Origin of the sequence: Mesorhizobium sp. B2-4-7, from assembly GCF_006442685.1 — a bacterium.
Classification (GTDB): Bacteria; Pseudomonadota; Alphaproteobacteria; order Rhizobiales; family Rhizobiaceae; genus Mesorhizobium.
In genome coordinates, this window is sequence record NZ_VFVH01000004.1 from 57,672 (window position 1) to 171,644 (window position 113,973).

103 protein-coding genes, 1 tRNA gene and 1 riboswitch (2 of these 105 running past the window's edge) are annotated in these 113,973 nt (G+C 63.3%); of the genes, 46 read left to right on the forward strand and 58 right to left on the reverse strand.

The features are described 5' to 3' along the window. Positions 1-2,018 carry the 3' portion of a PAS domain-containing hybrid sensor histidine kinase/response regulator gene (locus FJ946_RS13535; protein WP_140564786.1) on the forward strand. 1,480 nt of this gene lie to the left of the window's left edge, so only the last 2,018 of its 3,498 coding nucleotides appear in the window; the start codon falls outside the window, past its left edge; the stop codon is at positions 2,016-2,018. A 173-nt stretch (positions 2,019-2,191) separates the two neighbouring features. On the opposite strand, the gene FJ946_RS13540 is transcribed toward FJ946_RS13535, so the two are convergent. Both FJ946_RS13540 and FJ946_RS13545 read right to left on the reverse strand, forming a co-directional pair. Continuing rightward, positions 2,192-2,851 (reverse strand): response regulator transcription factor, encoded by a 660-nt coding sequence (locus tag FJ946_RS13540; RefSeq protein WP_140513279.1) that lies wholly within the window; start codon positions 2,849-2,851, stop codon positions 2,192-2,194. 126 nt (positions 2,852-2,977) lie between these two features. Continuing rightward, positions 2,978-3,412: a hypothetical protein gene (locus FJ946_RS13545; protein WP_140496589.1), complete on the reverse strand. Its 435-nt coding sequence runs from the start codon at positions 3,410-3,412 to the stop codon at positions 2,978-2,980. A gap of 107 nt (positions 3,413-3,519) precedes the next feature. Here FJ946_RS13545 and FJ946_RS13550 point away from each other — a divergent pair, with 107 nt between their 5' ends. After that, complete coding sequence (locus tag FJ946_RS13550) at positions 3,520-3,870, forward strand: DUF952 domain-containing protein (protein ID WP_140564788.1); 351 nt, start codon at positions 3,520-3,522, stop codon at positions 3,868-3,870. Continuing rightward, the gene (locus FJ946_RS13555; RefSeq protein WP_140564790.1) at positions 3,867-4,946 is read left to right on the forward strand and encodes a quinone-dependent dihydroorotate dehydrogenase; all 1,080 of its coding nucleotides are present in this window, start codon (positions 3,867-3,869) and stop codon (positions 4,944-4,946) included. Before FJ946_RS13550 ends, FJ946_RS13555 begins: the two co-directional genes overlap by 4 nt. Here the strand turns inward: FJ946_RS13555 and FJ946_RS13560 are convergent. Then, complete coding sequence (locus FJ946_RS13560) at positions 4,939-6,201, reverse strand: MATE family efflux transporter (RefSeq protein WP_224518988.1); 1,263 nt, start codon at positions 6,199-6,201, stop codon at positions 4,939-4,941. The two genes, FJ946_RS13555 and FJ946_RS13560, sit on opposite strands and share 8 nt — an antisense overlap. Positions 6,202-6,429: 228 nt before the next feature. Here FJ946_RS13560 and FJ946_RS13565 point away from each other — a divergent pair, with 228 nt between their 5' ends. Beyond that, a complete protein-coding gene (locus FJ946_RS13565; protein WP_140564791.1) occupies positions 6,430-7,332 on the forward strand; it encodes a histone deacetylase in 903 nt (300 codons plus the stop codon). A 3-nt stretch (positions 7,333-7,335) separates the two neighbouring features. On the opposite strand, the gene FJ946_RS13570 is transcribed toward FJ946_RS13565, so the two are convergent. Further along, positions 7,336-7,599 (reverse strand): DUF6460 domain-containing protein, encoded by a 264-nt coding sequence (locus FJ946_RS13570; RefSeq protein ID WP_140496599.1) that lies wholly within the window; start codon positions 7,597-7,599, stop codon positions 7,336-7,338. Between the two features lie 440 nt (positions 7,600-8,039). Here FJ946_RS13570 and FJ946_RS13575 point away from each other — a divergent pair, with 440 nt between their 5' ends. The 4 genes from FJ946_RS13575 to FJ946_RS13590 all read left to right on the forward strand — a co-directional run bounded on the left by FJ946_RS13575 (position 8,040) and on the right by FJ946_RS13590 (position 12,905). Beyond that, entirely contained in the window at positions 8,040-9,068 is a 1,029-nt protein-coding gene (locus tag FJ946_RS13575) for a glycosyltransferase family 2 protein (protein ID WP_140564793.1), read from the forward strand. Positions 9,069-9,137: 69 nt separating this feature from the next. Beyond that, positions 9,138-10,628, forward strand: a complete 1,491-nt coding sequence (locus FJ946_RS13580; RefSeq protein WP_140564795.1) for a hypothetical protein — start codon at positions 9,138-9,140, stop codon at positions 10,626-10,628. Positions 10,629-10,830: 202 nt separating this feature from the next. Then, a complete protein-coding gene (locus tag FJ946_RS13585) occupies positions 10,831-12,723 on the forward strand; it encodes an acyltransferase family protein (protein ID WP_140564797.1) in 1,893 nt (630 codons plus the stop codon). A 108-nt stretch (positions 12,724-12,831) separates the two neighbouring features. Further along, a tRNA-Gly gene (locus FJ946_RS13590) sits at positions 12,832-12,905 on the forward strand. Between the two features lie 79 nt (positions 12,906-12,984). On the opposite strand, the gene FJ946_RS13595 is transcribed toward FJ946_RS13590, so the two are convergent. Continuing rightward, complete coding sequence (locus FJ946_RS13595) at positions 12,985-13,911, reverse strand: site-specific integrase (protein ID WP_140564798.1); 927 nt, start codon at positions 13,909-13,911, stop codon at positions 12,985-12,987. Positions 13,912-14,624: 713 nt separating this feature from the next. Then, positions 14,625-15,035, reverse strand: coding sequence for a helix-turn-helix transcriptional regulator (locus FJ946_RS13600; RefSeq protein ID WP_140564800.1), 411 nt, complete (start codon positions 15,033-15,035; stop codon positions 14,625-14,627). 183 nt (positions 15,036-15,218) lie between these two features. Between FJ946_RS13600 and FJ946_RS13605 the strand changes: the two genes are divergently transcribed. The 3 genes from FJ946_RS13605 (at position 15,219) to FJ946_RS30765 (ending at position 17,487) form a co-directional block, all read left to right on the forward strand. Continuing rightward, positions 15,219-15,839 carry a type IV toxin-antitoxin system AbiEi family antitoxin domain-containing protein gene (locus FJ946_RS13605; protein ID WP_140564802.1) on the forward strand — a complete coding sequence of 207 codons (621 nt, stop codon included), beginning with the start codon at positions 15,219-15,221 and terminating at the stop codon, positions 15,837-15,839. Next, entirely contained in the window at positions 15,829-16,677 is an 849-nt protein-coding gene (locus FJ946_RS13610) for a nucleotidyl transferase AbiEii/AbiGii toxin family protein (protein WP_246673028.1), read from the forward strand. Before FJ946_RS13605 ends, FJ946_RS13610 begins: the two co-directional genes overlap by 11 nt. Before the next feature lie 444 nt (positions 16,678-17,121). Continuing rightward, positions 17,122-17,487, forward strand: a complete 366-nt coding sequence (locus FJ946_RS30765) for a hypothetical protein (RefSeq protein ID WP_140649375.1) — start codon at positions 17,122-17,124, stop codon at positions 17,485-17,487. Here the strand turns inward: FJ946_RS30765 and FJ946_RS13620 are convergent. After that, positions 17,465-18,454, reverse strand: a complete 990-nt coding sequence (locus tag FJ946_RS13620) for a LysR family transcriptional regulator (protein ID WP_140513261.1) — start codon at positions 18,452-18,454, stop codon at positions 17,465-17,467. The two genes, FJ946_RS30765 and FJ946_RS13620, sit on opposite strands and share 23 nt — an antisense overlap. Positions 18,455-18,743: 289 nt before the next feature. On the opposite strand from FJ946_RS13620, the gene chvE reads away from it, so the two are divergent. The 4 genes from chvE (at position 18,744) to araD1 (ending at position 23,926) form a co-directional block, all read left to right on the forward strand. Next, positions 18,744-19,814 (forward strand): multiple monosaccharide ABC transporter substrate-binding protein, encoded by a 1,071-nt coding sequence (gene chvE / locus FJ946_RS13625; protein WP_140496611.1) that lies wholly within the window; start codon positions 18,744-18,746, stop codon positions 19,812-19,814. A gap of 98 nt (positions 19,815-19,912) precedes the next feature. After that, entirely contained in the window at positions 19,913-21,445 is a 1,533-nt protein-coding gene (gene mmsA / locus FJ946_RS13630) for a multiple monosaccharide ABC transporter ATP-binding protein (protein WP_140564806.1), read from the forward strand. Then, positions 21,442-22,734, forward strand: a complete 1,293-nt coding sequence (gene mmsB, locus FJ946_RS13635) for a multiple monosaccharide ABC transporter permease (protein ID WP_140496616.1) — start codon at positions 21,442-21,444, stop codon at positions 22,732-22,734. The genes mmsA and mmsB overlap by 4 nt, the downstream gene beginning before the upstream one ends. 199 nt (positions 22,735-22,933) lie before the next feature. Beyond that, positions 22,934-23,926 (forward strand): AraD1 family protein, encoded by a 993-nt coding sequence (araD1, locus tag FJ946_RS13640; RefSeq protein ID WP_140496620.1) that lies wholly within the window; start codon positions 22,934-22,936, stop codon positions 23,924-23,926. A 215-nt stretch (positions 23,927-24,141) separates the two neighbouring features. Here the strand turns inward: araD1 and FJ946_RS13645 are convergent, their stop codons facing one another. After that, complete coding sequence (locus FJ946_RS13645) at positions 24,142-24,915, reverse strand: ABC transporter substrate-binding protein (protein WP_140523972.1); 774 nt, start codon at positions 24,913-24,915, stop codon at positions 24,142-24,144. 98 nt (positions 24,916-25,013) lie between these two features. Then, on the reverse strand, positions 25,014-26,108 hold the full coding sequence (locus FJ946_RS13650; RefSeq protein WP_140496624.1) for a 2'-deoxycytidine 5'-triphosphate deaminase: 1,095 nt from the start codon (positions 26,106-26,108) through the stop codon (positions 25,014-25,016). A gap of 77 nt (positions 26,109-26,185) precedes the next feature. After that, positions 26,186-26,263: riboswitch (SAM riboswitch) on the forward strand. Positions 26,264-26,320: 57 nt separating this feature from the next. On the opposite strand from FJ946_RS13650, the gene FJ946_RS13655 reads away from it, so the two are divergent. Then, on the forward strand, positions 26,321-27,508 hold the full coding sequence (locus tag FJ946_RS13655) for an O-succinylhomoserine sulfhydrylase (protein ID WP_140560866.1): 1,188 nt from the start codon (positions 26,321-26,323) through the stop codon (positions 27,506-27,508). A 21-nt stretch (positions 27,509-27,529) separates the two neighbouring features. Here the strand turns inward: FJ946_RS13655 and FJ946_RS13660 are convergent, their stop codons facing one another. The 3 genes from FJ946_RS13660 to FJ946_RS13670 form a co-directional block, all read right to left on the reverse strand. Next, positions 27,530-27,856, reverse strand: a complete 327-nt coding sequence (locus FJ946_RS13660; RefSeq protein ID WP_140496628.1) for a BrnA antitoxin family protein — start codon at positions 27,854-27,856, stop codon at positions 27,530-27,532. Then, positions 27,840-28,109, reverse strand: coding sequence for a BrnT family toxin (locus FJ946_RS13665; protein WP_140564808.1), 270 nt, complete (start codon positions 28,107-28,109; stop codon positions 27,840-27,842). The genes FJ946_RS13660 and FJ946_RS13665 overlap by 17 nt, the downstream gene beginning before the upstream one ends. Positions 28,110-28,215: 106 nt before the next feature. After that, the gene (locus tag FJ946_RS13670; RefSeq protein ID WP_140564810.1) at positions 28,216-29,367 is read right to left on the reverse strand and encodes a ceramide glucosyltransferase; all 1,152 of its coding nucleotides are present in this window, start codon (positions 29,365-29,367) and stop codon (positions 28,216-28,218) included. 231 nt (positions 29,368-29,598) lie between these two features. Here FJ946_RS13670 and apaG point away from each other — a divergent pair, with 231 nt between their 5' ends. After that, on the forward strand, positions 29,599-29,991 hold the full coding sequence (apaG, locus tag FJ946_RS13675) for a Co2+/Mg2+ efflux protein ApaG (protein WP_140496634.1): 393 nt from the start codon (positions 29,599-29,601) through the stop codon (positions 29,989-29,991). 137 nt (positions 29,992-30,128) lie between these two features. Here the strand turns inward: apaG and FJ946_RS13680 are convergent, their stop codons facing one another. The 3 genes from FJ946_RS13680 to FJ946_RS13690 form a co-directional block, all read right to left on the reverse strand. Further along, positions 30,129-31,160: an Hsp33 family molecular chaperone gene (locus FJ946_RS13680; RefSeq protein WP_140513251.1), complete on the reverse strand. Its 1,032-nt coding sequence runs from the start codon at positions 31,158-31,160 to the stop codon at positions 30,129-30,131. Positions 31,161-31,283: 123 nt separating this feature from the next. Next, positions 31,284-32,195: an ornithine carbamoyltransferase gene (gene argF / locus FJ946_RS13685; RefSeq protein WP_140496638.1), complete on the reverse strand. Its 912-nt coding sequence runs from the start codon at positions 32,193-32,195 to the stop codon at positions 31,284-31,286. A gap of 15 nt (positions 32,196-32,210) precedes the next feature. Then, on the reverse strand, positions 32,211-33,410 hold the full coding sequence (locus FJ946_RS13690; protein ID WP_140496640.1) for an aspartate aminotransferase family protein: 1,200 nt from the start codon (positions 33,408-33,410) through the stop codon (positions 32,211-32,213). A 355-nt stretch (positions 33,411-33,765) separates the two neighbouring features. On the opposite strand from FJ946_RS13690, the gene FJ946_RS13695 reads away from it, so the two are divergent. Further along, positions 33,766-34,284, forward strand: coding sequence for a GcrA family cell cycle regulator (locus FJ946_RS13695; RefSeq protein ID WP_140496642.1), 519 nt, complete (start codon positions 33,766-33,768; stop codon positions 34,282-34,284). A gap of 97 nt (positions 34,285-34,381) precedes the next feature. Here FJ946_RS13695 and FJ946_RS13700 read toward each other — a convergent pair whose 3' ends face one another. The 3 genes from FJ946_RS13700 to FJ946_RS13710 form a co-directional block, all read right to left on the reverse strand. After that, positions 34,382-35,389 (reverse strand): magnesium and cobalt transport protein CorA, encoded by a 1,008-nt coding sequence (locus FJ946_RS13700; RefSeq protein WP_140496643.1) that lies wholly within the window; start codon positions 35,387-35,389, stop codon positions 34,382-34,384. Between the two features lie 96 nt (positions 35,390-35,485). Beyond that, positions 35,486-36,211 (reverse strand): phosphate signaling complex protein PhoU, encoded by a 726-nt coding sequence (gene phoU, locus FJ946_RS13705; RefSeq protein ID WP_140513249.1) that lies wholly within the window; start codon positions 36,209-36,211, stop codon positions 35,486-35,488. Between the two features lie 112 nt (positions 36,212-36,323). After that, positions 36,324-37,589: an ATP-binding protein gene (locus FJ946_RS13710; protein ID WP_140564812.1), complete on the reverse strand. Its 1,266-nt coding sequence runs from the start codon at positions 37,587-37,589 to the stop codon at positions 36,324-36,326. 194 nt (positions 37,590-37,783) lie between these two features. On the opposite strand from FJ946_RS13710, the gene ppk2 reads away from it, so the two are divergent. Then, positions 37,784-38,692, forward strand: coding sequence for a polyphosphate kinase 2 (gene ppk2 / locus FJ946_RS13715; protein ID WP_140496649.1), 909 nt, complete (start codon positions 37,784-37,786; stop codon positions 38,690-38,692). Positions 38,693-38,748: 56 nt separating this feature from the next. Here ppk2 and FJ946_RS13720 read toward each other — a convergent pair whose 3' ends face one another. From FJ946_RS13720 to FJ946_RS13730, 3 genes are all read right to left on the reverse strand, one after another. After that, positions 38,749-39,516, reverse strand: coding sequence for an enoyl-CoA hydratase-related protein (locus FJ946_RS13720; RefSeq protein ID WP_224518985.1), 768 nt, complete (start codon positions 39,514-39,516; stop codon positions 38,749-38,751). Next, a complete protein-coding gene (locus tag FJ946_RS13725) occupies positions 39,513-40,151 on the reverse strand; it encodes an acyl-homoserine-lactone synthase (protein WP_140496654.1) in 639 nt (212 codons plus the stop codon). The genes FJ946_RS13720 and FJ946_RS13725 overlap by 4 nt, the downstream gene beginning before the upstream one ends. 96 nt (positions 40,152-40,247) lie before the next feature. Continuing rightward, entirely contained in the window at positions 40,248-40,979 is a 732-nt protein-coding gene (locus FJ946_RS13730; RefSeq protein ID WP_140564989.1) for a LuxR family transcriptional regulator, read from the reverse strand. Positions 40,980-41,235: 256 nt separating this feature from the next. On the opposite strand from FJ946_RS13730, the gene FJ946_RS13735 reads away from it, so the two are divergent. Next, positions 41,236-42,087, forward strand: coding sequence for a transporter substrate-binding domain-containing protein (locus FJ946_RS13735; protein ID WP_140564814.1), 852 nt, complete (start codon positions 41,236-41,238; stop codon positions 42,085-42,087). 69 nt (positions 42,088-42,156) lie between these two features. On the opposite strand, the gene FJ946_RS13740 is transcribed toward FJ946_RS13735, so the two are convergent. Beyond that, entirely contained in the window at positions 42,157-42,564 is a 408-nt protein-coding gene (locus FJ946_RS13740) for a tellurite resistance TerB family protein (RefSeq protein ID WP_140496659.1), read from the reverse strand. A gap of 160 nt (positions 42,565-42,724) precedes the next feature. Here FJ946_RS13740 and FJ946_RS13745 point away from each other — a divergent pair, with 160 nt between their 5' ends. Further along, positions 42,725-44,371: a lysine--tRNA ligase gene (locus FJ946_RS13745; RefSeq protein WP_140513241.1), complete on the forward strand. Its 1,647-nt coding sequence runs from the start codon at positions 42,725-42,727 to the stop codon at positions 44,369-44,371. Here the strand turns inward: FJ946_RS13745 and FJ946_RS13750 are convergent. The 8 genes from FJ946_RS13750 to FJ946_RS13785 form a co-directional block, all read right to left on the reverse strand. Then, the gene (locus tag FJ946_RS13750) at positions 44,337-45,188 is read right to left on the reverse strand and encodes a thermonuclease family protein (RefSeq protein ID WP_348640501.1); all 852 of its coding nucleotides are present in this window, start codon (positions 45,186-45,188) and stop codon (positions 44,337-44,339) included. The two genes, FJ946_RS13745 and FJ946_RS13750, sit on opposite strands and share 35 nt — an antisense overlap. Before the next feature lie 11 nt (positions 45,189-45,199). Beyond that, a complete protein-coding gene (locus FJ946_RS13755) occupies positions 45,200-45,844 on the reverse strand; it encodes a helix-turn-helix transcriptional regulator (RefSeq protein ID WP_140496665.1) in 645 nt (214 codons plus the stop codon). Between the two features lie 123 nt (positions 45,845-45,967). Then, complete coding sequence (locus FJ946_RS13760; protein WP_140564818.1) at positions 45,968-46,513, reverse strand: thioesterase family protein; 546 nt, start codon at positions 46,511-46,513, stop codon at positions 45,968-45,970. A gap of 64 nt (positions 46,514-46,577) precedes the next feature. Beyond that, the gene (locus FJ946_RS13765; protein ID WP_140564819.1) at positions 46,578-48,797 is read right to left on the reverse strand and encodes a 3-hydroxyacyl-CoA dehydrogenase NAD-binding domain-containing protein; all 2,220 of its coding nucleotides are present in this window, start codon (positions 48,795-48,797) and stop codon (positions 46,578-46,580) included. 14 nt (positions 48,798-48,811) lie between these two features. Further along, positions 48,812-50,020: an acetyl-CoA C-acetyltransferase gene (locus tag FJ946_RS13770; RefSeq protein ID WP_140557624.1), complete on the reverse strand. Its 1,209-nt coding sequence runs from the start codon at positions 50,018-50,020 to the stop codon at positions 48,812-48,814. Between the two features lie 31 nt (positions 50,021-50,051). Then, positions 50,052-51,221, reverse strand: a complete 1,170-nt coding sequence (locus tag FJ946_RS13775; protein ID WP_140496673.1) for an acyl-CoA dehydrogenase family protein — start codon at positions 51,219-51,221, stop codon at positions 50,052-50,054. Between the two features lie 112 nt (positions 51,222-51,333). After that, positions 51,334-53,124, reverse strand: a complete 1,791-nt coding sequence (locus FJ946_RS13780) for an acyl-CoA dehydrogenase (protein WP_140564821.1) — start codon at positions 53,122-53,124, stop codon at positions 51,334-51,336. A 262-nt stretch (positions 53,125-53,386) separates the two neighbouring features. Then, positions 53,387-53,848 (reverse strand): MerR family DNA-binding transcriptional regulator, encoded by a 462-nt coding sequence (locus FJ946_RS13785; protein WP_140497287.1) that lies wholly within the window; start codon positions 53,846-53,848, stop codon positions 53,387-53,389. A 446-nt stretch (positions 53,849-54,294) separates the two neighbouring features. Between FJ946_RS13785 and FJ946_RS13790 the strand changes: the two genes are divergently transcribed. The 4 genes from FJ946_RS13790 (at position 54,295) to FJ946_RS13805 (ending at position 61,651) form a co-directional block, all read left to right on the forward strand. Next, complete coding sequence (locus tag FJ946_RS13790; RefSeq protein WP_140564823.1) at positions 54,295-58,311, forward strand: peptidoglycan-binding protein; 4,017 nt, start codon at positions 54,295-54,297, stop codon at positions 58,309-58,311. A 192-nt stretch (positions 58,312-58,503) separates the two neighbouring features. Then, positions 58,504-59,427 carry a sulfite exporter TauE/SafE family protein gene (locus tag FJ946_RS13795; RefSeq protein ID WP_140496679.1) on the forward strand — a complete coding sequence of 308 codons (924 nt, stop codon included), beginning with the start codon at positions 58,504-58,506 and terminating at the stop codon, positions 59,425-59,427. Next, positions 59,427-60,215 (forward strand): TIGR02186 family protein, encoded by a 789-nt coding sequence (locus tag FJ946_RS13800; RefSeq protein WP_140523928.1) that lies wholly within the window; start codon positions 59,427-59,429, stop codon positions 60,213-60,215. The genes FJ946_RS13795 and FJ946_RS13800 overlap by 1 nt, the downstream gene beginning before the upstream one ends. Positions 60,216-60,394: 179 nt before the next feature. Then, positions 60,395-61,651, forward strand: coding sequence for an Hsp70 family protein (locus FJ946_RS13805; protein ID WP_140564825.1), 1,257 nt, complete (start codon positions 60,395-60,397; stop codon positions 61,649-61,651). A gap of 12 nt (positions 61,652-61,663) precedes the next feature. Here the strand turns inward: FJ946_RS13805 and FJ946_RS13810 are convergent, their stop codons facing one another. Further along, positions 61,664-62,566 (reverse strand): LysR family transcriptional regulator, encoded by a 903-nt coding sequence (locus FJ946_RS13810; protein WP_140496685.1) that lies wholly within the window; start codon positions 62,564-62,566, stop codon positions 61,664-61,666. Between the two features lie 277 nt (positions 62,567-62,843). On the opposite strand from FJ946_RS13810, the gene FJ946_RS13815 reads away from it, so the two are divergent. From FJ946_RS13815 to FJ946_RS13825, 3 genes are read left to right on the forward strand one after another with little or no spacing between them, the layout of a single operon-like run. Further along, positions 62,844-65,774, forward strand: a complete 2,931-nt coding sequence (locus tag FJ946_RS13815; protein ID WP_140564827.1) for a molybdopterin oxidoreductase family protein — start codon at positions 62,844-62,846, stop codon at positions 65,772-65,774. Further along, complete coding sequence (locus FJ946_RS13820) at positions 65,771-66,505, forward strand: 4Fe-4S dicluster domain-containing protein (protein ID WP_140496689.1); 735 nt, start codon at positions 65,771-65,773, stop codon at positions 66,503-66,505. Before FJ946_RS13815 ends, FJ946_RS13820 begins: the two co-directional genes overlap by 4 nt. A gap of 5 nt (positions 66,506-66,510) precedes the next feature. Then, positions 66,511-67,446 carry a DmsC/YnfH family molybdoenzyme membrane anchor subunit gene (locus FJ946_RS13825; RefSeq protein ID WP_140564829.1) on the forward strand — a complete coding sequence of 312 codons (936 nt, stop codon included), beginning with the start codon at positions 66,511-66,513 and terminating at the stop codon, positions 67,444-67,446. A 5-nt stretch (positions 67,447-67,451) separates the two neighbouring features. Here the strand turns inward: FJ946_RS13825 and pdeM are convergent, their stop codons facing one another. The 5 genes from pdeM to FJ946_RS13850 all read right to left on the reverse strand — a co-directional run bounded on the left by pdeM (position 67,452) and on the right by FJ946_RS13850 (position 73,496). Beyond that, positions 67,452-68,168, reverse strand: a complete 717-nt coding sequence (pdeM, locus tag FJ946_RS13830; RefSeq protein WP_140496693.1) for a ligase-associated DNA damage response endonuclease PdeM — start codon at positions 68,166-68,168, stop codon at positions 67,452-67,454. After that, on the reverse strand, positions 68,165-70,714 hold the full coding sequence (locus FJ946_RS13835; RefSeq protein WP_140564831.1) for a ligase-associated DNA damage response DEXH box helicase: 2,550 nt from the start codon (positions 70,712-70,714) through the stop codon (positions 68,165-68,167). Before FJ946_RS13835 ends, pdeM begins: the two co-directional genes overlap by 4 nt. A 99-nt stretch (positions 70,715-70,813) precedes the next feature. Next, positions 70,814-71,674 (reverse strand): NlpC/P60 family protein, encoded by an 861-nt coding sequence (locus FJ946_RS13840; protein WP_140523910.1) that lies wholly within the window; start codon positions 71,672-71,674, stop codon positions 70,814-70,816. 29 nt (positions 71,675-71,703) lie between these two features. Next, positions 71,704-72,054, reverse strand: a complete 351-nt coding sequence (locus tag FJ946_RS13845; protein WP_140513216.1) for a MarR family winged helix-turn-helix transcriptional regulator — start codon at positions 72,052-72,054, stop codon at positions 71,704-71,706. Positions 72,055-72,131: 77 nt separating this feature from the next. Next, entirely contained in the window at positions 72,132-73,496 is a 1,365-nt protein-coding gene (locus tag FJ946_RS13850; RefSeq protein ID WP_140564832.1) for a leucyl aminopeptidase family protein, read from the reverse strand. Positions 73,497-73,626: 130 nt separating this feature from the next. On the opposite strand from FJ946_RS13850, the gene FJ946_RS13855 reads away from it, so the two are divergent. Then, positions 73,627-74,448 (forward strand): tetratricopeptide repeat protein, encoded by an 822-nt coding sequence (locus FJ946_RS13855; RefSeq protein WP_140564834.1) that lies wholly within the window; start codon positions 73,627-73,629, stop codon positions 74,446-74,448. Between the two features lie 82 nt (positions 74,449-74,530). Here the strand turns inward: FJ946_RS13855 and FJ946_RS13860 are convergent, their stop codons facing one another. From FJ946_RS13860 to FJ946_RS13900, 9 genes are all read right to left on the reverse strand, one after another. Continuing rightward, positions 74,531-75,547, reverse strand: coding sequence for a type II secretion system F family protein (locus FJ946_RS13860; protein WP_140496706.1), 1,017 nt, complete (start codon positions 75,545-75,547; stop codon positions 74,531-74,533). Positions 75,548-75,556: 9 nt separating this feature from the next. Then, positions 75,557-76,570 carry a type II secretion system F family protein gene (locus FJ946_RS13865; protein WP_140496708.1) on the reverse strand — a complete coding sequence of 338 codons (1,014 nt, stop codon included), beginning with the start codon at positions 76,568-76,570 and terminating at the stop codon, positions 75,557-75,559. Positions 76,571-76,599: 29 nt separating this feature from the next. Then, positions 76,600-78,108, reverse strand: a complete 1,509-nt coding sequence (locus FJ946_RS13870) for a CpaF family protein (RefSeq protein WP_140496710.1) — start codon at positions 78,106-78,108, stop codon at positions 76,600-76,602. 29 nt (positions 78,109-78,137) lie between these two features. Continuing rightward, positions 78,138-79,421, reverse strand: coding sequence for a CpaE family protein (locus FJ946_RS13875; protein WP_181167618.1), 1,284 nt, complete (start codon positions 79,419-79,421; stop codon positions 78,138-78,140). Between the two features lie 40 nt (positions 79,422-79,461). Next, positions 79,462-80,199, reverse strand: coding sequence for a CpaD family pilus assembly protein (locus FJ946_RS13880; RefSeq protein WP_140564837.1), 738 nt, complete (start codon positions 80,197-80,199; stop codon positions 79,462-79,464). Between the two features lie 14 nt (positions 80,200-80,213). Beyond that, the gene (locus FJ946_RS13885; RefSeq protein WP_140564839.1) at positions 80,214-81,734 is read right to left on the reverse strand and encodes a type II and III secretion system protein family protein; all 1,521 of its coding nucleotides are present in this window, start codon (positions 81,732-81,734) and stop codon (positions 80,214-80,216) included. Next, a complete protein-coding gene (gene cpaB / locus FJ946_RS13890) occupies positions 81,731-82,543 on the reverse strand; it encodes a Flp pilus assembly protein CpaB (RefSeq protein ID WP_140523901.1) in 813 nt (270 codons plus the stop codon). The genes FJ946_RS13885 and cpaB overlap by 4 nt, the downstream gene beginning before the upstream one ends. A gap of 201 nt (positions 82,544-82,744) precedes the next feature. Beyond that, on the reverse strand, positions 82,745-83,263 hold the full coding sequence (locus tag FJ946_RS13895; protein WP_140513204.1) for a prepilin peptidase: 519 nt from the start codon (positions 83,261-83,263) through the stop codon (positions 82,745-82,747). A gap of 161 nt (positions 83,264-83,424) precedes the next feature. Then, positions 83,425-83,604: a Flp family type IVb pilin gene (locus FJ946_RS13900; RefSeq protein WP_140496730.1), complete on the reverse strand. Its 180-nt coding sequence runs from the start codon at positions 83,602-83,604 to the stop codon at positions 83,425-83,427. 320 nt (positions 83,605-83,924) lie between these two features. Between FJ946_RS13900 and FJ946_RS13905 the strand changes: the two genes are divergently transcribed. The 3 genes from FJ946_RS13905 to FJ946_RS13915 all read left to right on the forward strand — a co-directional run bounded on the left by FJ946_RS13905 (position 83,925) and on the right by FJ946_RS13915 (position 85,715). Further along, positions 83,925-84,347: a pilus assembly protein N-terminal domain-containing protein gene (locus FJ946_RS13905; protein WP_140496732.1), complete on the forward strand. Its 423-nt coding sequence runs from the start codon at positions 83,925-83,927 to the stop codon at positions 84,345-84,347. A gap of 127 nt (positions 84,348-84,474) precedes the next feature. Continuing rightward, complete coding sequence (locus FJ946_RS13910; protein WP_140513202.1) at positions 84,475-85,056, forward strand: TadE/TadG family type IV pilus assembly protein; 582 nt, start codon at positions 84,475-84,477, stop codon at positions 85,054-85,056. A gap of 38 nt (positions 85,057-85,094) precedes the next feature. Then, positions 85,095-85,715 (forward strand): TadE/TadG family type IV pilus assembly protein, encoded by a 621-nt coding sequence (locus tag FJ946_RS13915; protein WP_140523898.1) that lies wholly within the window; start codon positions 85,095-85,097, stop codon positions 85,713-85,715. 5 nt (positions 85,716-85,720) lie between these two features. Here FJ946_RS13915 and FJ946_RS13920 read toward each other — a convergent pair whose 3' ends face one another. After that, on the reverse strand, positions 85,721-86,638 hold the full coding sequence (locus FJ946_RS13920) for a PhnD/SsuA/transferrin family substrate-binding protein (RefSeq protein ID WP_140560883.1): 918 nt from the start codon (positions 86,636-86,638) through the stop codon (positions 85,721-85,723). Between the two features lie 135 nt (positions 86,639-86,773). On the opposite strand from FJ946_RS13920, the gene FJ946_RS13925 reads away from it, so the two are divergent. The 9 genes from FJ946_RS13925 (at position 86,774) to FJ946_RS13965 (ending at position 96,342) form a co-directional block, all read left to right on the forward strand. Continuing rightward, positions 86,774-88,015 (forward strand): phosphopentomutase, encoded by a 1,242-nt coding sequence (locus FJ946_RS13925; RefSeq protein WP_140560884.1) that lies wholly within the window; start codon positions 86,774-86,776, stop codon positions 88,013-88,015. Then, complete coding sequence (mutM, locus tag FJ946_RS13930; RefSeq protein ID WP_140496743.1) at positions 88,008-88,898, forward strand: bifunctional DNA-formamidopyrimidine glycosylase/DNA-(apurinic or apyrimidinic site) lyase; 891 nt, start codon at positions 88,008-88,010, stop codon at positions 88,896-88,898. Before FJ946_RS13925 ends, mutM begins: the two co-directional genes overlap by 8 nt. A gap of 41 nt (positions 88,899-88,939) precedes the next feature. Continuing rightward, positions 88,940-89,713, forward strand: coding sequence for an enoyl-CoA hydratase (locus FJ946_RS13935; protein WP_140564841.1), 774 nt, complete (start codon positions 88,940-88,942; stop codon positions 89,711-89,713). Between the two features lie 207 nt (positions 89,714-89,920). Next, on the forward strand, positions 89,921-90,187 hold the full coding sequence (rpsT, locus tag FJ946_RS13940; RefSeq protein WP_140564842.1) for a 30S ribosomal protein S20: 267 nt from the start codon (positions 89,921-89,923) through the stop codon (positions 90,185-90,187). An 848-nt stretch (positions 90,188-91,035) separates the two neighbouring features. Further along, positions 91,036-92,580: a chromosomal replication initiator protein DnaA gene (gene dnaA, locus FJ946_RS13945; protein WP_140496749.1), complete on the forward strand. Its 1,545-nt coding sequence runs from the start codon at positions 91,036-91,038 to the stop codon at positions 92,578-92,580. A gap of 200 nt (positions 92,581-92,780) precedes the next feature. Further along, a complete protein-coding gene (gene dnaN / locus FJ946_RS13950) occupies positions 92,781-93,899 on the forward strand; it encodes a DNA polymerase III subunit beta (RefSeq protein ID WP_140564844.1) in 1,119 nt (372 codons plus the stop codon). Positions 93,900-93,910: 11 nt separating this feature from the next. Continuing rightward, positions 93,911-95,053: a DNA replication/repair protein RecF gene (gene recF, locus FJ946_RS13955; RefSeq protein ID WP_140523890.1), complete on the forward strand. Its 1,143-nt coding sequence runs from the start codon at positions 93,911-93,913 to the stop codon at positions 95,051-95,053. A 39-nt stretch (positions 95,054-95,092) separates the two neighbouring features. Further along, positions 95,093-95,851, forward strand: a complete 759-nt coding sequence (locus FJ946_RS13960) for a molybdopterin-synthase adenylyltransferase MoeB (protein ID WP_140560889.1) — start codon at positions 95,093-95,095, stop codon at positions 95,849-95,851. Between the two features lie 2 nt (positions 95,852-95,853). Continuing rightward, entirely contained in the window at positions 95,854-96,342 is a 489-nt protein-coding gene (locus tag FJ946_RS13965; RefSeq protein WP_224680784.1) for a GNAT family N-acetyltransferase, read from the forward strand. A 30-nt stretch (positions 96,343-96,372) separates the two neighbouring features. On the opposite strand, the gene FJ946_RS13970 is transcribed toward FJ946_RS13965, so the two are convergent. Beyond that, the gene (locus FJ946_RS13970) at positions 96,373-97,374 is read right to left on the reverse strand and encodes a D-glycerate dehydrogenase (protein WP_140496760.1); all 1,002 of its coding nucleotides are present in this window, start codon (positions 97,372-97,374) and stop codon (positions 96,373-96,375) included. Between the two features lie 148 nt (positions 97,375-97,522). On the opposite strand from FJ946_RS13970, the gene FJ946_RS13975 reads away from it, so the two are divergent. Then, positions 97,523-98,083, forward strand: a complete 561-nt coding sequence (locus tag FJ946_RS13975; protein ID WP_140496762.1) for an SH3 domain-containing protein — start codon at positions 97,523-97,525, stop codon at positions 98,081-98,083. A 44-nt stretch (positions 98,084-98,127) separates the two neighbouring features. Here FJ946_RS13975 and FJ946_RS13980 read toward each other — a convergent pair whose 3' ends face one another. Together FJ946_RS13980 and irrA are read right to left on the reverse strand one after the other, a co-directional pair. Then, positions 98,128-98,487: a DUF4260 domain-containing protein gene (locus FJ946_RS13980; RefSeq protein WP_140496764.1), complete on the reverse strand. Its 360-nt coding sequence runs from the start codon at positions 98,485-98,487 to the stop codon at positions 98,128-98,130. 49 nt (positions 98,488-98,536) lie between these two features. Continuing rightward, a complete protein-coding gene (irrA, locus tag FJ946_RS13985) occupies positions 98,537-98,968 on the reverse strand; it encodes an iron response transcriptional regulator IrrA (protein WP_181165297.1) in 432 nt (143 codons plus the stop codon). Between the two features lie 242 nt (positions 98,969-99,210). Between irrA and fabA the strand changes: the two genes are divergently transcribed. The 4 genes from fabA (at position 99,211) to FJ946_RS14005 (ending at position 103,514) form a co-directional block, all read left to right on the forward strand. Next, positions 99,211-99,729: a 3-hydroxyacyl-[acyl-carrier-protein] dehydratase FabA gene (gene fabA, locus FJ946_RS13990; protein ID WP_140496768.1), complete on the forward strand. Its 519-nt coding sequence runs from the start codon at positions 99,211-99,213 to the stop codon at positions 99,727-99,729. 49 nt (positions 99,730-99,778) lie between these two features. Next, entirely contained in the window at positions 99,779-100,999 is a 1,221-nt protein-coding gene (fabB, locus tag FJ946_RS13995; protein WP_140496770.1) for a beta-ketoacyl-ACP synthase I, read from the forward strand. Positions 101,000-101,030: 31 nt separating this feature from the next. Continuing rightward, positions 101,031-101,843 carry an enoyl-ACP reductase FabI gene (gene fabI, locus FJ946_RS14000; protein ID WP_140496772.1) on the forward strand — a complete coding sequence of 271 codons (813 nt, stop codon included), beginning with the start codon at positions 101,031-101,033 and terminating at the stop codon, positions 101,841-101,843. A gap of 126 nt (positions 101,844-101,969) precedes the next feature. After that, positions 101,970-103,514 carry a bifunctional diguanylate cyclase/phosphodiesterase gene (locus tag FJ946_RS14005; RefSeq protein ID WP_140564845.1) on the forward strand — a complete coding sequence of 515 codons (1,545 nt, stop codon included), beginning with the start codon at positions 101,970-101,972 and terminating at the stop codon, positions 103,512-103,514. An 18-nt stretch (positions 103,515-103,532) separates the two neighbouring features. Here FJ946_RS14005 and FJ946_RS14010 read toward each other — a convergent pair whose 3' ends face one another. The 9 genes from FJ946_RS14010 to nusA form a co-directional block, all read right to left on the reverse strand. Further along, positions 103,533-104,552 carry a class I SAM-dependent methyltransferase gene (locus FJ946_RS14010; RefSeq protein ID WP_140564847.1) on the reverse strand — a complete coding sequence of 340 codons (1,020 nt, stop codon included), beginning with the start codon at positions 104,550-104,552 and terminating at the stop codon, positions 103,533-103,535. Between the two features lie 69 nt (positions 104,553-104,621). After that, positions 104,622-106,769 carry a polyribonucleotide nucleotidyltransferase gene (gene pnp, locus FJ946_RS14015; RefSeq protein ID WP_140564849.1) on the reverse strand — a complete coding sequence of 716 codons (2,148 nt, stop codon included), beginning with the start codon at positions 106,767-106,769 and terminating at the stop codon, positions 104,622-104,624. A gap of 413 nt (positions 106,770-107,182) precedes the next feature. Continuing rightward, entirely contained in the window at positions 107,183-107,494 is a 312-nt protein-coding gene (gene rpsO, locus FJ946_RS14020; protein WP_281405124.1) for a 30S ribosomal protein S15, read from the reverse strand. 139 nt (positions 107,495-107,633) lie between these two features. After that, positions 107,634-108,728, reverse strand: coding sequence for a magnesium/cobalt transporter CorA (corA, locus tag FJ946_RS14025; protein ID WP_140513174.1), 1,095 nt, complete (start codon positions 108,726-108,728; stop codon positions 107,634-107,636). A gap of 44 nt (positions 108,729-108,772) precedes the next feature. Then, the gene (truB, locus tag FJ946_RS14030) at positions 108,773-109,744 is read right to left on the reverse strand and encodes a tRNA pseudouridine(55) synthase TruB (protein ID WP_140523878.1); all 972 of its coding nucleotides are present in this window, start codon (positions 109,742-109,744) and stop codon (positions 108,773-108,775) included. Next, positions 109,744-110,157, reverse strand: coding sequence for a 30S ribosome-binding factor RbfA (gene rbfA / locus FJ946_RS14035; RefSeq protein ID WP_140564850.1), 414 nt, complete (start codon positions 110,155-110,157; stop codon positions 109,744-109,746). The genes truB and rbfA overlap by 1 nt, the downstream gene beginning before the upstream one ends. A gap of 114 nt (positions 110,158-110,271) precedes the next feature. Further along, positions 110,272-112,845, reverse strand: coding sequence for a translation initiation factor IF-2 (gene infB, locus FJ946_RS14040; protein WP_140564852.1), 2,574 nt, complete (start codon positions 112,843-112,845; stop codon positions 110,272-110,274). Further along, complete coding sequence (locus tag FJ946_RS14045) at positions 112,842-113,492, reverse strand: RNA-binding protein (RefSeq protein WP_140497289.1); 651 nt, start codon at positions 113,490-113,492, stop codon at positions 112,842-112,844. The genes infB and FJ946_RS14045 overlap by 4 nt, the downstream gene beginning before the upstream one ends. Positions 113,493-113,530: 38 nt before the next feature. Beyond that, positions 113,531-113,973 carry the end of a transcription termination factor NusA gene (gene nusA, locus FJ946_RS14050; protein ID WP_140496790.1) on the reverse strand. It continues 1,153 nt past the right edge of the window, so the window shows 443 of its 1,596 coding nt (coding positions 1,154-1,596); its start codon lies off the right edge, out of view; its stop codon occupies positions 113,531-113,533.

Genomic DNA, 113,973 nt, shown 5'->3' on the forward strand with positions numbered 1-113,973 from the left:
ACCACGGCGTGCTGTGGAGCCTGTCGATCAACGCACTGTTTTTCGTGCTGGGCTCGCTGTCGCGCGCCGCGGTGCCGCTGGAGCGCATCCAGGCGTCGATCTTCGTGCCGCGCGAAGCCGGGCCGATGCCCAGCCTGCGCCGTTTCCGTACCGCCGTCACCGTCAACGACCTGAAGGACACCATCGCGCGCTATCTCGGCGTGCAGCGCACCGAGCGGTCGTTCCAGTCCTTCGAAAAGACCACCAACGTCATCCTGCATGGCAATGAGCAAGCCAGCATGGACGTCATCCGCTTTTCCGAGCAGCTTTTGGCCAGCGCCGTCGGCTCTTCGTCGGCGCGGCTGATCCTGTCGCTGCTGTTTCGCCGCCACGACCGCGAATCCAGGGATGCCTTCCGGCTGCTCGACGACGCCACGGAAGCGTTGCAACACAATCGCGACCTGTTGCAGATCGCGCTCGACCAGATGGAACAGGGCATCACCGTCTTCGACCGGGATTTCCGGCTGATCTGCTGGAACCGCCAGTACCGCGAGCTGTTCGACCTGCCCGACGACATGGGCCAGGTCGGCGTCTCGCTCGACCAGATCCTGCGCCATCTGGCGGAGCGCGGCGATATCCCGACCGACCAGCGGGTGACGATGCTCAACCGGCTGACCAGCTTCGTCAGCCCCTGGCAGATGGAACTGAAGACCAGCGGCCGGATCCTGGAGCTGCGCTCCAACCCGATGCCGGACGGCGGCATCGTCGCCACCTATGCCGACATTTCCGGCCGCGTCGAGCAGGACCTGGCGCTGAAGCGGGCGAACGAGTCGCTGGAACAGCGGGTGAAGACCCGCACCATCGAACTGACCAGGGTCAACGAGGAGTTGACCCGGGTCAACGAGGAACTGGCGCAGGCGCAGATGCTTGCCGAGGAGGCCAATCTGGGCAAGACGCGCTTCCTCGCCGCGGCCGGCCACGACATCCTTCAACCGCTCAACGCCGCCAGGCTCTACTGCTCGTCGTTGATCGAAAAGGCCGGCAAGGGCCCGGCCGGCAAGGCCGCGGTCAACATCGACTCCTCGCTGGAATCGGTCGAGACCATTCTGGGCGCCGTGCTCGACATTTCCCGCCTCGATGCCGGTGCCATGAAACCGGACGACACGGCCTTCAACCTAGACGCATTGCTGCGCCAGATCGGCAACGATTTCCGGCCGCTTGCCGCGGAAAAGCAACTCAAGCTGACGATCATGCCCTCGTCGCTGACAGTGATGACGGATCGCAACCTGTTGCGCCGCCTGATCCAGAACCTCGTTTCCAATGCCATCAAATACACACGTCACGGCCGCATCCTGGTTGGCGTGCGGCGGCGCGGCGAACTGGCGGAAATCCAGGTGATCGACACTGGCATCGGCATTGCCGGCGACAAGCTGAACACGGTGTTTCGCGAATTCACCCGGCTGGACGAAGGCGCGCGCGAGGCCGAAGGCCTCGGCCTCGGCCTTTCGATCGTCGATCGCATCGCGCGGGTGCTGAGGCTTGAGATCCGTATTTTCTCCAATCCGGGCAAGGGCACGCGCTTTTCCGTCATCCTGCCGGTGGCGGCCGTGCAGGAACCGAAACGCGAGGTCGAAACCAGGGCGCCGGCCCGCGCGGCGGCTTCGCTGGCCGGACTGAGCGTGCTGTGTATCGACAACGACGCCCGCATCCTCGAAGGCATGCGGCTGCTGCTCGAAGGCTGGGGCTGCGCCGTCGAGACCGTGTCCGGCACAACGAACCGGGATATCGCGATCCGCCGCCCGGACATTGTCCTTGCCGACTATCATCTCGATGGCGAAACCGGCCTCGACGCCATCGTCGGGCTGCGAGCGATCCACGGCGACGACCTGCCCGCCGTGCTGGTCACCGCCGACCGTTCCAACGAGGTACGCACGGCGGCGGCCGGGCTCGACGTCCCGGTGATCAACAAGCCGCTCAAACCGGCCGTGCTGCGCTCGATGATGGCCAGGGTCAGGCCGCTGGCGCCGGCGGCGGAGTAACTGTCAGATCTGCTTCATTTCGGCCCCGCCGACGGCGCCCAGGCTTCGAGATAGGCGCAAAACATGTCGGCCATCGCATCGGCATGGCTTCTATCTCTGCCGACGGGCGAGGCGTTTCCGAAAAACTGGTCGCCGGGCCGACATCCGCATAACCATCCGCCAGGTTCGGGCGCTCAGCTCACCGGCTGCAGCGGATCGCTGCCGATCTTGGACAGCAGGATCACCGCCTGGGTGCGGCTGTCGACGCCGAGCTTCTGCAATATCGCCGAGACATGCGCCTTGATCGTCGCCTCTGAGACGCCGAGCTCATAGGCGATCTGCTTGTTGAGAAGGCCTTCCGCCAGCATGCCGAGCACGCGGGTTTGCTGCGGCGTGAGCGCCTGCAAGCGCTTGATCAGGTCCGATATTTCGGGATCGCGCTCGACACCGAGATCGATGCCGGCCGGTGCCGCGATATCGCCCGCAAGGACCGATCGCACGGCGTCGCGGATTTCCTCCATGCTGGCCGATTTGGAGATGAAACCGGACGCGCCGAGGTCGAGCGCGCGCCGGATGGTCGCCGGGTCGTCATGGGCGGAGACCACCACCAGCGGCGCCGCCGGATGGATGCCGCGCAACGAGATCAGGCCGGAAAGGCCGCTCGCGCCCGGCATCGACAGGTCGAGCAGCACCAGATCGACCTCCTCGTTGGCCACGACCAGCGCCTTGGCGCTTTCGAAATCGCCGGCTTCGTGAATAGCGGTGACATTGCCGATGCCGGCAAGCGCTTCGCGCAACGCACCGCGAAACAGCGGGTGATCGTCGGCGATGACGAAAGAATAGCCTGATGGCAAATATCCCTCCCCGGATCCCTTGATGGTCTTCTGTTTTCTCGGGACCTGATGCAACGATTATGAGGCGCTTCGCGCTGTTTTCAAGCAGCAAAGCCGGCGCACCGGATTTCCCCAGACGGCCTGTCTTCAGGTCTTCTGCGAGTTGGGTTTGGCGCCGTCGCCGCTGTCCTTGTCCATATCCTTGACGATGCCCATGAAGCCCTTCAGGAAACGCTCCATGTAGCTCATCGTCTTGTTGAAATCCTCCTCGCTCGGCAATGTCGATTCGAGGCGGGCCGAGAGCGAATTCTCGAGCCTGGTGACGCGCTCGTCCATGGCTTTCATCGAAGTTTGCAGGCGATCGACCTCGTCCTGGAAGGCAGCGCGTTCATCGGCCGCCATCTTGCAGACGAGTTGGCCGGAGCGCTCCTCGCAGATCGACATCGCGCCCGTCTGCGTGTCCATGCGGACATAGCCGTTGGCGGATTTCTCCAGACGATAGCGGTCGGTCTCCTCGGAAAAGGCAGACGCCGCGACCAGCGAAACGAGCGCGGCGGGGATCAAGATGTGCTGCAGACGCATGTTGTCCTCCATGGCCAAAGCCTGAGATATCGCATGTTTGCGCCGGAAATGGGGAAGACGCTTGGCACGGCCTTCCCCGCACGGCTGGTTCGGACTATAGCGCAACCATGTCTCAGATTATCTACAAGATAACCCCGGAAGGGCCCTGGCGCGAGGCCGAAGCGAACGGCCGCTTCACCGGTGCGCCGATCGATGTCGCCGACGGCTTCATCCATTTCTCCACGGCGGCACAGGTCAAAGAGACGGCGGCGAAGCATTTTGCCGGCCAGGCGGCGCTTCTGCTGGTCGCCATCGACGGGACCAGCCTGGGCGATGCGCTAAAATACGAGGCCTCCCGCGGCGGCGCGCTGTTTCCGCACCTCTACGGCGTGCTCGACCTGAAAGCCGTGCTGTGGGTTCGGCCGCTGCCGCTCGGCGCCGACGGCACCCACCAGTTCCCGGCGCTGGAGGCCGAATGAGCGTGCTCGACCGGATTGGCCAGAAGCTGCTCTTCACGTTCGACCCGGAAACCGCGCATGGCCTGTCGATCGCGGCGCTGCGCTGCGGCCTGCCGGTCGGCGCACGGACGGCGCGCGACGCACGGCTGAAGGTCAGCCTCTGCGGCCTCGATTTTCCCAATCCGCTCGGCATGGCTGCCGGTTATGACAAGAATGCCGAGGTGCCCGATGCGCTTCTCGGCCTCGGCTTCGGCTTTGCCGAGGTCGGCACGGTGACGCCGCTGCCGCAGCCTGGCAATCCGAAGCCGCGCATCTTCCGGTTGCCGGCGGATGAAGCGGTGATCAACCGGCTCGGCTTCAACAATGAAGGCCATGCGGCCGCCGAGAAACGCCTGGTCGGCCGCGAGGAGCGCTCCGGCATCGTCGGCGTCAACATCGGCGCCAACAAGGACAGCGCCGACCGCGTCAACGACTATGAGCGCGGTGTCATCCGCTTCGCGCCTTACGCCAGCTATCTCACCGTCAATATTTCCTCGCCCAATACGCCCGGCCTGCGCACCATGCAGGCGCGCGAACAGCTTGGCGAGCTCCTGTCGCGCGTCATGGCCGCGCGCGCGGCGGCGGCAAGGCAGCCGCCGGTGTTTCTCAAGATTGCGCCGGACCTGGTCGAAGCCGAGCTGGAAGACATCGCCGCCGAGGTCACCCACAACGCCATAGACGGCATCATCGTCTCCAACACCACCATTTCTCGCCCGGCGCTACGCTCCAGCGGCGCGGCAAGCGAGACCGGCGGGCTTTCCGGCCGGCCGCTGTTCGAGCGCTCGACCATCGTGCTGGCCCGTATGCGCAGGCTGCTGGGGCCGGACATGGCCATCATCGGCGTGGGTGGGGTCAACTCCGCCGAGACGGCGCTCGAGAAGATCCGCGCAGGCGCGGATCTCGTCCAGCTTTACACCGGCATGATCTATGCCGGGCCGGCGCTGCCGGGGCGCATCGTCGCCGGCATGGCGCATTTCGCCGAGACGGAACGGCTCAAGTCCATCAGCGACTTGCGCGACCGCCATCTCGACCAATGGGTTTCAAGGCCGCTCAACTGAACGCCGTCCGCAGCCGCAGCCGCAGGATGGCCAGCAGGCTGAGGCCACGCACCAGCAGGAAGACATGCAATGCCGCCCACAGGCCATGATTGCCGAAAGCGGGCGCCAGCGTAATCAGCGCGGCCGCGAAGGCCAGGAAAGACAAAAGCATCATGTTGCGCATGTCGCGCGACCAGGTCGCGCCGATGAAGACGCCGTCCATCTGGAAAGCCAGCACGCCGCTTAGTGCGGTGAAGGCCGCCCAGGGCAGGTAGGTGTCGGCCACCGAGCGGACTTCCTGCGACGTGGTGACGACGGCAACCAGATTGGCACCGGCCAGCAGAAGCACCAGGGTTGCGGCACCCGCCAATCCGAAACCCCAGAACAGGGTCAACCGCACCGCGCGCCGGAACGGGTGCTCAGCCCGCGCACCGACGGCGCGGCCGGCGAGCTGTTCCGCGGCGGTGGCGAAACCGTCGAGGAAATAGCCTGCGACGAGGAAAAAATTCATCAGCACGGCGTTGGCGGCCAGCGTGACCGTGCCGAATTGCGCACCCTGGCGGGTGAACAGCGCAAAGGCGGCAAGCAGCGAGAACGAGCGGATCATGATATCGCGGTTGAGCGACAGCATGCGCAGGAACGCGCTCATGTCGAGCAGGCGTTGGCGTGGCACGGGCGGACTTGCCCTGAACCGCCTGATGACGATGGCGAGGCCAAGTAACATGGCCAGGAATTCGCCGGTGACGGTTGCCCATGCGACGCCGGCGACGCCCCAGCCAAGCTCCAGGCCAAGCAGGATGCAGAGCGCGATGTTGATGCCGTTCAGCACCAGCTGCAGCACCAACCCGAGCCCGCCCTCGCCTCGGCCGAGGACATAGCCGAGAATGGCGTAGTTGATCAGCGAGAAAGGTGCCGCGAGCAATCTGATGCCGATATAGACGCCCATCGCCTCGCTGACGCGCGGCCCGGCATCCATGAACCACCGCCCGCCGGCCGCGATCAGCGGCGAAAGCGCCGCCAGCACGATGCCGGCGACAACAGCGATCAGCACCGCGCGCCAGAACACCGCCTGTTCCTCCAGCGCGTCGTTGCGCCCGAAAGCCTGGGCGACCAGACCGGTGGTGCCGGAGCGCAGGAAATTGAAGGTGGTGAAGACGACGTCAAAGACCAGTGCGCCTGCCGCCAGGCCGCCAAGCAAGGCGGCGTCGCCGAGCTGTCCGACAACAGCCGTATCGACCATGCCGAGCAGCGGCGTCGTCAGGTAGGCGAGCGTCATCGGCACGGCGATGACGAGCACCGTGCGGTTGGTGACGACAAAGGATCCGGGAACGATTGGGGATCCGGCGTCGGCTGGGATTGCACCCTTCTCCAAAGAATTGCTGCCTTGCTGATTGCGGCTTGATCGAACAGCCGGTGTGCCCCATTTTCCGGCCACCGCGCAATCCACCCTTGCCATGGCGGCCAACCGAAATTCCGGTCTGGCGCGAGCCGCCGGATCCGGTCCATGTCCCTCCAGATCGTCCATCATCCCGACTACGACGCCGGCTTCGCCGTCAACCATCGCTTTCCGATGAGCAAATATCCGCTGCTGATGGAGGCCTTGCGCGCACGCGGACTGGCCATGCAGGGGGCGCTCAGCATGCCGGAAGCGGCACCCGCACCATGGCTGAAGCGTGCCCATGCGGCTGACTATGTCGACCAGGTCATCAGCTGTTCGGTGCCGGAAAAGATCGAACGCGAGATCGGCTTTCCGGTCGGCCCGCGCGTCTCGCTGCGCGCCCAACTCGCCACCGGCGGCACCGTGCTGGCGGCCCGGCTGGCCTTGCGCCACGGCATTGCCTGCAACACCGCCGGCGGCAGCCATCATGCGCGGCGCGCGCAAGGCGCGGGCTTCTGCACCTTCAACGACGTCGCCGTCGCTTCGCTGGTGCTGCTTGCCGAAGGCGCGGCGCGGAACATACTCGTGGTCGATCTGGATGTGCATCAGGGCGACGGCACGGCGGACATCCTGGCCGGCGATCCGCGCGTGTTCACCTTCTCCATGCATGGCGAGCACAACTATCCCGCGCGCAAGATCGCCTCCGACCTCGATGTCGCACTGCCCGACGGCACGGGCGATGCCGCCTATCTCGAAAGGCTGATCGCCATCTTGCCGGAGCTGTCCGCCCATGCGCGCTGGGACATCGTTTTCTACAATGCCGGCGTCGACGTCCATGTCGAGGACCGGCTCGGCAGGCTGGCGCTTTCAAACGACGGGCTTCGTGCCCGCGACGCCATGGTCATCGGTCACTTCCGCTCGCGCGGCATCGCGCTATGCGGCGTCATCGGCGGCGGCTATTCTACCGACGTGGCCGCGCTCGCGGCGCGCCACGCCATTCTGTTCGAGGCGGCGGCGGACTACGCCTGACCGCTATTTCCTGTAGTTGGCGATTCTGAGCAGGATGAACGCCGGAACCACGATCGCCGCACCCAGCAGAATATAACCCAGGAAGCGGTCGATGGCATGGAAGCCCAGATTCCAGAGATCCAGGAAGAATTTGCGGATGCCATAGAGCACGTCCATCGGCGACCAGCCGAAGGCGGTCATGACGAGGCCGACGAGGAACGACACCACCAGCAACTTCAGGAGTACCCTGAGCGGGGTGTCGCCGAGAAAGCGCGTCAATGCGGACAAGACCTGTCTCCGGCTCTGATCGCCCGATTCGGCGACAGGATCAGAAATACGCACTTGGCCGCCCCGCTTCAAGCCGGGCGGGCCAAGGCTCTGAACCTGGCTGACAAAGCCTATGACGGCCGGTCCGGCGGTGCCGCCGGCTTTTCATGATAGGAATTTTTTCCTTGACAGGGTGAAGGCAACTATGCTAGATATTTGGCTATGGTGCTGAGTTGCGCCAGGGACCCGCCGCACAGGCGGGTTTATCCGTTCAAGGCTCCGTCAACAGCGCGCCGTCGAAGGCTCCGAAGGAACTCGTTAACGCGGATCGTGCCCTGGTACCAAGCCGGCGACCATAGGCGCATGGCAGGCGAGCAGCCGGCGGCGGCTGATCGCGGCCGGCTTATCTGTTTTCTAACCAATTGCCGCTATGCCATTCCTGGAGCGGGAGCCAGGCTTTGATGGAAGCGGAAAAAATCGGCGCGCGCCGCGCGGTCATGCTTTCGGTTGTCGTGCCGTGCTATAACGAGCGGGACGGCGTGGCTGAGCTTCACCGACGCGTCACCGCCGCTTGCCTGGCGCAAAACCCTTCCTACGAGATCGTGCTCGTCATCGACGGGGCGACCGACGGCACCCGCGAGGCCGTTTTCGAACTGGCGCAAAAGGACGACCATGTCGTCGCCATCGACCTTGCCCGCAACTATGGCCACCAGATCGCGCTGAGCGCGGGGCTGGAGTTCTGCCGGGGCCAGCGCATCCTCATTCTCGATGCCGATCTCCAGGATCCGCCTGAACTGCTCGGCGCGATGATGGCCAAGATGGATGAAGGCTTCGATGTCGTTTACGGTCAAAGGGCCAAGCGTGATGGCGAAGGCTGGTTCAAGCTGGCTTCCGCGTCGATGTTCTACCGGCTGCTGCGCCGGATGGTCGACGTCGAGATCGCGCCGGACACCGGTGATTTCAGGCTGATGAGCCGCCGCGCCCTCGACCATCTGAACGCCATGCCGGAGCGCTACAGGTTCATTCGCGGCATGGTGAGCTGGATTGGGCTGAGACAGGCCGCCTTCTCCTATGAGCGGCAACGGCGTTTCGCCGGCGCCACCCACTATCCGCTCAAGAAGATGGTCCTCCTGGCTGTCGATGCGATGACCAGCTTTTCCATCGCGCCGTTGCGGTTTGCCTCGCTTCTGGGAATGCTTTCCGGCGCGCTGGGGATGGTCGTGCTCGGCTATACGCTGCTCGAGTGGTCGCTGGGAAACGTGCTGCCGGGTTGGACCAGCCTTGCCGCGATCATGCTGATCCTGGGCAGTGTTCAGCTTCTGGTGCTCGGCATATTCGGCGAATATCTCGGCCGGATGTACATGGAGACGAAGCGGCGGCCGCTCTATTTCGTCAACGAGATCGTTTCGCGAAGCGATGTGGCCGTCGAAAACCAGGACCTGCCTGTCCACCGCCTCCAGGAAATGGTGAAGAGAGCCGCGCGTGGCTAAGGCGACGATCGACCGGCCGCAACGGGACCTCTCGACCGGAACGAACGCGAAATGGCCGGGAGCCGCGACATGAACCAAGCCACGGCAATCGCGATGGCTACGCCGTCGCTCGAGGATGCACAGCGCAGCAGGCTGTTGTTCTGTCTTTTCTGCGCCTGCACCGTTGCCTACGTGCTGATGAGGCATGCCAACTCCCTCCTTCTGGATCCTGACAGCTGGTGGCAGGTGAAGGTCGGGCTGGATTTCCTGGCGAACCGGACATTTCCGACCATCGACCCCTATTCCTATACCTTCGCCGGCCAGCCCTGGATCGCCAAGGAATGGCTGGGGCAGGTGCTTCTGGCGCTCGCCTATGGCGCCGGTGGCTGGAATGGCGTCGTCACGCTGATCATCGCCACGATCGGCCTGACAGTCTTCCTGATGGGATGGTTCCTCAGCGCATGGCTGAAGCCGGTGTTAGCGGTGGTGCTGGCTTTCGTCGCGGCTTTCCTTGTCGCCCCGATCTATACGGCGCGCCCCCACGTTTTCACGTTGCCGATCATCGTCATTTGGACGGCAATGCTGTTTCGCGCGGCGCAGGAGGAAAGAGCGCCATCCCCGTGGCTGCTCGCGCTCGTCGTGTTGTGGGCGAACCTGCATGCCACGTTCACCTTGAGCTTCGTCATCGCCGGCTTTGCCGGTCTGTATCTCCTGTCGCGCACAGGCCTGTCGAAACCAGCTCTTTTGGCGAAATGGGTCGCGTTCGGCCTGCTTTGCCCAGTGGTCAGCCTGGTCCATCCCTATGGCGTCAAGGCCATCCTGGCGACGCTTACCGTCGCCTATGGCAACGAGGCGGTGCCGCTTATCCTGGAGTGGCGGCCCTTCAACGCCCAGGAAGAGCTCGTCAAGGAAGCCGTGATGCTGCTGGCGCTTTTCGGGCTGCTGGTGTCACGGCTGCGGATCGGCTGGGCCAAGGCGCTGTTCATCGTCTTCACTCTGCATGCCTATCTCAGCCACCAGCGGTTCATGTATTTGTTCTTCCTGCTGGTTCCGCTGGTGATCATGGTTGAGGTCGCACAGCAATATCCCGCACTTTCAGCCGCGACCTGGCTGGCGCAAAAGCGCGACGGATTGGAAAAAGTCTTCGCCAGGCATTACTACGCCATCTCAGGCGCGGTGGCCGTCCTGCTGATCGGCGCGGTCTCGGTCCTCGGCAGCGTCCAACAGATCGCGCCGAGCCCGAAGACGTCCGCCAGCGGAGCACTCGCCTTCGCAAGGGATCAGCACCTGTCCGGCAACGTGCTGAATTCCTACAATTTCGGCGGCACGCTGATCTTCCACGGGATCAAGACCTACATCGACGGCAGGACGGACCAGCTGTTCCTGGACGGGTTCACGAAAGCCGACGACGCGACCGGACACAGTGACGGCAAACCACTGCTCGAGGCCCGGCTGAAGAAATACGCCATAGGCTGGGCGCTGCTGGCGGCCGGCGACACCCGCATTCCCTTCTTCGAGGAATTGGGCTGGAAGCGGGCCTACGCGGACGAATACGCCGTGATCTACCTGCCCGGCGCCTGATCCGCGGCGCCAGCCCAAACCGGCTTCGGCCCTCCAGCATTCGCCTTGACACCGATGTTGCGGTGCAGCAAATTGCACCGGAGAGGACGAACAAAGTGGGATCGAGAATCAAGGCTTTCTCGCATCGCGGCAATGCCGCCGCATGGGCCGGTGAACCGGGTGCGCCACGACTGCCGCCGGCCATGGCGCGCGAACCGGCCGCATGAACTACAGACGCGACATCGACGGCCTGCGGGCCATAGCGGTGCTGCCTGTCGTCCTCTTTCATTTCGGCTTGTCCGCCATCCCAGGCGGCTTCACCGGCGTCGACATCTTCTTCGTCATATCGGGCTATCTGATCAGCGGCAGCCTGCTCGACGATCTCGAACGCGGCCAGTTTTCGATCGGCCGCTTCTATTGGCGCCGCGCGCGGCGCATCCTGCCGGCGCTGACCTTCGTCATCGTGCTCGCAGGCACTGCCGCCTGGTTCATCCTTTTGCCATCGGACCTGCACGAATTCAGCCTCAGCGTCATCGCGGCCTCGACCTTCTGGTCGAACATCTATTTCTGGAAGACGACGAACTATTTCTCGATCGACGCCGAGCTGCGGCCGCTGCTGCACACATGGTCACTCTCGGTCGAAGAGCAATATTACATCTTCGCGCCGATACTGGTGTACCTGATCTATCGCTATGCCTCGAAACGCTGGCTGACGATATTGCTGCCGATCGCGATCGGCAGTTTCGCCTTGGCGGTCATGGCGACCTCGATGGCGCCCACGGCGGGTTTCTACCTGTTGCCGACGCGCATCTGGGAACTGGCGCTGGGGGCCATGCTGATGCTGAGAAAGCCGCCGGCACTTGCCAGCCGGCCGGCAATGGAACTGATCGGCCTCGCCGGCTTTGCCATGGTCGCCTTCGGCTTCGTCACGATTTCGGAGAGCGACCCCTTTCCGGGCTACAATGCCTTGTTCCCCTGCATCGGCACCGCCCTGCTCATCTATGCCGGCCACGAAAGGGCGGGCGAACAGGGGCCGGCAACCATCGCCACGCGGGTGTTGCAGTTTCCTCCGCTGGTCTGGATCGGCCTCATTTCCTATTCGCTCTACCTCGTTCATTGGCCGATCAATTCCTTCGTCCATTACGTTTCGCTGAAAGCCATCGGCGTGCCGACGATCATCGCCATGACCGTGGCAAGCTTCGCCCTGGCGGCGTTCTCGTGGACATATGTCGAGCAGCCGTTTCGGCGGAAACGGGCCTACACCGCACCGCTGCCTATCTTCGCCTTTTCCGCGACGGCAATCGTCCTGCTCTGCGTCGGCGGCGTGGCCGGGGCGCTCGGCAACGGTTTTCCGCAACGCTTCCCGGACTTTTCAACGGAACGGATCCAGGTTGGCGACTGGCGCAACGGCATCTGCTTCAACGAAGGCTCGAACCGGATCGAGGACTGGAACCTTGCCGCCTGCACCCGAACGAGCGGCTTTGCCACCAATGTGCTGTTATGGGGCGATTCCTTCGCCGCCCACTATGTCTCGGGACTTGAAGCCAACGCCCAGAAAATCCAGGCTAACGTCATCCAATACACCTATGCCGGCTGCCCCCCGGACCTGACCTATTTTTCCTATGCCCGACCTGCCTGTACCAGCTTCAACGAGCGGGCCCTGTCGATCATCCGCGAAGCCAACATTCAGGCCGTGATCCTGAGTGGCCGATGGACCGACTACGAGGTCAGGGGCTTCGGCGGTCTCCAGAAGACGATCGACCGGCTTCGCCAGATGGGCGTCAAGGTCTACGTCATCGGCCAGTCTCCCGAATTCATCGCCGACGTCCAGAAAATCGCCTTCTTCGCAAGACGAGGAGATACCGCGAACATGTCCTGGCCGATGGCCATGGATCCGGACATCAACAAGCGGGTTCTGCCCTTCGTCAAAGGCGCTGACTTCATAGACCCGCTGACCTATCTGTGCGACGCCGCAGGCTGCTCGTATGCCGATGCCGGCAACAAGCAATTTCTCTATTTCGACTATGGTCACTTCTCTTCGGCGGGCGCAGCACTCGCCATCTCGAGATACTGGCCGAGCTTTGCAGCCGGCACCGAGATCGCGAAAGTGAGATAGCAGACGGAACCGGCATGCGGCGCGCCGGTCGCCGGGACGGTACCGTGTGGAAAGTGAGCCGCTTTGCGATTGCCCGATGGCCAGCCCTCATGGTAACGAGGCTGCTGCGCGGGTATGATGTAATGGTAGCCTGTCAGCTTCCCAAGCTGAACGCGCGGGTTCGATTCCCGCTACCCGCTCCAGCATATGCCGCAAGGGTTTGCGCCTGATTTGGCGAGTGCCGAAAACCAGCGGTTTTACAGGTAGTTTTACACAGAACGTTCACTTTTTGGCCTGATCGAGTTTTCGGATGCGCTCCTTGATTGCGGCTCCGCGGCTCACATAACGCCTTATGATGCGCGAAACATGGTCCTCTTCCCAGCCCATGATCTCGGCGATCTCGCGCTCGGTCAGGCCGGCGGTGTAAAATTTGGTCGCGGCCGTGCCCCGAAGATCATGGAAGTGCAGGTCATCGCCTTTCGGCCATGCGATCTTCTTGGCGTCGGAGAACGAGCTAGCCAAACCGTTGACAGTCCATGGGCGCTTCTTGCTGCTGGTCAGGATGACAGGTGAGCGCTTCGGTATCCGCCCGAGGGCGTCGCGCAGTTCCCGATAGAGCGGAATGATGCCTTCGCGCTGGTGTCTGCTTTTGCCGGTGGTGATGGTTATGGCATCCTCGTCGACATGGGACCATGATAGGCGGATGAGATCGCCTACCCGAAGACCAGTGCATGCAGCCAGATCGACGGCATGAGCAATTTCGGCCGAGCACGTCTTCTTCAGATGCCCGACGTCGCTGTCCGTCCAGATGATCTCCGAGCGAGAGCCGCTGTAAAGCTGTTTGACGCCTTCGCAAGGGTTCGAGCCAATCTTGCCGAGTGGATCGACCGCGTATGAGAGCACGCGAGAGAGAACCTGCATGCCGTAGTCGGCAGACCTGGGCGTCTCGGCATATGCCGCGCGCCACCGGCGGATTATTGGTCTGATCTTTTCCGGCCGATCGAACTGGGCGATGCGCAGTTCCCCGAAATGGCCGGCAATCCGGTCGAGCCAGGGACCCCAGTTGCATCGCGTCGACTCGGCGAGTTTCTTGTAGTCGGCGCTCGCCTTGTATTGCGTGACCAACGATCGAAAGCGGTTGTTGTCAGGCGACGTGCGGCTGGCAATCGCCTCATTGTAGGACGCGAAGAATTCCGGTGCGCTCGGCATCCCAACAAGGCGCGGACCACCGCGCCAAGCATACCAATAGACATTACCCTTAGCCTTGGGCAATTATCAGTCTAGGGTTGTGCTTCTAGGTTGACGGCGCAACCGCAAACAGTCAACTTGGATCCGAAAACTGTCAACCTACGGCCATCAAACAGGCCATTTCGGTCATCAGGCCGCCATCTGTCAACCAAAACGACAACCAAAACAGCCAAAACCCGCGGCTAAGTTGTCGTAACTTTACATTTGGTTGACACATTTGAGCCGATTCCAGCTTTTTCAGATCAACGTCAACATCTTGATCGGCTAATGGACCGATCAGTAAAGACACATAAAAGGTCCACTAGCGAGCGGGAACAGCTTCGACCGACCAGTGAAGCGTAGCATCTACCGGAACGCGTAGTGACTCGCTGTTTACGAATGATGAGACCCCTTGCACCGCAAGCTCCAAAACATATTCCGCAGACTTGACGGCACAGTTCGTTATCGACTTGGCGCCGGATGCAAAGACATCGGATCGACCATCGTGAAATGATGCAATGTGCATAATCGCGATGTCTTAGGCGTTTTAGAACGAATAGACGGACCAATTAGGGAAGGAGGCGTCCGGGCGCGCCTTCATTATTTCGCCCACAACTCCGGAGTCCCGTTACCTCCTTCGGCCCGATTATCAGCAATCCGGCGCCAACTCTTGATGGATAGGTCTTGCTCGCCGCTCATTTGCCGAATATCCCTCGGAGAGCAGACCGCGCCTTCGAGGTGAGGCTTGGATTGGTCTGATCGGACGCGCGGCGAATTTCCTCGAGCCATGCCACTTCGTTCTCGGTGACCGGCGTCCCGAAGATCTGCCGGACGGCAAGCTCGGTGGTGTCGCCGCCGAGCTGCTCGATCGCCAGCTGGAATAGCATCACGGGATCGCAGTCGAGGGCAGTCGCCAAAGCCGACACCCTGTCGAGAGGCAGCTTTGCCGTGCCGGCCTTGATCATGGCAAGCATGTTGGGGTTGACGAATCCCGCTTCGCTGGCAATCGCCATCTGGGTCTTCTTCGGGCGCAGCTCCAGGATGCGCTTTTCAAGATACGTTGCGAGCCTGGTGCCTGCGAAGGGCTTGCCGGAGCGGTTACTCATCGTCACTTTCCTCTGAAATCGCATCTTCGATGTGCTGCTAATTTCTTTATAGCGACGGTCTGTCGGGGATTTCGTGGGGGGTGACGGGTATTCAAGCGAGCCAGCTCTCGCAGAGGATAAAGTCATTACGAAGAGCAATTGTATGTGATATAACCTCTTCTATTACGCCTAGACGTCGAGGATATGTCACACAAGCCTACACAACGCGATCAAGCCCGTGCACTGCTGCTGGATGGCAGTCTGGTCCGTCTGCGCGACCTGACCGGGGCGGGAGTGAGTCCGGAGACAATGGCCCGTCTGGTTCGCGAGGGTGAGGTCGTGCGGCTCGCGCGTGGCCTCTACCAACTGGCAGAAGCCATGCCAGATGCGCGTCGCTCAATCGCTGAAGCTTCGGCGCTGGTTCCCAAAGGGGTGGTCTGCCTCACCTCAGCGCTGCAATTCCACGATCTGACGCTGCAGATGCCCTCAGCCATCTGGATGGCCATTGATCGAACGAGCTGGAAACCGAAAGTCGATTATCCGCCCATCCGTTTTGTCCGCTTCAGTGGCCATGCCCTCACGGAAGGCATCAAACGGCACCGCATCGAAGGCGTCGACGTTCCAGTGTTCGAGCCCGCAAAAGCCATCGTGGACTGCTTTCGCTACCGCAACAAGATTGGACTCGACATCGCGATCGAGGGGCTCCGAGAAGGGCTCAGGACGCGCCAGGTCACGCCGGATCAACTGTGGAAATTCGGCCAGTCTGGCCGGGTCTGGTCGGTGATGCGCCCCTACGTTGAGGCAATGGTCGCCAATGGCGCGTGAGCTTCGCAACGTTGGCGCCTCGGTCAGAGCCCGCCTGCTCGACCGCGCTCGCGAGGAGCGGTCCGACTTCCAGCTGCCGCTGACACGGTATGCGCTTGAGCGGCTACTCTACAGGCTCAGCATATCCACCGAACGCGAGCGCTTTCTCCTGAAGGGCGCGATGCTGTTTGCGGCCTGGCTCGACAACCCCTTCCGCCCCACACGCGACCTGGATCTTCTCGGAAGTGGCGATGCGGGTGTCGCCACAATGGTCGAGTGCTTCCGAGCAATCTGCTCGACACCTGTGGAGGATGACGGTGTCGAGTTCGACGTTGCTGGACTTACGGCCGAGCCGATCCGCAATGACGCGGAGTATGCCGGCGTTCGTGTCAGGACTGCCGCGACGATTGCCGGCGCACGTGTGCCCATTCAGGTCGACGTCGGCTTCGGTGACGTGGTGACGCCGGCGCCGGTTGACCTTGAATACCCAACCTTGCTCGACTCGCCACCGCCCCGCCTTCGCGCCTACCCGCCGGAGACGGTCGTTGCGGAAAAATTTGAGGCCTTGGCAAGGCTGGGCGTCGCCAATAGCCGCATGAAGGACTTCTACGACCTGTGGATGATCGCAAGGACCTTCAGCTTTGAAGGGAGCGTTCTTTCCTCCGCGATCAGACGAACGTTCGAGCGACGCCAAACGGCCTGGCCGACCGATACCGACAGGACTGAGCGTTGCCTTCGCAGCCGCAAAGAGCGGTCAGTGGCGGGCTTTCCTGACGCGGGAGCGTATGGCGGCGGCGCCCGGCGATTTCACTACCATCATCGATGGACTACGAATATTCTTGGCACCACTTCTGAATGAAGAACCGCACGCCGGTCGGTGGCCGCCAGGCGGACCGTGGACTGAATAGCGTCTCTGCTGCCCAAATTTGGGCATGGGCGACGACACAGGGCGGCGCTCAACGGTTTTACAGCGCCATTGATTTCATTGGATAATTTCTGGTCGAAAATCGGCCTGTTTTACAGCTAAGCCCCTGAAATATAAGCATCACACCCAGCTTCCCAAGCTGAACGCGCGGGTTCGATTCCCGCTACCCGCTCCAGTCTGCGCCAAGGGTTTGAGCCCTTACCAAGCCGTTCCAACTACCGGTTTCTCGCGCAATTCCGGGAAAACCGCTCCAGCCGTTTTCCCGGTATCGTTTTAGAGCCAAACACTAACCCAGACGCGCCTGCGCCAGCAGCGGACATGGCGGCGACCGCGGCGCCAATAGCTGCGGCAGACCCTGCGCCAGGCGCGGCGGCGCCCATGACGACGGTGCCGGCGATGCCACCGGCGATGCGAGATCTGCTCCACCTCGGCTTGATCGTCTCCTTCGAAGACGGCCGCATCAGCCCTGTCGAGGTCGTCCTTATCGAGTTCGTCAAGGATTCCGTTGCCGTTCGGGACCCCGGCAACTGCTCTGCCAGGCCTGGCCAGGCCTGCAAAAGCAACTGCCCCCGCGACGCCAAGCATTCCAGTAAGAAGCAACCGACGTTCCATCAAAATCTCCCGAGTTGTTTATCATCAGCGCATCGTTCCCCGGCTCAAAACGAGCTCCGGCGCGAACGCCGATTGGCCTTTGAACGCACTTACCTGGTTTTTGTTCCGGTCACCCCACTTCGCGCAGGATGAAATCATGCAGCATCTTCGCCGCCGGCGACAGCGCACGGTTCTTCACTGTGATCAGGCTGTAAGGCCGAACCTCGATGTCGAATTCGGTCTGCACGACGTCGATGGCGCCGGCCAGCCCTTCGGGATTCTGGATGAATTTCGCCACCTGGACCGAGACCGGCGCGATGGCGTCGGAGTGCGCGACCATGACCAGGGTCAGGAGCAGCGAGCTGGTGTTGAGGATGCGGTCCGGCAGCGCGATGTTGCGGTTCAGGAAATTGCTCTCCATGGCCTGGCGCAGCGGCGAGCCGCCGGACTGGAAAACCCAGTCATAGGCCGCGGTCTCCTCCAACCGCACCGCTTTGCCCTCGGTCAGCGGATGGCCCCGGCGCACGATCAGGCAGGCCTTCTCGACGCCGATGACACGGGACTCGAACAGCCGCGGGTTGAGATCGTCGGGGATGCGCGCGATGATGAAGTCATGGCGCGACGCGATCAACTCGCGCGCCAGCACGTTGGAGGTCTCGACCTGCATGGTGATCTCGATGCGCGGGTAGATGCGGCGGATTTCGCGGATCGCCGGGACCGCGAGCTCGATCGCGGGCGCCGTCACCGCACCGAGGAACACCGAGCCGCCCTTGCCCGCCTTGAGTTCGGAGATCTCGCGATCGACCTCGCGCATCTCCAAAAGGATGGAGCGCGCGCGCCTGGCCAACGCCTTGCCATAGGGGGTCAAGGTGACGCCGCGCGGCAGCCTTTCGCAGAGCGTGACGTCCAGCACGGCTTCCATCTCGGCGATCATGCGCGAGGCCGCCGGCTGTGAGATATTCATGACCTGGGCGGCGGAACTGACCCGGCCGTGATCGTCCAGTGCAACGATCATGCGCATATGGCGCAGGCTGAGGCCGCTGCGCAGCAGGGTCTCGCCGTCACCGGGGAGCACCTCGTAACCTTCTGAAATCCCGCCAGGGTTGCGCAACGTTGCCATTGATTTCCCTTCGCTCCCAATGCCCTTGAGTTTAGCGTCAACGTATACCAGTTTCGGTATAGCAATCATCAAAGATCGCATTTGACAGTTATGGCAAAGGGACACACCCTTCGCGCGTCCTGGGGCGTGCCAGTCGATGACGAGGAAAATCGTGTCGATTGAAATCAGTCCCAGGGCCGATTGGGAGGATACCGGAGATCGATAGACGACAGCGGCGCTTGCGCTCCTGCTCGCCTGCGCGGCCCGCGAAGCCCCGAGGTGTCGCGTCCATCAACCAGGGAGAGTAATTGTGAAGATCATCAAGACGCTGGCCGCCGTCGCGGCCCTTGGCATCGCTGCCATGACCTATTCGGCGCACGCCGCCGACAAGGGTCTCGTCGGCGTGCTGATGCCCACCAAGACCTCGCAGCGCTGGATCAACGACGGCGATGCCGTCAAGTCCCAGCTCGAGGCTTTGGGCTATACGGTCGACCTGCAATATGCGCAGGACGACATCCCCAACCAGCTCAGCCAGCTGGAAAACGAAATCACCAAGGGTCCGAAGGCGCTGATCATCGCCTCGATCGACGGCACCACCCTGTCGGATGCGCTGCAGAAGGCCGCTGATGCCGGCGTCGTCGTCGTCGCCTATGACCGCCTGATCAAGAAGACGCCCAATGTCGACTACTACACCACGTTCGACAATTTCGGCGTCGGCGTGATCCAGGCGAATTCGCTGGTCAAGGGCCTCAAGGAGCGCTTCCCGAATACCAAGCCGTGGAACGTCGAACTGTTCGGCGGCTCACCCGACGACAACAACGCCTTCTTCTTCTACAACGGCGCGATTTCCGTCCTGCAGCCGCTGATCGACGACGGTTCGATCAAGATCAAGTCCGGCCAGACCGGCATGGACAAGGTCGGCACGCTGCGCTGGCTCGCCGCCACCGCCCAGGCGCGCATGGACAATCTGCTGTCGGCCAACTATTCGGACGGCAGCCGCGTCGATGGCGTTCTGTCGCCCTATGATGGCCTGTCGCGCGGCATCACCGCCTCGCTGCGCGCTGTCGGTTACGGCACGGAGGCCCAGCCGTGGCCGATCGTGACCGGCCAGGACGCCGAGACCGCCTCGGTGAAGCTGATCATCTCGGGCGAGCAGTACTCGACCGTGTTCAAGGACACCCGCGAACTGGCCAAGGCCACCGTCGAGCTCGTCGACAAGGTGCTCTCGGGCGGCAAGCCGGAAGGCCTCGACACCAAGACCTACAACAACGACGTCAAGGTCGTTCCCTCGATCCTGCTGACGCCGCATGAGGTCGACAAGTCGAACTACCAGGCCCTGGTCGTCGACTCCGGCTACATCAAGGCCGACGAACTGAAGTAAATTCGGTTGCATAGCCAGGGGTCCTGCGCAACGCAGGGCCCCTTTTCGTTCACCAGCGACCCCGGTATTGTTGCGGGTCTCGCAGGAGCACTTTACCCATGGCCTCGACGATTTTGGAGATGCAGGACATCACCAAGACGTTTCCCGGCGTCAAGGCGCTGTCGAACGTCAACCTTCGGGTCGAGGAAGGCGAGATCCACGCCGTGGTCGGCGAGAACGGCGCCGGCAAATCGACGCTCATGAAGGTGCTGTCGGGCGTCTATCCCTCCGGCACCTATGACGGCCAGATCATCTTTCAGGGCCAGGAATGCCAGTTCAAAGGCATTCATGACAGCGAACGCAAGGGCATCGTCATCATCCACCAGGAGCTTGCGCTGGTGCCGATGCTGTCGATCGCCGAAAACATCTTCCTCGGCAACGAACACGCCCGATACGGCGTCATCGACTGGAATGCCAACGAGGCGCGCACCAGCGCCCTGCTGAAGAAGGTGGGCCTCAAGGAGGACCCCAAGACGCTGATCACCAATATCGGTGTCGGCAAGCAGCAGCTGGTCGAGATCGCCAAGGCGCTGAGCAAGGAGGTCAAGCTCCTGATCCTCGACGAGCCGACGGCGTCGCTCAGCGAAAAGGACAGCCAGGCGCTGCTCGACCTTCTGCTCGAATTCAAGCGGCAAGGCATGACCTCGATCCTGATCTCGCACAAGCTCAACGAGGTGAACCGGGTCGCCGACAAGGTGACCGTCATCCGCGACGGACGAACCATCGAGACGCTGTCCAGGAAGGACATCTCGGAAGACCGCATCATCACCTCGATGGTCGGCCGTTCGCTCGACGACCGCTATCCGCCGCGCGAGCCCGATATCGGCGAGGTCGTGTTCGAGGTGAAGAACTGGTCGGTCTATCACCCGCTCCATGCCGAGCGGCAGGTGATCAAGGGCATCGACATCAATGTGCGCAAGGGCGAGGTGGTCGGCATTGCCGGGCTGATGGGCGCCGGGCGAACCGAATTCGCCATGAGCCTGTTCGGCCGCTCCTATGGGCGCCGCATCACCGGCGAGGTGCTGCTCAAGGGCAAGCCGATCGACGTCTCCTCTGTGAGCAGGGCGGTCGAACACGGCATTGCCTATGTGACCGAGGATCGCAAGACCTACGGCCTCAATCTCATCGACCATATCAAGCACAACATTACGCTGGCCAATCTCGGCGGCGTGTCGCGCCACAGCGTGATCGACGATTTGCGCGAGCTTGCCGTCGCCAACGACTATCGCAAGCAGACCAACATCCGCGCCTCCAGCGTCTATCAGATGACCGGCAATCTTTCCGGCGGCAACCAGCAGAAGGTGGTGCTGTCGAAATGGCTGTTCGCCGACCCGGAAGTACTGATCCTGGACGAGCCGACGCGCGGCATCGATGTCGGCGCCAAATATGAAATCTATACGATCATCGCGCGCCTTGCGGCCGAAGGTAAGGCGATCGTGGTCATCTCGTCGGAAATGCCAGAACTGCTCGGCATCACCGACCGCATCTATGTCATGAACGAAGGCCGCATCGTCGGCGAAATGCCCGCGGCGGACGCAAGCCAAGAAAGAATAATGCGAGCCATGGTTCGGGGAGAAGGAAAAGCAGCATGAGCACGGAAAGCGCCCCCGCCCCGCAAAGCAACGTCGCCGAAGATGTAGGGCAGCGTCCACGCATCGCCGTATCGGCGCTGGCGACGAACCTGCGCGAATACGGCCTGATCCTGGCGCTGATCGCCATCATGGTGTTCTTCCAGTTCACCACCTCGGGAACGCTGTTCAAGCCGGTGAACCTGAGCAATCTGGTGCAGCAGAACTCCTTCATCATCGTGATGGCGCTCGGCATGCTGCTGGTCATCGTATCGGGTCATATCGACCTCAGCGTGGGGTCCGTGGCCGGCTTCATCGGCGCGCTGGCGGCGATGATGATGGTGATCTGGCCTCTCGGCATATTCAGCAACCCGCTGGTGGTCTCCATCGTCTGCCTGATCGTGGGCGGCCTCATCGGCGCGGCGCAAGGCTACTGGATCGCCTATCACCGAATACCGAGCTTCATCGTGACGCTGGCCGGCATGCTGATCTTCCGCGGCATATGCCAGGCGCTGCTCGGCGGCGGATCTTCGGTCGGACCGCTGCCGCCCGAGTTCAAGGCGCTCAGCTCCGGCTTCATTCCAGATGTCATCGGACCGCTGACGCTGATCCCGCCAACGGTGAATGCAGCCGGCAAGACGATTATGGGCAGCGGTCTGACGCTGCACATGACGACGATCGTGCTGGGCCTGATCGCCGTGCTGGCCTATGCCTATTTCGGGCTACGGACGCGACGCAAACGCGAACGCCACGGCTATGAGGCCGAGCCCTTTACCCTGTTCGTCATCAAGACGCTGGTCGGCAGCGCGCTGGCGCTGTTCCTGGTCTACCAGTTCGCCAGCTATCGGGGCCTGCCGGTGGTGCTGCTCGTCATGGGCCTGCTGATCTCGCTGTTCGTCTTCGTCACCAAGCGCATGACGATCGGCCGCCGCATCTATGCGATGGGCGGCAACGCCAAGGCCGCGCAGCTGTCGGGCATCAAGACCGAGCGGCTGACGCTTTACGTGTTCGTCAATATGGGCGTGCTGTCGGCGCTTGGCGGCCTGATCATCGCGGCGCGCCTTGGCCAGGCCGTGCCGGCGGCAGGCCTCGGCAGCGAGCTCGACGTCATCGCCGCGGTGTTCATCGGCGGCGCCTCGGCGATGGGCGGCGTCGGTCAGGTCATCGGCGCGGTGGTCGGCGGCTTCATCATGGGCGTGATGAACAACGGCATGTCGATCATGGGCGTCAATGTCGACTGGCAGCAAGTGGTCAAGGGCCTGGTGCTGCTCGGCGCCGTGATCTTCGACGTCTACAACAAGAACAAGGCCTGAACAGGTTTCAGGCGAGGCAAGCAGGAGGCATACGGTCGCGGCGCTGCCGGCAATTCGCCGGCTTGAAGAAGTCCTTCAGGGACCGGGCTCGCGAGCGCAATCCGGACGACGAGTTCAACCCGTGGCACGGCCAGTCCGAGCCGCGCAGGTCAGGGTTTGCCAGAAGGCAGCCATGCCAAGATATGAGAGAGGACTGATCATGCTGATCTCGCAGATTCTCGACGACGCCGAGACCATCCGTGTCGTTGCACGCACGGGCGGCAAGACCCGGATCATCAACGGCGCACGCAGCGTCTATTCGCTGGCGATGGAAGCCGCTCGTACCGGCGTCGGCCTTGCCGCGTTGATCGAACGCAAGGGGCTCGGCGAGACCGTCGATCTCGACGCCGCCTACAAGAAGGGGCGGCTGCTGTCGCCGATCAATCATCCCGATCCGGCGCATCTGCATCTGACCGGCACGGGGCTAACGCATCTCGGCTCGGCGGCGACGCGCGATTCCATGCACAAGAAGCTCAGCACCGATGGCGAGGAGCAGCTCACCGATTCCATGAAGATGTTCCGCATGGGGCTGGAAGGCGGCAAACCCGCGAAAGGCCAGATCGGGGTGCAGCCGGAATGGTTCTACAAGGGCAATGGCACGATGGCCGTGGCGCCGGGTGCCGCGCTCCTGTCGCCGGCCTTCGCCAAGGATGCCGGCGAGGAGCCCGAGGTTGCCGGCATCTATGTCATCGGCGACGACGGCGCGCCGTTCCGGGTCGGCTTCACGCTGTCCAACGAATTTTCCGACCATGTGACCGAACGCGTGAACTACCTCTTTCTCGCCCATTCCAAGCTGCGCAACGCTTCCTTCGGACCGGAGATCCTGGTCGGCGACCTGCCCGCCGACATCAGGGGCTCCTCACGCATCTGGCGCGACAGCAAGTTGATGTGGGAAAAGCCGTTCCTGTCGGGCGAAGCGAACATGTCGCACACCATCGCCAATCTCGAACACCACCATTTCAAATATTCGGCTTTCCGCCAGCCGGGCGACGTGCATGTGCACATGTTCGGCACCGCGACCCTGTCCTTCGCCGACGGCATCAAGACCGAGGCCGGCGACGTGTTCGAGATCGAGGCCGGCGATTTCGGCCTGCCGCTGCGCAATCCGCTCGAAATCGAACAGCCGGTGAAGGTGGCGGTGAAGGCGCTCTGAGGGTGGCCATCATTTCCTTCTCCCCTGTGGGATCCGAAGGACGGGGCGAGACCCGTGGCTCGCCCCAGGGCAGTGGATCAGCGCGCAGCGCCGAGACGGTTGAGGGGTGCTGGCCGGAGTGAGGCGTTGGCGTTCCCTGGAACACCCCTCATCCGACCTCGCTTCGCGAGGCCACCTTCTCCCACAAGGGGAGAAGGTAAGAAGCGTCTCAGATCTCAATAAATATCGAAATCGAAATACTTGTCCTGGATCTTCTTGTAGGTGCCGTCGGCGACGATGGCGTCAATGGCTGCGTTGAGCTTGTCGCGCAGCGCCGTATCCTCGAGGCGCACGGCAATGCCGGCTTCGGTCTCGGTGCCCTTGACGTCGCCGACCATCTTGCAGCAACCGTCGCTCGCCTTCTTCATCCAGTCCATCAGCACGAACTTGTCGGAAAGGACGGCATCGAGGCGGCCGTTCTGGAGATCGGTGATTGCCTCTTCCTGGGTCGGATAGAGCTTCGCTTCGGCGCCGGCCTTGCCATAGACGTCCTGGGCGTAGTTGGCCTGCGTGGTCGCCGCCTGGGCGCCGACCGTCTTGCCGGCGAGTGCCGCCGGTTCGGTCGAGGCGATGTCGCTGTCCTTCAGGGCGACGAGCGACAGCGGCGTCGTATAGTATTTGTGGGTGAACGCGACCTGCTTCTTGCGCTCCTCGGTGATGCTCATCGAAGCGATGATGGCGTCGAATTTCTTGGCCTGCAGCGCCGGGATGATGCCGTCCCAGTCCTGGGTGACGATCTCGCATTCGACCTTCATCTGCGCGCACAAGGCGTTGGCGATGTCGATGTCGAAGCCCTCGACCTTGCCGTCGGGCGTGATGGTGTTGAACGGCGGATAGGCTCCCTCGGTGCCGATCTTGATTTTCTCCGCCGCATGCGCCGACAGGGCGCCGGCACCAAGCGTCAGCATGGCGGCGGCCGCCGCCGATATGATCCATTTCGAAATCTGCATTTTCATTCCCCTTGAGCGCCGCCACGTCGGCGGCCGGCGAGGCAGCCAAGCATGGCGAGCCGGCGCAGGCAAGTATCTTGCCTGACGGTGATGAGCGTTCAGGGCGCGGCGCGAAAGTGCTTGGACAGCTTCAGGCCCTGCGCCTGGTAGTTCGAGCCGAGCTCGGTGCCGTAAAGCGCCTGCGGCCGCTTCAGCATATGCTCGTAGACCAGCCGGCCGACGATCTGGCCATGATCGAGGATGAACGGCACCTCATGGCTGCGCACTTCGAGCACGGCGCGGCTGCCGGTGCCGCCGGCCGCCGAATGGCCGAAACCCGGATCGAAGAAGCCGGCATAGTGGACACGGAACTCGCCCACCAGCGGATCGAAGGGCGTCATTTCGGCCGCGTAGAGCGGCGGCACATGCACCGCTTCCTGGCTGACGAGGATGTAGAACTCGTCCGGATCGAGCACCAGCTCGCCGGCGCCGCTCTTGTGGATCGGCTCCCAGAAGTCGACGATCTCCTGCGCCGCGCGTTTGTCGACATCGACCAGGCCGGTATGGTGCTTGCCGCGATAGCCGACCAGCCCGTCACTGTCGCCGTTGAGATCGATCGACAATGCGATGCCGCCGCCGGAGATGTTTGGCGGTTCGGTGGCGACCAGCATTTCGGCCCGGTGCAATTGATGCAACTCTGCTTCCGAGAGCAGCGCATTGCCGGTGCGGAAGCGTATCTGCGAAAGGCGCGAGCCGGCGCGCACGACGATCGGGAAGGTCCGTGGGCTGACTTCGAGATAGAGCGGACCATGATAGCCGGCGGCGATCTTGTCGAACTCGTGGCCGCGATCGGTCATCACGCGGGTGAAGATATCGAGCCGCCCGGTCGAGCTCTTGGGATTGGCGGACGCCGAAATTTCCGCCGGCAGCGCCAGGCTTTCGAGCAGGGGCACGATGTAGACGCAGCCGGTTTCCAGAACAGCGCCGTCGGCCAGGCTGATCTCGTGCAGCTTCAACCGGTCGAGTTTTTCACTGACCTTATGGTTGGGACCCGGCAGGAAGGACGCGCGCACCCGCCACGCCTTGTCGCCGAGCCTCAGATCAAGGCTGGCCGGCTGGATCTGGTCGGCGTCGAGCGCACGCGACGACTTCAGCGCGCCGGACTGGAACAGCGCCGCAATGTCCTGATCGGGAAGAATTCCTGTCTGCCGCAAAGTCTGGCTCCGCTCTGCTGGTACAAGTCTCTTAATGAAGCCGGCAATTGACGCAAGCGTGTCGCGGGTCTAAAGGGTCGTTATCCCGTGGTGATTTGGCCGGTCGGCTTGCAGCCACGTTAAACAAGTCGCTAAAGGACCGTCGGGCCGCAAGGCCGCATGGACCGGTTGCGACTTTTTCGCGGCCGGTTTTTTTGTGTTTGGATAGGACGATGACGAGCAAGACGCGCAACTGGAAGCCTCAGACCGCACTCGTGCATGGCGGGACCCTGCGTTCCGGCTTCGGTGAAACTTCCGAGGCGATGTACCTGACCCAGGGCTATGTCTATGAGACGGCCCAAGCCGCCGAAGCCCGCTTCAAGGGCGAGGAACCGGGCTTCATCTATTCGCGCTACGCCAATCCGACCGTCGACATGTTCGAGAAGCGCATGTGCGCGCTCGAAGGCGCCGAGGACGCGCGCGCCACCGCGTCCGGCATGGCGGCGGTGACGGCAGCACTCCTGTGCAGCGTCAAGGCCGGCGATCATATCGTTGCGGCGCGCGCCCTGTTCGGCTCCTGCCGCTGGGTGGTCGAGACGCTGGCGCCGCGTTACGGCATCGAGGCGACGCTGGTCGACGGCACCGACATCGCCAATTGGGAAAAGGCGGTTCGGCCCAACACCAAGCTGTTTTTCCTGGAAAGCCCGACCAACCCGACGCTTGAGGTGGTGGACATCGCCGCCGTCGCTTCGCTTGCCAATTCGATCGGCGCGCGGCTGGTTGTGGACAATGTCTTCGCCACGCCGCTGCAGCAGAAGCCGTTGCAGCTCGGCGCGCATATCGTGGTCTATTCGGCGACCAAGCACATCGATGGCCAGGGCCGATGTCTCGGCGGCGTCATTCTGTCGGACAAGAAGTGGATCGACGAGAACCTGCACGATTATTTCCGCCATACCGGCCCCAGCCTGTCGCCGTTCAATGCCTGGACGCTGCTGAAGGGCCTGGAAACGCTGCCGCTGCGCGTGCGCCAGCAGACGGAGAGCGCCGGCAAGATCGCCGATTTCCTGGCCGAGCAGCCGGAGATCGCCCGCGTGATCTATCCCGGGCGCGCCGACCATCCGCAGGCTGACGTCGTGAAGAAGCAGATGTCGGGCGGCTCCACCCTGATCTGCTTTGACGTCAAGGGCGGCAAGCAGGGTGCCTTCGCCTTGCAGAACGCGCTCGACATCGTCCTGATCTCGAACAATCTCGGTGACGCCAAAAGCCTGATCACCCATCCGGCGACGACGACGCACAAGAACCTCAGCGACGAAGCGCGCGCCGAGCTCGGCATCGGACCCGGCACGCTCAGGCTGTCGGTCGGGTTGGAAGATACCGACGATTTGCTGGACGACATCGCGCAGGCGTTGAAGGCCCGATGAGGACTGGTGGCAGACCGAGGATTACAGGCCTGCCGCTTTGCGCAATGCTTCGTTCATGCGCGTCTGCCAGCCATCACCACCGGCCCTGAAACGGTCGACAACATCGGCGTCGAGGCGCAACTGTACCGCACGTTTGGGTCGCGCAAGCGGCGGTCGGCCAACTTTGCGGCGCGAAGCGGCATCGGTCGGCTGCGCATCCGGATCGGCCTCGGCGGCGGCAGTGATCGCAGCATCTTCCTCGTCGGTCCTCGCGCCAAGCGCCTTTCTGGCGAGCCCCAAAGCATCAGCGCGCGACTGCTTTGGGGGAGTAGCCTCGCGGCGCACGATCGTCTTAGAGGTTTTCGACATAGTCCGTAATCTCCTGTCTCGTTGCCTTGCGTGGCGAAATTACGCGGATCGCATGGCTTCGCTCGACATAGACCATCACATAAACGCCAGCCTCGATCAGACCGATGGCAACAAGACGATCCTCGCCAAAATCCTCGCTGTCATCGAGCCGGATAACGGCATTGGCGAAATCGAAGGACGGAGCGATCGCGAAATCCACGCCATGCTTGGCCCTGTTTGTCTTTGCCTTGTTTTCATCCCACTCGAACAGCATCGCCGTGGGGGCGCTCCATAGGTTATGTATACACAAAAATAGAGCCTAGTTCAACAATTTTTGTATATACGATAACCTTCCTCGACATCAAGCTGAACCGCCGACATCAAGCGCGGGAGGGCGTCTCTTCGAGCTCGGCCGCCTTGGTGCCGATGGTCATGGCGTTGCCGCGCCAGTCGACGGCCCCGCCCAGCCAACCGCGCATCCAGATCGCCGGCAACATCAGGTCGCGTGCGATCATCGCGGTGACGATGCGCGGCGACAGATACCAGCCCTTTGCCGAGGCGAGCATGCATTCCGGCAGGTAGGCGAGCGCCAGCACGCAAAGCGCTGTCATGGGCAGGCTGACGCCGGCGCTGGCGGCGGCGATCAGCGCCAGCACGAGCGGAGCCGCCACGCCGGTCAGGATCTCGGGCGCGAAGAAGAGCGGAAAGGTGACGCGGCGCAGGCGCGCCCAGCGGGCCTGGCGCGACCAGATATCGCCCGGCATGCGCTGCCCGAGCGGCTGCTCGAAGGGCGAAGCGACGAGATTGACGCGCAGGCCGAGCCTGTTGACCAGTTTGGTCGACGCGGCATCCTCCGCGATCTCGGCGGCGAGCGCACGGATGCCGCCATTGGCGTCGAGCATCTGCTTGTTCCACAACATGCTCTTGCCCTGGGCAAAGCCGAGGCCAAGCGCCTCGCCGGCATATTGCCAGCGCGCCTGCAGCGTGTTGAGGAAAGCGCATTCGACTTCTGCCCAGAAGCCGTCGGGCCGCGAACCGATCGGCGTCGAGCAAACCAGGCCGGTGTCCCGCCGCCATGCCGCCATCAGGTGCTGGACGTAGTCTTTCGGCATCAGCACGTTGGAATCGGCGAGAATGACCCAGTCGTGGCGCGCTGCCTCCCAGCCCTTGACGCAGTTGTTCAGTTTCGGGTTGGCGCTGACGCGGTCGTCGCCGGTGAGCAGGCGGGCCGGCACGGCTGGAAAGCGGGCAATCGCGGCGCGGATCGGCTTGACCGCGGGGTCGTCGGCATGGGCGACACAGAAGATCAGTTCGTAGCGCGGCCAGTCGAGCGAGAAAGCGCGCTCAAGCGTCTCATGGGTAAACAGCTCGACGCCGCGCGCCGGGATGACGATCGAGACAGGCAGCGGCTTGCCGGCCGGCGGCGCGATGGCGGCGCGCCGTTTCAGGCGCGAGCAGGCGAGCAGGATGCTGGCGAGATTTGAGGCGATGAGAGCGATCGAAAGCGAGCCGGTTATGAGAGCGAGTTCCATCGATATCCGGTCACTCCAGAAAACCCGGCCCGCTTGGCGGCCGTTTTCGACAGTTCGACAGAGCGCCCGAGTCGCCCGGCATTGCTGGTGCACACCATCATTGTCATGTGTCACTCAAATGACATTGTTTGTCGGCACCTGCCCTTCAGGGACAGCAACTCGGACGCGCACGGTTGATCGAACCGCAAAGAGCGCCGAATGTTCCACACCGGATTTGTTTTGGAGCCGCTCATGTACCGCGCCGTCACGCGCAACATCGAAGTGCAGGTCAGGCCGTTCTATCTCGAGGACCGCTCGGATCCTTCGGAAAACCGCTATGTCTGGGGCTACCAGATAACGATCGACAACCAGTCCGACGAATTCGTGCAGCTGTTGTCGCGCTATTGGCACATAACCGACGGCGCCGGCCGGGTCGAGGAAGTGCGAGGCGCCGGCGTGGTCGGCGATCAGCCCGAACTCAATCCCGGCGACAGCTATCAATACACGTCGGGCTGTCCGCTCTCGACGCCGTCGGGGATCATGGTCGGTCACTACACCATGCGCAACGAGCGGGGCGAGACATTCGACATCGCCATCCCCGCCTTCTCACTCGACCTGCCGGGGACAAGGCGGACGGTGAACTAGGCCAGGCGAAATCGGCGACAGCGTTGTTCTCCCCGTCACTATACGGCGAGAAATGTCCGGCAGGAATGAGGGGCAGCGCCGCCCCTCATCCGCTCTCGGGCCCCTTCTCCCCGTAGAACGGGGAGAAACAAGAAACCCTACTGAGTCGTAAATTCCGCCGGGTCGAAGTCATATTGCGTCGAACAGAACTCGCAAGCGACGTGGATGCCGCCGTCCTCGGTGCTGTCCTTGATCTCCTGCGCGGAGAAGCCCTCGAGGATGCCGCGGATCTTGTCGCGGGAGCATGAGCACTGATCGGCGACGGGAACGCCGCCGAAGACCCGCACGCCATGCTCGTGGAACAGACGATAGAGCAGCCGCTCGGCGCCGATGGTCGGATCGATCAGTTCGGTCGGCTCGATAGTGCCGAGCAGCGCCAGCAATTCCTGCCAGGAATTGTCTGTGGGATCGTGGATCTCCTCGCGCGGATCGCCATCCCCGCCGGGCAGGTCAGGAACGCGCATGCGCTCGGAGGCCTGCGGCAGGAACTGCGCCAGGATGCCGCCCGCCCGCCACTGCTCGCGCGCGCCGCCGGGGCCGGGCGTCAAAAGCTTGGCGACGGAAAGCCGGAGATCGGTCGGGATCTGCTCCGACTGGCGGAAATAGGTGCGCGCGGCCTCTTCCAGGGTCTCGCCGTCGAGCTGGACGATGCCTTGGTAGCGCTGCGTGTGAGCACCTTGGTCGATGGTCAGCGCCAGCACACCATTGCCGAGCAGCGTTTGCTGCGAGGTCTCGCCGGCCGCAATCAGCGCCTCCAGCCGGTCGGCATCGAAGCGCGCATAGGCGCGCAGCGCCGAGGGCGTGGAAAAATCCGCGACCAGCATGTCGACAGGGCCGTCGGTGCGGGTCTGCAGGATGAACTTGCCCTCGAACTTGAGCGAGGTGCCTAGCAGCACCGTCAGCACACAGGCTTCCGCCAGCAACCGGGCGACCGGCTCGGGATAATCATGGCGGCCAAGGATCGCGTCGAGCATCGGTCCAAGCTGCACGGTGCGGCCGCGCACATCGAGCGGGCCGACCTCGAAGGGCACGACGTGATCATCGCCGGCGTAACCGAATTCGCCGAGTTTGGGGTGATGTTCAGCCACTTGATGGGTTTCCAGCATGACAAAGCTCCAGGGCGCGGCCATGCCGCCCTTTGGGGAGCATGCGTCTAAACGCGCTTGATTTGTGTGATGCCGCGCAGATAGGCATCGCGCCTCCGGAGATCAAGTTCCCCGGCACGTCAAGCGCCAAGACACTTCAAGTCCACTTCAGGCCCCAAGACACCAGGCAAGCACGGCCTTTTGGGCGTGGAGCCGGTTCTCGGCCTCGTCGAAGACCACCGAATGCGGACCGTCGATGACCTCGTCCGTCACTTCCTCGCCGCGATGCGCCGGCAGACAATGCATGAACAGCGCGTCGGGCTTTGCCTTGGCCATCAGCTTGGCGTTGACCTGGTAGGGCGAAAACACGTTGTGGCCGCGGGCGCGGTGCTCCTGGCCCATCGACACCCAGCAGTCGGTGACGATGCAGTCGGCCTGGTCGACGGCTTCCTCTGGCGAGCGGGTAAAGGAGAGCTTGCCGCCATGCGCCTTTGACCAGTCGACATGCTTCTGCGCCGGCTCGCTGCCTTCGGGCACCGCGACGTTGAGGTTGAAGCGGAACCGCGCCGAGGCTTCCAGCAGCGAATGCAGCACGTTGTTGCCGTCGCCGGTCCAGGCGATGGTCTTGCCGGCGACCGGACCGCGATGCTCCTCGAAGGTCATGATGTCGGCCATCAGCTGGCAAGGATGGGTATCGTCGGTGAGCCCGTTGATCACCGGGATGGTCGCATTCTCGGTCAGCTCCAGCAGCCGCTCATGCGAGGTGGTGCGGATCATGATGGCATCGACATAGCGCGACAGAACCTTGGCGGTGTCGGCGATGGTCTCGGAGCGGCCGAGCTGCATCTCGGTGCCGGTCAGCATGATGGTCTCGCCGCCAAGCTGACGCATGCCGACATCGAAGGAGACGCGCGTGCGCGTCGACGGCTTGTCGAAGATCATCGCCAGCACCTTGCCTTCGAGCGGTTTCGAGCGCTCGCCCGCCTTGAGGCGCGCCTTGCGCTCCACTGCGTCGGTCAGCATGGAGCGCAGGTCGCCTTCGGAAACGGCGGAGAGGTCGGTGAAATGACGAAGTGACATCAGGAGCTTTCGAATTTACTTCGCGGCTTCAGCGGCGATTGCCTCGGTCAGGGCCTTGGCGCCGGCGCGAATGCGCTCCAGCGCTTCATGGATCTCGCTGTCCGTGACGGTGAGCGGCGGCAGCAGGCGAATGACGTTGTCGCCGGCCGGAACCGCGAGCAGATGCTGGTCGCGCAGCGCCATGTTCACCTTGCCGTTGGGCATGGCGCATTTGAGGCCCAGCATCAGCCCCGTGCCCCTGATATCCTCAATGACCTCGGGGAATTCGTCGGCCACCCCTGCCAGCCCTTGCTTCAACAACAGCGCCTTGCGCTGCACATCCGCCAGGAAGCCCTCCTCCAGCACCACGTCGAGCACGGCATTGCCGACCGCCATGGCCAGCGGGTTGCCGCCGAACGTAGTGCCGTGGACGCCCGCGGTCATGCCGACAGCCGCCTCGTCGGTGGCAAGGCAGGCGCCCATCGGGAAGCCACCGCCAATGCCTTTGGCGATGGCCATGATGTCTGGAGCGACCCCCGACCATTCATGCGCGAACAGCTTGCCGGTGCGGCCGATGCCGCACTGGACCTCATCGTAGATCAACAGCAGGCCGTGCTGGTCGCAGAGCTGCCGCAGCCGCTTCAGCGATTGTGTCGGCACCGGGCGGATACCGCCCTCGCCCTGCACCGGTTCGATCAGGATCGCCGCGGTCTCCGGCGTGATCGCTTTTTCGGCGGCGTCGATATCGTCGAAGCCGACCTGGTCGAAACCCTCGACCTTGGGGCCGAAGCCTTCGAGATATTTGTACTGGCCGCCGGCCGCGATGGTCGCCAGCGTGCGGCCATGGAAGGCGCCCTCGAAAGTGATGACGCGGAAACGCTCGGGATGGCCCTTGACGAAATGGTAGCGCCGCGCCGTCTTGATCGCGCATTCCAGCGCCTCGGCGCCCGAATTGGTGAAGAACACCTTGTCGGCGAAGGTGGCGTCGGCCAGCCGCTCGCCGAGCCGGCTCTGCCCCGGGATCTCGTAGAGATTGGAGACGTGCCAGAGCTTGGCAGCCTGTTCAGTGAGCGCCGCGACCAGATGCGGATGGCCGTGGCCCAGCGAATTGACGGCTATGCCGCCGGCAAAGTCGAGATATCGCTCGCCCTTGTCGGTGACCAGCCAAGTGCCTTCCCCATGGTCGAAAGCCAGGGGTGCGCGAGCAAAGGTCTCGAAAAGCGCCGAACCGCTCATTATATGCGTCTCCGGAACCGGAAAATCAAAAAAGCCGCCAAAGCGGCGGCCTTTGCGGCTTATCGGGTTTTTCAGCCATGAAGTCAACGAAAACGTCGCGTAGTGGCGCGCGGCAAGCCTCCCGACGGGACGCCGGCTCATAAGTGAGCTGGCAAGTTGGGGAAAACCGAAAAAACCGATTCGTGTTGCACTTCGGACTCTTGTCACCGAGTCAGCGCATAAGGTAGTTGTAGTCGGGAAATAACTAGATTTCGTGCGGCGGACCTAATCACCAGATATATGTGGTGTCTGCCCCAGCAGTGGTGCTGGGCCGGGAATGGATTCCGATTGCCGTACGCTTAGCAGGAGCGCGGTCATGAATTGGACTGACGAGCGGGTCGAACTCTTGAGAAAACTGTGGTCGGAGGGTCTGAGCGCAAGCCAGATTGCTGCCCAGCTTGGAGGGGTCAGCCGCAATGCCGTCATCGGCAAGGTGCACCGGCTGAAATTGTCGGGCCGCGGGCGCGCCACGGCAGCGCCGGCACGCCAGAAGAAGACGGCGCAAGGGTCGGGCGCGCAGAAATCGGTGTCGCGCCCCGCGAGTGCGACCCGCCACGTCACGACATCGATCGGAGCAACGGCGCTGCAAGCGCAGTTCGATGCCGAGCCGGTGGCCCGCCACTATATCCGGCCGGTCGAGAATGTGGTGGTGCCGATCTCGCGGCATCTCCAGCTCACCGAACTCACCGAGCGCACCTGCAAATGGCCGAACGGCGATCCGCTGTCGGAGGACTTCAATTTCTGCGGCAACGAAGCCGCCGAAACCGGACCCTATTGTAAATACCATGCCCGCGTGGCGTTCCAGCCGGCAGCGGAGCGGCGGCGGAATAGATAAGGGACTAAGGCAGTAGGGCAGTAGGGCAGTATGTTTTGAATTTGCGCTCCCGAGCGTTTAGCCTACTGCCTACTGCCTACTGCCTACTGCCCTACTCTCACAGCCATCCATTCTTGCGAAACCGCCAGTAGAGGAAGCTGCAGATCAGCGCGATCGCCAGCAGCACCATCGGGTAGCCGTATTCCATCTTCAGTTCCGGCATGTCGCTGAAATTCATGCCGTATATGCCCGCGAAGGCTGTCGGCACGGCCAGGATTGCCGCCCATGAGGCGAGCTTTTTGGAGATCGCCGTTTCCTGGCTCTGGCCCACCAGCAGGCTCGCCTCGAAAGCAAAGGCCAGCACTTCGCGCAAGCTGTCGATCTTTTCCTGGACGGTGCGGATATGGTCGGTCACGTCGCGAAACAGCGGGTGCATGGCTGAATGGATCTGCGGCAGGTCGGCGCTGGTCAGCCGGCGGCAGACCTCCACCAGCGGCAGTGCGGCATTGCGCAGCCGCAACAGATCGCGACGCAGCATATAAAGGCGTTCGATATCGGGGCCGGTCATCGGCTTCAGCAGGACCCGGTCCTCGATCGCCTCGACCTCATCCTCGATCTGCTCGAGCACCGGCATGTAGTTGTCGACGATGAAATCGAGAATGGCATAGAGGACGAAATCCTCGCCCTTGGCCAGTGAATGCGGGCAGCTTTCCCAGTGCTGGCGCACCACAGCATAGGATGTCGAAGGGCCGTGCCTGACGCTGACGATGTAGCCGCTGCCCACGAACAGATGCGTCTCGCCGAAGGTGACGCGGCCCTCGATCAGCTGCGCGGTGCGGGCGACGATGAACAGCGCATCACCATATTGCTCGATCTTCGGCCGCTGGTGCGGATGCTCGGCATCCTCGATTGCGAGCTCATGCAGATGAAATTGCGCCTGCACGCGCAGCAGAAGCTCGCGGTCGGGTTCAAGCAGCCCGATCCACACGACGTGTCCCGCTTTCCTGGCCCATGTGCCGGCTTCCTCGATCGGGATGTCGGCGATGCGGCGCCCGGCTGTGTAGACGCTGGAGGCGATGACGGCCGATGTCGGCGGCGCGGGCTTGAAGTCCCGGACATATTCCATCGCAGCCTCCCGAAGCACTGCCTTTGCTGGGAACCAGCAGGCTTGCCTCAGGGATAGTCTAGCGCAATACGACCAAGCGTTCGAGAAAAAGTGCGTTCACTTGACCGGCTGCGTTGCGGAAAGGCCGATCTTGTCCGTCTTGTCGCCCTTCGGCCGCTCGCTCGGCATCTGGTCGCCGGTGACGATATAGTAGATCGTCTCGGCAATGTTGGTGGCATGGTCACCGATGCGTTCGATGTTCTTGGCGCAGAACAGCAGATGCGTGCAAGGCGTGATGTTGCGCGGATCTTCCATCATGTAGGTCAGCAATTCGCGAAACAGCGACGTGTACATGGCGTCGATCTGGTCGTCGCGGTCACGTACGAAGCCGATCCTTTCGACCGAGCGCGAGGCGTAGACGTCGAGCACTTCCTTGAGTTGGGTCAACGCTAGGTCGGCCAGGGCTTCGAGGCCGCGGAACAGGCTGGTCGGCTGGCGCCCGTCGGCAACCGCCACCACACGCTTGGCGACATTCTTGCCGAGATCGCCGACCCGCTCGAGATCGGCCGAGATGCGGATCGCGCCGACGATCTCGCGCAAGTCCGTCGCCATCGGCTGGCGCCGGGCGATGATGATGATTGCCCTGTCGTCGATTTCGCGCTGGCCTTCGTCGAGGACGGCGTCGTCGCGGATCACCTTCTGGGCAAGGCCGGGATCGGCATTGACCAGGGCGGAGATCGCCTGTTCGACCATGCGTTCGGCATGTCCGCCCATGGCGGCGATGCGCTTCGACAGATCTTTCAGCTCCTCGTCATAGGCGCTGACTATGTGCACGGACTGCATGACCGGATGCCTTCCCACGGATGATCTGATTTTGAGTCGTTTCCTCGAATCCCCGCTGATACGCTAACCGGATGACAGAAAAAAGAAATGGCAGCTTGGAAACTAGGGCGGCTCAGGCCGCCGGCAAATGAACCGAGAAGGCGGCGCCCTTGCCGACTTCGGACTTGATCGAGAGCCTGGCGTTGTGGCGCGTCAGGATATGCTTGACGATCGACAGGCCAAGGCCTGTACCCTTCTGGGTTCGACTGCTCTCGACGTCGACGCGATAGAAGCGCTCCGTGATGCGCGGAATGTGCTCCTCGGGAATGCCGGGGCCAAAATCCCTGATCGTCACGTCGATGCCCGCTTCGCCCTCGGCGTCGCCGCGCGCGATCGACACCACCACGCGGCCGCCCGACTGCCCATATTTGCAGGCGTTTTCCAGAAGGTTCTCGAAGACCTGGAACAGTTCGTCGCGGTCGCCCGGCACGTCGAGAGGGCCGTCGGCGAAATCCCGCTCGATGACGACGCCGTTTTCCCGCGCCAGCGGGGCCAGCGAATCGATGACGCTGTCGACGGTCTGGCGCAGGTCGACCTCGGTCCCCGGCCGCAGATAGGGCTTCATCTCCAGCCGCGACAGCGACAAAAGGTCATCGATCAGGCGTGCCATGCGGCCGGTCTGGTTCTGCATGATCTGCAGGAACTGCTCGCGCGCCGCCGGGTCATTGCGGGCCGGTCCGCGCAGCGTTTCGATGAAACCCGATATCGAGGCGAGCGGCGTGCGCAATTCGTGGCTGGCATTGGCGATGAAATCTGCGCGCATGCGGTCGATGCGGCGCGCTTCGCTCTGGTCCTTGAACACCATCACGTAGAGATCAGTGCCGTGACCGACGGAGGAGGCACTGACCCGGTAAGTCCGCTCGACCGGCAGCCTCTCGGTGTAATCGATGACATCCGACGCGACCTCGCCCGACAGCACGCCGTCCAGAAGAGCCTGCATTTCCGGCGCCCGGAATTTCAGCGACAACGATACGCCAGGCGCGATGCCGCCGAAGGCGGCGAAGGCGGCGGCGTTGGCATGAACGATGGCCGCGGCATGGTCGAAGATGATCAAGGGGTCGGCGACGGCCGCCGCCAGATATTCGCCGGACAGGCGTTGCAGGCCGATGGCCTCGATCGCCGCGCCGCTTTCGCCGGGCTGGCGCGTGGCTCCAGCCGGTATCATCGCCGCCACCAGCAGCAAAGCCAGCGCCGGCAGCAGCACATAGGCGGAAATGCCCGCAAAGGCATAAACCGCCATGACCGCGACAAGACCGGCGACCAGCAACCATCGGCTGTTCCACAGCCGCGCGGCAAGCGCCTGCGTCACGCCCTTCTCATCTGCGCCCTGGTCCGCCATTCGCGCCTGCGCCCCGCTCCCGGTCCGGCAATTTCGCTGGACCGGCCTGGCGCATGACGCCGAAAAATCAGAATCGATTTTCGGAAAGGATCATGCGCAAAATCCAAAAGTGCAGCGCCCTTTGCGTCTGAAGCGGCGCGCGGCACTGCAATGGCTCAATAGCACGAGTCCGTAAGCTGGAAAGGTTCGTCTCGATGAAAAAAGCCAAGGAAAACACCGCCGCGCCGACCCCGGGGCCGCTGAAGCTCAGGATCAACGGCAAGGAGCGGGAGTTCGACATCGAGAATCCAGCACTGCCGGACTGGATCGAGGAGCGCAAGCTGACCGCGGGCGGCTATCCCTACGACAAGAAGATGAAAAGCGACGAATATGACGAGACGCTCGAGGCATTGCAGATCGAGCTGGTCAAGGCGCAGGCGTGGCTGCAGTCGACAGGCAGGCGGATGATGGCGCTGTTCGAGGGCCGCGACGCGGCCGGCAAGGGCGGCACGATTTTCGTCCTGCGCCAGTACCTCAATCCGCGCACGGCACGCAACGTGGCGCTGACCAAGCCGACGCCGACCGAGCTGGGGCAATGGTACTACCAGCGTTATGCGGACCACTTCCCGACCGCGGGCGAATTCGTCACGTTCGACCGTTCCTGGTACAACCGCGCCGGCGTCGAACCGGTGATGGGCTTCTGCACGCCAGAACAGCACGAGAAGTTTCTCGACGAGACACCGCACTTCGAAAGGATGATCGTCAATGACGGCATCCACTTCTTCAAATTCTGGCTGAACATCGGCCGGGAAACGCAGCTCGAGCGATTTCACGATCGCCGCCACAGTCCGCTGAAGAGCTGGAAGTTTTCGCCGATCGACATTGCCGGCATTACCAAGTGGGACGATTACACCAGGGCGCGCGATACCATGTTCGAGCGCACCCACAAGGAATTCGCTCCGTGGATCATCGTGCGTGCCAACGACAAGCGCCGCGCGCGGCTGGCGGTGATGCGGCGCATCCTCCTGTCGCTGCCTTATGACGGCCGCGACCTCGACATCATCGGCAAGGAAGACAAGAAAATCATCGGCGAAGGGCCGTCATTCCTGGCAAAACAGGACTGACGGTGCCTGCGCCACGCGGCACTGGACCGCGTGGCGCAACGCCTTCGGCGCGACGCTCAGGCCGCCAACCGGGCAATCCGCTGCAGCCGCCGCAGCGTGGTGTCGTCCTGCAGCGCCTGCTGGAACAGCGAGATCTCCTGATCGATGCGTTCGCAAAGTTCCGCGGGGTTCCCCTTGAGCAGGCCCCGCGTCTGCAGCAACGCGGCGACCGGCTTCCTGGCGAGCTGCCTTGCCCGGCCGAGGGTTGCCTCCTCGACGCTGCCTTCGGAGACAATCTCGGCGACCAGCCCGAGCGCCCTGGCGTCGTCGGCGCGCAGCGTGTCGCCGAGGCAGAAAAAGCGGAAGGCGCCGGCGTAGCCGAGCTTCTGCGGCGCCAGGATGCTGGTCGCGGCATCCGGCACCAGGCCGAAATCGACGAACGGCACCCGGAACGTGCTTTCGGCGGACGCGATCACCATGTCGCAATGGAACAGGATGGTGCAGCCGACGCCGACCGCATCGCCGTCGACACAGGCCAGTATGGGTTTGGGGAACGTCGCCAGCGTGCGGAACATGTCGGTGACGGCGGCGATCAGCTTCTGGTGCTTGGTAGCGTCGAGGAATTCGGAAAAATCGCCGCCGAGGCAGAAGCAGCCCGCCAGGCCGCGCAGCACGACGACACGAACGTCGTCATTGTCGGCGGCTTCGTGGAACGTCCTTGCCAGGCTTTCATAGGCCCTTCTGTCGAGCACCGGCCGGCCGTCGGTCGACGATACGGTGACGATCAGCGTGTGGTTGCGCAGTTCGGGTTGCGGGTGCGCGTTCATGGCCGTTTCCGATCTCATGACGCCCGCCTTTGCCCGAACATATCGGGATATCCCCTGGCCAGAACGGGAGCGTGGTGATTGCGGCGCGAACGCACCACATCCAGCGTGTGCTCATTGAAGGTGAGCAGCGTCGCGACGACCTGCTGGTTGCCATAGGTGCGCTGATAGCCCAGCGGCGTGGCCAGGAAATGCAGCTGCAGCGCGCGCAGCACCCACATCGGCTCGAACTCGATGATCACCTTGTCGACGCCGCGCTTCAGCCCCCACTCGACGAAGCCGGCAATGAGTTCGGTACCGACGGTCGAAACACCCCGGCGGCCGTCGCGAAAGCCGGGGGCGACCGCATAGCGGGTCAGTTCCCAGATGTTCGGACCCGAGGGCGGCGTTCCCACGGAAAGATCGGCCAGCACCTCGGTCAAGAGATGTGGCCGCGTGGTCGGCAACATCCTCTGATAGCCCGCGACCTCGTTGCCTCTGATGACGATCTGATGCACCGCTTCGTCATGATCGAACTGGTCGATCTCGAAGCCATCGGGGCGCCGCAGGTCCTCCCACCCCATTTCCTCGACAAAAATCCTGTAGCGCAGCCGATGCACGGCCTCCCACAGATCGGGATGTTCCATCAGTTCTTTTGTTGTAAGGGAAAAAATCATTTTGCCGTCTCCTGTTCAAGAGGAAGATACGGCCGTGCCCTCGCAAGAAAATTACGCGATCACGTAGGCAGGAATTTCTAGGCCGACCCGGCCGACCTAACTAATATAGCCGCGCCTTATCGCTTCAGCGACTGCCTGTACGCGGTTGACGGCGCCGAGTTTGCTTTTGGCGTTAAGGAGGTGTTTCTCCGACGTGTGTTCGGAGATGCCGAGGATTTGCGAAATCTCCCATTCGGACTTGCCGACGGCGGCCCATTGCAGGCATTCGCGTTCGCGCGGTGTCAGCTCTACGCTATCGATGGTCTTGCTGGCCTTCGTGTGAAGCTGCATGGCGCGGCCCACCGCATAGGTCGACACCAGCGACACCAGGCCGAACTCGGCGGCGGACAGTTCCACGGCCTCGCCACCCAGTGACACCATGACGATCTGGCCGTCGAGCGTGATGAGCGGGAAGGCCAGCCCGTCGCGCAGCTTGAACACGACGGCGTCGCCCATCACTTCGCCGCTGCTTCTGTCGATGCTAACGCCCTGGGCCGCTTCCCGCCACTGGAACGGCGCCTGCAACTGTTTCATGTGGCTGACGATCGGGTCGTGATCGACATAGTTGCGCGCCACGTAGCGCTCCAGCCATTCGACAGGCCAGTCGCAAAGCAGCACATGCTGCTTCTGCTGGCCGGTCGGGGTGCCCGGCTGCGGAACGGTGCCCGCCATCAGAGCGGTCAGGCCAAAATCTGATGTTATGCCCAACAGCCTCTCGCAAACCGCAGCCGCCGTTCCGGCATGCTGCAGGTGATCTATGTATTCCAGCGTGCGATCGAACTGACCCATCGCAACATCAAACCCCATGTTGCCTCGTTGAAATCGATGATCCGTGCCTTGTTGGCACTTCGCCACCGACCAGGGATTGCAAAGCGTTGCCTTGTGGTTGTGGTTCTCGACCCTGGTCCCCCACCAGGGCAGCCACCGCTGTTTGCAAACCTGCTAAAGCATATCCTGAAATCGACGCGTTGAAATCAAAAAGCATTGTGCCTGTACTATTTTCGTACCAGAACCGATGCGAACACAGGTGCGGTGGAAGTTTATCATGGCGTTCCAGCGGAGGTCTCTCGTCCTTGCGTCGATGCTGATCGCGTCGCTGGCGTTGGGTGAGCGCGCGCGCGCGGCCCAGCCGCAGGTGCCGGTGCTGTGGGATGCCAAGGAGCGGCTACCGAAACCGGATCTCTCCGCACTGCCGCGGCTGCGGTTCCTGACCACAACCGATTTCCCGCCCTTCAACTTCCTGGACGCCGCGGGAAAGCTGTCCGGTTTCCACATCGACCTGGCGCGCGCCATCTGCGCCGAGCTCGGCATCGTCGACAAATGTCAGATCCAGGCATTGCCGTGGGCCGAGCTCGAAGGAGCGCTTGAGAAAGGCGAAGGCGAAGCGATCATTGCCGGCATCGCCGCGACGCCGCAGTCACGCCAGACATACGCCTTCTCGCGCTCCTACCTGCAATTTCCGGCGCGCTTCATCATGCCGAAGGGCGAGGCGCTGACCGAGCCGCTGTTCGCCAAGCTGCGCGGCAAGCGTGTCGGCGTGATATCAGGCTCGGCGCATGAGCGCATGCTGCGCGATTATTTCAACACCGTTCAGGTTGTCACCTTCGACAGGCCGGAAGACCTCTACGCCAACCTCAAGGCCGGCAAGATCGATGCCGCCTTCGGCGATGGCATGCGTTTCGCCTTTTGGCTGGGCGGTTCGGATGCGGCCGGCTGCTGCCGCTTTGCCGGCGGACCTTATCTGGCGCCGGAATATCTGGGTTCGGGCATGGCCATCGCCGCCCGATCCGATGACCCGGCGCTGGCCGCCGCTCTCGACTACGCGCTGCAGGAGATTTCGCTGAAAGGCACGTTCGCCGAGTTCTACCTGCGCTATTTCCCGGTCAGTTTCTTCTGATCCGGTCCCGGTCAGCTTTTTCTGATCCGGTGCCGGTCAGTTTCTTCCGGTCGGGTTGAGTGTCGCCGCTCAGGTCAGCGTGCGCAGGCGCGCCTTGGCCGCACGCGCGATCGCCGCGACGGTCAGCGTGTCGAGATCGAGCTTGAGGCGAATGAGTTGGAGCACCCGCACCTCCTCCATCCGCATTTCGAGATCGACGGCCGCGACCTCGAAGGCGGCCGCATAGGCGGTGTCGCGCAGGCGCTCCGGCAGGGCCTCGGCCACGCTTGCCAGGACACCCTCCAGCCCGCCCTTTTCATGCAGCTTCTTCTGGCAGGCCTGGGCGACGCCAACCAGGCGGTCGTGGTCGAAATCCTCGAACACCGGCCATGAGCGGACGACCTCGCCGATCCGCGCCAGCTCGACATCCGTCATGTCGCGGTCGGAGGCGGAGGTGATGACCATCAGGTAGATCAGCGCTTCATGCGGGGTCGGCATTCAACAACTCCTCGATACGGGCTGCGAAGGTAGGAACGCGTTCCCTGCGCTGCAAGGAAAAAGCGCCGCGCTCGTTGACGCTCCGGTCAGGCGCGCATAGAGACCGGTTGAAAAATCCTCACTTGCGGCTTTGCCGGCGTCTAATTTGGAAAACAGTGACATGGCGGGATCAAACATCATCGATCTCAATCCCGAAGTGCTGACGGCGGCGGCCGAAAGCAAGGCGTGGCCGTTCGAGGAAGCCCGCAAGATCATTGAGCGCTACAAGGGCCGCGAACTCCCGCAAACGGTGCTGTTCGAAACCGGATATGGCCCGTCCGGCCTGCCGCATATCGGCACGTTCGGCGAGGTGGCGCGCACGTCGATGGTGCGGCATGCCTTCCGCGTCATCACGCAGGACAAGGTCGCTACCAAGCTGCTGTGCTTTTCCGACGACATGGACGGCATGCGCAAGATACCCGACAGTGTGCCGGATCGCGCGGCGCTGGAGCCGCACCTGCACAAGCCGCTGTCTTCGGTGCCCAACCCTTTCGGCGGCGATTATGCGAGTTTCGCCGACCACAACAACGCGATGCTCTGCCGCTTCCTCGACACGTTCGGCTTCGACTACGAGTTCGCCAGCGCGACGCAGTACTACAAGGCCGGCCGCTTCGACGCGATGCTGTTGCGCGCGGCCGAACGCTACGACCAGATCATGGCGGTGATGCTGCCGACGCTGGGAGAGGAGCGGCAGGCGACCTACAGCCCGTTCCTGCCGATCTCGCCGAAGAGCGGCCGCGTGCTCTACGTTCCCATGAAGCATGTCGATGCCAGGGCGGGCACCATCACCTTCGACGATGACGGTACCGAGACCACGCTGCCGGTTACCGGCGGCAAGGTGAAGCTGCAGTGGAAGCCCGATTTCGGAATGCGCTGGGCGGCCCTTGGCGTCGATTTCGAGATGTTCGGCAAGGACCATCAGACCAATGCGGTGGTCTATGACCGCATCTGCAACATCCTCGGCGGGCACGCGCCGGAGCATTTCGTCTACGAGCTGTTCCTGGACGAGAACGGCCAGAAGATCTCCAAATCCAAGGGCAATGGGCTGACCATCGACGAATGGCTGACTTACGCGCCGACGGAGAGCCTGGGACTCTATATGTACCAGCGGCCGCGACAGGCCAAGAAGCTCTATTTCGACGTCATCCCGCGGGCCGTGGACGAATATTACACCTTCCTTGCAGCCTATCGGAGGCAGGACTGGAAGGAACGGCTGGGCAACCCGGTCTGGCACATGCACGACGGCAATCCGCCCGCCATCGATATGCCCGTGCCGTTCTCGCTGCTGCTCAACTTGGTCAGCGCCTCCAATGCGCAGAACAAGGACGTGCTGTGGGGCTTCATCTCGCGCCATGTGCGGGGCGTGACGCCGGCGACCCACCCTGAGCTCGACAGGCTGACGGGTTATGCGATCCGCTATTTCGACGATTTCGTGAAGCCGACGAAGACCTTCCGCGCGCCCGACGACGTCGAGCGGGAGGCGCTGGAAGCGTTGGATCAGGCGCTTGGCGCCCTGCCGGCGGGCTCGGACGGCGAGGCGATCCAGAACGCCGCGCTCAACGTCGCCCGCAAGGTGGAACGCTATCAGGATCATTCCAAGAAGAGCCCCGAAGGTGGTCCGGGCGTTTCGGGCGCCTTCTTCCAGATGATCTACCAGGTGCTGATCGGGCAGGAGCGCGGACCGCGCTTCGGCTCGTTCGCGGCACTCTACGGCATCGCCGAGACGCGCGGGCTCATTCAGAAGGCTTTGGCTGGTCAGCTGACTTGAGAATGCCGCCGACCTCTTCCAGGATCGAGCCCGGCGCTTGCGGCGCCGGGGCGGGCGCGGCCGGCATCGAAGGCACGCCTGAAAGGCTTGGCGCCGATCCGAAAATGCCTTTCCTTTCGCTGCGCGCTTTTTCCCCGACTTCGACGTAAGGGCCGCCTTTGGCGGCGCGCGCCCAGCCGTTCTCGACCAGCCATCGGCCGACATCCTGCTTGCCGATCCGGCAGTCGGCGGCGATCAGGTCGCGGCCGCCTTCCGGCGGCACGGCGCAGACCACCGCCCGGCCGCGCAGGAAGGCGCGGAACGCCGTGCGCGCGCGGACGCCGCAGGGCCAGGATTTACCGGCCGAGGTGCAGGTCTCGTCCTGCCCGACAATGTCGACGCCGGAAACCGCGACAGAATAGCCCTTCGCCTCGATCAGTCCGGCGGCGGGCGCGACCGGCTGGAACAGCTTCGTCCCTTTCCAGTCGTCCGGCATTTTCGGCTTGGGCGGCATGGCCAGCGCCAGCTTGCTCAACGGCGCGCGCGGCTCCACCCGCTCCAGCTCCTTGCTGGGAAGCTCCGGCGGCGCCACGACTTGGGGATCGATCGCACGCGAGTGCGGGCTAGCGGCGGGGGGCGGCGGAGCGGCAATGGCCGATGTGGCCGGCTCCTCCGGCACACCGTCGGTGCCTGGCTGAGAGACCGTATCGGCGCTCGGATCGATCTGTTCCACCGCGACGGCAGCTTCGCCGCTCTTCAGCGCGCGGCCGCCGGCGACTACCAGCGCGGCCATTCCAGGGACCATCAGAACCGCAAGGACAAGATGAGGAAGCCGCACCAGCCCGCACCCTATTGGCTTGCCCAGACGATCCGCGCCACCCATTCAACCTCGCGCATGGGAATGTCGCGGTCCGGATGATCGGGATTGAGCGAAACCAGTGCGATCGACCTGGCGGTCTGGCGATCGAGCACCTTGGCCATCACCTCGCCGCCCGTCGTCTTGACGACGACGCGATCGCCCTTGCGGATGAGGGCTGCCGGCTCAACAATGAGCACGTCGCCATTGCGGTAGAGCGGCAGCATTGAATCGCCTTGCACCTGAAGCGCATAGGAACTCTCGGTCGATTGCGCCGGCAGTTCCACCAGATCCCAGCCTTGACCGGCCGGGAAGCCGGCATCGTCGAAAAACCCGCCGGCGCCGGCCTGGGCAAAGCCGAGCAGCGGAACGGCACGCCCGCGGGCGGGCATCGCGCCGTGGCCGGCCCGACCTTCTATCAGCCCGGTGAATTCGTCGAGCGAAGCGCCCGTCGCCTCGATGATCTTGGCCAGCGATTCGGTCGAGGGCCAGCGCGGCCTGCCGTCCGACGACAGTCGCTTCGACTTGTTGAAGGCAGTCGAATCAAGGCCGGCCCGCTTCGCCAGGCCGGAAGCCGAGAGCGAATACCGCTCGGCCAGAGCGTCGATGGCGGCCCAAACACGGTCATGCGAGAGCAATTCCGCTCTCCTTGCAAAAAGGAAAAAATGCCTTTCCTTTCTAGTCTTCGAATGAAGGTTTGTCCACCGGCTGTGGCATCGCATCACATCTTCCTGCTGGCCGCGCCAATTCCGGTTCCCGGGTCAACCGGTCCGCTTGGCCTGATCGCGCAGGTCTTGATGCGAGGCCATGAACGCCCGCTCGGCTTCGCTGGGCGGACGCGGCTGTGCGGAGCGGCCAAGCGCGGCGACGACCTCGTCAATGTCGAGAAAGCGCCGGGCGGCGCGGTCGTAGACGCCGGCCGTCGTCATGATCAATGCGGCGGTCTCGCCATTGTCGAGGACGAAACGGTGCTTGCCGATGACCTGGCTGCCTTCCCAGGTCTCGATCGAAGACACCACTTCGAAACGCCGCCACAGTTTGATCTCACGCACATAGGCCGATTGCAGCCCGCCGATCATCGGCGCCCAGCCATTCGTTCTCGCCAGCGTGATGAGGCCGGCGCGGATGAAGATATCGATGCGGCCAAGGTCCGCCAGCATCATGTAGCGGGCATTGTTGAGATGGCGATTGAAATCGATGTCCGTCGGCAGGCAGCGAAAGGCCAACCGGCTTTCGTCACCCATCTGGTAGGAGCCACGGCTGCCCGCCGTGGCCATCATACGCGCAAGGCGCCCCCAGACATACATTACGGCGCGGCGCGTCTTTTCGGACGCGCCAGGGACGCCGCGGCATCTTTGATTCCGACCACGCTCAGGCCGCCTGCTTCACGTCGCCCTTCGCGTAGGGGTCGAAGCGCTGGTAGAAAGTCTCGCCCTTCTCTGCCATGTCGAGCAGCAGCCTGGGCACCTTGAACTCGGCGCCGTATTTCTTCTGCAAGCCCTTTGCGATCTTGACGAACTGCCCGGCGCCGATGCCGTCGATGTAGGACAGCGCGCCGCCCGTATAGGGCGCGAAGCCGAAGGCCAGGATCGAGCCAACATCGGCCTCGCGCGGATCGGTGACGATGCCCTCCTCCATCACCCGAGCCGCTTCCAACGCGATGGTGACCAGCAGGCGCTGCTGCAATTCCTCGTAGTCGACCTTCTCCGGCTTGAGCTGCGGATAGAGCTCCTTAAGGCCCGGCCACAGCTTCTTCTTGGCCGGCTTGGCCGGATAGTCGTAGAAGCCCTTGCCGTTCTTGCGGCCGAAGCGGCCGTGGTCGTCGACCATGGTGTTGATCAGCGCCATCTGCTTCGGGTCGACCGCCTTCTCGCCGAGATCCCTGATGGTCTGCTTCATGATCTTCTGGGCAAGGTCGATGGCCGTCTCGTCGGTCAACGCCAGCGGGCCGACCGGCATGCCGGCGGCCTTGGCGGCGTTCTCGATCATCGGCGCCGGAACGCCCTCGATCAACATCTTGTAAGCTTCCGACATATAGCGCAGGACGCAACGGTTGACGTAGAAACCGCGCGTATCGTTGACGACGATCGGCGTTTTCTTGATGGCGCGCACGAAGTCGATCGCGGTGGCCAGCGCCTTGTCACCGGTCTTCTTGCCAAGGATGATTTCGACCAGCATCATCCTGTCGACCGGCGAGAAGAAATGGATGCCGATGAAATTCTTCGGCCGCGCCGAATTCTTGGCCAGGGCGGTGATCGGAATGGTCGAGGTGTTCGACGCGAAGACCGCCGACGACTTCAGCGCCGCTTCCGCCTGTTCGGTGGCGCTTTTCTTCACCGCGGAATCCTCGAACACCGCCTCGACCACGAGATCGCAGCCGGCAAGGTCGGCATAGTCCGATGTCGGCGTGATCAGCGACAGGAGCCTGTCCTTGTCCTCGGGCTTGGCACGCCCCTTCTTCACCTGATCCGAGATCAGGCCATCCGAATGGGCCTTGCCCTTCTCGGCGGACTCCATGTCGCGGTCGAGCAGCACCACCGGAATGCCGGCTTTGGCCGTGACATAGGCGATACCGGCGCCCATGAAGCCGGCGCCGAGAATACCGATCTTCTTGAACCTGGTTTCCGGCACGCCGGCCGGGCGGCGCGCGCCCTTGTTGAGTTCCTGCAACGATACGAACAGCGAGCGGATCATCGCCGCCGCTTCCTTGGTCTGCATGATCTCCGTGAAATAGCGCTGTTCGATCCTGAGGGCGGTGTCGAACGGCACCAGCAGGCCCTCATAGACGCATTTCAGGATCGCCGCGGCGGCCGGATAATTGCCATAGGTCTCGCGGCGCAGGATGGCGATGGCCGGCGGCCACAGATTAGCGCCCGCCGCCGAATAGACCGGGCCGCCGGGCAGCTTGAATCCCTTCTCGTCCCACGGCGCTACCGGCTTGAGGCCGTTCCTGATCATGGCCTTCGCAGTCTCGACCAGCTTGGCCGGCTCGGCGACCTCGTGGATCAGGCCCATCGCCTTCGCCTTCTGCGGCGACAGGTTCTGGCCGGAGGTCAGCATTTGCAGCGCCTGCTGCTGGTCGGTGAGACGCGGCACCCGCTGGGTGCCGCCGGCGCCCGGGAAAATACCGATCTTCACCTCGGGGAGCGCCATCTTCACCTTGTCGGAATCGGCGGCGACGCGGCCATGGCAGGCCAGCGACATTTCGAATGCACCGCCCATGCAGGTGCCGTTGATTGCCGAAACCCACGGCTTGCCCGACGTCTCCAGCTTCCGGAACAGGCCGGTCATGGTGCCGGCGTTTTCGAACAGCGCCCTGGTGGCCTTTTCGAGATCCTTGCCCTTTTCAACCGCGAAGGTCGTCAGCATCTTCTGGAGCATGGTGATGTCGGCGCCGCCTGAGAACGTATCCTTGCCGGAGGTGATGACCGCGCCCTTGATGGCGGCGTCGCCCGCCACCTTGTCGACAATGGCGTTCAGCTCGCGCATCACCTCCTCGGTGAAGACGTTCATCGAGCGGTCCGGCATGTTCCATGTGACCAGTGCAATGCCGTCGGCGTCGGTGTCGAGGGTGAAATTGGTGTAGCTCATCGTTTCTCTCCCCGTCAGACGCGTTCGATGATGGTTGCGGTGCCCATGCCGGCGCCGATGCACAGCGTCACCAGCGCGGTGTTCAAATCGCGGCGCTCGAGCTCGTCCAGCACGGTGCCGAAGATCATCGCGCCGGTGGCGCCCAGCGGATGGCCCATGGCGATGGCGCCGCCATTGACGTTGATCCTGTCGTGCTCGATATCGAAGGCCTGCATGTAGCGCAGCACCACGGAGGCGAAGGCCTCGTTGAGCTCGAACAGATCGATGTCCGACAGCTTCATCTTGGCGCGCTTCAACAGCTTCTCGGTGACGTCAACGGGGCCGGTCAACATCAGCACCGGCTCGGAGCCGATGTTGGCGAAGGCGCGGATGCGGGCGCGCGGTTTCAGGCCCATGGCCTTGCCGGCCCGCTTCGAGCCCAGCAGCACGGCCGCCGCGCCGTCGACGATGCCCGACGAATTGCCGGCATGGTGGACGTGATTGACCTCCTCCACTTCCGGATGCTTCTGCACCGCCACGGCGTCGAAGCCGCCCATTTCGCCGGGCATGACGAAGGAGGGATTGAGCGAGGCCAGCGACTGCATGTCGGTCGATGGGCGCATATGCTCGTCATGGTCGAGGATGGTGAGACCATTCTGGTCCTTGATCGGGATCACCGAATTCCTGAAGCGGCCATCGGCCCAGGATTTTGCCGCGCGCTTCTGGCTCTCGACGGCGTAGGCGTCTACATCGTCCCGGCTGAAGCCGTATTTTGTGGCGATCAGGTCGGCCGAAATACCTTGCGGCACGAACCAGCCGGGCAGGCCGACCGAAGGGTCCATGAACCACGCGCCACCCGAGGCGCCCATGCCGACGCGCGACATCGATTCGACACCGCCGGCAATGACGATCTCATCGGCGCCCTGGGCTATCTTGGCGGCGCCGAAATTGATGGCGTCGAGGCCGGAGGCGCAGAAGCGCGAGATCTGCATGCCGGGCGCCGAGGTCGCGTAGCCGGCCTCGAAGGCCGCGGCGCGCGGAATGACCGACCCCGCCTCGCCGACCGGGTCGACACAACCGAAGATGATGTCGTCGACAGTTGCAGTGTCGAGCCCGTTGCGGTCGCGCAGCGCCTCCAGCGTCCTGGCGGCGAGCCGCACTGCCGGCACTTCGTGCAGCGAGCCATCCTTCTTGCCCCTGCCGCGCGGCGTGCGAACGGCGTCATAGACGTAAGCTTCGGCCATTTTCCTGCTCCTTGGGTTTGCCGACCGATGCTCAGAGCGAGCGGCCGATCAGCAATTTCATGATCTCGTTGGTGCCGCCATAGATGCGCTGGACGCGGGCGTCGCGGAACATGCGGGCGATCGGATATTCATTCATGTAGCCATAGCCGCCATGCAATTGAAGGCATTCGTCGACGACTTTGCCCTGCAGGTCGGAAAGCCAGTACTTGGCCATCGACGCCGTCACCGGATCGAGACCGCCATCGATGTGGCGCGCCACGCAATCATTGTAGAAGACGCGGCCGATCGTGGCCTCGGTCTTCAGTTCGGCCAGCTTGAACTGGGTGTTCTGGAAATCGATGACCGCCTTGCCGAACGCCTTGCGCTCCTTGACGTATTCGATGGTCAGCGCCAGCGCGCGCTCGACCATGGCAATCGCGCCTGTGCCGATCTGCAAACGCTCCTGCGGCAATTGCTGCATGAGCTGGATGAAGCCTTGTCCCTCCTCGTGGCCGAGCAGGTTGGAGGTCGGCACACGCGCATCGTTGAAGAACAGCTCCGATGTGTCATTGGCCTTCAAGCCGATCTTGTCGAGGTTGCGGCCGCGCTCGAAGCCGTCGACCTCGTCGGTCTCGACGACGATCAGCGAAGTCCCCTTGGCGCCCTTGTCCGGATCGGTCTTGGTGACGACGATGATGAAATTGGCGAGCTGGCCATTGGTGATGAAAGTCTTGGAGCCATTGATCTTGTATTGGTTGCCGTCCCTCTCGGCCCGCGTCTTGACGCCTTGCAGGTCGGAGCCGGCGCCGGGCTCCGTCATGGCGATGGCGCCGATCAGTTCGCCGGTGGCGAGCTTCGGCAGCCATTTCTTCTTTTGCTCCTCCGAGCCGTAGTGGAGGATGTAGGGGGCGACGATCGAATTGTGCAGACCGATGCCGAAGCCGTCGACGCCGACATGGCCGATGGCCTCGATGATGGCGCTCTCATGGGCGAAGGTGCCGCCCGATCCGCCATATTCCTCCGGCATTGAGGCGCAGAGCAGGCCGGCGGCACCGGCCTTCAGCCAGCTCTCGCGGTCGACCATTTCGTTCTTCTCGAACTCGTCGTAACGCGGCGCGATCTCTTCGGACATGAAGCGGTGCGCCATGTCGTAGAGCATGCCGACCTCGTCCGCCGCCCAGGCGGGCTTCGGCAGGCCAAGGATTTCGGCTGGGTTGGTCATGCGATGATCTTCCTCCCAAGGTCTGCCATCGAAATTGAGATCCGCGCACTGTCGCGGCGCCCCCTCCCGGCCCCTCTGGACCGCCCTCCCCTCAAAGGGAGAGGGACCATTTCTAGAACGCTTCCGCCGGCAGTGCCATCAACGTATCGGCGCCACTGGAGATGCGGGCGAGACGCGTCGCGGTTTCCGGCATGATCCGCTCCATGAAGAAGCGCGCCGTCACCAGCTTGTTGTCGTAGAAGGACGACGCGCCGTTGGCGCCCGGCTTGCCTTGGGCGGCCCTGGCCATCTGCGCCCACATATAGCCGAGCGCCACGAGGCCGAAGAGATGCATGTAGTCGGTCGAGGCGGCGCCGGCATTGTCGGGCTTGGCCATGCCGTTCTGCAGCAGCCACATGGTCGCCGTCTGAAGATCGTTGAGGCTCTTCTTCAATGCCTTGGTGAAGGGGGCCATCTTCTCGTCGGCGCGGTTCTCTTCGCAGAATTCGCCGACTTCCTTGAAGAACAACTGCACCGCGCGGCCGCCGTTCAGACCCAGCTTGCGGCCGACGAGGTCGAGCGCCTGGATGCCGTTGGCGCCTTCATAGATCATGGCGATGCGGGCATCGCGCACGAACTGGCTCATGCCGTGCTCTTCGATATAGCCATGGCCGCCGAACACCTGCTGCGCCATCACGGCGTGATCGAAGCCCTTGTCGGTGAGCACGCCCTTCACCACCGGCGTCATCAGCCCTGTGTAGTCGTCGGCCGCCTGGCGGTCCTTGTCGTCGGCGGAGCGATGGGCGATGTCCGACTTGATCGCCGTCCACAGCGCCAGCGCGCGGCCGGCCTCGTTGAAGGCTCTCATGGTCATCAGGCTGCGGCGGATGTCGGGATGGACGATGATAGGATCGGCCTTCTTGTCCGGCGCCTTCGGCCCCGACAGCGAGCGGCCCTGCAAGCGGTCCTTGGCGTAGGCGACGGCGTTCTGGTAGGCAATCTCGGACAGCGAAAGCCCCTGCAGGCCGACGCCGAGCCGCGCCTCGTTCATCATCGTGAACATCGCCTTGAGACCGCCATTGGCCTCGCCCAGCAGCGTGCCTTGCGCCTCGTCATAATTCATGACGCAGGTCGAATTGCCGTGGATGCCCATCTTTTCCTCGATCGAACCGCAGGAGACGGTGTTCCTCTCATCGGGATTGCCAGAAGCATCGAGCTTGAGCTTCGGCACGATGAACAGCGAGATGCCCTTCACCCCTTCGGGCGCCCCCTCGATGCGGGCCAGCACCAGGTGGACGATGTTGTCCGCCATGTCGTGCTCGCCGGCCGAGATGAATATCTTCTGGCCCGAGATCTTGTAAGTGCCGTCGCCATTCGGCACGGCCTTGGTGCGCAGCAGGCCCAGATCGGTACCGCAATGCGGCTCGGTCAGGTTCATGGTGCCGGTCCAGGCGCCCTCGACCATCTTCGGCAGCCATTTGGCTTTCTGCTCGTCGGTGCCATGGGTGATGATCGCCGCGATCGCGCCCTGCGTCAGGCCCGGATACATCATCAGCGACATATTGGCCGACACCATATACTCGGCCACGGCGGTATGCACGGCATAGGGCAGGCCCTGGCCGCCGAACTCGACGGGCGCCGCCAGCCCCATCCAGCCGCCCTCGCGATACTGATCGAAGGCTTCCTTGAAGCCCCTCGGCGTCGTCACCGAGCCATCGTCATGGCGCACACAGCCTTCCATGTCGCCGACACGGTTGAGCGGATGCATTACGTTTTCCGCGAGCTTGGCGCCCTCGGCGAGGATCGCCTCCAGCACGTCGGGCGTTGCATCAGAAAAGCCGGGGAGATTGGAATAGCGCTGGTAGCCCAGCACCTCGTTGAGCACGAACAGCGTATCCTGCACCGGCGCCCTGTAGATCGGCATGCTCTTCTCCACCCTGCGGACCTGATCCGAAACCCCCGAATTCATGTCAGGCGGCATGCGGACCCGTGTTCAGCGGGAGATAACAAAAATTGACGTTTGCGTAAACGTCAATTCAGCCGATGCGACAAAATTTCTCCTGCACCGCAGCAAACCGCACGCGATGCAGTACATGTGTTGGAACCCTTAATGACAAAAGCCGCGTGGCGCTCGCCACACGGCTTTTTTCGATCATGGATGTTGCGCCGCAAGGCGGCGGCCCAAATCAGCCGGCGACGCTCGCCTGCGGCGCCGAGCGCTCGACCAGCATCTGCCGGACGGCAGCCATGGAGGTGCTCAATTCGCTGATGGCGTCATCGATGAGCGTGCGCTGCTTCTGGAGGCGGGCAAGCTGCTTCTCCGACTTGTCCAATGCCAGCCGCAACTGCTTGGTGTTGGAGCCGGTGGGATCGTAGAGATCCATCATCTGCTTGACGTCGCGCAACGAGAACCCGACCTTGCGGCCGAGCAGGATCAGTTTCAGCCGAACCCTGTCGCGGCGCGTGTAGAGGCGGGTTGAACCGTCGCGCTGCGGGTTGAGCAGGCCCTTGTCTTCGTAGAAACGCAGCGTGCGCAGCGTCACGCCATATTTCTTGGCCATTTCGCCGATGCGGACGAGGTCCTCGCCCGAGTCAACGGATATAGTGTTGGTATTGGCCGCGGTCTCGCCGGCCGAGATAAGCTTCATGGTCACTGGCTTTCCCCGTCTGCGGCGTCGCGGTCCTGGACCAAGCGACGCCTGACTGAAAGCGGGGGCGTGCTTCCAGCCGTGGTTTCGACAAACAAATCGCAAACAGCACGCTTGATGCGCCTTTTACGTTTACGTCAATTCTATACCGATAGCCCTCTCATGACGCAAGGGCGTTGTGCGGGCGGCGCTTTATGCCGCAGCGGCCGGTTCACCGTGAACTTCGTCGCAACTTCTTAAGCTTGGTTAACGCGTTGTTTACCACGTTGGGCGAATTGTGCGCATGTCGGCTACCCGTGTTTATCCTGTATCGATTTTTTCACGGTTTTTCGGAGCGCGGGTGAACCCCGGGAAGCTTGTCTTCCACCGTGGTGCGGTCGCCTTCGTTCCGGCGAGGATTTGGGGAGCTGGTCGCAAACCGGCCAATCTGAAAGACGGACGCACCGATGAACAGCAAGCGGTCCTACCTCGACACACTCAACGCCGGCAGGCAGCGCAGGCCTCAGACCACGCTCGAGCAGTTGAACCGCTCGCTGGAGACGCTGGAACAGCGGCTGGAGAGGACGCGCGAGGATACGATGGCACGTCCCGATCCCCGCCAATATGGCGCCGAACCGCGCTATCCCGCAGCACAGCCTTCGGCTCAGCCGCGCTGGTACCAGGATCCGCAGCCCGCGCCGCATCCGCAGGCCCCGATGCCGGCGCCGGCCGTCGGCCAGAACTACCAGAACCTTGCCCGCGATATCGACCGCATCCGCGGCCAGGAAGACAGCGTTGCCATGGTCGGCAAGATCGCCGGCGAGCTGCGCGGCATGCGCGAGGAATTGCGCCACCAGATGACTGCCGGGCTGCAGAGCGAATTCGAGGCGCTGCGCAAGGACATCGACCGCGCACTGCTGGCAAACGCCAAGTCAGGCGCTTCGGGCAAGGGCAGCGCCGAACTTGGCCTCGAATTCGAGCGGCTTTCCGGCGCCATCAAGACGCTGTCGGAAAAAAGCGACGACAGAAGCGTCAACATGCTGCGGCTCGAACTCGAACAGGTCAAAGCCGCGCTCGACACGCTGGCGCGCGAGGAGAGCGTGCAGAAGGTCGACCGCCGCTGGGACGATTTCGATCGTCGCTGGACAGCCTTCGAGGACCGCGTCGACGCCGACCAGCGCAACCGCTCACCGGACCCCGCCATTTCGGGCCTGACCGATCGGCTGGAGCAGATCAGCAACGCCGTCAACAACCTGCCGGAATCGCTATCCCTGCGCTCGCTGGAGGAAAAGGTCCGCACGCTGGCCAGCGCCGTGGATCATTTCGCCAGCCAGCAGGACAATCGCGGCGGCAGCACGCTGGCCATGATCGACGAGCGGCTGGACGAGATCTCCCGCGCCATCGTCGCCTCGACCGTCGCGGCACAGGCCAATACGCTCGACCATGAAGCCTTCGAGCGCATCGAGAAACGGATCGATTCGCTCGCCCGGCAGATCGAGGAAGTGGCGCAGGACCACCCCGGCAACGCCGTCGTCGACCGGCTGAACACGCTGTCTAGCCGGGTCGACGAACTCGCCGGCCGCGCCGCCCTGCCCGAGCAGGCAATGGAACGGCTGGCCAAGCAGATCGCGCTCATCGCCGACAAGATCGACCAGGCGCCGGCCATGCCAGACGCCGACTATATCTTCCACGGGCTGGAGCAACGCTTCGACGTGCTGTCGTCGATGATGGAACGGCGCCAGGGCGACGCCATCGAACAGGGCAACATGTTGTTCCGCGATCTTGAGCGCCGACTGGACGAGGTTGCCGACCGGCTCGACCGGCGCATGCCGCAAGTCGACGGCGCCGGCATCATGGAAGCCATCGATGCCCGCTTCACGGCGCTCGCCAAGCGCATGGAAACACGCATTCCCGACCCCGCCGGCGAAGCCGCGATCCGTGGCCTGGAAAGCCGGCTCGAAGACATTTCGAGCCGCCTGGACTCGTCCGCCGCGCAAGTCGCCGGCATCGATCCGGCGCTGATCCGCAGCCTGGAGGCGCAAGTCGCCAGCCTGTCCGCCCACCTGTCCAGGCCCAGCGCACCGCTGCCGGAGTTCGAGGACATCAGCCCACGCCTCAATGAAATCGAGAAGGCGCTGGCGGGGACGCGCGACTCCATCCTTGGCGCGGCGCGCGAGGCGGCCGAGAACGCGGTGCGCTCGCTGGCCGGCTCGGGCGCCGACACGTCGGCGGTTTCCGGCCTTGCCCAGGACCTGAAGACGCTCGAGACGCTGACACGCCGTTCCGACGAGCGTAACTCGAGAACGTTCGAGGCCATCCACGACACGCTGCTCAAGATCGTCGACAGGCTGGGTTCGCTGGAGCCAGGCGAACCGTCCGAGGCGATGAGCGAGCTCCTGGATGCACGCCCGGACGAAGCGATCGGCAAGCGCCGTGCGCGAGCCGGCAAGATGGCCGTGGACGCTCCGTCGATGGATATCGACGAGCCCATGCCGCTGACAGGGAACATGGCCGATCTCGACGGCCGCGCCGCCGCGATCATGCGCAGCCAGCCCGCTTCGCCACGCGGGCCGGGTGCGCGCTCGCCCGCGGAGGCGGCGGCCGCCGCCGCCATGGCCGCGCTTGGTTCCGATCCGATCGCCGGGAAGGGCGAGCCGACCGGCCGCCGCAAATCGATGCTGGGCGGCTTGGCGCGCGCCTTCAAGGGCAAGAAGGAAGCAGACGTTCCGCCGCTGGCGGGCTCGGTGCCGGGCCCGGAAATCCCGAGCGTCGATCTCGACGAGCCGCTCGACCCGAAAATGGCCAACCGGCCACTGGAGCCCGGCTCCGGCGCGCCCGACCTCAACGCCATCATGAAGCGCGTGCGCGACGAGCGCGGGCAACCGGCAAAGCTCAGCGACAGCGATGCCGCGAAATCGGACTTCATCGCGGCTGCCCGCCGCGCGGCGCAGGCCGCCGCCGCCGAGGCCGACGCCTTGAAGCGCCAGTCGACGATGAAGGGACCGGTGAAGGCGCTCAGGATCGGCGACCTGCTCAAGGCGCGGCGCAAGCCGATTTTGATGGCGGCCGCCGCGATCATGCTGGCGCTTGCCGGCCTGCAGCTTGGCAAGGCGTTCCTCGCCGATCCCGCCCAGGTGGCAAGCAATGACGCGCCGGCCGTTGCCTCGCAGCCGCTGCAAACCGCATCCGTCGACGCCGCGAGCCCGCCCAAGCCGGAAACCCAGTTGGCGGCGGCGAACAGCGAACCGGCCCGTGAGGTCAGGCAGGCCGAGCCCTCCGCTCCGGCGGTCAAGGACGACATGGTGGCGCAGACCGCGCTCGCCATGCCGTCGGACGGCGATGGGCCGACGAACGCCGGCCCGACGGCGGAGCGGGCTCCGACGGCGATGGCTCCCGTCATGCCTGCCGGCGCGGGTGCGGCAGGCTCCGACGCGATGGCTTCGGCAGAACCCATTTCCGCCGGTCCCGTCGCAGCGGCTCCTTCTTCTCCGGCACCTTCCGCTGCTGCCGGCGGAACGCAAACGACGGATGCGGACAGCGGTATCCAACCGACAGTGGCTGCACCGGCCATGGCCAATGACAGCACCGGCGCCGTCGTGCCCGCCGGCGCTCCCGCGGCCCCGGCCAAATTCGACATTCCCGCCGATGCAGGCCCGGTCGCCCTGCGCGACGCCGCAGCCACCGGCGACGCCAAGGCGCTGTTCGAGATCGGCTCGCGCTATTCCGAGGCGCGCGGCGTCAAGGAAGACATGGCGGCCGCGGCCAAATGGTATGAAAAGTCCGCGGAACTCGGCTTCGCTCCGGCCGAGTACCGCATCGGCAATTTCTACGAGAAGGGCATCGGCGTCCCGCGCGACATCAAGAAGTCGAAGACCTGGTACCAGCTCGCCGCCGAGCAGGGCAACGCCAGCGCAATGCACAATCTGGCAGTGCTGTTCGCCATGGCCGCGGACGGCGTGACCGACAATGAATCGGCCGCGCACTGGTTCCAGGAGGCCGCGGATCTCGGCGTGAAGGACAGCCAGTTCAATCTCGGCATCCTCGCCGCCAAGGGCGTCGGCATGAAGCAGAATCTGGAGGAATCCTACAAATGGTTCGCGCTCGTCGCCAAGACCGGCGACAAGGACGCTGCCGCCAAGCGCGACGAGATCGCCAACGCGCTACGGCCCGAGCAACTCGAGCGCGCCCGCGCCGCCACCGAATTGTGGAAGGCCAAGCCGCTCGATCAGGCTGCCAATTCGGCCGACATTCCCGAATCCTGGCAAGACGGCACGCCGCAGACGACGGCCAGCATCGATATGAAGAAGGCGGTCAAGAACATCCAGCTCATCCTCAACAAGAACGGCTACGACGCCGGCGGCGCCGACGGCGTGATGGGCGCGAAGACCAAGAACGCGATCGTCGCGTTCCAGACTGACAACAAGCTGCCCGCGACTGGTGCGGTCGACGAAAAGCTGGTCAAGGCGTTGCTGGCGCGCAAATAGCGGCAGGAGCGTCGTATCCGCGACGCCCCTGCCACACATTTGCCTGTTAACTGCTTGAGATGTTTTTTGTTTCGGCGCGGCGGCGGGGTTTGACCCGGCCGCCGCTTCGGCGCAAGGAAAAATTGGCTTTTCGGTGCGATACTATCCGCAACGGCGGTATTCGCCGACTGGCAAACTGATCGAGACCGACGGGTGGGCATCTATCTCCCGATTGCGGAAATTTCCGTCAACGTCTTCGTGCTGCTGGCCATGGGCGCTGCGGTGGGCTTTCTGTCGGGCATGTTCGGTGTCGGCGGCGGTTTTCTCATCACGCCGCTCCTGATCTTCTACAACATCCCACCGGCAATCGCGGTGGCGACCGGCGCCAACCAGGTCATCGCCTCATCCTTCTCCGGCGCGCTGTCGCATATGAAGCGCGGCACGCTCGACTTCAAGCTCGGCGGGGTGCTGCTTGCCGGCGGCATCGTCGGTTCCACCGGCGGCATCTACGTCTTCGCTTTCCTGCGCAGGCTGGGACAGCTCGACCTGTTCATCTCGCTGCTCTATGTCGTGCTTCTGGGCACCGTCGGCGGGCTGATGCTGGTCGAAAGCATCAATGCGCTGCGCGCCACGCGCAGCGGCGCGGCACCGGTGCTGAAGAAATCCGGCCAGCACAACTGGATCCACCGCCTGCCGCTGAAGATGCGATTCAGGGCCTCGAAGCTGTTTGTCAGCGTCATCCCCGTGCTTGGGCTGGGCGCGGCCATCGGCTTCCTGTCGTCTATCATGGGTGTCGGCGGCGGCTTCATCATGGTGCCGGCTCTGATCTATCTCCTGAAAGTGCCGACCAACGTCGTCATCGGCACCTCGCTGTTCCAGATCATCTTTACCTCGGCCTACACCACTCTGGTCCACGCCACCACCAATCAGACGGTCGACGTGATGCTGGCCTTTCTTTTGATGGCCGGTGGTGTCGCCGGCGCGCAATATGGCGCCAAGGCCGGCCAGCGGCTGCGCGGCGAGCAGTTGAGAGCGCTGCTGGCGATGCTGGTGCTGGCGGTGGCGATAAGGCTTGCCATCGACCTCTTCGTCACGCCGCCCAATCTTTATTCGCTGTCCGGCGCGGGCTTCAACTGATGAATGGCCTGAAAGCGCTCGCAACCGCGGCTCTTCTGTCATTGATCGCCGCCGCACCCGCGAAGGCGCAGACGCCGCCGACCGAAAGCGTCCAGATCGGCCTTTCCACCGACAAAGTCTCGATCACTGCCGGCTTTTCCGGCGCCGATCTGACCATTTTCGGCTCGCTGGAAAATCCCGATCCGCTGGTGGCGCGCCAAGGCCGCTACGATATCATCGTCGTGCTCGAAGGCCCACCCAAGCCGGTGGTGGTGCGCCGCAAGGACCGGGTGCTCGGCGTCTGGGTCAACCTGGAATCCGAGACCTTCGAAAACGTGCCGGTGTCCTATTCGGTGGCGACGACGCGGCCGTTGCAGGACATCACCGAGCCGAACAGCTACAGGCAATTGTCGCTCGGCGCCTCCAATCTCTACATGCAGCCGGCCGATGCCGGCGACAGCCCGGCCACGATCGAGGAATTCACCGCGGCGTTGCGCGAACGCAAGGCCGCAACCGGCCTCTACAGCGAGAATGTCGGCGGCGTGCAGTTCCTGTCACAGAACCTGTTCCGCGCCACGGTGCGGCTGGCGCCGAACGTTCCGGTCGGCACCCACAAGGCGCGCGCGTTCCTGTTCAAGAGCGGCTTGTTCATCAAGGAGAGCTCGGCCCAGCTCGAGATCCGCAAATCCGGTTTCGAACAGTCGATCTTCCGTGTCGCCCACGACTATTCCTTCCTCTACGGCGTCTTCGCCATATCGCTGGCCATGGTGACGGGCTGGCTCGGAAGGTTGATCTTCCGCAAGGACTAAAGCGGCTACAAAGGGGTTTTCCTTTCCCGGATCATGCTATAGACCGCCACCTCCCGGCCCGCCGGGCAACACGCACAATTCAATTCGGCAGAGCGGTCCGATCACCCCGGACGACAGAGAGCGCACGCTTCACAGACGGCGCCGAACCGCTGCCTTAGCAGAGATGACAGGAGGCTGCGATGCGACCAGCATTCGCCGGCATCGATTTTGGCACTTCCAACTCCACCGTCGGCGTGGTCAGGAGCGGCCAGCCGCACCTCGTCGCGCTGGAAGGCGGCGAGGTCACGCTGCCAAGCGCCGTGTTCTTCAACTTCGAGGACAACCGTACCTGTTTTGGCCGCCACGCAATCGCCAATTACACCGACAGCGTCGAAGGTCGGCTGATGCGCTCGCTGAAGAGCGTGCTCGGCAGCGCGCTCGCGCAGGAAAAGACGCGCATCAAGGTGCGATCGATCGGCTTCATGGAGATCGTCGGCCTGTTCCTCGGCCATCTGCGAAAAAGACTGGAGGACGATGCCGGCAGCGCCGTCGAGAGCGTGGTACTCGGCCGGCCGGTGCAGTTCGTCGACGACCACGCCGAGGCCGATGCCAGGGCACAAAGCGAGCTCGAAGGAGCCGCCCGCGCCCAGGGCTTCAAGCATATCGCCTTCCAGTTCGAACCGATCGCGGCGGCCCTCGACTACGAGCAGAAGGTGACGCGCGAGGAACTGGCGCTGATCATCGACATGGGTGGCGGCACGTCGGACTTCTCGATCGTAAGGGTCTCGCCGCAGCGTGCCCGCTCGCTTGACCGCAAGGACGATATCCTGGCCAGCCGCGGCATCCATATCGGCGGCACCGACTTCGACCGATTGCTCAGCATCGCGCATGTGATGCCGGAACTCGGCTACCTCAGCCCGACCAAGGACGGCAAGCGCAACCTGCCGGCCAGCTACTTCATCGATCTTGCCACATGGCAACGCATCAACCTGGTCTACACGGCCAAGGCGATGACGCATCTGCGTCAGATCCGCTACGAGGCCGAGCGCGCCGATCTCGTCGACCGCTTCATCCATATCGTCGAGCACCGGTACGGGCACGCGCTGGCCGCTCTTGTCGAAAGGGCCAAGATCGAGCTGACCGACAAGGTCTCGGCCGATGTCGAGGTGAGGCTGCCGGAAGTCCAGTTCGCCGCCGAGATCACCCGAAAGGCGCTGGACGCCACGATCGCCAAGGACATCGAGCGCGTTGCCGCCACGGTCGGCCAGACCATCGGCGACGCCGGAGTCAAGTCGTCCGACATCACCGCCGTGTTCCTGACCGGAGGATCCACCGCGATCCCGCTGGCGAGACAAAAAATCCTGTCGCTGGTGCCTCAGGCTTCGGTCATCGAGGGCGACATGTTCGGCTCGGTCGGACTTGGCCTTGCGCTGGACGCGCAGCGAAAGTTCGGCTGATACCCGGACAATTCACGAACGCGCGGACGCCTTCTCGTCGGCCCCCAAATGCGCCTTGAGCGCCATCTGGGCCAAGCTTGCCTGGCGGTCGCGATGTGTAATCATGGCGAAGTCGCGTTTCGGCAGTTCGAGCGGCACGGACCGCAGGCTGCCTTCGGCGACGGCGCGTCCGACGACGAGCTCCGAAATGATGGTGGCGCCGGCACCGGCCTCGACCGCCTGGCGAACCGCCTCGTTGCTCGGCAGCACCAGAAATATCTGCAGGTCGTCAAGCGAAATCCCTTCGCGGCGCGCCAGATCCTCCAGCACCTCCCGCGTGCCGGAACCGCCCTCGCGGATGATCCAGCGCAGCCCTTTTATGTCGGGGCGGCCCGGCGCGATTTCGGCGATCTCGGGATGAGAACCGGCAACCACCAGCATCAACCGGTCGATATCGACCTTGGCGCGGCGCAATATGTCGGACTCGGTGCGCCCCTCGACCAAGCCGAGATCGGCGGTTCCATCCAGCACGCTGGCTTCGACCTGCCTGGTGTTGCCTATGCTGACGCTCAGCCTGACCGCAGGATAGGCTTCGTGGAAGGACGCCAGCCGGCGCGGCAGCCAATAGCTGGCGATCGTCAGGCTGGCGGCGATGGAGAGGCTGCCGGCAACCGTCTGCGAGACATGTTCCAGCACATTGCGTGCGGCGGCGGCTCGTTCCAGTACGGCCTTGGCTTCTGGCAGGAACCGGTGACCGGTCTGGGCAAGCTCGATGTTGCGGCCGACGCGGTTGAACAGATGGACGCCGTGCTGCTCCTCAAGCGCGCGGATGGCGGCCGACGCGGCCGATTGGGAGATGCCCAGCAGCTCCGCCGCCTTGGTCATGTGGCCGCGCTCGGCGACGGCGACAAATATCCGCAACTGGTCAAGTGTCATAAGGCATTAAGAACCAATATCGATCGAATTTACAAGAACAACTGATTAGACGGGTTGATAGGCTTATTCTAAGTTTTCAATCGAAGTTAGAAAAAATTCGCTACCGATTGACAGAGAATGAAATGATCGGGCGGTTCAAGTCCCTGTTCGCGCACTGGACCCGCGGCCTGCGGCGGCGGCTGGCCGGCGATCGCTATCATCCGGAAGAGCATTACATGCGCGGTCCCGGGCCGAAAACCAGGGCCAAAGCCGCGAACCGCAGAAGCGCTCGGGGATCATGACCCAAGGATCTCTGCGCGGCGCGAATTCCGCCCCGTCCCAACGCCCGCTCGCCGACACGAACGCACCCGACGAGAACGATGGCGTCGACACCTCGCCCGCCATCTCCGACCGCATCGCCAAGACCACATGCTATATGTGCGCCTGCCGCTGCGGCATCGACGTGCACATCAAGGACGGCAAGGTCCGCTACATCAACGGCAACAAGGATCATCCGGTCAATCGCGGCGTGATCTGCGGTAAGGGCAGCTCCGGCATCATGCAGCATTACAGCCCTGCCCGGCTGAAAAAGCCGCTGCTGCGCACCGGCTCGCGCGGCTCGGGAGAATTCCGCGAGATCGAGTGGGAAGAAGCGCTGACGATCGCCGCGGAGCGGCTTTCGTCCATCCGCCGCAGCGACCCGAAGAAACTCGCCTTCTTTACCGGCCGCGACCAATCGCAATCCCTGACCGGCTGGTGGGCAAGCCAGTTCGGCACGCCGAACTTCGCCGCGCATGGCGGTTTCTGTTCGGTGAACATGGCCGCAGGCGGGCTTTATACGATCGGCGGCTCGTTCTGGGAGTTCGGCGAACCCGACTGGGACAATACCCGGTATTTCATGCTTTTCGGCGTCGCCGAGGACCATGATTCCAACCCGATCAAGATCGGCCTCGGCAAGCTGAAGGCGCGCGGCGCCAAGGTGGTGTCGATCAACCCATGTCGCACTGGCTACAACGCCATCGCCGACGACTGGATCGGCATCCGGCCGGGCACCGACGGCCTGTTCGTGTTCGCCCTCATCCACGAGCTCTTGAAGGCAGGCCGCGTCGATCTCGACTATCTCCTGCGCTACACCAACGCCCATGTGCTCGTCATCCAGGATCCGGGTGCGGCCAATGACGGGCTGTTTGTCCGCGACAGCGCCGGCAACCTGCTCGCCTGGGACAGGGTGGCGAAGGTGCCTGTCCGCGCCACCGACGCCAGCGCCAAACCGGCATTGACCGGCAGCTTCACCGTCGACGGTCGTCGCTGCGTTCCGGTGTTCCAGCTGATCGCCGATCGATACCTCAATGAGAGTTATTCGCCCGATGCGGTCGCGGAGCGCTGCGGCATTGCCGCCGATACGATCCGCAGGATCGCCGCCGAGCTCGCTCATGTCGCCTTTGAGCAGACGATCGAACTGCCGGTGGCGTGGACCGACTGGGCCGGCCGCCGCCACGAGACGATTACGGGACGGCCTGTGTCGATGCACGCGATGCGCGGCATCTCAGCCCATTCCAACGGTTTTCATTCTTGCCGAGCCATTCATCTTCTGCAGGTGCTGCTCGGAACGGTGGACGTCCCGGGCGGCTTCCGCTTCAAACCGCCTTATCCGCGTTGCGCGCCGCCAGGACCGAAGCCTGCCGGCAAGAACGTCCGGCCGATGACGCCACTGGACGGCATTCCGCTCGGCTTCGTCTGCGGGCCTGACGACCTTCTGGTCGATGAGGCAGGGGTGCCGATCCGCATAGACAAGGCCTATTCCTGGGAGGCGCCGCTCGCTGCGCACGGCTTGATGCACACCGTCATCCGTAACGCCTGGGCCGGCGATCCATACAAGATCGACACACTGATGATGTACATGTCGAACATGGCCTGGAATTCCTCGATGAACACCGTCGAGACGATTCGTATGCTGACCGACCGCGACGAGGCGGGCAATTACAAGATCCCTTTCATCATCTATTCCGACGCCTATTATTCCGAGACCGTGCCGTTCGCTGACCTCGTGCTGCCCGACACAACCTATCTCGAACGGCACGACTGCATCAGCCTGCTCGACCGGCCGATCAGCCATGCCGACGGACCGGGCGATGCTATACGCCATCCCGTGGTCAAGCCGGACCGGGACGTGCGCCCGTTCCAATCGGTGCTGATCGAGCTCGGCGCGCGCCTCGGCCTGCCGGGTTTCGTCAGAGAAGACGGGGCGGCCAAATATGCCGACTATGCCGACTACATCGTCAATCACGAGCGCACGCCCGGTATCGGCCCGCTTGCCGGCTGGCGCGGCAAGGACGGCAATTCGACCGGCAAGGGCGAGCCAAACCCGGACCAGTTGCAGCGCTACATCGACAATGGCGGCTTCTGGCACCGCGATTTCGCTGAGGACCAGCGCTACTACAAGATGGCCAACCGGTCCTATCTCGATTTCGCGGTGCAGATGGGCTTCATCCCGAAGGCCGAACCAGTCGTCTTCCAGCTCTATTCCGAACCCTTGCAGCGCTTTCGTCTTGCCGCGCGCGGCCATGGTCGGGCCGTGCCGCCCGAGAGCGAACGCCAGCGCATCGAGACCTACATGGACCCGCTACCCTTCTGGTACGTGCCGTTCGAGGAAGCGGCCGTCGACCAGCAGAAATATCCGTTGCATGCGCTGACGCAGCGGCCGATGCACATGTACCATTCCTGGGGTTCGCAGAATGCGTGGCTGAGGCAGATCACCAGCCAAAACCGGCTGTTCGTGCATGAGAGGACCGCCGCAGGTCTCGGCCTTGCCGACGACGACTGGGTGTGGATCGAAAGCATCAATGGCAAGGTCAAGGGACAGATCAAGCTGGTCGAGGGCGTGAACGAAAGCACGGTCTGGACCTGGAACGCCATCGGCAAAAGGCGCGGCAGCTGGGGGCTGAAGGACGATGCCGCCGAGAGCAATCGCGGCTTCCTGCTCAACCACATCATCGGCGACCAGACCACGGCAGACACCAACGGCAGGCGGTATTCGAATTCCGATCCGGTGACCGGCCAGGCGGCATGGTTCGATCTCAAGGTGGGCATCGTCAAATGCGCGGCGGAGGAAGCCGGTTTCACCGAGCCGCAATTCGAGCGTTTCCACCAGCCGCCGCAATTCCAGCCATCGCCGGACACACTTCGCTTTGGCGCCGAATTCCGCATGAACAGGGAAGCCGCCAAATGACCTGCGTCCCCGCCCACACGGGCAAAAAACTAGGCCTGGTCATAGACCTCGACACCTGCGTCGGTTGTCAGGCCTGCGTCACCGCCTGCAAGGAATGGAACACCGGCGGCCACATGGCGCCGCTGACCGACATCGACCCCTATGGCGGCCATGTCGACGGCGTCTGGTTCAATCGCGTGCACAGCTACGAGCACACCACCGCGATGGGCGGCCGCACGGTGAACTTCCCGCGCTCGTGCCTGCATTGCGAGACGCCGGCCTGCGTCACTGTGTGTCCGACCGGCGCCTCCTACAAACGAGCCTCGGACGGCATCGTGCTGGTCGATGAGGACAAGTGCATCGGCTGCAAGCTATGCAGTTGGGCCTGCCCCTATGGCGCGCGCGAATTCGACACCGATGTCGGCGTGATGAAGAAATGCACGCTCTGCGTCGACCGCATCTACAATGACAATCTGGCCGAGGAGGACCGCGTGCCGGCCTGCGTCGCGGCCTGTCCGACCAGCGCACGGCATTTCGGCGATCTCGGCGACCCCGCCTCGGCGGTGTCGCAACTGGTTGAGGAGCGTGGCGGCGTCGACCTGATGCCGGAACTCGGCTACCGCCCGACCAACAAATACCTGCCGCCGCGCGCGCATACCGAACGCGCCGCAAAGATTTCTGCGCCAACCCTGGAGCCGGTGAGGGCCGAGGGTGGGTTCCTCGGCTGGGTCGACCGCATGCTCTCGAACTAAACCCCATGCATCCAGCCTCCTCGGTCGTCTTCTTCACCACCGCCACCGGCGCCGGCTACGGCCTGCTGGCGCTGCTCGGCGTGCTGGCGCCACTTGGCGTCATCGCACCCGATTTCTGGCTGGGCTTCATCGGCATGGGACTGGCGCTCGGGCTGATCACCGCCGGCCTGTTGTCCTCGACCGGACATCTCGGCCGCCCCGAACGCGCCTGGCGTGCGTTCTCGCAATGGCGCAGTTCCTGGCTGTCGCGCGAAGGCGTCGCCTCGGTCGCCACCTTCGTCCCGGCCGGACTGTTCGGCATTGGCTGGGTCATTCTTGGCCGCACCGATGGCTGGGTCGCCGCCGCCGGACTTCTGGCAACGATCGGCGCCGTCATCACCGTCTGCATGACCGGCATGATCTATGCCTCGCTGAAACCCATCGCTCAGTGGCACAGCCCTTACACCTTGCCCGGCTATCTCATTTTCTCGGCGATGAGCGGCAGTGTGCTTCTGGCCGCGCTATGCCAAGGCTTTGCCGTCGGTTCCAAAATGCTTCTGGCAGCCTGCGTACTGCTGACCCTGCTCGGTTGGGCCTGGAAGCTTGCGACCTGGCGGTACAACGACCAATTGGAAATCCCCACCAACGCCAACACCGCAACCGGGCTTGCCGGGGGGACGGTTAGATCGCTGGAATGGCCGCATACCGAGGAAAATTATTTGCTCAAGGAAATGGGTTTTCGCATCGCGCGCAAGCACAGCGCAAAGCTGCGGCGGATCACCCAGCTCCTGGGTTTCGCGCTACCCGCCTTGCTGCTGATTACGGCCTTCGCCTTGCCGTCACCTTTCGCGGCGCTCGCATCGGTGTTCGCCGCGGTCGCACAGTTTGTCGGCATGCTGGTCGAACGTTGGCTGTTCTTCGCCGAAGCGAAGCACACGGTCACTCTCTACTACGGGAAATAGCGGCTTCAGCCGGGTCGCAGCATCGAGCCTGAAATCGCAAAGATGCGGTCCGTGCCGAGCATATAGGCCATCAGCGATTCCAGGCGGAACAGGCCGGCATAGGCGCGGTCGAGCACGTTGAGTGAGCCGGTATAGGCGCCGAAGGCGGGCATGATCATGCGGCCGCCATCGCCGGCGAAGCAGCGCCGCCGCACTGAACGGCCCTGCTGGACGATGCGGGCGCAGGGATGGAGATGGCCCGATATCTCGCCCTCGACGCGCAGCTTCGACGGCTCGTGCCGGAACAGCAACGAGCCGATGGCGAGTTCGCGCACCGTATCGCCCGGCAGGTCGGCCGGCGCCTCCGGGTCATGGTTGCCGGCCACCCAGAACCAGTCGCGGCCCGCCATCAGCGCCTCCAGCCGTTCGCGGAAACTTCGATGCATGCGCTCGGCGCCGCCGCCATCATGGAAGGAATCGCCCAGGCTGATGACGATTGCCGGCTGGTAGTCCGAGATGACGGCCTGCAATCGCAGCAAGGTCGCGCCGGTGTCATAGGGCGGGAGCAGCATGCCGCGCCTTGCCAGCGATGAGCCTTTTTCCAGATGCAGATCGGAAACGGCCAGAAGCTTGAGCTCGGGAAAGTAGAGCACGCCGCGCGGATCGCAGACCGCACGTTCGCCGGCGATGCCGACCAGATCGGCGTCGGCGATCAACGATGCGCGCGCCAGCGAAAAATTCATTCCTCAGCCATCTCCGGCCCCATGGCTTCCTCAACCAGCGTGGCCGCATCCATCAGCAGCGTTTCATCGGCTTCGCCGTGCACCGGCATCTTGCCGATCTCGAGCATGATCGGCACGGCGAGCGGCGATATCTGTTCGAGGTTCTTATGCATGATTCGACCTTGAATGCGCGAGAGCATGTCCGCAAGTCTGCTGACATCGAGCAGGCCCGCCGCCGCGTCCGCGCGCGTCGCCTGGAGCAATATGTGATCCGGCTCATGGCTGCGCAGGACGTCATAAATAAGGTCTGTCGAGACAGTCACCTGACGGCCACTCTTCTCCTTGCCGGGATGACGCTTTTCGATCAGCCCTGAAATCAGCGCGCAATTGCGAAAAGTGCGCTTGAGAAGCCAGCTGTCTGCCAGCCAGGCCTCGAGATCGTCGCCAAGCATGTCCTCATCGAAAAGCGCGCCGAGCGAGGGTTTTCCGGCTTTGAACATCGCCCCCATGTCGCCCAGCGACCAAATGGCCAAGGCATAGTCGGTGGCGACGAAGCCAAGCGGCCTGGCGCCCGTCCTGTCCAGACGGCGGGTAAGCAGCATGCCGAGCGTCTGGTGGGCCAGCCTGCCCTCGAAGGGGTAGGCGACCAGATAGTGGCGGTTGCCGCGCGGAAAGGTCTCGATCAGCAGGTCATCGCGTTTGGGCAGCACCGATTTGTCGGCCTGGAAGCGCAGCCAGTCGGCCACCTGCTCGGGCAGTTTCTTCCACCGCTGCGGATCGTCCAGCATGGCGCGGACCTGTTCGGCGAGATAGGTCGAAAGCGGGAACTTGCCGCCGCCATAGTAAGGCACCTTCGCATCGCTGCCGGGCGCGTTCGAGACGAAGCACTCATTCTCGCGAATGCCTTCGAAGCGAAGAACTTTGCCGGCGAACATGAAGGTGTCGCCATGCGTCAGCGTCTCGAGGAAAGCCTCCTCGATCTTGCCTAAAACCCTGCCGCCGCGCGACACGGAACCCTTGCTGCCGGCCTGGACATAACGCACGTTGAGCGCCGGCACCTCGATGATAGTGCCGACGTTCAGCCTGTATTGCTGGGCCACGCGCGGATTGGATACCCGCCACAATCCCTCCTTGTTGAGGCGGATGCGGGCGTATCGCTCATAGCTCTTCAAGGCGTAGCCACCCGTGGCGACGAAATCGACGACGCGGTCGAATGTCGGCCGACCCAGCCCGGCATAGGGGGCCGCCGAACGCACCTCCTCGTAAAGATCGTCCGCGCGGAACGGTGCGCCGCAAGCACAGCCAAGGACATGTTGCGCCAGCACGTCGAGCCCGCCATCGACCAGTGGAGGCGTATCCTGCGCGCCGAGGTAGTTGGCATCCAGCGCTGCCCGGCATTCGAGCACCTCGAAGCGGTTGGCCGGGATGAGGACGGCTTTGGATGGTTCGTCCATGCGGTGGTTGGCGCGGCCGATGCGCTGCGCCAGCCGGCTCGCTCCCTTGGGTGCGCCGACATGCACGACGAGGTCGACGTCGCCCCAGTCGATGCCGAGGTCGAGCGTCGAGGTGGCGACGATGGCGCGCAGCGCATTGTCGCCCATCGCCTTCTCGACCCGCCGCCGCTGCGCGACATCGAGCGATCCGTGATGCAGCGCGATCGGCAAGGTATCTTCGTTGACGCGCCACAATTCCTGGAACAGCAACTCCGCCTGGCTGCGCGTATTGACGAACAGCAGGGTAGTCTTATGGCGCTTGATCTCGCGGTAGATCTCGGGCGTCGCGTAGCGGGCCGAATGTCCGGCCCAGGGCACGCGCTCCTCCGAATCCAAGATGGATATTTCGGGCTTTGCGCCGCCGGTAACGACGATCAGTTCGGCCATTTCGGGACTTGCCGTATTTTTGGGCGGATTCTGGCCGACCAGCCAGCGGCGCAATTCGTCCGGTTCGGCCACAGTGGCGGACAGTCCAATGGTCTGAAGCTCGGGCATGAACTGGCGCAGGCGCGCCAGACCAAGCGCCAGGAGATGACCCCGCTTCGAAATCACCAGCGAATGCAACTCGTCGAGCACGACATAGCGCAGGTCTTCGAAGAAACGCCTGGCATCGGGTGCCGCGATCAGCAGCGCAAGCTGCTCGGGCGTGGTGAGCAGGATGTCGGGCGGCACCAGCTTCTGCCGCTGGCGCTTGTGCGCCGGCGTGTCGCCGGTGCGGGTCTCGATGGTGAGGGAGAGCCCGATCTCTTCCACCGGTTTGCCGAGGTTGCGCTCGATGTCGACAGCCAGCGCCTTCAGCGGCGAGATGTAGAGCGTGTGGATGCCGCGGCGGGCCTGTCCCGGTTTTCGCCTGGCCCTGACGGCCAGTTCGGTCAGCGAAGGCAGGAACCCGGCCAGCGTCTTGCCGGCGCCGGTCGGTGCAATCAGCAGCACCGACTGCCCTGCTTGAGCCCTCGCCAGCAATTCGATCTGGTGGGCGCGCGGCGACCAGCCTTTCTCGCCAAACCATCTCAGGAATGGCTCGGGCAGGACAACGGCGGCATTCTGGTCGGCAAGGCGCGGCTTCTCTGTCACGCGTCAGAGGTAGCGCGACGGCGTGCGAACGCCAAGAACAATCGGAACAAAAGGTGATCGAGCAGTTTTTCTCTCCCCCGGAAGAAGGGAGGATCGGCGCTATGGCCGCCGGAACTCCGTCGGCCCGCCGTAGAGATAGCCGATGCGGGCGACGGCTTCCTTCAGACCTTCGCGCGATACCAGCATGGTGTGGCCGTTGGCGTGGATCATGGTCTCGGCATCGGTCATGATGGCGACATGGCCTTTCCAGAAAACGAGATCGCCGCGGCGCAGGCCGGAATAATCGGGGCCCGGATCGAGCGGCTCGCCGATGCTCTGCGCCTGCATGTCGGAATCGCGCAGGACATCGGCGCCGGCCATGCGCATCGCCAGTTGCACGAGGCCGGAGCAATCGATGCCGAAGCCGGAGACACCGCCCCAGAGATAAGGGGTGCCAAGGAACGTCTCGGCCACCGAAACATAGTCGGCGGCCACATTACTGAGCGGCCGCAGGTGACCCGCTATGATTGCCTCACCGGAGGGCAGGACGGCATAGTGGGTGCCGCGCGTTTCGGCGGACCCGGTCACCGTGACGGTGGACCCCATCGACAGCTGTCCCGCGATCGGAAGGCGCAGATCCGGGCCGGGATAGAGGAAAGTTCGGGGCACGGAGACGATATGGGTGAGCGCATGATCCCGCCCGCCCAACATGGCGTCGGCGACATAGCCGACATAACCGTCCCGTTCGGCCTGGATCCAGGCCCAGCCCTCTCTGTCCTCGAAAACGAGCACGTCATCGCCGAACAGGGCTTGCGTGTTGACACCAGCGTCTGGACGCGGAGCCTTGCGGATATCGGCAACCGGGATCGAAATCCGCGCCGGCCGGCCGGCGACAAAGCGGTCGGCAGCGACCTCTCCTTTCAATCTCGCATCGGCAAGATCGGGCCGAAAGGCGTGGAGGCGGGCATCCCTGGCGGTCAAATTAGTTCATCCATTGAGACGGCTGGTCATCAGATAGGCAGCTCTTGTGCCTTGGCGATGATACCATCGCCGAAGCGCTCGACAAAGAGGGCGCCTTCGACCGTGCGCTTGATCAGCACGTTGCGCTTGTCGAGTTCGTCGCGATGGCGCGACACCAGTTTGAGCGCGCCCATCGTGTCTAGCGCCCTGGTGATGACCGGCTTGGTGACGTTGAGACGGGCAGCCAGCCCGCGCACCGTGTGCGGCGGCGGATCAAGATAGATGGTGAACAGGATAGCCGTCTGGCGCATGGTGAGGTCGGGCGCGTCGTCGCGCACCTGCGACAGCATCACTTGCTGCCACAGTCGCAAGGCCTGGCTCGGGCGCATCGAAATCGACATCGCACGATAATGACGGCAAATTGTTTCGGTTCCGTTTCAGTTTCGGCAACCTGCCGGCCCTGAAAGTCGCCGCCACATCAGCCAAAACGCTTCGAGATGACGCGCTCCAGTGCCCGGATGCCTTGCGCCTCGCCGCCGGCAGGTCCGTGCGGACGATCGGCGGGGTTCCAGGCGAATATGTCGAAATGCGCCCAGCTTGCCGTCTTCTCGACAAAGCGCTTGAGAAACAGCGCCGCGGTGATGGAACCGGCGAACCCATCCGTGGTGACATTGTTGATGTCGGCGATCTTCGACGACAGCTTCGCATCATAGGGCCGCCACAGCGGCATGCGCCACAGCGGATCCTCGACCGCCAGCGAGGCTGTCGTCAGTTCCGAGGCTAGTGCCTCGTCGCTGGTGTAGAAGGGCGGCAGGTCCGGACCTAGCGCGACACGAGCAGCCCCGGTGAGCGTCGCCATGTCGACAAGCAATTGCGGCTCCTCCTCGTCGGCCAGCGCCAGCGCATCGCCCAGAACCAGTCTTCCCTCGGCATCGGTGTTGCCAATCTCGACTGACATGCCCTTGCGGCTCGCCAACACGTCGCCAGGCCTGAAGGCGTTGCCGGCGATCGAATTCTCGACGGCCGGGATCAGCACGCGCAGCCGCACGTGCAATCCGGAGGCCATGATCATCGAGGCCAGACCCAGCACATTGGCGGCGCCCCCCATGTCCTTCTTCATCAACAGCATGCCGGAAGACGGCTTGATATCGAGGCCGCCAGTGTCGAAACAGACCCCCTTGCCGACCAACGTCACTTTCGGCGCGCTCCTTGACCCCCAGCCCATGTCGATAAGGCGCGGCGCACTGGACGAAGCCCGACCGACGGCATGGATCATCGGGAAATTCTGCTTGATGAGATCGTCGCCCTTGATGACCGACACCTCGGCCTTGTGAATTTCGGCCAGGGCTCGAACCGCCTTCTCCAGCTCGTCCGGCCCCATGTCGCTGGTCGGCGTGTTGACAAGATCGCGCGTCAGGAAGACGCCTTCGACGATGCGGCGAACGCGTTTTGCCTCTACGCCGGCCGGTAATTCGAAGCGCAGCGCCTTGCCCGGTTTCTTGCCATAGCGGGTAAAGACATAGCCGCCGAGGGCCAGCGCGATCGCCGCCAGCTCCGGCTCGGCCGGCGCGGAGGCGAAATGCCAGTCGCCCTCCGCCAGGCTTTTCGCCAGCGCGCCGACGGCCAGCGCGCCCTCGCCGTCGCCAATGCCGAACAAGGCACCGCCGAGCGCGCCGTTTTCCGCAGGCACGATGAGCGTCCTGCCCGCTTCGCCGGAGAAGCTGTTAGCCCTGGCCCACGCCACGGCAGATGACGCCAGACCGGCCGTTTCCAGACCGTCCTTGGCCACCAGATGGACAGGAAGCGGGTTGTTCAGCTTGCTCTCGACCAGTTCCACTGACATTCGATGTTCTCCTGCCGACGTCCGTCGATTCAGCGCTTCTTAACTGTCCGTTAGGGTTAACAGAATATTTCTTCGAGAGGGAAGATGGTCACGCAATGGCCGCGCGCATGAATGGAGGCCCAGGGTGCCGATGCCGACGAACCGCACGACGAACGCCACCGGAAAGCGGCTCATCACCACGGCCTTCATGCTCGCGCTGGCCGCAGGCGTTGCCGGCTGCGGGACCGACAAGATCAGCACAGGCTCGATCGGACGCACCAGCGGCAAGCCGCTGGAGACGATGTCGGCGGGAGAATTGCACAATGCGACGGCAGCGCTTGGCCAGTCCTATTCCAGGAATCCCAACGATAAGCGGATAGCGACCAACTTCGCTGCGGCGCTGCAGATGGATGGCGATGCCGACCAGTCGCTTGCCGTGATGCGCAAGCTGGCGATCGCCTATCCCAAGGATCGCGACGTGCTTGCCGCCTACGGCAAGGCGCTGGCCGCCAACGGCCAGTTCGAGGCGGCGCTTGATGCCGTGCGCCGGGCGCAGACGCCGGAATATCCCGACTGGAGGCTGGTGTCGGCGGAAGCGGCCATTCTCGACCAGCTCAGCCAGAAGGACGACGCGCGCCAGCTCTACCGCAAGGCGCTGGAGCTCAAGCCGAACGAACCTTCGGTGCTTTCCAACCTTGGCATGTCCTATGTGCTGGGAGGCGACCTGCGCACCGCCGAAACCTATATGCGCTCGGCCGCACAGCAGCCGAATGCCGACAGCCGCGTGCGCCAGAACCTGGCGCTGGTCGTCGGCCTGCAGGGCCGCTTCGACGAAGCCGAGAAGATCGCCTCGCAGGAGCTGTCACCCGAACAGGCGCAGGCCAATGTCGCTTATCTCAGGCAGATGCTGGCTCAGCAAAATGCCTGGAGCCAGCTCAAGGATCAGGACAAGGCGAAAGCCGCAACCAACTGAGCGGCACGCGGCCACCGAACCCTGCATAAGAGAACCGCGCTGCGTCAGCCGCGCGGTTTTTCTTTGGATCGGTCAGATTCACCTACTGGCTGCTGGTTTCGTGCGCCTGGCCGAAGATGCCGCGCTGGCTGACCTGGATGCCGGCAGGGCCGAGGATGATGGCGAACAGCACCGGCAGGAAAAACAGGATCATCGGCACGGTGAGCTTGGGCGGCAAGGCGGCGGCCTTCTTCTCGGCAGCGTTCATGCGTTGGTCCCGGCTTTCACCCGCGAGCACGCGCAACGCATGCGCCACAGGGGTGCCGTAACGCTCGGCCTGGACGAGTGCCTGCGACACCGACTTGACGGATTCCAGGCCGGTGCGGCTGGCGAGGTTCTCATAGGCCTGCTTGCGCTCCTGCAGATAAGAGAGCTCGGCGTTCGTCAGGATGAATTCTTCCGCAAGGGCCACCGATTGGGCGCCGATCTCGTCGGCGACCTTGCGCAATGCCGCTTCCACCGACATGCCAGATTCGACGCAAATCAGCATCAGGTCAAGCGCGTCCGGCCATGCCATCTGGATCGATTGCTTGCGCTTGGTGGCGCGGTTGTTGACATAGACGACCGGTGCGTAGAAGCCGCCATAGGCAACGAGGACGCAGACGAACAGCCGGATGAACAATGGCTGCTGCGGCAGTCCTCCGAGCACGAATATGTAGATCACGCCCAGTGCGAAGCCGACAAACGGAAGCACGAGGCGGAAGAAGAGAAACCGCGTCAGCGGGTTCTGTCCACGGAAACCGGCAACCTTGAGCTTCTGCAAGGTACCCTCGTCGGCGAGGGCGCGCCGCAGGTCGAGCCTGTCGACGATGTTGCGCATGCCGATCGACTGTTCTTCGCGCAGGCCCTTGCGGCGGCGATCCGCCTCGCTTGCAAGCCGCGCGCGCTGCTTGGCGCGCAATTCGTCGCGTTCCAGCGCGACCGACTTCATGCGCGCCTTGAGCTGGTTTCCGCCAAATGCCGGCAGCAAGGTGAAGACCGTCGCGAACACGGCAATGCCGACCAGCAGCGCGATCAGGAGGCCGGGATCCGTCAGTGATTTGACGACTTGTTCGGTCATGCCGCGGCCCTAGACTTCGAAGTTCATCATCTTGCGCATCACGAAGATGCCGATCGACATCCAGACGGCCGAAACCCCCAGGATCAGGTTACCGATGCTCGTGGTGAACAGCGGCATCAGGTAGTTGGGGCTGGAGAGATAGACGAGAAACGCGACGATGAAAGGCAGCGCGCCGATGATGGCGGCGGACGCCTTGGCTTCCATCGACAGCGCCTGGACCTTGGCCTTCATCTTCTTGCGGTCGCGAAGCACGCGCGAAAGATTGCCCAGCGCCTCGGAGAGATTGCCGCCGGCCTGCGACTGGATCTGAATGACGATGCCGAAAAAGCTCGCCTCGGTGCATGGCATGGTTTCGGGCATGCGCAAGGTGGCATCCGGGATCGACAGGCCCATCTGCTGCGAATCGACGATGCGGCGAAACTCGGCCTTGACGGGCTCGGGAGATTCATTGGCGATCAGGCGCACCGCATCGTTCAGCGGCAGGCCGGATTTGACCGCGCGCACGATGATGTCGAGCGCGTTGGGAAATTCGTTGAGGAATGCCTTGACCCGCCGCGCGCGGCGAAATGAGACGAACCAGCGCGGCAGGCCGAGCGCACCGGCCAGCAGCACGCCAGGCAAAACAAAAAGCGGCGCCCCCACCACGAAGGCGATGATCGTCAGGGCAAGGCCGCAAATGGCGGAATAGATATAGAAGCGTTCGATGGAAACCTTCAGGCCGGCTTGGCGCAGTTGGGCCTTCAGCGGCGGTTTCTTGACCGCGCTGTCCTTGGATTTCTGCTTCTCGTCGAGTTCCTTCAAGGAATCCTGGACCGACTTGCGTCTTTTGGCCGCCTCCGCCACGCGATCGCGCGAGGCCTTGACGACGGAGCGATCCGTCTCCGCGGTCTTGATCGTTTCCAGCCGCTTACCGGCCTGCTTTTCGTTGCTGATCCGGGTGAACAGGAATGCATAGGCGACCGCGCCGGCGCTGAAGCCGGCGAGCACGACAAACGCCAATACGGTGCCGTCAATTCCAAACATCGATCAGAACCCTTACGCCTGCAGCAGCGTCAGTCAGCGCGTTTCTCCATCGCCTCAAGCGCTATTGCGAGGCGCTGCTCCTCGCCATAGTAACGGGCGCGGTCCCAGAAATGGGGGCGACCGATGCCGGTCGATACATGCTCTCCCAGCAGCCGCCCATTCGCGTCCTCGCCCTTGATGTTGTAGAGGACGATGTCCTGCGTGATGATGACGTCGCCTTCCATTCCGATCACCTCGGTGATGTGAGTGATGCGGCGCGACCCGTCGCGCAGGCGTGCCGCCTGGATAATCACGTCGATGGAGCCGACGACGATTTCGCGCACGGTCTTCTGCGGCAGCGAAAAACCGCCCATTGCGATCATGGATTCGATACGATTCAGGCATTCGCGCGGGCTGTTCGAGTGGATCGTTCCCATCGAGCCGTCATGGCCGGTGTTCATCGCCTGCAGAAGGTCGAACACTTCGGGTCCGCGCACTTCGCCGACGATGATGCGCTCGGGCCGCATGCGCAGGCAGTTCTTGACCAGATCCCGCATCGTCACCTCGCCTTCCCCTTCGAGGTTGGGCGGGCGGGTTTCCAGACGGACAACATGCGGCTGCTGTAGTTGCAGTTCGGCCGAGTCCTCGCAGGTGATGACGCGTTCCTCGCGATCGATGTAGTTGGTCAGGCAGTTGAGGAGCGTCGTCTTGCCCGAGCCGGTGCCGCCGGAGATGACGATGTTGCAGCGAACTCGGCCGATGATCTTGAGAACCTCGGCTCCTTGCGGCGAGATGGCGCCGAACTTCACCAGCTGATCGAGCGTCAGCTTGTCCTTCTTGAATTTGCGGATGGTGAGCGCGGTGCCGTCGATGGCGAGCGGCGGCGCGATGACGTTGACGCGGGAGCCGTCGGGAAGACGCGCATCGCAGATCGGGCTGGATTCATCGACGCGGCGGCCGACCTGGCTGACGATGCGCTGGCAGATGTTGAGAAGCTGCTGGTTGTCACGAAAACGAATGCCGGTCTGTTCGACCTTGCCGTTGACTTCGATGTAGACGTTCTTGGAGCCGTTGACCATGATGTCGGCGATGTCGTCGCGGGCGAGCAATGGCTCGAGCGGCCCATAGCCAAGCACGTCGTTGCAGATATCCTCGAGCAGTTCTTCCTGTTCGGCGATCGACATCGCGAAATTCTTGATCGCGATGATGTCGTTGACGATGTCGCGGATTTCCTCGCGCGCGCTTTCGGGATCGAGCTTGGCGAGTTGCGACAGGTCGATCGTGTCGATCAGGGCGGCGAAGACCTGGCTCTTGGTGTCGTAATAGGTTTCGCTCTTTTCGCGCGCCGCCCGCTTCGGCTCCGGAGCTATCGGCGGCGCCTCGACCGCGCGGCGGGCCGGCGGTGCAACAGGAGCGCTCGACGCAGGTGCGGCCGCCGGCCTCGCAAGAACCGCCGTATCGGCCGAATCCGCGACGGCTGGCGCGGTCGGCGCCGGTGCCGGCTGGCGGAATTCCGGCTTGAACCGGTTGCCGTCGTCGCTGCCTCTCTTACCAAACATGATCGACTACCGATTCCACTGAAGAAGCATCATTTCTTGTTGCGCGAAAGTTTGCCGAGCAGATTTCCGAGACCCGCTTTTTTCTTCACCCGGATTTCGCTGCGACCGGTCAGCACATGGGCAATTTCGTTGATCGTGGCGACAACCGGGTTCTTGGCGTCCATTTCACCAAGCATACGTCCGTTGTTGGCGGCATTGCCGAACAGCAGCGGGTCAAAGCCGATGATCGCCATCGCGGCCAGGCCGAGCGGCTCGGCGAAATCGGACGGGGAAATCTCCGGACGTTTGGGCACGCCGGCCTGATTGATGATGAGTTTGGGCGGCGAGTCGTTGGGACGAAGCCGTTTGAGCATGTCGACCAAATTCTTGGTATTGCGCAAATTGGCCAGTTCCGGCGTCGCCGTGATGACGATTTCATCGGCCTTGATCAGGGTGTTCTTGGTCCAACCCGTCCAGACATGGGGAACGTCGAGCACCAGGAGCGGCACGGTGCGCTGCGCGGTGTCGACAAGCTGCGTAAAGGCGTCGGGATCGAAATCATAGACGCGTTCGAGCGTCGAGGGCGCGGCGAGCAGCGAAAGGTGTTCGGCGCACTGGGTCAGCAGCCGGTCGAGATAGACTTCATCGATGCGCTCGGGCGAAAACACCGCTTCGGCGATACCTTGCGCAGGATCCTGGTCGAAATTGATGTTGGCCGTGCCGAAAGCGAGGTCGAGGTCTGCGACGACCACCTCGGATTTGAACAGGGAGGACATCGCCCAAGCCACGTTGTGGGCGATGGTGGAAGAGCCGACGCCACCCTTGGCGCCGACGAAGGCGATCGAGCGGCCGAGCGGCTCGGCTTCCGGATCGACAAAGATCGACGATATGACGCTGACGATGTCGGCCATCGACACCGGCGCGATGACATATTCGGAAATGCCGGAGCGGATGAGCTCGCGATAGAGGCCGACATCGTTGTAGTGGCCGATTACCACCACTTTGGAAGACGGGTCGCAATATTCCGAGAGCTGCGCGAGCTGTTCCAGCAACTGCTTGGGTTCGCTGCGCGACTCCAGCAGGATCAGGTTCGGCGTCGGCGCCGACTGGTAGAATTCGATGGCGGTGGGGACGCCGCCCATATGGACCTTGAGATGGGCCTTGGTCATGCGGCGGTCCTCGCCGGCGCGCTCGACTGGATTGGCGACACCCTCGGTCTCGCAGAATGCCTGGATCGAGATGCGCGGAACCGGCCGCAGCGCCTGCATCACGGCGATGTCCTGCGGCGAGGTCTCACCGCCGTCCACGGGGGTGTCATAGGCAAGATTGCTCATGGTCATCTTTCCGTGACTTCTCTTTTCCTTAGGGCGCGGCTCAGTACGTCACTTCAGAATTGCCGAGGAACTCGTCCGAAATACCCCTGCTGCGGTAGACATCGATCACCGCGCCACGATTTTCCGCGTCGATGGTGGTCTGCTTGCGCGGCCCGATCAGGTCGGCCGGATTGGCCATCTGGGCGGCGAGATTGTTTTGATAGGAGCAGCCGAAATCGGCATAGTGTTTGTTCTCAGACGTCTCCAGCAGGTCATCTGGCCATCGTCCGCATTTATCGGTCTGGGCCTTCACCGCGATGTAGGCGACGCGGATCGGGGCGGATGTCTCGCTCGAGGCAGCCTGATAGGAGACGACCACGATCCGGTTGCGCTTGACGCCAGATGCAATCGCGAGCCGGGCGAAATCGCGCGCAGCGGCGGCGGCGGCGATCTCGTTGGCCGAGCCGCTCGGAACCTGGATCGTCAGCGTCGGGGCAGCACTCTTGTCATAGCCGTCGAGGAAACCCAGGAGCGTATCGCGCTGCGAACCGGTCATGCCGCGGTCACCCGCACCGACAGGTAGATCTATCTTTTGGTTCTTCTCGGCGATCACGATCGGATGGTTGGTGCGGTAGTCGTCTGGAATGGCGCCGACGGTGACACTGTCGCGCTGGGCGCAGCCGGCCAGCAATGCCGCCACCGCCACCGCCAGGGCAGGAATGGCGCGCCGGAGAATTCGCGAACGGCCGGAGCGCGTGGTCATGGCGATGGTCCTTGCCTGCAATGCTGACTGAGACATGTCCGCTTCCTCGTTCACTTGTAGATGAAGCCGACGACGCCGTGATAACGGCCGCTGGGCTTGTCCGTCTGCATTGTGCCGTAGACGCGATTGACTCGGCCCAGGAACATACCGGCGCCATCGCTGGCGGCGTTGAAATTGTCGTCAGGTTTGGCGAGGTCGTTTCGTGCCACCGGTTTCACCAGATAGGGCGTGATGATGATCACCAGTTCGGTCTCGTTGCGCACGAAGTCTCTGCTTCGGAACAGTGTGCCGAGCACCGGGATCTTTGTCAGCCCGGGCAGGCCGGCGACAGCCTGCCTGACGTCATCGCGGACGAGGCCGGCGATCATCATCGAACCACCTGACGGCAATTCGACGGTCGTGTCGGCAAGTCTCTTGCGGATAGACAACAGCGTGGTTCCGGGCAACCTGCCTGCAGCTTCCAGCGTGGTGGCGCCTTCGGCAGTAGGCTCCGACACGGACGTCCGGACCTTGAGGCTGATCCGACCGGCCGACAGCACAACCGGTTGGAACTCCAGGCCGATGCCGTATTCAAGTTTGTCGTTGGTGTATGTGACCTGCCCTGTCTTGTTCTCGTCCGAAACATTGTTCGTACGGCTGGTGATGAGATTGAACTCGCCACCGACCCTGAATGTTGCCTTCTCACCCGACACGGCGGTGAGGGTCGGCTCCGCCAGCGTCTTCATGACGCCACCTTGCTCCATTGCGTTTAGATACGCCTGAAGCGCCGAGGTGCCGATCGAAGCTCCCGAGAATTGCGAGAGCGGTTTCCCAAGCCCGTATGCCGGGGTGCTCATCGCGTCATAGCTGATGCCGTTGCTACCGCCGCTGCCCACCATGTTGACGCCAAGCTGCTTCATCACGGAGCGGCTGACTTCGGCGACCGTCACCTTGAGCGTGACCTGGTCGTCGCCGATGATCTGCAAAAGATTGACGATTTTCGAGACGCGGCGTTCCTGGTCCGGATTGTTGATGTCGACACCACTCTGGGCCGAGCCGCCGGCCGCGGTCTGCGAATATTGTCCCGTCGTCGCTTCACCGCCCGAGACGAAGATCGTCGCCAGGTCGACGGCGCGTTTGGCGTCCAGCGGCGTGTCGACGGTTCCCGTCAGGACGACGTTGTCGTTCAGCAGTTCGACCTTGATGGACGATGTCGGGATGAAGCGCTTGATATAATCCTCCAGGCCTGCGACGTCGCGTTCGACGGCCAGATCGAGGCTGACGATCTGTTCGCCATTCGGCCCGAACACAAAGATGTTGGTCTCGCCAACCGCCTTGCCGAACAGGTAGATGCGCCTCGCGGTGCGGGTCACCGCATCGGCGACGGTCGGATTGGCGACAAGAATGTCGTAGGCATCACTCGGCAGGTCGATGACCACCGACTTGTTGAGGCCGAGCTTGACGCGCTGGGTGGCCGCCGAAGCCGAAACCTGTGCACTCTTGGCCTCGACAACGCTCTGCACGTTTGTCCCAATGAGCAGCAGGCCGAAAGCCCCTGCCATGATCGCCGGCAGTTTACCGCTTAGCCTCATTTCCTTGCCCCCACTTCGGAAACTTCGCCCGACTTGATCAGCCTGACCGTTCCCTTGCGGCCATTGCCGGAAACGAGATAGTCGGCCTCATCCAAATTCTTTTCCTGGGTGTCCGTGATCGCGCGCAGCGCGAGCGTCAGGCGATCCGCCATCTGCTGGGCGACGGTGATGATCTCCGCCTGCTTGGGCGTCAGTTCCAGCGTGGCGGTCTGGCCCACCCTGGTCTTCTTGCCTTCCTCGTCCTCCTGGATGGTCTGGTCGATCGCCAGGACGCGGATGTTCTTGAGGATGGTTTCGGTGTTGAAGCCGGAGCCGCCGCTGTTGGCATCGGCCCGGCGGGTCATAATGACGTCGACGAAATCATTCGGAAGGATGAAGCCGCCGGCAGAGGTGTCGGCCGATATCGTCGTGGCGACCGCCCGCATGCCGGAGGGCAGGATCGACGACATGAAGCTTTGCCCCTCGCCGATCAGCTTGGAACGCCGCACCGGCTCGCCCGCGTACATCGGCACACGGGCTATGGACCCCTTCAGTTTCTCCAGGGCGTCGGGAGCAGTGGCCTTGGTGATGAAATTGGCGTTGATGCCGTCGACCGGCCAGGATTGCCAGGCAATGTTGTTCTCGAGCTGGCTGCCCATGGTGACATCACCCGACAGGACAAGCACGTCCTGCAATGCCACGGCGGGAGCCGCTGGACCGGACTCGACGATCTGCGGTGGCGGCGCGGCGACCATGTTCTTCGCGACATAGCCAGCACCACCCGCCGCGGCGACCGCCACGCTCAGAATAATCAATCGGGATGCTGGCATCTGTCCGAACCCTCGCCTTGGCAAACCACCTAGCCAGGCCGGACTTTGCAGCGGCAATCGTCAAAACAAGGTTAATGTAATGCTTACGATCGTGATTAATTTAAGGTTTACATAAATTAGCTGTATTGCGCAGCCACGGACAAACAGCCAGCCCCGCTCCGCGGAGCCAGCCGCAACACAGCCAAGGAATGATCGGTAAGGTCAGGCCGCCAGCCTGGCCAGCGCCCAGACCATCAGGGGCGAATCCGGGTAGGTCAGCAATCCGCCCAAACCGAGCGCGATGCCGTAGGGAACCCCGGTCGTCTCGTCCGCGAAGTGACGCAGGAACGGATTGCGGCCGGTAAAAACCGCAAGCGGCGACTTCCGGTAGACGAGAATGGCAAGCGTCAGCAAGCCGCCTATGAAGGTCGAGACCACGAGATACTCGACGAGCTGGATGTTGAGTCCCATCCACACGGCGGTCGCGGCCAGCAGCTTGGCATCACCGCCGCCCATGCCGCCCATTGCAAAGAGGCCGAACGTTGCGGCAAGAACCAGCGCGCCGGCGGCGAAATGCCAGCCATAGGCCGCCCATTCCATGCCGGTCAGCGGCGCAACCAGCGCGAAGACGACGACGAGCAGCACCGGCACGCGATTGGCGATCGTCATCGACAGCATGTCGGAGATCGCGGCGAACAGCATGCAGAACGGGAAGACGACGAAGATCAGGGCTTCAAGCATCGGCGCTATGCCTATTATCGGATTAAGCCGCACTCAATCTAAGCATGTTCGATTAACGATTGATGAGGCCCAGGGCAAAAAGACATTGAATAGAACAAGGGCCGCCAGGTGGCGGCCCTTGTCCAGAACGCAATCCGAGCGCTCAATATACTTGACGTCGTTCAGGGCGTCGGGACGTTGTTCAGGGACGTTCCGATAGCTTCGAACTTGGCGTTGATGGCGTTGCCAAGCGCGCCGGCGCCGACGATGATGGCGAGCGCGATGAGGGCGGCGATCAGACCATATTCGATAGCGGTCGCGCCGGATTCGTCCTTTACGAAACGTGCAATGAGATTAGACATTCGAGAGCTCCTACTCCACGTGTTACAGCACTTCCGTCAACTTCTGTGATGGTTGATCGGATGCTGCCAATCTACGGAGAAGCTCTTTCGATCGACTTAATAAACAGCCTTACCGATTCCTTTCCCGGTTGGAACATATTGCGTGGTTAACTATGGGCTAAGCGCCGGCCGAGGCGCAATTCCCAGGCAAGCAGCCGCAAAAGAAACAGCTCCGCGGCGCGTATGACGATCGCGGCATATGGCGCCCGGGCCTGCTTAACCGTTGGTTCACCAATCTCGTTCATGTTCCGTTGAACAGTCCGCCCGCCTGGAGCGCGTCAATGGCCGAGCCGAAATCGTCGATCCTGATTGCCGTGCTTCTTGCCGCCGTGAGCTTTGTCATGCCCGCCAGGGCCGACACCGGCATCGAGGTCACCATGAACCAGGCCAAGATCGTCAAACTGTCGCGCCCCGCCGACACGATCGTGGTCGGCAACCCGGCAATCGCCGACGCGTCCGTGCAGGACGCCTCGACGATCGTGCTGACTGGCAAGGGCTTCGGCGTCACCAACCTCGTCGTCCTCGACCAGGATGGCAGCCCGATCATCGATGAACAGATCACCGTCGTGCGGCAGGCGGCCTCGTCGGTGCGCATCTACCGGCGCGCTGAAGTTCAGACCATGTCCTGCACGCCCTATTGCGAAAGCTCCTACAAGAGCGAAGCCGAAAAATCCTCAGAAGCCGAGATGAGCGTCAGCCGGTAGGCACGCGGTCCAGGTTAGCGGGTGGTTAAGGCGCCCGCGGCGACTTTAACGATCATTCAAACCGGACTTCAACTGGTTTGCACTAGTACACCTGCCGAGACCGTCTGGGGATGGGCAGGATCAGAGCATGAGCATCGAATTCGTCTCGACAAGCGACCGCAAGGCAAGACGGGCACGGCTTTTCGCACGCTTCGCCGGCGACCGCCGCGGCAGTACGGCACTGGAATTCGCGCTGCTCGCATTGCCGTTCGCGGTTCTTGTCTTCGCCATCCTGGAAAGCTGCATCTCATTTGCCGGCCAGGAAGTTATGGCCAACATCACCGACGACATCGCGCGCAAATTGCGCACCGGGCAGTTGAGACCGGCCGACGTCGCCGGGGACAAGTTGAAGACCATGATCTGCGACAAACTGAAGATCATCGTCTCGCAGGATTGCCCAAATCAGCTGGACGTGGACCTTCGCGCATATACCACGTTCGCCGACGCGGCCACGGCCAGCTTCAAGATCGAGAATGGCGAGATCATCTTGATGCAAGGCGCCAACTCGCAGCCCTTCGCGACCACGCCGGGCCTGGCAGAATCGAAGAACATGCTGCGGGTCTTCTACAAATGGCCCGTCATGACCGATCTTCTGGCTCAGTCGATGGGCGGTAACAAGACACTGCATTTTGCATCGGTGACCTGGCAGAACGAGCCATTCGACAACTGAGTTCGCGGCGAAAGCAAAGCCAAGAAAAAGGGACGGGCATGATGCGTGCGGGGGCACATCCAGAAATTGCAGGACGCTGGGGGAAGTGGGTCGGTTTCATACGCGATCGCCGTGGCATCGCGGCGGTCGAGTTCGCTCTCATCGTGCCAATCCTGCTGATCATGTATTTCATCACCATGGAGGCTTCGCAGGCCATCGAGACCAGCAAGAAGGTCAGCCGCATCGGCAGCATGGTCGCGGATCTGGTCACGCAGCAGCCGACCATCGTCAAGGCGGATCTGGATGCCATCATGAAGATCGGCACCTCCACCTTGCAGCCGTACAATCGCTCGAAGCCGGATATCACCATCACGGCAATACAGGTCACAACCGACACGCCGCCCAGGGTGAACGTGGTGTGGTCGCGCAAGGTGGTCAATGGTGCTTACAGTATCGGCACCGCCCTGCCCGCAACCACTACGGTTCCGGCAACGCTCAGGGTCGCAGGCACCTTTCTCATTCGTGTCGAAAGCAAACTTGGTTACAAACCGATCATCACCTGGTCCGCAGACAGCTCACAGACGGCCGGATTGACGACGGTCTTCAACAACATATCGATGGGCGAGACCTATTATCTGCGTCCGCGCAGAAGCCTGACGATCCCCTGCGGCGACTGCTGACGACCCTATCGCCGCACGCCACCGTCCGACACCAGACGCACGATGGCGTGCGCCATCTCGTAATCCTTGGGAACCACGGTGGCGAAACCGCCGGAATGCCTCGATTCCAGCAGGTCGTAGATGTCGGGCGTCGTCGATTTGAGATTGGTCAGGAAAACCGCCAACCGGCGCTTGGCTTCCGGGTCGAGATCGCTACGCACCGCGTGAGGACCGTATCTCAGCAAACCCGACGTCCATACGACTTGAAGGGCGGTCGCCGAAAGCCCGGCGGCTTCGAGCCTTGCCTGCGTGCCCGATAGTCTTGGCTCGCCGTCGGCCGCCGCCGTCGCCCAGCCGAACAAGGCATCGGCCTGGCCATCGACCAGCATTCCTTCCGCGGCCGAGGCGGAATCGGCGCGAACCAGAAACGATGCATCCTCTGCGATCTTGACGTGCTCGGCGGCCAGTCCGGCCAATGGCAAAAGAGAACCAATGCTGTCCGCCGGCGGCATGGCGATCCGGTGGGTTTCCATCGCCGCCAGGCTGGGCACCTTGCCTTCCTTCGTCAGCAGCACGGCGCGGATGCCGACCGCGCCATCGGAATCGACCGGAGCCACGAGCGGTTCGACGCACTCGCAGCGTCTTGACGCCGTTGCGTAGGCGGTCGCCGAGTAGACGGCATATTCGATGCGGGCATTGGCCTGCGCATCGATCAGCGCGGCATAGTCGCGGGCAACGACGAACTCCACCTTCATGCCCAGCGCGTTGGTAAAGGCCTCGGTCAACCGCGCCAGGCCTGGAACGGTGTTGGCTGCGCCGGGTTCGGCGACGATGCCGATGCGAAACGTGCCGATATCGTCACGCCAGTCGGCGCGCGCCGAGCCGGACCAGACCGCGCCTTGCGCGATCATGAGAGCGGCGCATGCCTTCAGGGCAGCTTTCATGGGAGACCCGGTCCTGCGATCCGTCAGTGAATTGGTTCCGGACTATCGCGCCGAGCGGTTGCCGTTTGGTTTCCGAATTGCCAATGCCGCCGTGGAACCCTATGTCTGGATGCTCAAACCGGCAACAATGTTCTCATGGCGCGTGCTTTCCTCTTCGTCCTGGATTCCTTCGGCATAGGCGGCGCCGCCGACGCCGAACGCTACGGCGATGCCGGTGCCAACACCTTCGCCCATATCACCGAGGCCTGTGCGGAAGGCCGCGCCGATCGTGAAGGACTTCGCCAGGGACCGTTGTTTGTTCCCAACATGGCGTCGCTCGGACTTGGCAAGGCTGCCGAGACCGCGACGGGGCTGGGCTTTGCCTCTTTCGGGACGGATCTCGTCGCCAATGCCTTCCACGGTGCCGCCCAGGAGGTTTCGAGCGGCAAGGACACGCCATCCGGCCATTGGGAGATAGCCGGCCTGCCGGTGCGTTTCGACTGGGGCTACTTTCCCGACACGGTCCCGGCCTTTCCCTCCGAACTGACCGAGGCCATCATCCGCGAAGGCAAGGTGCCGGGCATTCTCGGCAACTGCCACGCGCCTGGCACCGAGATCATCGAACGGTTCGGTGAGGAGCACGTCCGCACGGGCAAGCCAATCTGCTACACCTCCGTGGACTCAGTCCTGCAAGTCGCCGCGCACGAGGTCCATTTCGGCCTGGAGCGGCTCTACGAATTCTGCAAGGTGGTGCGTCGCCTGGTTGATCCGTTGAGGATCGGAAGGGTGATCGCGCGACCGTTCGTCGGCGAGACGGCAGCCACTTTCGAGCGGACCTACAATCGACACGACTACGCCGTGCCGCCACCCGAGCCGACATTGCTCGACCGGCTGACGGCGCGTGGCAGCCGCGTCATCGCCGTCGGCAAGATCGGCGACATCTTTGCCCATCGGGGGATTTCGGAAGTGCGCAAGGCCGCGGGCAACATGGCCATGTTCGACCAGGCGCTTGATGCAATGGATGCGGCCCGCGACGGCGATCTCGTCTTCGCCAATTTCGTCGATTTCGACACCGAGTTCGGCCATCGCCGCGATGTTGCAGGTTATGCCGCCGCGCTCGAGGCCTTCGACCGGCGACTGCCGGAAGCATTCGCGAGATTGCGACAGGGCGATCTGCTGATCCTGACGGCCGACCATGGCAACGACCCGACCTGGCGCGGCACCGACCACACACGCGAACGCATTCCGGTGATCGGCATCGGACCAGGTCTGACGGGCGGCGACATCGGGCTGAGAACGACATTCTGCGACATTGGTGAAACCGTGGCCGAACATCTCGGGTTGGCGCACGGCCGCTACGGCACTTCCTTTTACCCGGATATGGGCGGCCATGCCTGAATTGCCCGAGGTCGAGACGGTCCGGCGCGGGCTGGAGCCGGTTCTGGAGGGTGCCCGCATCATCCGCGCCGAGGCACGCCGGCCGGACCTGCGTTTTCCATTCCCCGAAAAATTCGCCGAGCGGCTGACCGGCAAGACGATCACGGCGCTCGGACGCCGAGCCAAATATCTGACGATGGATCTCGAAGGCGGTCCCGCCCTGATCTGCCATCTCGGCATGTCGGGCTCGTTTCGCATCGAGACGGCCGACGCTGCCGAAATGCCCGGCGTGTTCCATCACGAGCGGTCGAAGAGTTCGACGCACGACCATGTCATCTTCGACGTCGCCTCTCGGGACGGCACCCGCTCGCGCGTGGTTTTCAACGATCCGCGTCGCTTCGGCTTCATGCTGTTTTGCGAAGGGCCGCCGGACACCCATCCGATGCTGGCGGGGCTCGGCGTCGAACCCACCGGCAATGCGCTTGACGGAGTGCTGCTGGCCTCACTGCTGAAGGGCCGGAAATCGCCGCTGAAGGCCGCTCTTCTCGACCAGAGATTGATAGCCGGGCTCGGCAACATCTATGTCTCGGAGGCGCTATGGCGCGCCGGGCTGTCGCCGCTGCGCGAGGCGGGCACGATAGCCAAAGCCGGCAAGAAAGCGGGTGAGCAAAGCCGGGGGCTTGCCGTGGCGGTCCGCTCGGTCATCGCAGATGCCATTGCGGCCGGCGGATCGTCGCTGCGCGACTACATGCAGACCGACGGTTCGCTGGGCTATTTCCAGCACTCCTTCGCGGTGTATGACCGGGAGGGCGAACCCTGCTCCAAGCCTGGCTGCGGCGGCCATATCGAGCGCATCACGCAGAGCGGCCGCTCGACCTTCTATTGCCGGACCTGTCAGCGGTGAGTTAGATCGATCTTCAATTGCCTGGAAGAGGAGCCGAAGCCATGGCCTATGAAACGATCGTCGTTGAAACCAGGGGCAAGGTCGGGCTGATCACCTTGAACCGGCCGAAGGCGCTCAACGCGCTGAATTCCCAGGTCATGGCGGAATTGGTGGCCGCGGTAAACGTGTTCGGGGCAGATGACGGCATCGGCGCGATGGTCGTCACTGGTTCCGAGAAGGCCTTCGCCGCAGGCGCCGATATCAAGGAAATGCTGTCGATTTCCTACGTCGATGCCTACATCAAGGACTTTTTCGTCGGCTGGGAAGAGTTGACCCGGGCGCGCAAGCCGATCATCGCGGCGGTGGCGGGCTATGCGCTGGGCGGCGGCTGCGAACTGGCGATGATGTGCGACTTCATCATCGCCGCCGACACGGCAAAATTCGGCCAGCCCGAAATCACGCTCGGCGTCATTCCCGGCATGGGCGGCTCACAACGCCTGACCCGGTTCGTCGGCAAGTCGAAGGCGATGGACATGTGCCTGACCGGGCGGATGATGGATGCCGCGGAGGCCGAGCGTTCCGGGCTGGTCTCGCGCGTCGTGCCTGCCGGCGAGCTTGTCGAGGAGGCCGTCAAGGCGGCGGCCAAGATCGCCGATTTTTCGCTGCCGTCGGTGATGATGGCAAAGGAAGCCGTCAACCGAGCCTATGAAACGACGCTCGCCGAGGGGCTGCGGTTCGAACGTCGACTGTTCCATTCGCTGTTTGCGCTCGACGACCAGAAGGAAGGCATGGCGGCCTTCGCCGAGAAGCGCAAGCCGAATTTCACCAATCGCTGACAGCGCACCTCCGGGGCGCGAAATGCTTCGGCGTGGCTGAAAAAATGCTCCGGCGCGACGACAGCCAAAAAGAACGCCAGCCAGCGTTGACGCGCCGGGAAAGCTGAACTATAAGCCGCACCAACCGAGGCGGCCCTGTGGCTGCCCGTTTGTTTTTTGTGCCCTGCGGCATGCCGCATGCGCCGACCAGATCAGAAGAGAGGCATCATGGCCAATACATCCTCGGCCAAAAAGGCAACGCGCAAGATCGTCCGCCGCGCGGCGATCAACAAAAACCGCCGCTCGCGCGTCCGCACTTATGTGCGCCAGGTCGAGGAGGCGCTCGCCTCCGGCGACAAGGCCGCCGCGCAGGCGGCTTTCAAGGCCGCTGAGCCGGAATTGATGCGCGCCGCGACAAAGGGCGTGATGCACAAGAACACCGCGGCCCGCAAGGTTTCGCGGCTGGCCCAGCGCCTCAAGGTGCTGTCGGCCTGACGTCCCTTTCCGGACTGATCTTCTGAGAACCCGGCCGATAGTGCCGGGTTTTTTCGTTTGCCGGCAAGCACTTAAAAAGAATACTCGGAAACGGTGTCGAAAGCGGAGTTTGCGGTCCGAAATGCTTTGCCGGCATATGCGTGCCGGCTGATGGTCCAGATACTTGGAAAGTGTCGGCTAAAAAATTCCCCCTCCGCAGAAATAATCAATATTTCCCAGCTAGTTACAGATAGTCATCCACACGTTGTCCACAGCGCGGCGAAGCGCCAGGAGAACAACTGGCTGTCAAGCGATTTATTTCACAAAATTTCGCGCCAGCCCGGCTTTTTCATATTCGCCGGAAAAGGGTTTGAATCACAATGGCTTTGTCAAACTATAGTGCTGCCGCATGGCGCTTCGGCGCGCCGGACCTAACCAGATTCCTTAAAAATCCGTTAGACGTGGCCTTGCCCTATCCACAGCGATTTCGGTAATGTCGGTCCATCGAAAGGGATGGGCCGGGTGGCCCTGACCCAGCCTGAATGGGCCAGCTTAAATTGGCGGGGTTTGTGGCGCGGATCAAGTCCGCGGACAGGTTTGGTTTGCTCTTTTTCGATACGGTAGGGGACTGGCGTAACTATACATGGCAGGTCGACAGCGCCGGCGATTTTCGCCGGACGGTGTTGCATTGCCCTGACATACCCAACACGGACTGGCTTCCATGGGCCGGCACCGGTTCCCTGGACAATGGGCGACGTTCATCTGCCGGCGGCGGCAGCGGGCGTCGTAGCAAAGCGCAGTCGCTGGAACACGGATGCAGGAGGCGCATCCCCGGCGGAAAAACAGGTACAGAGACAAGGAACTCGATCATGCAGAGCGGCGTCGAAAGGGAGCTTACCAATGACATCCCATTTTCAGGAAATCTGATCGGAGCTGATGAGATGGCGGCTTCCAGCGACGCGGAACAGAAGTTCGACCGGGTCAAGGCCCAGTTGAAGGCGCGCTTGGGAACCGAAGTCTATTCGAGCTGGTTCGGGCGCATGAAGGTCGCGGAGGCTTCAAAGGGCATCGTTCGCATTTCGGTGCCCACTGCCTTCCTGCGCTCGTGGATCAACGGCCATTATCTCGACCTTATCTGCGAGCTTTGGAAGCACGAGGATCCGGAGATCCTCAAGATCGAGATCATCGTGCGCACAGCCACCCGCCAGGGACGCAGCCATGCCGAACCGGAATTGGCGCCGGCGCGCAAGATGACGCGACAAACGCAGACGGCGCTGGCCGCCGGCACCGTAAGCCCCGGCAGGCTGGAGCGGGCTCCGGCGCCGCGCCCGGGCATGCCGGCCGAGAGCGAGTTCCGCCACAATGTGCTGGGATCGCCGCTCGATCCGCGTTACACGTTCGCCTCTTTCATCGAAGGGCCGTCGAACCGGGTGGCCTTCGCCGCGGCCAAGGCCGTGGCGGAATCGCAGTCGAGCGCGGTGCGCTTCAACCCGCTCTTCCTTCATGCGACGGTCGGCCTCGGCAAGACCCATTTGTTGCAGGCTATCGCCGCGGAATCGCTGAAGCAGAACCCGAAATCGCGCGTCGTCTACCTGACGGCGGAATATTTCATGTGGCGCTTCGCCACCGCGATCCGCGACAACAATGCCTTGACGCTCAAGGAACAGCTTCGCGATATCGACCTGCTCATCATCGACGACATGCAATTCCTGCAGGGCAAGTCGATCCAGCACGAATTCTGCCATCTGATCAACATGCTGCTCGACAGCGCCAAGCAGGTCGTCGTCGCCGCCGACCGGCCCCCGTCGGAACTGGAATCCCTTGAACCGCGGGTCCGCTCGCGCCTCAATGGCGGCGTCGCGCTCGAAATGTCGGCCCCCGATTTCGCCATGCGCCTGGGCATGCTCAAGCTGCGCCTCGCCACCGCCAGGCACGACGACGCTTCCCTCGACATCTCCGACGAGATCCTCAATCACGTCGCCCGCACGGTGACCGGCAGCGGCCGCGAACTGGAAGGCGCCTTCAATCAACTCCTGTTCCGCCAGTCGTTCGAGCCGCAGATCACCATCGATCGCATCGACGAGATCCTCGGCCATATCTACCGCACCGGCGAGCCGAAGCGGGTCCGTATCGAGGATATTCAGCGCATCGTCGCGCGGCACTACAATGTGTCGAAGACCGAGTTGCTGTCCAACAGGCGCACGCGCACCATCGTCAAGCCGAGGCAGGTCGCCATGTATCTGTCCAAGGTGATGACGCCGCGCTCGCTGCCCGAGATCGGGCGGCGCTTCGGCGGCCGCGACCACACAACGGTGCTGCACGCAGTGCGCAAGATCGAGGATCTTTCCGGCGGCGACAACACGCTGGCGCAGGAACTGGAACTGTTGAGACGGTTGATCAACGACCAGGCCTGAGCCGTTCGAAAACGCCTGGCGGCGTGCTTCGCCGCCTTTATCCCCAGAAAGCCCGCGTAGCCGGCCCGAACCGGTCGCGCGGGCTTGCGTTTGCTGGTTTTTTCCTGTCAGTTTACGCAGATTCTGAAGCCTGTTCAGACCTTTCGCGGGACGCCGCCAGCCGGAGACCCGCTCATTCATTCAAGCGAGCCTGGTTCGTCATGCGTGTTATCCTGGAACGGTCAAATCTCCTGAAGTCGCTCAACCACGTCCACCGCGTGGTCGAACGGCGCAACACCATACCGATCCTGTCCAACGTGCTGCTCAGCGCCGAAGGCGCCAGCCTGGAAATGAAGGCCACCGACCTCGACCTGGAGGTGACGGAAGCGACGCCGGCCAAGGTCGAGCGGGGTGGCGCGACGACGGTTCCGGCGCATCTGCTCTACGACATCGTGCGCAAGCTTTCCGACGGTGCCGAGGTGATGCTGAAGACGGACGAGGACGGCAACGCCATGACGGTGACCTCCGGCCGCTCGAGCTTCCGACTGCAATGCCTGCCGCAATCGGACTTCCCCGAGCTTTCGGCCGGATTCTTCTCGCATATCTTCCGGCTCGACTCGGTCGCGCTCAAGGGGCTGATCGAGAAGACCCAGTTCGCCATCTCCACCGAGGAGACGCGCTATTATCTCAACGGCATCTATCTTCACACACATGAGGTCGGCGGCAAGCTGAAGCTGCGCTCGGTGGCGACCGACGGCCATCGCCTGGCGCGCGCCGAGATCGACGCGCCGGCGGGTTCCGAAGGCATGCCGGGCATCATCATACCGCGCAAGACGGTCAGCGAATTGCAGAAGCTGGTCGATGATCCCGACGTGGCGGTCACCATCGAACTGTCGGACACCAAGATCCGCTTCACCATCGGCAGCGTCATCCTGACTTCCAAGCTGATCGACGGCACCTTCCCCGATTATCAGCGGGTCATTCCCACCGGCAACGACAAGAAGCTGATCATCGACCGCCAGAGCTTCGCGGCCGCCGTCGACCGCGTCTCGACCATCTCCTCCGAACGCGGGCGCGCGGTGAAGCTTTCGATCAGTGAGGGCCAGGTGACGCTTGCGGTCAACAATCCGGATTCGGGCAGCGCCACCGAGGAGTTGGCCGCCGACTATTCAGCCGACCCGATCGAGATCGGCTTCAACGCCAAGTACCTGCTCGACGTTGCCGCACAATTGACCGGTTCAGAGGCCCGGTTCATGTTGGCCGACGCCGGTTCGCCAACGCTGATCCACGACATGGCCGATGAAACCGCGCTTTATGTGCTGATGCCGATGCGGGTGTAGAGCAGTAGCGGTTGCCGGCACAAACCCATATAAGTAAGCTTACACTTACCAATTTCCGCAACTATGCGGCGCTGTCGGTCGAGCTTGAGCCGGGCGCGGTGGTGTTTTCCGGTGACAATGGCGCTGGCAAAACCAATCTGCTGGAAGCGATTTCCCTGTTGACGCCGGGCCGCGGCCTGCGCCGCGCGCCTTACGCGGACGTCGCGCGTGAGGGCGGTGACGGCGGCTTTGCGCTGCACGCACGGCTCGACGGACCTGACGGCCAAGTCGAGATAGGGACGGGCATTTCGGGTGGCGACAGTCTTGGCGAGGGCGGCAGACGGGTGCGCATCAACGGCGCCACGGCGCGATCCGCCGAGGACATGCTGGAATGGCTGCGCGTCGTGTGGCTGACGCCGGCCATGGATGCTCTGTTCACCGGACCGGCCGCGGACCGCCGGCGCTTTCTCGACCGGCTGGTGCTGGCGATCGATCCAGGCCACGGACAGCGCGCCCTCGACTATGAAAAGGCGATGCGCGGCCGGAACCGGTTGCTGACGGAAGGTTCGCGGGATTTGAGCTGGTTCGAGGCGATCGAGATGCAGATGGCCGAGACGGGCGTGGCGATCGCCGCGGCGCGCGCCGAAATGGTGCGCCTTCTGGCCGCCATGATCGACAGGCTGCCCGACAGCGGCCCGTTTCCGCAGGCCGATATCGGCCTGTCGGGCGATCTGGAAGCCGAGATCGCCACCATGCCGGCTGTCGACGTCGAGGAGCGGTTCCGCCGCACGCTCGCCGGGGGCCGCGACCGCGACCGCGCCGCCGGGCGCACGCTCGAGGGCCCGCACCGCTCCGATCTCGTGGTCCGGCACCGACCCAAGGCGATGCCGGCGGCGCTGTGTTCGACCGGCGAACAGAAAGCCTTGCTTGTCGGCATTGTCCTGTCGCATGCCAGATTGACCGGCGAGATGTCCGGCTTGACGCCAATCCTGCTGCTCGACGAGATCGCGGCACATCTCGATGGTGGCCGGCGTGCGGCGCTGTTCTCGATCCTGGAGGAATTGAACTGCCAGGCTTTCATGACGGGAACCGATGCTGCGCTGTTTTCCAGCCTGGCGGGCCGGGCGCAGTTCCTGATCGTGGATCACGGCACGGTCGCGCCGATGGCTGTGTGAGCACCTGACAAGGTTTTTCTCCCGCTATATGGTCGAGCCATGATCGCCACCGCCCTCACCGACGAAGAACTCGAACGCTATGCCCGCCACATCGTGCTGCCCGAAATTGGCGGCGCCGGCCAGCAGCGCCTGAAGCGCGCGCGGGTGCTGGTCATCGGCGCCGGCGGATTGGGCGCACCAGTGCTTGAATATCTTGCCGCAGCCGGCGTCGGCACGCTCGGCGTGATCGACGACGACACGGTTTCGCTCTCCAACCTGCAGCGGCAGGTGATTCACGGCACGGACACTGTCGGCATGCTGAAAACCCACAGCGCCAAGGCGGCAATCGCCCGCATCAATCCCAACACCGCTGTCGAAATCCACACATTGCGCCTGACCGCGGACAATGCCCAAGCCCTCGTCGCCCGTTACGACGTGGTCGTCGACGGGTCCGACAATTTCGAGACGCGCTATGTCGTGGCCGATGCCTGCGCGGCGGAGGGAAAGCCGCTGGTGCACGCCGCCGTGGGCCGTTTCGATGGCTCCGTGACCGTGCTGATGCCGTTCCAAGCCGATAGGGACGGCACCTCCAACCCCGGCTACCGCGACCTCTTCCCGGAGGCCCCACCGCCGGGTCTGGTGCCGTCCTGTGCCGAGGCCGGGGTGCTTGGCGTGCTGACTGGGGTGATTGGCACGTTGCAGGCGATGGAAGCCATCAAGCTGATCACCGGCATTGGCGAGCCGCTGATCGGACGACTGCTGCTCTATGACGCGCTGGCCGCGCGTTTCGAGACCATCCGCTACAAGAGACGAAACTGACGTTGACGCGCACTGCCGATATCGCCATCACCCGGATTCCGGCCGATTTCGACCGCTGGAACGAAGTGCTCGCCCTGATCCTGCGCGCATTCGCCTTCATGGACGGCATCATCGACCCGCCGTCCTCGGCGCACCTGCTCACCGCGGAAACCTTGCGCGACAAAGCCCGCCGCGAGACCGGCATGCTGGCGCTCAGCGGCAACAGGATCGTCGGCTGCATCTTCGCCCTGGAACGAACCGACCACCTCTATGTCGGCAAGCTCGCCGTCACGCCGGACTGTCAGGGCCAGGGCATCGGCAGGTTGTTGATGCAAGCCGTCCAGGATTTTGCCCGCAGCCGCGGCAAGGCCGCAATCGAGCTGCAGACGCGAATCGAGCTGGCTGGGAACCAGGCAGCCTTTGCCCGGCTCGGTTTTCGCGAGACCGTGAGAACGGCGCATGAAGGTTATGCGCGACCGACTTCGGTCACCATGCGCAAGACTGTTTCGTAAGTTTCCACTTACATTATGTTGCGAAGCCGCTCAGGTCCTGAGCGGCAGCACGCGATCCGGCGGGCGGTGGCCGTCGACGAAGGCGCGGATGTTGATGATCACCTTCTCGCCCATGTCGATGCGGCCCTCGAGCGTCGCCGACCCCATATGCGGCAAAAGCACGACCTTGCCCTTGGTCGCGAGCTTGAGCAGTTTTCCGTTCAATGCGGGCTCGTGCTCGTAGACGTCGAGTCCGGCGCCAGCGATCCTGCCATCCTGAATCAGCTTGACCAGCGCCTCCTCGTCGATGATGTCACCGCGCGCGGTGTTGACGATATAGGCGGTGGGCTGGAGCAGCGCCAGCCGCCGCGCCGAAAGCAGATGGAAGGTCGCCGGCGTCGAGGGGCAGTTGACCGAGATGATGTCCATGCGGGCCAGCATCTGATCGAGGCTTTCCCAATAGGTCGCCTCCAGCCCGTCCTCGACCGCCTGCAGCACGCGATGGCGGTTGTGATAGTGGATGGAGAGGCCGAAAGCCTTGGCACGCCTGGCAACGGCGGTGCCGATACGCCCCATGCCGACAATGCCGAGCCGTTTGCCCCAGATGCGCCGGCCAAGCATCCATGTCGGCGACCAGCCGGCCCATTTCTTGTCGCCGGTGAGTACATTGGCGCCCTCCGCCAGCCGGCGCGGCACCGCCAGCATCAGCGCCATCGTCATGTCGGCCGTATCCTCGGTCAGCACGTTGGGCGTGTTGGTTACGGTGATGCCTTTCTTGGCCGCGGCCGCCACGTCGATCTTGTCGACGCCATTGCCGAAATTGGCGATCAGCTTGAGGTTTTCGCCGGCCTGGGCGATCAATGCCGCGTCGATGCGGTCGGTCACCGTCGGCACCAGCACGTCGGCCTCCTTGACCGCCGCGACCAGTTCCGGTTGCGTCATCGGCCTGTCCTCGACGTTCAGCCTTGCGTCGAACAGCTCGCGCATGCGGGTCTCGACAGGGTCGGGCAGTTTTCGCGTGATGACCACGAGAGGCTTCTTTTTGCCTGCCATTGTTTCCCTCGTTGAGACCTCTTTAACCAAGACCGGCGAAACTGGAAGCCGGTCGCGGTAGCCGATTTACCCATGTACCAAGCGGTGCCGCCGAAGACAAAGAAAAAGGGGCGCCGGGGCCGGCAGGCCAGCGCCGAAAGGAACGAAAGTGTCTGGTTTCGCGTCGCTTCGCCTGACCCTCAGCGCAGCATTTCTCGGCGCTCTGCTCTATTCACCCCAACTGTGCGCGCAAGGTGCAGCAGCCCCCGCCCAGAGCGTCGTCACGCTCGGGCCGAGCGGCCTGCCGCTGCCACGATTCGTCAGCCTGAAATCCGGCCGCGTCAATTCGCGTGTCGGGCCGGGCGCCAACTACTCGGTCGACTGGATGTATCTGAAGGCAGGCCTGCCGATGGAGATCATCCAGGAATTCGACACATGGCGCCGCGTGCGCGACGCCGACGGTTCGGAAGGTTGGATCAACCAGTCGCTGCTTTCGGGCCGGCGCACGGCGATCGTGGCGCCGTGGCAGCGCGGCAAGGGCGCCCAGATCAATCTCCTCAGGAGCCCCGAAAAGGACGCCAGCGTGGTGGCGATCGTCGAGCCGGGCGTCATGGGCACGATCAAATCCTGCGACGGCCAGTGGTGCGAAATGACGCTCGATGGCCACACCGGCTGGCTCGCCCAATCCGTCGTCTGGGGCGCCTATCCCGGCGAACGGGTCAAGGACTGATTTTTGGCCTTGCCGCGACTCGTTTGAACCGCAGGCCGGACCGTTTAGCGGCCGATGCGGCCGAGATGGGTATCCTGAAAGCTGCTCGACAGCTTCAAGCCGTAACCCAGCGCGCGATCGATAGCGATGTGGGCGATCCAGATCAATGCAACCGCTAGAGCGGCTGCATTGCCGAACAGGCTGCCGGCAAGCACCAAAAACACCGGTGGGACCAAGATGTGGAAGGCATTGTAGCAGGCGGCGCCGACGCGCGGCCCGGCGAGATAGCCGAACATGGACAGATCAGGCGCCAGGATCAACAAGGCGAACAACCGCCAGGACGCACCGGCGAGTGCATAAAAGACGATAGCGGACACCGCGACAGCGGCCCATTCCAGCCGGACAGCCAGATCGAGGGGTTTCATTCCCGGCCGTTCATACGTGCCCGGCCGTGCATACGTGCCTGACCGTCGGTCATTCGGCGCGTTTGGGGCGCAGTCTCACCACGATGTCGACATTGGCGATCTCCATCCCCTCGGGTGGTTCCGGTAGGTTGGTGACGGTGACCGGACCATTGGCGATGTCGAAAATCCGGTTTTCGCCTTCGATATAGAAATGGTGATGATCGGAGGTGTTGGTGTCGAAATAGGTTTTGGCGCCCTCGACAGCCAGAATGCGCAGGAGTCCCGCCTGGGTGAATTGGTGAAGGGCGTTGTAGACGGTGGCCAGCGACACCGGCACGCCGGCGGCGACGGCCTCCTCGTGCAGTTCCTCGGCCGACAGATGGCGGTCGCCCTTGGCGAAAAGCAGGTCGGCAAGCGCAATGCGCTGCCGTGTCGGCCTCAGGCCGGCTTCACGAACCCGCTTGTCCACAGCGACATTTTCCTTCCGGCAGCCCCGGTCCATCTGGTCGTCCAAGCTCACAGTTCCGCCTCAAGACACGTCCAGAATGGCAAAAAAATGGATGTCTGCCGAAACCGGACCCCTTTCGACATATATTCTGTCGTCCGGATGCGATCAATAGCGCGCATTGACCCGGCAAGACTGGCGGGTTAAGCGCAAACGCCGGTTTCCGGCCTGAAACAGATTGTGTTAGGACACCAACGACAAGGGGGCGCCGGCGCCCGGGACATATGGGAACGAGATTGATGGCGGGTTCGAAATCCAGCTACGACTACGAAGAATTGCTGGCCTGCGCCCGCGGCGAGCTGTTCGGACCGGGCAATGCCCAGTTGCCTTACCCGCCGATGCTGATGTTTGACCGCATCACCGAGATCAGCGAAACGGGCGGGGCTTTCGACAAGGGCTTCATCCGCGCCGAATTCGACATCAAGCCGGACCTGTGGTTCTTTGCCTGCCATTTCATCGGCAATCCCATCATGCCTGGATGCCTGGGCCTCGATGCCCTGTGGCAGCTGACGGGTTTTTATCTCGGCTGGCTGGGCGAACCCGGCAAAGGCATGGCGCTGTCGACCGGCGAGGTCAAGTTCAAGGGAATGGTCACGCCCTCGGTTAAAAAGGTCGAGTATGGCGTGGAATTCAAACGTGTGATGCGTGGCCGGCTGGTGCTGGGCATCGCCGATGGTTGGCTAAAGGCGGACGGCGAACCCATATACGCGGCAACGGACCTGAAAGTCGGTCTGTCCAAGCAGTCGGCGGTCGCTTGACCGTCGCCCTGGCCGACCTCGTGGCCAGCATTCCTGGAAGGAGTTGCGAATGAGACGTGTCGTAGTCACAGGCCTCGGCATCGTGTCGTCGATCGGCAACAATGCCAACGAGGTGCAAGCCTCGCTGCATGACGCCAAATCCGGCATCAGCTTCTCCGACTCCTTCGCCGAGCACGGCTTCCGCTGCCAGGTCTGGGGCGCGCCGACGCTCGATCCCAGCGCCATGATCGATCGGCGCGCAATGCGCTTCCTGAGCCAGGGAGCGGCCTGGAACCATGTCGCCATGGACCAGGCGATCGCCGATGCCGGCCTTGGCGAGAGCGACATCACCAATGAGCGCACCGGCATCGTCATGGGCTCGGGCGGGCCTTCCACCCGCACCATCGTCGAGGCGGCCGAAACCACGCTCAAGAACGGCAGCCCCAAGCGCATCGGCCCGTTCGCGGTGCCGAAGGCGATGTCGTCGACCGCGTCGGCGACGCTGGCCACCTGGTTCAAGATCCACGGCGTCAACTATTCGATCTCGTCGGCCTGTTCGACCTCGGCGCATTGCATCGGCAATGGCTACGAACTGATCCAGTGGGGCAAGCAGGACATGGTGTTCGCCGGCGGCCACGAAGATCTCGACTGGACGATGTCGGACCTGTTCGACGCCATGGGCGCCATGTCGTCGAAGTACAATGACAGGGCATCTGCCGCTTCCCGCGCCTATGACGTCGATCGCGACGGCTTCGTCATCGCCGGCGGCGCCGGCGTGCTGGTGCTCGAGGAACTGGAGCATGCCAAGGCGCGCGGCGCCAAGATCTATGCAGAGATCGTCGGCTACGGCGCCACCTCGGACGGCTTCGACATGGTTGCGCCCTCGGGCGAAGGCGCGGTCCGCTGCATGCGGCAGGCGCTGGCGACCGTCACCACCCCGGTCGACTACATCAACACCCATGGCACCTCGACGCCGGTGGGGGATTCCCGCGAAATGGGCGCGATCCGCGAGGTGTTCGGCGAGAAGATGCCCTTCATCACCTCGACCAAATCGCTGACGGGCCATTCGCTGGGCGCGGCCGGCGTGCAGGAATCCATCTATTCGATCCTGATGATGCAAGGCGGTTTCATCGGCGAAAGCGCCCATATCGAGACTCTCGACCCCGAATTCGAGGGTATGCCGGTGGTGCGAAAGCGCATCGACAACGCCAGGATCGACACCGTTTTGTCCAATTCCTTCGGCTTTGGTGGCACCAACGCAACGCTGGTTTTCCAGCGCTATTCCGCATAAGGCCACGTTTTTTCCACGAGGATTGGCGATCATGGACGGATTGATGAAGGGCAAGCGCGGGCTTGTCATGGGCGTCGCCAACGATCATTCGATCGCCTGGGGCATCGCCCGGAAACTGTCCGAACATGGGGCCGAACTTGCCTTCACCTACCAGGGTGACGCCTTCGGCCGCCGGGTCAAGCCGCTCGCCGACAAGCTCGGCGCGGCGCTGGTGGTTCCCTGCGATGTCGAGGACAGCGCCTCGGTCCGCGCCACCTTCGAGACCTTGGGCAAGGCCTGGGGCGGGCTCGACTTCGTGGTCCATGCCATCGGCTTTTCGGACAAGAATGAGCTCAAGGGCCTCTACGCCGACACCAGCCGCGACAATTTCATCCGCACCATGGTCATCTCCTGCTATTCCTTCACCGAGGTCGCGCGCCACGCCGCGGCCCTGATGCAGGATGGCGGATCGATGATCACCCTGACCTATGCCGGTTCGGTGCGCGTCATGCCGAACTATAACGTCATGGGCGTCGCCAAGGCCGGCCTCGAGGCCAGCGTGCGCTATCTCGCCAACGATTACGGCCCGCGCGGCATCAGGGTGAACGGCATATCGGCCGGACCGGTGCGAACGCTTGCCGGCGCCGGGATTTCCGATGCGCGCCACATGTTCTCTTACCAGCAGCGCAATTCTCCGCTGCGCCGCACCGTGACCATCGACGAGGTCGGCGGCTCGGCACTCTACCTCCTGTCCGACCTCGCTTCCGGCGTCACCGGCGAAATCCACTATGTCGATTCCGGCTATCATATCGTTTCCATGCCGACGCTCGAGGAGCTGAAGCAGACGGATCGCGCGAGCGAATAGGCCATTACGCGAAATAGTCTTTTCTCCTGCGAAGAAATAATTCCCTTCCAATAAAATTGGATGCATTCGCGGAAACTCATTTTAAGGGCCTATCGGCTATAGAGTCCCGCAATTTGGGGACTTTCAATGCCTGCCGTCAGCAACCCGAACCGCACACCGGTGTTCCGGCTGATCACCATAGCCAGTTCGGGCATTGGCAGTTTCATTCTCGGCATCTGGGGGCTGAAGCACGCGCTTGGCGACGGCTTTGCCGGCATGCCGGCGGACGTGATGGTGGCGATCATGGCTGCCCTTTGCGCATTGGCGGCGGCGGGAGCCGCGATGTCTTTCTTCGCCGGCGTCGATGAATCGGCTGATTTCGTCTTCAACGAAACCCAGTTCGACAAGCTGACCGGATTGCTGGCGCGTCCGGCGATGGTCGGCAAGATCGCCGAGGCAGCCTGCGCGACGAGCCGCACCGGGGCCCCGATGTTCCTCATCGACATCGACATCGACCGGTTCAAGCAGATCAACGACGCGATCGGCTACAGCCAGGGCGACGAACTGATCCGCGCCTTCACCAAGCGGCTGCAGGCCTGCGTAACCGAGCGCGTGCAGATCGGGCGCATCGGCGCCGGCGAGTTCGCGGTGCTGCTTCCCGATCATCAGATTCAGGGAACGATGGAAGCTATGGTGGAGAGGCTCATCGACGAGATGATGGAGCCCTATGAGCTCAGCAGCCACCAGCAATCGGTGAGCCTGTCGGTGGGCATCGTGGCGATGCCCAAGGACGGCGTCGACCCGGTCCTCATCCTGCGCCGCTCCAACTTGGCGCTGCAAAATGCGCGCGCCAGGGGAGTCGGCAACTGGTCGGTCTTCGATACCGAGATGGGTCGGGTCGCCGATCATCGCCAATGGGTCGAATCCGAGCTGCACATCGCATTCCAGCGCGGTGATTTCGACCTTCACTATCAGCCGCAGCTGGACCTGCCGAGCGGCCGCATCGTCGGCTATGAAGCGCTGATCCGCTGGAACCATCCAGAACGCGGCATGATCCCACCTCTGGAGTTCATCCAGATCGCCGAGGAAACCGGCATGATCAATCCGATCGGCGAATGGGTTCTGCGCAAGGCATGCAGCGACGCCCGCCATTTACCCGACGACTGCTTCGTCGCTGTCAACATCTCGCCGGTCCAGTTCATGACCAAGGACTTCATCGGCCTCGTGCGCGACACGATGCGGACCACCGGCATCAAGCCCTCGCGGCTGGAGCTGGAAGTCACCGAGACGGCCATGATGCAGGACCGCGACCGCGCCGCCGCCATCCTGAAAGAGCTTGCCGATATGGGCATCTCGGTTGCCGTCGACGATTTCGGCACCGGCTATTCCAATCTCAGCTACCTGATCGATTTTTCATTCGGCAAGCTGAAGATCGACCGCTCCTTCGTCAGCCGCATCGATACGGATTCGAGCTCCGGCGCCGTCGTATCGACCATTGTCGGCCTCTCGCGAGCACTCGGCGTCAGTATCATTGCCGAGGGTGTCGAGACAGAGGACCAGGCGACACTGCTCAGGGCAGCCGGTTGCGAGGTGGTGCAAGGTTATCTGTTCGGCCGGCCGGCGCCGCTTGCGGTCATGGCCGGCGAGGGACATGTCATCGAGGATTCGAGGCGCGTCGCCAATCTGCACTGAGTGTCACGCCGTTGCGTGTCAGCGACGCGCGGAAAGAACCTTGAACATGCCGTCACGGGCGAGCTCGGCATGGCTGGAGAAGGCGGCGGCCAGTGCCGGCTCGTAGGGCAACTGGCGGTTCGCCACCATGTACAGCCGTGCTCCCGGCTTCAGCGCCTTTGCCGCTGCCCGGATCAGGCCGGCGCCGATCTCCGGTTCGGCCGCGCGGCTGCGATGAAAAGGCGGGTTCATGATGACCGCGTCGTAGCGACGCTCGACCGGCTCCCCCTGCAGGTCCGTCCAGAAGAAACCTTTCGCAACCGACTGGCTGGCCGTGGCAAGATTGGCTTTGGCGGCTTCGAGAGAAGCGAAATCCGCCTCATAGAGATCAAGTGCCGAGATGCCGGGCGAACGCGCTTCCATCTCCGCCGCCAGATAGCCCCAGCCGGCGCAGAAATCGGCGACATGGCCGCGCAGGTCGGCCGGAAGATGGTCCGCCAGCAACTTCGAACCGGCATCGACACGATCGAAGGAAAACATGCCGGGCGCCGTGCTGAAGCGGCCGTCGACCAGCCCGGCGGGATTGGCGGCACGCAGCGCTGCTGCCGTCTCCGTCCCGGCCGGCCGGCGAAGCCAGAAGGCGATGCCGTGATATTTGGGCAGATGGCCTTCGAGCGGCACAAGCTCGTCCATGCGCTTGCGCAGGCTGGCGATGCCATCATCCTTGCCGCCGGCAATGACGATCAATCCGCCCTCAGCGACGCGCTCCAGCGCATCCGCGATGCGCAGCTCGTTCTGGCCGCGATGGCGGCCCGCGAGCACCAGCGCGGCGTCAAAGCCATCGCCTTGCGTTTGCGGGGTGACAGTGAAGCCCGCGGCTTGCAGCGCGCGAAAATGCGGCCGAAAGCCTTGCACCACGTGCAGCTCGGCGTCGAAGTCCTGCGGTGTCCGCAAGCCGGATTCGGCCCCTAGAAAAAGCACCCGTTCGCCCTTGCCTGGCAAAGCGACCGCCTCGGCCTCGAATGGATGGAAAAGTGTCTTCAGCGGTTCGGCAGACATGCCTTTGCTCCATAAACGAAAGCGGGCGCGACATGAGCCGCGCCCGCTTCGATTTTTCGGTCAGGCCGTTCAGGCGGCGTTTTCTTCGCTCTCAGCCTTCTTGTCGCGAACGATTTCCTTGCCGGTGGTCTGGTCGACGACCTTCATCGACAGGCGGACCTTGCCGCGCTCATCGAAGCCCATCAGCTTGACCCAAACCTTGTCGCCTTCCTTGACGACGTCCGAAGTCTTGGCGACCCGGTCGTTGGCAAGCTGCGAGATGTGGACGAGGCCGTCACGCGGGCCGAAGAAGTTGACGAAAGCGCCGAAGTCGGCGGTCTTGACGACCGTGCCTTCGTAGATTTCGCCGACTTCCGGCTCGGCGACGATGGTGTGGATCCACTTCTTCGCCGCCTCGATCTCCTTGGCGTTCGCCGAAGCGATCTTGACCGTGCCGTCATCCTCGATGTTGATCTTGGCGCCGGTCTTCTCGACGATCTCGCGGATGACCTTGCCACCGGAACCGATCACGTCGCGGATCTTGTCGGTCGGGATGTGCATGACCTCGATGCGCGGTGCGAACTCGCCGAGCTCGGCGCGCGCGCCGGACAGCGCGTGGCCCATTTCGCCGAGAATATGCTGGCGACCGTCCTTGGCCTGGTCGAGAGCGATCTTCATGATCTCCTCGGTGATGCCCTCGATCTTGATATCCATCTGCAAGGAGGTGATACCGTTGGCGGTGCCGGCGACCTTGAAATCCATGTCGCCGAGGTGATCCTCGTCGCCCAGGATGTCGGAGAGCACGGCGAAGCGCTCACCTTCCTTGATCAGGCCCATGGCGATACCGGCGACCGGCTTGGCCAGCGGCACGCCGGCGTCCATCAGCGCCAGCGAGGTGCCGCAGACGGTTGCCATCGACGATGAGCCGTTGGACTCGGTGATCTCCGAGACGACGCGCAGCGTGTAGGGGAACTGGTCGGCGGTCGGCAGCATCGGGCGGATGGCGCGCCAGGCGAGCTTGCCGTGGCCGATCTCGCGGCGGCCGGGCGAGCCCATGCGGCCGGTCTCGCCGACGGAATAGGGAGGGAAGTTGTAGTGGAGGAGGAACTTCTCCTTGTACATGCCGGTCAGCGAATCGACATACTGCTCGTCCTCGCCGGTGCCCAGCGTGGCGACGACCAGCGCCTGGGTCTCGCCGCGGGTGAACAGCGCCGAACCGTGGGTGCGCGGCAGGACGCCGACCTCGGATACGATCTTGCGCACGGTCTTCAGGTCACGGCCGTCAATGCGCGAACCAGTGTCGAGAATGTTCCAGCGCACGACCTTGGCCTGGAGCTCCTTGAACACGCTGCCGATCTGCTCGGAGGAATATTTCGGCTCTTCGCCTTCGGCCGGAGCGAAGGCCGCCTTGACCTTGGCCTTGACGGCGTCCACGGCGGCATAGCGCTTCTGCTTGTCGGTGATCTTGTAGGCGTCGCGTAGCTCGTCGCCGACGATCTTCAGCATCTCGGCTTCGAGGGCGGAATAGTCCGGCGCGGTGAAGTCGCGCGGGTCCTTGGCGGCGACTTCGGCCAGCTTGATGATCGCGTCGATCACCGGCTGGAAACCGCGATGGCCGAACATGACCGCGCCGAGCATCAGGTCTTCGCCGAGCTCCTTGGCTTCGGACTCGACCATCAGCACGGCGTCGGCGGTGCCGGCGACGATCAGGTCGAGCTTGGATTCCTGCATCTCGTCGACATGCGGGTTGAGCACGTATTCGCCGTTGATGTAGCCGACGCGGGCGCCGCCGATCGGGCCCATGAAGGGCACGCCCGACAGGGTCAGGGCCGCCGAGGTGGCGACGATCGACAGGATGTCCGGATCGTTCTCGAGATCATGCTGGACGACGGTGACGACGATCTGCGTGTCGTTCTTGTAGCCGTCGGCAAAGAGTGGGCGGATCGGGCGGTCGATGAGGCGCGAAACCAGCGTTTCCTTTTCGCTCGGACGACCTTCACGCTTGAAATAGCCGCCCGGGATCTTGCCGGCGGCGTAGGTCTTTTCCTGGTAGTTGACGGTCAGCGGAAAGAAGTCGAGGCCCGGCTTGGGCTCCTTCATCGAAACGACCGTGGCGAGAACCTTGGTCTCGCCGTAGGTGGCGAGCACGGCGCCGTCGGCCTGGCGCGCGATCTTGCCGGTTTCGAGGATGAGCGGGCGACCGCCCCATTCGATTTCCACTTTGTGGTGATTGAACATGTCTTGTCCTTCATATGAGGAAAGGGCCGCGCCGTTTCAGCGTGCGCGGGTGCCCTTTCCCCTGGCTTCCTTTCTCGGGCAGCCACGGGCAAGACAACGGGAAGCTCGATCCATGTCGGCCGGATGGCCGCGCGAGCGTCCTGCAATCCTGCCCCATGACCGTCCATGGGGTGGCTTCGAGGGGGCCCTCTGCACGCTCGAAACCGGATTTGGCCAATCGATCCGACTGGCCCTGCGCATGACCCCACAAGCAGCGGCTTGTGGAATGCGTCACGCGCAAACTCAACTTGTTGGAGCGTCCGTCCGGCATCCGGATGGGTGCGCGGCGCTCCAGTACCTGCATTCGAGATCGGATTGGTCCGGTGCTCAAATGCGCGACCGGCGGGCCCTTGTGAGGCCCGCCGGTCAATTCGTCAACGGCGCAGGCCGAGCTTCTCGATCAGCGTCTGGTAGCGCGTGTCGTCCTTGCGCTTGAGATAATCAAGCAGGCTTCGGCGCTGGGAGACGAGAGCGAGCAGACCACGGCGGGAATGGTTATCCTTCTTGTGGTCCTTGAAATGGTCGGTCAGGTTCTTGATGCGCTCGGAAAGGATGGCTACCTGAACTTCCGGAGACCCGGTGTCGCCCTTGGCGGTTGCGAATTCAGTCATCAATTCCTGTTTGCGCTCGGCAGTAATCGACATCGTGTTTTTCCTTATCTGTTCGAGGAAACGGGTCGCCCTCAGCCGGGATGTCGTCCAGCAGGGGCCGGTGCAAGCAGAGCGTCATAGCGCTAAGCTGCGGCGCATATAGTGCAATTCCCAAGAAAACACCAGCCCAATTCACGAAGCCGGCTTTTCACGCCAAAACGGCAAGTTATCCCTGTCAAAGCCATTTTTTCCATTTGAAGAAGGCAATCAGCCCAACCGCGACCACGGCCATGAACAGCAGCGACAAGGGATAGCCGTAATAGGCCTTCAGCTCAGGCATGTTCCAAGGCGACGTCTCCGGATCGAAATTCATGCCCCAGACGCCGACCAGAAACGTGAGCGGCATGAAGATGACCGAGACGATCGTCAGATAGGAAATGACGTCGTTGGTGCGTGCCTGGCTCAGCGACAGATGCATCTCGATCAGGCCGGTCAGCATGTCGCGCTGGTTCTCGACCAGCTCGATCAGCCGCAGCGCGTGGTCGAGCGTATCGTTCAGGAAGACCTTGGTTTCGGCCTTCACATAGGACACGTCGTTGCGGATCAGCGTCGCTAGCGCATCGCGCACCGGCCACAGCACCCCCTTCAGCACATTGGCGTCGTGCCGCAATCCATGAAGCTGCTGCATCTGATGCTTGTGCGGTGCGTGCAGCATCTGGTCCTCGATGCTGTCGACGAGTTCGCCGGCCGCCTCGATCGGCGGAAAGTAGCTATCGACGATGGCGTCGATCAGCGCATAGGCGAGATAGTCGGCGCCACGGGCGCGCAGCCGGTTCGGCGCCGAGCTTTCGATGCGCTTGCGCACCGGATCGAACGGATCGCCTTCGCGCTCCTGGAAGGTGACGACGAAATTCTTGCCAAGGAAAACGGCGATCTGCTCGTAGCGGTGCGAGGCGACGTCGTCGATCATCCGCACGACCACGAAAGCATGGTCTTCGTAGAAATCCACCTTCGGCCGCTGGCCCGTGTTGACGACGTCCTCCAGCGCCAGCGGATGCAGGCTGAAGATGCGGCCGATCTCCTTGATCAGCTCGATATTGGCCAGGCCGGTGCAGTCCAGCCAGATGACCGGCCACTTTTCGCAATTGGCATTGACGTCGTCGATGCTGGCATTGTCGATCGTTTTGGACTTTTGCGGCGAGATCAGGGTGAGCCGCAGTTCCGAGCGTCGCGCCGCGGGATCGGCGATCAGCGTTCCGGGCGATGCACCGACCGGCGGCCGCCTGGCCCTGAGCGGCGCCCGCGTCTTGATCGCCTCAACCTTTGCCATGCGGCCCCTCGGATAGATATCGCATAGAGATTAGACGAGGGCCCTCACCCGGCAAAGACCCGTTTGGGCTTGAACATGCCCTGCTCGATGGCGCCGATGGCCACCAGCTTGCCGCGCGCGGTCGCGCAGGCTTCCTCGGCCTCCACCGGCGCGTCGCGGCCGCGGATGATGACGGGATTGCCGAGGCGGATCTTCGTCGCCGCATCGTCGCTGATGGCTATCTGCGGCAGGCAGTCGAGTGCCGCCGAGGTGTCGACAAGCAGCGCGTCGATCGCGGCAAAATCGATCGGCGCTTCTATCGAATCGGGGGACGGTTGCTGCGTGCCATGACCCTGCTCGCCGAAGCGCGCCGCCTCCAGTTCGGCGACGGTGACGAAATCCTCGGCGGTGAACGGCTCGACCTCGATCCGGCGCAGTTCAGAAATATGGCCGAAGCAGCCGAGATCGCGGCCCATGTCGCGGGCCAGCGAGCGCACATAGGTACCCTTGCCGCATTCGACCTCGAAAACCGTGTGATCGGCCCCGTGCTCGACGATGTCGAGGCGGCCGATTTCGATCTCGCGCGCGGGAATGTCGACCGTCTCGCCGTCGCGGGCGAGATCATAGGCGCGTTCGCCCGCGATCTTGATGGCCGAGAATTGCGGCGGCGTCTGCATGATGACGCCGGTGTATTTCGGCAGCAGCGCCTGCACTTCGGCCTCCACGGGGCGCCGGTCGGAGTCCCTCGTCACCGGACCTTCGAGGTCGTCGGTCGAGCGCTCCTGCCCCCAGGCCACGGTGAAGCGGTAGATCTTGGCGCCGTCCTGGACGTAGGGCACGGTCTTGGTGGCTTCGCCGAGCGCGATCGGCAGCATACCGGAAGCGAGCGGATCGAGCGTGCCGGCGTGGCCGGCCTTCTCCGCCTGGAACAGCCACTTGATCTTGGAGACGGCCTCCGTCGAGCCCATGCCGACCGGCTTGTCCAGCACCACCCAGCCCGAGACCGGCCGGCCCTTCTTCTTGCCGCGGCGCGCCATTATTCGCTGTCCTTATCGTCGTCGTCCGCATCCAGATCGCGCGCCACTTCCGGCGATTTCAGGAGATCGTTGATCCTGGCGAAATTGTCGAAGGAGGTGTCGAGCCGGAAGCGAAACTCGGGCATGTACTTCATCTGCCGCAGCGCGCCGGAGACACGGCCGCGGACGAACTTGGCATGCTTGTTGAGTGCCTCGACCACGGCGCCGGCGTCCGTGGCGCCGAGCGGCGAGATGAAGGCGGTTGCGATCTTGAGGTCGGGCGACATGCGCACTTCCGACACCGAAACCACGGCATTCTCGACCAGCGGATCGATGATCTCGCCGCGCTGCAAGGTTTCGGACAGCGCATGGCGCACCTGCTCGCCGACGCGCAGCATGCGCTGGGATGGGCCTGATGTGGTCGAACGGGGCATTTTTTCTCGATCCTGAAAGCGTGGGGCGCGGGATAGGACCGTGCCTCATGTCTCAAATGTTTGCCAGGCGGCGGCCTCTCGGCCACCGCCTGGCATGACGGACGTCACACGAACTCAGAGCGTGCGGGTTACCATCTCGACGCGGAAGCACTCGATGATGTCGCCGACGCGCATGTCCTCGTAGTTCTGGAAGGCCATGCCGCATTCCTGGCCGCCCGGGACTTCCGAAACCTCGTCCTTGAAGCGCTTCAGCGTCTTCAGCGTGCCTTCGTGGATGACGACGTTGTCGCGGATCAGGCGCACGCCCGCGCCACGCTCGACCTTGCCTTCGGTGACACGGCAGCCGGCGATCTTGCCGACCTTGGTGATGTCGAATATCTCGAGGATCTGCGCATTGCCGATGAAGGTCTCGCGACGCTCCGGCGAGAGCATACCCGACAGAGCCGCCTTCACGTCATCAACGAGGTTGTAGATGATCGAGTAATAGCGGATCTCGATGCCAGCGGCCGCCGCCGCGGCGCGTGCCTGCACATTGGCGCGGACGTTGAAGCCGATGATCGCCGCACCCGACGTCTCCGCCAGCGACACGTCGCTTTCGGTGATGGCGCCGGCGCCGGCATGGACGATGCGCGCACGCACCTCGTCGGTGCCAAGCTTGTCGAGCGCTGCGTTGATCGCCTCGATCGAACCCTGCACGTCACCCTTGATGACCAGCGGGAACTCCTTCAGTCCGCTCGTCTGCAGCTGCGACATCATCTGTTCGAGCGAACCGCGCTGGCCGGCATGACGGGCAACCGCCTTCTCGCGGGCCAGACGCTGGCGGTACTCGGTGATCTCGCGGGCGCGGGCCTCGTTGTTGACCACGGCGAAGCGGTCGCCGGCCTGCGGCGTGCCCTGGAGGCCGAGCACCTCGACCGGCATAGCCGGCGGCGCTTCCTTGACGTGTTCGCCGCGATCGTCAACCAGCGCGCGCACCCGGCCCCATTCATTGCCGGCGACAAGGATGTCGCCCGGCATCAGCGTGCCGGTCTGCACCAGCACGGTGGCGACGGGGCCACGGCCCTTGTCGAGCTGCGCCTCGATGACGACGCCCTCGGCGGTGCGGTCCGGATTGGCCTTGAGGTCGAGGATTTCGGCCTGCAGCAGGATCGCTTCGAGCAGCTTGTCGAGATTGGTGCCCTTGGTCGCCGACACTTCGACGTCCAGCACCTCGCCGCCCATCGATTCCACGAACACTTCGTGGCGCAACAGCTCGGAGCGCACTTTCTGCGGATCGGCGTCATGCTTGTCGATCTTGTTGATCGCCACGATGATCGGAACGCCAGCCGCCTTGGCATGGCTGATCGATTCGATCGTCTGCGGCATCACGCTGTCGTCGGCCGCCACCACCAGGATGGCAATGTCGGTGGCCTGGGCGCCGCGGGCGCGCATGGCCGTGAAGGCGGCGTGGCCGGGCGTGTCGATGAAGGTGATCTTCTGACCGTTCTTCTCGACCTGATAGGCGCCGATATGCTGGGTGATGCCACCGGCCTCGCCGGAGACGACATTGGCGTTGCGGATCGCGTCGAGCAGCGAGGTCTTGCCGTGGTCGACATGCCCCATGACGGTCACGACAGGCGGCCGCGACACCAGGTCTTCCGGACGGTCGGCGATGTTGAACAGGCCTTCCTCGATGTCGGACTCGGCGACGCGGCGGACCGTGTGGCCGAATTCGGTGGCGACCAGTTCCGCCGTGTCGGCGTCGATGACGTCGCCCGGCTTCAGGATCTGGCCCTGCTTCATGAAGAACTTGACCACATCGACGGCGCGCTCGGACATGCGCTGCGCCAGTTCCTGGATAGTGATGGTTTCGGGCAGGATCACTTCGCGCATAACCTTCTCGCGCGGCTCATTGTGCATCGCGCGCTTGAACTTTTCCTGGCGGCGGCGCATCGACGACAGCGAACGGGCCCGCGCATCCTCGTCGGAAAGCGCGGAGTTCAAAGTCAGCTTGCCGCGACGGCGGTCTTCCTCGCCCTTGGTCGGCTTGGCCGGACGCGCCACTTCGGGCGTCACCAGACGGCGCACCGGCGCACCGGCGCCAGTCCGCTTCGGCTTGACCTCTTCTTCCTCGTCGGCGGTCGCCAGTTCGGCGGCCTGCGGCGCGCGGCGACGCGCCTCTTCCTCGGCGCGGCGGCGGGATTCGGCCTCGGCCTGCAACCGCGCTTCTTCCTCGGCCTGGCGGCGTGCGGATTCCTCGCGCTCGCGCTTGCGGCGCTCCTCATCCTCGGCGCGGCGCTTGGCTTCCTCGACGGCGCGCTGGCGGTCCTCGACCTCGCGCGCCTTGGAGCCTTCGAGCGCCCTGCGGCGCGCTTCCATTTCGCTGCGCGACAGTTCGTTCAACACCATGCCGCTGCGCTCGACCGGTGCCGGCGGAGGTGGAGGCGGCGCCTTGGGTGCCTCCTGCACGACGGGAGCCGCCGCGACCACCGGCTTCGGGGTGAACACGGGTGCCGCCACCGCCGGCTCCGGCTTGTCGCCGGGCAGCGAGAATTTGCGCTTCTTGGTCTCGACCACGACCGACTTGGTGCGGCCGTGCGAGAAGTTCTGGCGCACGGTGCCCTGTTCCATGCCGGGGCGCTTCAGCGTCAAGGTCTTCTTCGGCGTAACACTCAACGTCTTGTCGTCGCCCGATTTCGTATCGCTCATTCCATATCCTCTGCGGCCTCATCTTCGTCAGCAACGGCCGCAAGCATTGCCAGATCGTCCGGGGTACCGCCCCGATATCGGTCGAGCGCAACCATGCGCTTCTGGACCGCCTTACCCGCGTCTCCCGCGAGGACGGCAGCATGTATCACATTTGTACCCCCCAATGCCAAGCTCAACTCGGCCTCGGAGAAAAGTTTGTAGGCGAGGATGGAGGGGCCGCCAATATGGACGGTCGCCCGCCGCGCCTGGCTGATCTTGCGCACGCCATCGTCTGAGGCTTCGGTCGCGTGGAGCACGAAAAGCGCCAATCCACCGCGCACCGCGCTCTCCACCTTGGTGGCGCCCAGCGCGATCGCCCCTGCCTTGCGAGCGAGACCCAGCATGCCAAGGGCGGATCTGGAAAGCAGCCCATCGACCATGCCGCCGAGATCGGGCGGCACGACCACCTGTGCCTTAAAGGCGCGGCTAAAAAGGTTCTTGGCCGCCGCCTTGTCGATATGTAGGCGGTCGGCGCTCACCCAGCAACCACGGCCGGGCAGATTTCTCTTGAGATCCGGAACGACGGCCGAATCCGGGCCGACGACGAACCGGATCAGTTCATCCGGTTCGGCCTGCTTGCGGGTGACGATGCAGGTGCGATCGTTCATCTCGTCCAAGGGCGGTTTCTGTGCGATGCGGTTTCACCTCACGCACCAACGGCTTCGTCAGCCGGCGCTTCTTCGGCTGCAAGCTCGTCTTCGGAAATCCAGCCGGCCTTGAGACGGGCCGCGAGCACCATCTGCTCGGCATCGGCGCGCGAAACGCCATGATCGGCCAGCACGCCCGGATACACCTTGGTCTCGCCGTCCTTGCGTTCCTTCCAGCCCGTGAGGTCGTCGGCGGCATAGCCGGCGAAATCCTCGATCGTCTTCACGCCGTCCTCGCCGAGCGTCACCATCATGGCGGTGGTGATGCCGGGGATTTCGCGCAGCTCGTCCTTGACGCCCAGCGCCTTGCGCTTTTCGTCGTGCTCGGCTTCAATCTTCTCCAGATATTCGCGGGCCCGGGTCTGGATCTCCGAGGCGGTATCCTCATCGAAGCCGTCGATCGAGGCGATTTCGCCGGCATCGACATAGGCGACTTCCTCGA

What these genes read in the sequence shown, in the direction of transcription:
- FJ946_RS13545 (WP_140496589.1), bottom strand. Translation starts at nt 3,412, where the DNA reads ATGCGTCTGCAGCACATCTTGATCCCCGCCGCGCTCGTTTCGCTGGTC.
- FJ946_RS13550 (WP_140564788.1), top strand. Translation starts at nt 3,520, where the DNA reads ATGTCTCAGATTATCTACAAGATAACCCCGGAAGGGCCCTGGCGCGAG.
- FJ946_RS13555 (WP_140564790.1), top strand. Translation starts at nt 3,867, where the DNA reads ATGAGCGTGCTCGACCGGATTGGCCAGAAGCTGCTCTTCACGTTCGAC.
- FJ946_RS13560 (WP_224518988.1), bottom strand. Translation starts at nt 6,201, where the DNA reads ATGACGCTCGCCTACCTGACGACGCCGCTGCTCGGCATGGTCGATACG.
- FJ946_RS13565 (WP_140564791.1), top strand. Translation starts at nt 6,430, where the DNA reads ATGTCCCTCCAGATCGTCCATCATCCCGACTACGACGCCGGCTTCGCC.
- FJ946_RS13575 (WP_140564793.1), top strand. Translation starts at nt 8,040, where the DNA reads ATGGAAGCGGAAAAAATCGGCGCGCGCCGCGCGGTCATGCTTTCGGTT.
- FJ946_RS13580 (WP_140564795.1), top strand. Translation starts at nt 9,138, where the DNA reads ATGAACCAAGCCACGGCAATCGCGATGGCTACGCCGTCGCTCGAGGAT.
- FJ946_RS13585 (WP_140564797.1), top strand. Translation starts at nt 10,831, where the DNA reads ATGAACTACAGACGCGACATCGACGGCCTGCGGGCCATAGCGGTGCTG.
- FJ946_RS13595 (WP_140564798.1), bottom strand. Translation starts at nt 13,911, where the DNA reads ATGCCGAGCGCACCGGAATTCTTCGCGTCCTACAATGAGGCGATTGCC.
- FJ946_RS13600 (WP_140564800.1), bottom strand. Translation starts at nt 15,035, where the DNA reads ATGAGTAACCGCTCCGGCAAGCCCTTCGCAGGCACCAGGCTCGCAACG.
- FJ946_RS13605 (WP_140564802.1), top strand. Translation starts at nt 15,219, where the DNA reads ATGTCACACAAGCCTACACAACGCGATCAAGCCCGTGCACTGCTGCTG.
- FJ946_RS13610 (WP_246673028.1), top strand. Translation starts at nt 15,829, where the DNA reads ATGGCGCGTGAGCTTCGCAACGTTGGCGCCTCGGTCAGAGCCCGCCTG.
- FJ946_RS30765 (WP_140649375.1), top strand. Translation starts at nt 17,122, where the DNA reads ATGACGACGGTGCCGGCGATGCCACCGGCGATGCGAGATCTGCTCCAC.
- FJ946_RS13620 (WP_140513261.1), bottom strand. Translation starts at nt 18,454, where the DNA reads ATGGCAACGTTGCGCAACCCTGGCGGGATTTCAGAAGGTTACGAGGTG.
- mmsA (WP_140564806.1), top strand. Translation starts at nt 19,913, where the DNA reads ATGGCCTCGACGATTTTGGAGATGCAGGACATCACCAAGACGTTTCCC.
- mmsB (WP_140496616.1), top strand. Translation starts at nt 21,442, where the DNA reads ATGAGCACGGAAAGCGCCCCCGCCCCGCAAAGCAACGTCGCCGAAGAT.
- araD1 (WP_140496620.1), top strand. Translation starts at nt 22,934, where the DNA reads ATGCTGATCTCGCAGATTCTCGACGACGCCGAGACCATCCGTGTCGTT.
- FJ946_RS13645 (WP_140523972.1), bottom strand. Translation starts at nt 24,915, where the DNA reads ATGCAGATTTCGAAATGGATCATATCGGCGGCGGCCGCCGCCATGCTG.
- FJ946_RS13655 (WP_140560866.1), top strand. Translation starts at nt 26,321, where the DNA reads ATGACGAGCAAGACGCGCAACTGGAAGCCTCAGACCGCACTCGTGCAT.
- FJ946_RS13660 (WP_140496628.1), bottom strand. Translation starts at nt 27,856, where the DNA reads ATGTCGAAAACCTCTAAGACGATCGTGCGCCGCGAGGCTACTCCCCCA.
- FJ946_RS13665 (WP_140564808.1), bottom strand. Translation starts at nt 28,109, where the DNA reads ATGCTGTTCGAGTGGGATGAAAACAAGGCAAAGACAAACAGGGCCAAG.
- FJ946_RS13670 (WP_140564810.1), bottom strand. Translation starts at nt 29,367, where the DNA reads ATGGAACTCGCTCTCATAACCGGCTCGCTTTCGATCGCTCTCATCGCC.
- apaG (WP_140496634.1), top strand. Translation starts at nt 29,599, where the DNA reads ATGTACCGCGCCGTCACGCGCAACATCGAAGTGCAGGTCAGGCCGTTC.
- FJ946_RS13680 (WP_140513251.1), bottom strand. Translation starts at nt 31,160, where the DNA reads ATGGCCGCGCCCTGGAGCTTTGTCATGCTGGAAACCCATCAAGTGGCT.
- argF (WP_140496638.1), bottom strand. Translation starts at nt 32,195, where the DNA reads ATGTCACTTCGTCATTTCACCGACCTCTCCGCCGTTTCCGAAGGCGAC.
- FJ946_RS13690 (WP_140496640.1), bottom strand. Translation starts at nt 33,410, where the DNA reads ATGAGCGGTTCGGCGCTTTTCGAGACCTTTGCTCGCGCACCCCTGGCT.
- FJ946_RS13695 (WP_140496642.1), top strand. Translation starts at nt 33,766, where the DNA reads ATGAATTGGACTGACGAGCGGGTCGAACTCTTGAGAAAACTGTGGTCG.
- FJ946_RS13700 (WP_140496643.1), bottom strand. Translation starts at nt 35,389, where the DNA reads ATGGAATATGTCCGGGACTTCAAGCCCGCGCCGCCGACATCGGCCGTC.
- phoU (WP_140513249.1), bottom strand. Translation starts at nt 36,211, where the DNA reads ATGCAGTCCGTGCACATAGTCAGCGCCTATGACGAGGAGCTGAAAGAT.
- FJ946_RS13710 (WP_140564812.1), bottom strand. Translation starts at nt 37,589, where the DNA reads ATGGCGGACCAGGGCGCAGATGAGAAGGGCGTGACGCAGGCGCTTGCC.
- ppk2 (WP_140496649.1), top strand. Translation starts at nt 37,784, where the DNA reads ATGAAAAAAGCCAAGGAAAACACCGCCGCGCCGACCCCGGGGCCGCTG.
- FJ946_RS13720 (WP_224518985.1), bottom strand. Translation starts at nt 39,516, where the DNA reads ATGAGATCGGAAACGGCCATGAACGCGCACCCGCAACCCGAACTGCGC.
- FJ946_RS13725 (WP_140496654.1), bottom strand. Translation starts at nt 40,151, where the DNA reads ATGATTTTTTCCCTTACAACAAAAGAACTGATGGAACATCCCGATCTG.
- FJ946_RS13730 (WP_140564989.1), bottom strand. Translation starts at nt 40,979, where the DNA reads ATGGGTCAGTTCGATCGCACGCTGGAATACATAGATCACCTGCAGCAT.
- FJ946_RS13735 (WP_140564814.1), top strand. Translation starts at nt 41,236, where the DNA reads ATGGCGTTCCAGCGGAGGTCTCTCGTCCTTGCGTCGATGCTGATCGCG.
- FJ946_RS13740 (WP_140496659.1), bottom strand. Translation starts at nt 42,564, where the DNA reads ATGCCGACCCCGCATGAAGCGCTGATCTACCTGATGGTCATCACCTCC.
- FJ946_RS13745 (WP_140513241.1), top strand. Translation starts at nt 42,725, where the DNA reads ATGGCGGGATCAAACATCATCGATCTCAATCCCGAAGTGCTGACGGCG.
- FJ946_RS13760 (WP_140564818.1), bottom strand. Translation starts at nt 46,513, where the DNA reads ATGTATGTCTGGGGGCGCCTTGCGCGTATGATGGCCACGGCGGGCAGC.
- FJ946_RS13765 (WP_140564819.1), bottom strand. Translation starts at nt 48,797, where the DNA reads ATGAGCTACACCAATTTCACCCTCGACACCGACGCCGACGGCATTGCA.
- FJ946_RS13770 (WP_140557624.1), bottom strand. Translation starts at nt 50,020, where the DNA reads ATGGCCGAAGCTTACGTCTATGACGCCGTTCGCACGCCGCGCGGCAGG.
- FJ946_RS13775 (WP_140496673.1), bottom strand. Translation starts at nt 51,221, where the DNA reads ATGACCAACCCAGCCGAAATCCTTGGCCTGCCGAAGCCCGCCTGGGCG.
- FJ946_RS13780 (WP_140564821.1), bottom strand. Translation starts at nt 53,124, where the DNA reads ATGCCGATCTACAGGGCGCCGGTGCAGGATACGCTGTTCGTGCTCAAC.
- FJ946_RS13785 (WP_140497287.1), bottom strand. Translation starts at nt 53,848, where the DNA reads ATGAAGCTTATCTCGGCCGGCGAGACCGCGGCCAATACCAACACTATA.
- FJ946_RS13790 (WP_140564823.1), top strand. Translation starts at nt 54,295, where the DNA reads ATGAACAGCAAGCGGTCCTACCTCGACACACTCAACGCCGGCAGGCAG.
- FJ946_RS13800 (WP_140523928.1), top strand. Translation starts at nt 59,427, where the DNA reads ATGAATGGCCTGAAAGCGCTCGCAACCGCGGCTCTTCTGTCATTGATC.
- FJ946_RS13805 (WP_140564825.1), top strand. Translation starts at nt 60,395, where the DNA reads ATGCGACCAGCATTCGCCGGCATCGATTTTGGCACTTCCAACTCCACC.
- FJ946_RS13810 (WP_140496685.1), bottom strand. Translation starts at nt 62,566, where the DNA reads ATGACACTTGACCAGTTGCGGATATTTGTCGCCGTCGCCGAGCGCGGC.
- FJ946_RS13815 (WP_140564827.1), top strand. Translation starts at nt 62,844, where the DNA reads ATGACCCAAGGATCTCTGCGCGGCGCGAATTCCGCCCCGTCCCAACGC.
- FJ946_RS13820 (WP_140496689.1), top strand. Translation starts at nt 65,771, where the DNA reads ATGACCTGCGTCCCCGCCCACACGGGCAAAAAACTAGGCCTGGTCATA.
- FJ946_RS13825 (WP_140564829.1), top strand. Translation starts at nt 66,511, where the DNA reads ATGCATCCAGCCTCCTCGGTCGTCTTCTTCACCACCGCCACCGGCGCC.
- pdeM (WP_140496693.1), bottom strand. Translation starts at nt 68,168, where the DNA reads ATGAATTTTTCGCTGGCGCGCGCATCGTTGATCGCCGACGCCGATCTG.
- FJ946_RS13845 (WP_140513216.1), bottom strand. Translation starts at nt 72,054, where the DNA reads ATGTCGATTTCGATGCGCCCGAGCCAGGCCTTGCGACTGTGGCAGCAA.
- FJ946_RS13850 (WP_140564832.1), bottom strand. Translation starts at nt 73,496, where the DNA reads ATGTCAGTGGAACTGGTCGAGAGCAAGCTGAACAACCCGCTTCCTGTC.
- FJ946_RS13855 (WP_140564834.1), top strand. Translation starts at nt 73,627, where the DNA reads ATGCCGACGAACCGCACGACGAACGCCACCGGAAAGCGGCTCATCACC.
- FJ946_RS13860 (WP_140496706.1), bottom strand. Translation starts at nt 75,547, where the DNA reads ATGACCGAACAAGTCGTCAAATCACTGACGGATCCCGGCCTCCTGATC.
- FJ946_RS13865 (WP_140496708.1), bottom strand. Translation starts at nt 76,570, where the DNA reads ATGTTTGGAATTGACGGCACCGTATTGGCGTTTGTCGTGCTCGCCGGC.
- FJ946_RS13870 (WP_140496710.1), bottom strand. Translation starts at nt 78,108, where the DNA reads ATGTTTGGTAAGAGAGGCAGCGACGACGGCAACCGGTTCAAGCCGGAA.
- FJ946_RS13875 (WP_181167618.1), bottom strand. Translation starts at nt 79,421, where the DNA reads ATGAGCAATCTTGCCTATGACACCCCCGTGGACGGCGGTGAGACCTCG.
- FJ946_RS13880 (WP_140564837.1), bottom strand. Translation starts at nt 80,199, where the DNA reads ATGTCTCAGTCAGCATTGCAGGCAAGGACCATCGCCATGACCACGCGC.
- FJ946_RS13885 (WP_140564839.1), bottom strand. Translation starts at nt 81,734, where the DNA reads ATGAGGCTAAGCGGTAAACTGCCGGCGATCATGGCAGGGGCTTTCGGC.
- cpaB (WP_140523901.1), bottom strand. Translation starts at nt 82,543, where the DNA reads ATGCCAGCATCCCGATTGATTATTCTGAGCGTGGCGGTCGCCGCGGCG.
- FJ946_RS13895 (WP_140513204.1), bottom strand. Translation starts at nt 83,263, where the DNA reads ATGCTTGAAGCCCTGATCTTCGTCGTCTTCCCGTTCTGCATGCTGTTC.
- FJ946_RS13900 (WP_140496730.1), bottom strand. Translation starts at nt 83,604, where the DNA reads ATGTCTAATCTCATTGCACGTTTCGTAAAGGACGAATCCGGCGCGACC.
- FJ946_RS13905 (WP_140496732.1), top strand. Translation starts at nt 83,925, where the DNA reads ATGGCCGAGCCGAAATCGTCGATCCTGATTGCCGTGCTTCTTGCCGCC.
- FJ946_RS13910 (WP_140513202.1), top strand. Translation starts at nt 84,475, where the DNA reads ATGAGCATCGAATTCGTCTCGACAAGCGACCGCAAGGCAAGACGGGCA.
- FJ946_RS13915 (WP_140523898.1), top strand. Translation starts at nt 85,095, where the DNA reads ATGATGCGTGCGGGGGCACATCCAGAAATTGCAGGACGCTGGGGGAAG.
- FJ946_RS13920 (WP_140560883.1), bottom strand. Translation starts at nt 86,638, where the DNA reads ATGAAAGCTGCCCTGAAGGCATGCGCCGCTCTCATGATCGCGCAAGGC.
- FJ946_RS13925 (WP_140560884.1), top strand. Translation starts at nt 86,774, where the DNA reads ATGGCGCGTGCTTTCCTCTTCGTCCTGGATTCCTTCGGCATAGGCGGC.
- mutM (WP_140496743.1), top strand. Translation starts at nt 88,008, where the DNA reads ATGCCTGAATTGCCCGAGGTCGAGACGGTCCGGCGCGGGCTGGAGCCG.
- FJ946_RS13935 (WP_140564841.1), top strand. Translation starts at nt 88,940, where the DNA reads ATGGCCTATGAAACGATCGTCGTTGAAACCAGGGGCAAGGTCGGGCTG.
- rpsT (WP_140564842.1), top strand. Translation starts at nt 89,921, where the DNA reads ATGGCCAATACATCCTCGGCCAAAAAGGCAACGCGCAAGATCGTCCGC.
- dnaA (WP_140496749.1), top strand. Translation starts at nt 91,036, where the DNA reads ATGCAGAGCGGCGTCGAAAGGGAGCTTACCAATGACATCCCATTTTCA.
- dnaN (WP_140564844.1), top strand. Translation starts at nt 92,781, where the DNA reads ATGCGTGTTATCCTGGAACGGTCAAATCTCCTGAAGTCGCTCAACCAC.
- FJ946_RS13960 (WP_140560889.1), top strand. Translation starts at nt 95,093, where the DNA reads ATGATCGCCACCGCCCTCACCGACGAAGAACTCGAACGCTATGCCCGC.
- FJ946_RS13970 (WP_140496760.1), bottom strand. Translation starts at nt 97,374, where the DNA reads ATGGCAGGCAAAAAGAAGCCTCTCGTGGTCATCACGCGAAAACTGCCC.
- FJ946_RS13980 (WP_140496764.1), bottom strand. Translation starts at nt 98,487, where the DNA reads ATGAAACCCCTCGATCTGGCTGTCCGGCTGGAATGGGCCGCTGTCGCG.
- irrA (WP_181165297.1), bottom strand. Translation starts at nt 98,968, where the DNA reads ATGGACCGGGGCTGCCGGAAGGAAAATGTCGCTGTGGACAAGCGGGTT.
- fabA (WP_140496768.1), top strand. Translation starts at nt 99,211, where the DNA reads ATGGCGGGTTCGAAATCCAGCTACGACTACGAAGAATTGCTGGCCTGC.
- fabB (WP_140496770.1), top strand. Translation starts at nt 99,779, where the DNA reads ATGAGACGTGTCGTAGTCACAGGCCTCGGCATCGTGTCGTCGATCGGC.
- fabI (WP_140496772.1), top strand. Translation starts at nt 101,031, where the DNA reads ATGGACGGATTGATGAAGGGCAAGCGCGGGCTTGTCATGGGCGTCGCC.
- FJ946_RS14005 (WP_140564845.1), top strand. Translation starts at nt 101,970, where the DNA reads ATGCCTGCCGTCAGCAACCCGAACCGCACACCGGTGTTCCGGCTGATC.
- FJ946_RS14010 (WP_140564847.1), bottom strand. Translation starts at nt 104,552, where the DNA reads ATGTCTGCCGAACCGCTGAAGACACTTTTCCATCCATTCGAGGCCGAG.
- pnp (WP_140564849.1), bottom strand. Translation starts at nt 106,769, where the DNA reads ATGTTCAATCACCACAAAGTGGAAATCGAATGGGGCGGTCGCCCGCTC.
- corA (WP_140513174.1), bottom strand. Translation starts at nt 108,728, where the DNA reads ATGGCAAAGGTTGAGGCGATCAAGACGCGGGCGCCGCTCAGGGCCAGG.
- truB (WP_140523878.1), bottom strand. Translation starts at nt 109,744, where the DNA reads ATGGCGCGCCGCGGCAAGAAGAAGGGCCGGCCGGTCTCGGGCTGGGTG.
- rbfA (WP_140564850.1), bottom strand. Translation starts at nt 110,157, where the DNA reads ATGCCCCGTTCGACCACATCAGGCCCATCCCAGCGCATGCTGCGCGTC.
- infB (WP_140564852.1), bottom strand. Translation starts at nt 112,845, where the DNA reads ATGAGCGATACGAAATCGGGCGACGACAAGACGTTGAGTGTTACGCCG.
- FJ946_RS14045 (WP_140497289.1), bottom strand. Translation starts at nt 113,492, where the DNA reads ATGAACGATCGCACCTGCATCGTCACCCGCAAGCAGGCCGAACCGGAT.